Below are 115,343 nucleotides of genomic sequence, written 5' to 3'. Positions count from 1 at the left end.
TTCAAGACTGCCTTGTCAGCGTTGCGAGAAGGGAACATACGAAACTCGTATTTCCCGGGCTGCTTGGGTGCCACGACATACCAGGCCCCGGTCTTCTTCTGCTGGAGATTGAGATAGGCGACGTCCACCTTGTCCGCTTCTCCACCATTGGCATCAGGCGCATCGGCCGGCACCAAAGCGATCCACGCCTTGGGGTGCCAGTCCGGCATGGCGTTGAACACCAGCGAGAAGCCCTTCCCGGCTTCATAGGATTCCGAATCCAGCGCGATCTTGGGTTCACCGCTCCACTGAATATCCCTTACTTCAAAATCAACATGGGCCAGCTCCTGCCCCCGTCTGCTTCCTTCCGTGAAAACACGAAGAGAATACAATCCCTTTTCGCGGGGGGCAGCCATACTGATGACGCCGTCGCGCACATCACCAAGCCCCTTTGATCCCTTACGCTTGCTTGATGCCACGATATAATCTCCGTGCGGCACCTCAGCCGGAACCATCATAACGAAGGCTTTCGGCCATAAATCATTGGCAGGGGCTTCCACGGCAATCATCTCGCCGGGAGCAAAGACTGTTCTGGGAATGAATACGGCAGGAACAGGAGAGTCCTCATCCGGCACCACCTTGATAGTAGTGCGCGCCATGACCACCGCCTCCTTGGACGTATCGTTGGTCATGATCAATTCATAGCAACCGGGTTTGGGCGGCACATTTACCGGCACCACGCCATACTTGGCACCACCCAGTCGGCGGCCATCTATCTCAGTGCCAAACTGGACACTTTGATCCTTTACCGCTTTGCCGGGGGCGAACAGTCCATACCATGCAGGGCTGCTTTCAGGACCGACGTATCCAACCAGCAGGGTCTCACCCACAAAATACTGTTCCTTCACATTGGTGAAACCGTATCCCTCGTCGCTGTGTTCATTGATGAATGCACACTCGATTTGCGGGATGGGGATACCGTCTGCAGGACTCGGCGACTTGATGGAATCCACACCGAACAGCGACGCCATGAGCTTGTCGTACCAACTCATGACCACCTGTTTTGCCGCCTGCACTTCATCCGAAGCCATGACCTCGGAAGTCGTTTCCTTGGTCGCATCCCAGGCTTCCCCGGCCTGTTCCTTGACAGCCTGCATCTCTTCAGACTGCATCACCTCGGAAGATTTCTCCTTGGTCTTGTCCCACAGCTCGCCAGCGCTCTGCTTGGCAGCCTGCATCTCTTCGGAAGCCATGACCTCTTCGGTCTTGGCCTTTGCCTCGCCCCACAGGCTGGAAGCAGACGACAGCAGGGAATCCGCAACGGACAGCCGCTCCCATGTTCCGGCACCGGAAAGACTGTCACCCGAGACCGTCATGGTCTGGGGCTTCCACTCCTGCTTGTCACTACCCTGCCAGCGCCATTTGATCTCGCCGGAAAAGACGTTGGGATCATCCGTGGGCTTGAGCCTGAACGTTGTCTCCCCTTCGGTGAAACCATAAGCGCCAACCGGCCCCAACTCGGTGATGACGCCCACGATCTGGTCGCCATCCTGAGAAAATTTCACAGCGTGGCCATCCGCCCGTTTCCATTCTCCGACAATGGATGATTCACCTGCCAAGGCGACGCTGCCCATAACGACAGTCGTCAGCGCAACCAGTAAGGTTACAGCACAAATTTTGACCCATACACGCATCTCTCTCTCCGTCATCTCTTCTCTATTTGGAACCTTTACGTTTTCTCTTCACGCCGTGTGACTTGAGTGCAGCTTCGATCTCATCAAACCGACTCAATCCGTTGGCCATGATCTTGAAAATCCTGCCGTCCGCAGCATGGACCCGAATGCCAACTTCGTTGTTGTGCTGCATGGCAATACCCAACCCCGCAGCATGCAACGAGCCGCCAAACAGGATGAGTATCCGCCCCAACCGGGACGAAGTTTTGGATTCATATGATTGGAAATATTCGATACCGTCCCACGCAACTACGGACTCCCGTCCGCCCTTGACAATGCGCAGACCGTCGTCACTCACGAAGTACGCCAGACGGCTATAATGCAGACCTACCAGCAACAGCGCCAAGCCACACAACGCCATCAGCCACATGGCAATGGTGAGCCAGCCCCATCCTCCGTCCATGGACAGAATGGAAGCACCGGGAACATTATCCCAGATGATCAGGCACGGCAGCAGGCCAAAGCCCGCTGCAAGCATGAGTCCCAACAGGTCGGCAGACACCACGGCGCTGCCGTTGGAGTGGCGAATGGCATCAGCCCCCCACTTCCTGCGTGGTAAAAAGGCGTACAAGCACAGGCCCAACACGACCAACGCTACGCCCTGCCACTTTAAGGGACGCCAATATGGATAAGGGAGGTCCTGAAATTCCTGTGGGTAATCGTAACGGAAGGATAGCCACTTTGTGCCGTCGATGAGCACATATCCCTGAGGCATTGTTTTCAGGGAATCAAAGGGGGCTTCATCGGCAAAAAAGGCGAACTCGTTTTTGAAGTAACCAAAGCGACGGGACATCATCTCCGTATCGCCTTCGGGTTGCCCCATCCGCGAGAACAAGGAAGTCCATGCGTCACCGCTCACCGCCTGACGACGGTCCTTGGTCGCATGGAATTTGTATTCTTCAAAAGGAAGAATCTCATGCTCTTCCTTCCATTGTTTATACTGAGTGTAGCCCCGCTCAAAATCAGCCAGCTTCACAACCATGACCTTGTCTCCGGGCCACAGAAACAAGGCCCCTCCGACAAGTATCAACGCCAACACGACAAATCGTCGAATAATCTCAATCATACCGCCTGCACATAACAACCGCCAAATCGTCATCTTCCCCCGAAGAACAAGCCGAAACCGAAGAGAATTCTTAGCCTGACATTTGTATCATAACCACTTGAAGCGTCAACAAATAACCCACCTTACGAGCGACAGAAAATTTATCTTCTTAATATTTATATAGTTACCAGAATATATACAATTTCGTTTATGCCCGTTTCGTAGTGTGGCCCATCTGACAGCCATCAGACAATTTGACGAACAATATTTGCCTCTTGCGTTGCATATGGAGGGTATAGTTTGCTATCAATCGAATTTATGGACACCATAGAGGCTATCACTACATTTCTAGAGACCCGCAAATGGGTGGTCTTGGACGACCCCGAGGAGCATATATCCTTCCTCGCTGCGGGCGAATACAATGAGAATTACCGCATCACGGTCAACGAGATATACGGCGACGCATCCCACGTCTTTCGCATCAATCACGACAGCCAACTGGGGCTTGAGGACCAGATCGAGTACGAGTTCGCGGTGCTCCGCGCGCTGGTGCGCTCCGGCGTGACGCCGCGGCCCTTCTACTGCGAGCCCGACCCCAAGCTGGACGGGCTCGGCAAGGGTGTGCTGCTCATGGAGTACCTGCCGGGTCGCCCGCTGCAATACGAAAACGACTGGCGCGAGGCCGCCCGCATCTTTGCCAAAGTGCATTCACAACCCGTGGACCACAGCCTCATCGTGCAGGCCAATCCCATTCTGGACATCGCCAGGGAGAGCGAAGGACTCATTCATCGCTATCCCGATCATCCGATGACCAAACAGAAGCAGCTTCTCCTCGACTACCACGCCGAGATCACCCGGCTGGCCGAAGAAGCAGCCGAGGACTTCCGCGGCGATCCGCTGGTCATCGCCAACACCGAGGTCAACTCGCACAACTTCATCATCGATGACGAGACCGGGCGCGGCTGGCTGGTTGACTGGGAAAAAGCAGTCGTCACCAGTCGTTTTCAGGACATCGGACATTTCCTCGTGCCCACCACGACGCTGTGGAAGACGGACTTCCGCTTCACCGATGAGGGCAAGAAAAATTTTGTGGCTGCCTACCTTGACGAGGCCGGGCTGGACATGGATTTGGACACGGCCCTGCGCCTGACCGATCTCATGGAGCGAACCATCCTGCTGCGCGCCATGTCATGGTGCTTCATGGCCTACTACGAATACACGCGCGACGACCGCGCCCTGAAGAATGCGGACACCTTTGCCCGCATCGAGCAATATCTGGGAGACATGGAATGTTTCTTCGCGCAGAAGGCATAGCCAAATCCTTTGATGGGCAGCCTGTTCTGCGTGACGTCACTTTTGCCGTGGACAAGGGTGACATCGCCTCGTTCATCGGCCCGTCCGGCGTGGGCAAGACCACCCTGCTCAAGATCATCGCCGGGCTGGAAGAAGCTGACAGCGGCAAGCTCATCTTCGGCACACCGCCTGACAAGGACAACCCAGTCATTCTGGTGTTTCAGGATTACCTGCTCTTCCCCAACCTGACGGTTTTCGACAACGTGGCCTTTGGCCTGAAGGCGCGCAAGATCGCCAAGGCCGAGACCGAACGCCGCGTCATGGAGCTGCTGGATTTCTTCAATCTGGCGGACAAGCGCAACGACTACCCTGTCACGCTATCCGCAGGACAGCGACAGCGCGTGGCCATTGCCCGCGCCATGGTAGTCAATCCGGCCATTCTGCTGCTGGACGAACCCTTTGCCAATCTGGACCGCAACCTCAAGACATCCACGGCCGAGTTCATCCGCGACACGCAAAAGGCGTTTGGCGTCACCACCATTGCCGTGACCCACGATCAGGAGGAGGCGTCCCTCATGTCCGATCACGTGGGCGTGATGCTGGATGGTCAACTGGCACAGTTCGCACCGGCTCGTGAAGTATACGAACAACCGGCCAGTCTGGAAGTGGCCCGTTTCCTAGGCCCGGTCAACGAACTCCCAGTCGCCCTGTCCAAACGTATCGGGCTGGACACGCATCTGGGATATGCCCGCCCGCAGGATTTGCACGTTACAGCCCGCCCGGACGGTATGGGTGTCCTCACGGATATCACCTTTGCCGGGCAATACACGAAGTACACCGTCGACATCGACGGCACCCATATCACCACCCATGCAGCCAACAACGGCCTTTCCGTCGGCGACAGGGTGGACATCTTAGCCAACACCACCGAGGAGGGAGAATAAATGCGATTTGTAATGAACATCACCGTAGCGGTCATGCTCATGGCGGCATTGCTTATGGCCGGTTGCGGAGAAGCACCGCACAAAGAGAACGCCGAACCCCACGTCAAACTGCTGGACACTTCATGGAACGATATTGAAAAGCAGGCCCACGGCACCGAGGTCCGGTTCTACATGTATGGCGGCTTTGCGCACGTGAACAACTGGATCGACAACTATGTGGCCAAGGAACTTAAGGACCGCTACGACATCAAGCTGGTGCGCGTCCCAATGGACGCCGGTGTTTTCGTGAACAAGCTGATCACGGAAAAGAGCGCAGGCAAGACCGTTGGCTCCATCGACCTCCTCTGGATCAACGGCGAGAACTTCAAGGCTACCAAGGAAGCTGGCACCCTGTTCGGTCCCTATGCGGACAAACTGCCCAACTTCAACAAGTATGTGGACAAGGGGCTGGCCGGGTTCGACTTCGGCTACCCTGTCGAGGGATATGAAACCCCGTATGGCCGCGCCATGTATGTCTTCGAGTTCGATTCAGCTCGTACGCTGGAGCACCCTGAGAGCTTCACGAATCTGCTCGAATGGGTCAAAGCCCACCCCGGCAAGTTCACCTATCCGCAGCCTCCGGATTTCACCGGCTCCGCCTTCATTCGTCAGGCATTCTATGCGGTTTCTGGCGGTCCCGATCAGTATATGCACGGCTGGAATGAAAACCTCTTCAATGAAAATGCCCCCAAGCTCTGGGCATACCTGAATGAGCTGAAGCCGTACCTGTGGCAGGAAGGCAAGTCCTACCCCAAGGGCTCTGCCGAACTGGACACCCTGTTCGCCCGCGGCGAGGTAGACATCAACATGTCCTACCACCCGCTGCACGCCCAATCCAAGATTCTGGACGGCACCTATCCCGACTCGGTTCGCACCTTCATCATGAATGAAGGCAGCCTGTTCAACCTCCACTTCACGGCCATCCCGGCGAACGCGCCCAACAAGGCTGGCGCCATGGTGGCGGCCAACTTCCTGATGTCTCCCGAAGCCCAGCTCTCCAAGCTTGATCCCTCCAACTGGGGAGACTTCCCGGCCATCGTGGTCAATATGCTCCCTGAAGAAGAGCGCAAGCAATTCGATGCCATGGACCTCGGCGCAGCCACGCTGACACCGGAAGAACTGTCCAAGCAGTCTCTGCCGGAGATCCCGGCGGAATACCTGGAAGCTCTGGAAAAGGGCTGGGAGGAGAATGTCCTCAGGTAGGACTGAAGCCACTGCGGGCAGGACACTGCTCAAACTGTCGCCACTCCTGATCCCGCTGGCCCTGCTCTTTCTGGGCGGGCTCGCCATGACCGTGGCCCAATCCCTCGGTTTCTGGCTGCCCGTCCCCCATGAAGGAGGCCTGTTCGCGGCCTATGGGGAACTGTTACGCCCGCACATTCTTGCATCGGCCGCCCACTCGTTGTGGGTGGCCGCTGTTGCCACCGCAATCTCAGTAGCTCTCGGCGCGGTGTTCGCCTATCTCATCTGGCGGCTCCCCGAACGGCTGGAACGGCTCTCGGTGGTTTACAAGGTGCCGCTCATCCTGCCGCACATCGCCGTGGCCTTCATCGTGCTGATATTCTGGAGCCAGTCCGGCATCATGGCCTCTATCGGCCACCATCTCGGACTGGTAAACACGGTGCAGGACTTCCCCTCGGTCATTCACGGGGGCAGCGGTGCAGGGATGATCCTCGCCTACGTGTACAAGGAAGTGCCGTTCGTCATCATCCTCGCCTTTGCCGTGCTCAAGCGGCTGGACCCGAGGCTGGTACAGACCGCAGCCATGCTCGGTGCTGGTCCGGCAACCATCTTCTTTCGGGTGGCCCTGCCGCACATGCGCCCGGCCCTGCACACCGCGTCCATCATCCTGTTTCTGTACGCCTTCGGGGCCTTTGATATCCCCTTCCTGCTCAGCGAGAGCTCGCCCGGCATGCTCAGCATGGAGGTCTACAATCTCTACTTCCGGCGCGACCTCATCAACCGTCCGGTGGCCATGGCCATTCTGGTCTGCATGGTGATCTTCTCCCTCGGCTTCATCGTGGCCTACACCCGCATCGCCGCCCGCTTGAGCGGCAAGGACAGGAAGCTGTGATGTCGCACCTCTACCGTACGCTCATCTTCTCGGTCATCGCAGCCGCCTCCCTGCTCCCCTTGTCGGTGCTGGCGCTCTATGCGGTGGCTCCGGGCTGGAAATTCCCTGACCTGATTCCGGCCAAATTCGATCTGCGCGCGGTGCACTTTCTCGCCTCACAGGCTGGCCCAGTGACGCAACACATGCTCTCGTCACTGGCCTACTCCCTGCTGGCGGTCCTGCTCTCCTTTGGCCTGTGCATCGCCCCGGCTCACCATTTCGCCCGTCGCCATTTCAAAGGGAAAGCACTGATGGAAGGACTCTTTCTGGCCCCGGCGCTGGTACCGTCCATGGCCTTTTCCATGGGCGTCCACTTCCTGTTCATCAAGGCAGGGCTGGCCGACACCTTCATCGGCATCGTGATGGTGCTGACCATATTCAGCTACCCGTACATGCTCCGCGCCCTGACCGCGGGGTATCAGGCATTCGGCGAAGAGTTCGAACTATGCGCAAAGAACTTGGGTGCCGGGCCAATCCAACGATTTCTGCAAGTCGACCTGCCTATGCTCATGCCTGCCGCCATCGCAGGCGGCTCCGTGGTCTTTCTGGTGGCCTTTTCCGAATACTTTCTCGTCTTCCTCATCGGCGGCGGTGCCGTTGACTCCTTCACCGGCTACCTGTTCCCCTACCTCAACTCTTCCGACCGCAGCCTCGGCTCGTTGCTGACGCTGGTCTTTCTGACGGTTCCGGTGGGGTTATTCGTGATTATCGAATTGGTTGTTTCGAGAATGTATCGGCGAAAAGGTATTTACTAATTTCTCCAAAAGAGAACGCAAAAAAAGGCCGTCCCCATGAGGACGGCCTTTTTTTTGGCAAATGAATTATCTGAGACGCTACTCTTTCGGCATCTTCGAAGAATTGAGAATGCTGAGAACATACTCACCCAGATGCTGGGAGGCGTTGATGAAGCCGAGCACCTGAAAGAGTCGCTGATACTGGAACCGCTCGGTCACGCCCTGGGGACGCAGTTCGAGGAAACGACGCTCGGTGGCATCACATGCGGCGGCAAGCCGATGCGGGTCATGGGGCGTTCCGGTACCGATGGCGCGCAAGGCATCACCAGTGGCGCGAGTGAGCTCCATGAGTTCGGGGGCCATGATGATGTCAAAGGCCTTGCCGTCCACCTCGTTGAGCAGCACCAGCATGGCCTGCACGCGCTCGATGGATGAATTGAGGGCGGACACCTGCATGGAGAGCAGTTGCACGTCGTCGCGGAAGAAGCGGCGCTCGTGGGCATAGACCTTGTGGAACATTTCGCGGTTGTTCTTGGTTTCCACGGCCAGATCAAAGAGGAGGTCAGGGTCGGTCTTCTTCTGCAGGGACAGGAAGTTGCCCATGATGAGAAGGTAGTGATCGGCCAGCTCGTCATACTGCTTTTCGATGCGCTCACGCAGAGCCAAACCTGTACGATTGGGCCAGATAAATACAGAAACAAGGAAGGCGGAGAGCACACCAACGCCAATCTCGCCCACCCGGTAAAGGGCGAAGAGGATACGCCCATCGTCCTGCATGGCGGTCAGGTAGACGATGGAGACGGTAATGGCGGCCATGCGAAAACGGACATGGTACCGCGTCAGATAGGCGCATAGCCCTGTTGTGATGAAGATACCGAGCAGCGTGTAGTAATGCGTGGCCGGAAAGATGACGATGGCAGCGATACCGATGACCGCGCCAATGGCCGTACCTGTGAAGCGGTACAGACACATGTGAATGGAATCCGACACCTGAATCTGCATGACGATGACCGTGGAAACCACGGCCCAGTATGCATAGGGCAGCCCGATGAGATCGGAAAACCAGTAGGCCAACACACTGGCAAGACCGACCTTGATACCGTGACGCGTATGCCCGGTGGTCATATATTTTTGTAGAAATGCCATGGTAATTGGTTCCTCGGCCGCTCATTCTCTGATGAAATATCGCGGCGCAGAACGGTCCCTTTTCATACATTGATTGATCAGTCAACCATTATCCTGCAACAAGTTCCCGGTTGGGGTGCCAGCAAACGAAAAAGCCCACCGCCGGGAGACGATGGGCTTTTCGGAAAGCGAAGTCGTTCGCTCTACTAGTCGTCCATGTGTCCTTTCAGCGCGTTACAGAGCTGGTCGGCACAGGAAGTGTCCTTCTTGCCGCAGGTAATGCCGCTAAGTTTGTCCACCACATCGTCAATGTCCATGCCTTCAAGCAGCTTGGAGATGGCGGTCAGGTTGCCTTCGCAGCCACCAGTGAAGTGGAGCTTGGTCAGTTTGTGATCCTCCACCTTGTAGTGGATCATCTTTGCGCAAACCAGTTCCGGCTTGTAGGCGTCAACGTCGCCGGCCTGACCTTCGGTGGGATTCAGCGGGGAAAGGGGAGCAAGATCAAGTTGAAGTGTTTCCATGGGGTTCCGTCCATTTGTCTAATAGAGTTTCCGAAAACGGCAGCCGCGAGGGGCTCCCTACAGGCGCAAGTTGTACGCCATGTCTGAATGGCTGTCCACATATGGGGACAACCCTGACAAATGAAACTAAGTCGGAAGGCGACGTAGTCAAGGTGCGACTAGTCGAGCAGAAAGAGCTCGACAACCTCGATGGCCGTCCATGCCTGATACAGTGCCATGAGATAGAGAGTGACATTGGTGATGCCGTGAAACAGAGCCAGTCCGGCACGCTTGCCCTTGGGCTTTTGTAGCATCAATCCGGTGCCGAGGCTGACCAGAATGAGCGGTCCCATGGCAACGCCTACGTAATAGTGGCCGCCTGTCAGGTTCACGCTGCCCCAATAGAAGTGAGCCATGGCTAAACCGAGGGCAAGACCAAGCAGCCAAAGACAGTGCACCATCTTGCCCAGCAGGACATGCCGCTTCCAGTTGAAAAACGCCTTCTGACCCAGATGCTGGAACTTGAAGCGCATGTAGCCCATGTACATGACGTAGGTGGCGAGGATCAGGCAAACGGCCTGTATGATCGGATGTATCCAAAGCATGTCCAACTCCGGGTCAAGGGGTGTTCATCAATAAAAAACATAGGGTCAGTGGCAGGGAACCGTACATGGAAGCCGAAGCAAACCGCATGCGGCCAGCCAATACGGACAGGACCGCCCCGCCACCTGCCAGCAACAACACGGGCGGTACCAGCCATCGCAGGGAGGCTGGCCCGGCCAGTCCGGCCAGACAGCCGAGCCCGACAAAATACGCGCCCACCCAGATCACCATCAGCCGGGAACGGATGTGCGACGACAGGGTCGCCTCCAGCATGGCAAAACCGGCGCGGCGGTAATCGTCACGATGCTTCTCAGCCAGCAGCCAGAAATGGGGCACCTGCCAGAGATAAAAGATTGCAGTCACGCCAAGAATACGAAAATCCAGAGCGTTCCCACCGGCGGCCAGCCATCCGGTCAACGGAGGCACGGCCCCGGCAAAGCCACCTGCCAGCAACGCCATGGGCGTTACCCGCTTCAGCGGTGTGTAGAGGCCATTGTAAACGGCAACGATGGCAGCGCCCAACAGCAGGAGCGGCCAGCCCCCCGCGATGAAGTACAGACCGCCACCAGAGAGCATCCACAGCAGGGCCATGCGTAACGCTGCATTGACCGATAAGGCACCGGTCGCCAACGGACGGTCAGCAGTGCGCTCCATGCGCCGGTCCTGCTCCCGCTCCTGAATCTGGTTCAGGGCCGAACAGCCAGCGCACAGCAGGAATGAACCGAGCGCGGCGGCCACAGCCAGCCATGACTCGGTCACACCGTGGTAGTACGCGCCGAACAGGCTGCCGCCCGCCACGGCAAGACTCACTCGCGGGCGCGCCAATCCAAGGACCGCATGCATCACTAGCCGTCCCCCTTACCAAGGGACTTGAGGTACTTGATCAGCCCTTCCAGTGTCTCTTCGTCAATATCATCGTACGGCGGCATGCCGTCATCATATCCTTCGGGAATCCATGCCGATGGATTCGTAATGGCCTCACGCAGGTACTTTTCGTCAATCTTGACGGTCTTGGACTCGCCCGCTTCGTTGGTGACGGTCCGGGTCTCGCCAAAGAGTCCCTTGAATGTGGGACCGACGTCGTCCTCGCCCGTGGTGGTATGACAGGCCAGGCATCCTTCCTCGTCCGCCAGCTTTTCACCGGGGTGTCCTTCTCCACCGGTCATCAGATACTGTGCGATAAAGTCCAGATCGTCCTTGGACATTTCTCCGGCAAAGGAAGGCATATCATCGTCCCAGTCCTTCACCAGCAATGCGCCGGGTTCCATGATGGACTGCTTGATATACGCCTCGTCAGCCGTGACCTTTGCCTCGGTGCCGTCAGGACGGATGACCAAAAGCTCCTTACCCGCCAGATTCATGAGTGTCGGCGCAACATCCTCGCTGCCGTCCATGGAATGGCAGTCAAAGCAGCCATACTCTTCCATGAGCTTGAGACCCTGCTGGCCCGACTTCTTGGTCTCGTTGATCCAGATATCGAATGTGCCCTGCTCCACCACGCGCAGCACGGCCAGCATGTCGGCGTGCTTGAGGCCGCAGTACTCGGCACAGAAAATATCGAACTCGCCGGTCTTGTCCGACTCGAACCAGACCTCGGTGTCCATGCCCGGGACCATATCCCATTTCACGCGCATGGCCGGGATGTAGAAACTGTGGATGACGTCGCGGGCCTTGAGGTTGAGCTTGATGGGCGTATTGACCGGCACCACCAGCTCCGGCGCGCTCTTGCCGTTTTCATAAGTGAAGAGCCACGACCACATGCGGCCTTCCACCTGCACTTCCATGGCTCCTTCAGGAATGGTGCGCATGGCCTGAAAGCTGGTCCAACCGGTCCAGAACAGGCCAAGCACGATGATGGTGGGCAATCCTGTCCAGACGATCTCCAGCCAGACGCTGCCCTTGATATCCGCTGCATTCGGGTGACGTTTATGATGATACCGCCACAGAAAGAAGAGCATTGTCGCGGTCACGGCCACCAAGATGAACACGGAGAAGCCGAGGATGATCAGGAACGCCTGGTCCACTTCCTTTGCTGCGCTGAATACCTGTGGATACATAGTCTACCTGTATGCCGTGTCGAAGAAGGTGAAGCCGATAAATATGGCCAGAATCACGAAAGCCACCAACACCATGAGCTTGAGCGTCGTGTTCTCGTACTTGAGGTGCATGAAGAACATGACCACCAGTAACGCCTTGGTGGTGGCCACGGACATGGCGACCAGCACATTGAGGAAGTCGAGGTCAATGCCCGACACCACCACCGTGATGCAGGTCAGCACCATGAGCGCGGCCCAGACGCCGATAAAAAGTCCGTAACCGGGACCGTGATGATTCGTATTCGTCTCGTTCATACGCGTCCCTTCCTAGGTGATGAGGTAATAGAGTGGGAAGAGGTAGATCCAAATGAGGTCCACCAAATGCCAGTACAACCCGGCGTTTTCCAGGGCCACAAAATGATCAGGGGTACACTTCTCCCGCCGGATGAGCCACCAGACCCAGCCGAGCACCGCCATACCGATGATCACGTGGATACCGTGCAGCCCGGTCATGGCATAGTACAGGGCGAAATAGGCCTGCTTGCCCGGTGCCCAGTCCGCTATCTCGGTAGATCCGGGATAGATGCCGTGATGGAACTTTGCCGACCACTCGAAATACTTGATGACCAAGAAGCAGCACGCCAGCAGGATGGTCAGGCCGATAAGCATCTCCGACCGTTTCCGCTCTCCCCGCTGCAGGGCCACGATGGACAGAGCCGCGCACAGGGATGAAGTGATCAGCACCACGGTGTTGGTGGTTCCCATGGTCACATCAAGCAGCTTGCTCGCCTCGTGAAACTCCGTGGGGTACCGCTGGAAGGTCACGGCAAAGAGCACGAAAAGACCGCCGAAGAGGAGGATTTCCGTGAACAGGAAAATCCACATCCCCATCTTTGCGCCCTGATAATCATGATGCTCAGTCATGGTCCCTCACTTCGTGGAAGTCATAGGGGCCGTGTGTGACCACGGGTTCCTCGTCGAAATTGTGCGAGGGCGGCGGTGAAGGCAGCGTCCACTCCAAGGTTGCCGCCTGCCACGGGTTGCGCCCGACCAACTCTCCCCGATAGCGGGAATGAATCAGGTTGTAGAACATCAGGATAAGACCAATTGCCGTAATCCACGAGCCGTAGGTGGACCACTGATGCAGCTCGGTATACTGCGGCAGATAGTCGTAGTAGCGGCGCGGCATCCCGGCCAATCCCAACAGGTACATGGGGAAATAGAGGCCGTTGAGGCCCACTACGAGAATCACGGCGCTGATGTTGGCCAGTTTCTTGTTATACATGCGCCCGTAGATTTTCGGGAACCAGTAGTGAATGGCCGCGAACATGCCGAAGCCGGTGCCGCCAAAAATGACATAGTGGAAGTGGCCCACCACGAAATAGGTGTCATGCACGTGCATGTCTGTACCAGCCGAGCCGAGCACCAGCCCGGTGATGCCACCCATGGCAAACAGGAAGATGAAACCGAGGGCAAAAATAAGGGGCGGTTCCGGTCGGATGGCCCCCTTGTACATGGTGGAGAGCCAGTTGAAGACCTTGACCGCCGAAGGCACGGCCACGACGAAGGTCAGCAGCGAGAAAACCATGACCGCGGTATCGGACATGCCGGACACGAACATGTGGTGCGCCCAGACCAGCGAACCGGCAAAGGCGATGGCGAGACTGGAGCCCACGATGGTCTTGTAGCCGAAGATGGACTTGCGGCAGAAGACCGGGATGATGTCCGAGATCACACCCATGGCGGGCAGAATCATGATGTAGACCGCCGGGTGGGAGTAGATCCAGAACAGATGCTGGTACAGGATGGGATCGCCGCCCCGGGCCGGATCAAAGATGCCCATGCCGAGCAGTCGCTCGATGGCGATGAGCACCACGGTGATGGACAGGATGGGCGTAGCCAGCACCTGAATCCATGCCGTGGCATAGAGCGCCCAGGCAAACAGGGTGAGGCGCGTCCACTTGAGCCCCGGCGCACGCAGTCGGTGTATGGTGACGATAAAATTAAGCCCCGTCAGGATGGACGAAAAGCCGAGGATGAACACACCTGCCACGGCCACCGAGACGTTGGTGGACGTGACAGCCGAGAACGGCACGTAAAAGGTCCAGCCCGTATCCGGCGCGCCACCGCCCGTGAAGAGAGAGACAAGGGCGATGGCGCCGCCGATGATGTAGAGCCACCACGAGAACATGTTTAATCGCGGAAAGGCCACGTCCTCCGCCCCCAGTTGCAGGGGCAGGAATATGTTGCCAAAGGCGGCCGGGATGGACGGGATGACCACGATGAAGATCATGATCACACCGTGCAGGGTGAAGATGGCGTTATACGCCTGCGGACCGATGATGTCCTTGCCCGGCCCGAAGAGTTCCAGCCGGATGATCAGCCCCAGCAGCACACCCACCACGAAGAATAGGGCAATGCACCAGAGGTAGAGCATGCCGATACGTTTGTGGTCGATGGTGAAAAGCCATTCCAGTATCCAGTGTCGCCCCTTGGGGGCCATGAATCCCTGCGCGGTATCCGCCATGGTCTATCGCCTTTTTTTCTTGCCGCCGAGGATGAGCCACGCCAGGAAGATACCCACGAAGCCGAGAATGGAGAACCCGGAAACCCGCAGGATATCAAAGACGTAACGTCGTCCGTCAGGATCGTAGTTATAGCAGTAGGAGAGCAGTCGCTTGATGGAGAGCCCGGTCTTGCCTTGTGCGGCCTCGGTCCCTGCCATGGTGATGTCGAACGGCAGGAACGTGGTGCCGTACAGATAGCGCACAACCTTGCCGCCCGGCGCAATGGCAATGGCTGCCACGGGGTGTGCCCACAGCTTGCCCTGCTTTTGCACGGTGTAGCCGATGGCATCCAGCGTCTGGTCAATGGACTGCTGGTCGCCAGTGAGAAAAGTCCAGTATTCGGGCGGGAACTTGCCGTCGAGAATGGCGGTGTAGTTGCGCTTGGCCCGGGCAGCGTCCTTGGTCTGCTCCTCGGGCGCAAAGCTCAGGGAGACGACCTTGATCTCCTCGCCCGGTTTCAGCGCGACCTTGGGCAGGATGGAGGCAAAACCGCCCTGCAGCAGGTTGCAGACGTCGGGACAGCGGTAATAGATGGGAAGAAGCATGACCGGCGTGTCTTTGACCAGTTCCAACAGGCGCACCTTGTTGCCTTCGGAATCGGTGAATTCCACGTCCGGCAGCACATTGCCCAGCTTTTCCTCGATACCCACCGGGATGTCTGCTTCCTTGACCTCTTCCATCATCTTTTCATGATCGTGGGCCTCGGCATCCATCCCCTCCATGTCATGATCTGTCATGGACTGATCCTGATGGGCCTCGTGACCTTCCATGGATTCATTGGCCATGTCGCCATGATCCATGTGGCCCTCTTCCGTTAGGTCCAGCTTGGAGTGGTCCTTGCCATCATGCGGCATGGCCTCCTGGGCCATGGAAGAATGGTCATCACCATGCTGCATGGAACCGTGCTCAGTGGCCGCCCACGAGGGGGCGGCCATGAGCACGATAAGTATTGCAATCGCGATGAGCCGTTGCATGGCGCACCGTTACATGGAGCCGATGTGGTCGGCCATGGCCTTGATCTCCTCGGGGGAGAACTTGCCCAGCACGCGAGCCATGGTCTTCTTTTTCGCTCCGCCATAAGAGCCGTCCAGATAGCCTTCCAACTTCTTGTGGATCATCTCGGCGCCCTGTCCCTTCAGGACCACGCCACCACCAGCCTTGGAAGAATGGGTGCCGTCATTGTGACACTTGGCGCATTTCTTTTCGTACAAAGCACCACCGTCAACAGCCAGGGCGGCGGTCACGGACAAACACAGAATGGCAGAGAGCAGAAACAGAACTTTTTTCATTTGTAAAACCTCATTGGTATGTAAGTAATAAAGAAACCTATTTAGCAAAATAGGCTAAATTACCATTCATTGCAATGGACTGTTGCTTTTTTTACTACCACCACCAGTTTTCCAAAAAAAGAGGCCCCGCTGCAATATGCAGCGGGGCCTCATCGTTTGTGGGCTTATGCCGTTTTAGTAGTGCCGCCAGGATCCCGGAGCCTCGCGGTAATACTCATCCATGTATTCGCTGATACCGATGCGAACTTCATCATTCACCTCGGCGCGGGTCACATTCAATTCGGGATCAAGCCCCACATCAAGGGCAATTTCACGCAGGTGGTGTTGCACCTGATCGGCACGAATACGAAGGTTCTCGTCCTTTTCCAGACGTTCCTTGGAGAAACGGGCAGCAGTAATGAAGGTCATGGCAACCTCCTTGGCGTCTATTTCTTAATGAGAATGAACTTTCTTTACTCTGTATAAAATAAGTCGCCGACACCGTTGAGGCAAGCCTGATACTACTTCTTGAACATCTTGAAATCGGCTAGGAACTTCTCCCGCTTCTCCTTCACCTGCGTGGCGTTGGTCATGATCATGTCCAACTGCCGGGTGTGGGTGACGAGGTAGCCTATGATCTTGAGCCGGTAATCCATTTCTTCGCGATCAAGCCCTTCTACACGGGCGAACATGTTGTCCTGACGAATACGCACACGGAAGTCGAAATCCTCCAGCAGATCACCGATGAATTTGGCGCGCAGAACACGACGGTCCACGTTGGCCGCCCCGCCCTTGAACTGGAAGCTGGCGTAATTCTCGGAGATCCGGTCACTGACCAGCGACTCCACGCCACAGAAATGGAACCCGAAGCGAGACTGGAGGCAGCAATAGTTCTTGGAGATCATGAAATAGTTCTTCTGGGTGTAATGCGAACGTCCGGCCGGGACCAGATTGGGATTGGCCGTGGCCTCGAACATGACGGACATGAGCCCGCCCGCATGCATGGGCGGCGGGCCTTCCCATGGCACAGCCTGCATACCCTCCCACAAGGCACGCATGGGAAAGGAATCCACATGCTCCAGCAACACGCAACGGTCTTCGCGGTCTTCGCCCTCCGGCGAGATGCCGTCATCCAGATTTAGCACCCAGAACTGCTTGGGCACGCCGCAGATGAGCTGGCGCGACGCCGCCTGAATGAAGTCCTCATGGGTACTCATCTCGAACATTTCCCGCACAGCCATTTCATGGGCAAAGCGCATGATGTCGTGCAGGGTCTTGCAGCCGGAAGGCCGGAACTCCGGCGCCTCGGGATTGGTCAGATTGAGGCGGACAATATGCCGCGCCGCCCTGCGCAAGGTGGCCTGCACCGGACTGCCGCGCATGACGCGCTGCCTCGGTTTCTCCACCAGCAGGGCCTCGACCGCGCCGTCGTAGACGCCGTGCCCGTCCGCATCCACAGTGACAATCTGGCCGTTTTCCAGACTGTCCATGGCACCCTTCACCCGAAAGATGGCCGGGACACCGAACTCGCGGGCAACGTTGGCGAGGTGCCCGGCAATACCGCCCTGCTCCGTAATCACCGCGCTACATCGATCCAGCAACGCCGCCCTGCTGGGTAAGGCCTGCCGTAACACCATGACACCGCCGTCAGGAAACGTCAGGGCATCCGCATCTTTACGAATCACATGAACCGGCCCGACACCAACACCTGGACTGGCTGTGCGGCCACCATGCAGAAGGGGGGACGGCAAATCGCCCACGGCTTCATGAGGTCCCTCATCTTCATCCATCAACATCAATGGACGACACTGCAACAGGTGGAACACACCGTCGTCGGTGACGGCCCACTCCACGTCCTGCGGCAATCCGAAATATTCTTCCAGCTTCACGGCCTCGGCTGCCACGCGAACAGCTTCCTCATCACTGAGGGAGGGAACGTTCTGGTTCTGATCCAGCACCTCCAGTCGGCAGATGCCCTCGGCATCGTGACATCCGTACTGTTCCACCTTTTCGGCGACCAGTCGCTCCACCACTTCTGCGGGCTCACGGCCGACCTGAAATTCATCTGTGGCAATGGAGCCGTCCACAACCGCCTTGGGCAATCCCCAGACCGAATGGACCGACACCCGCTCATCGCGGATATTCACCGGGCTACGGGAATAGGCCACACCACCGGAACGAGCATCCACCATAACCATACAGCCCACGGACATGGCGACATCCTCGTCTCTGATCCCCTGCGCCAACCGATATGCCATGGCCTGCAACGAATACTTGGACGCCACGACCTCCTTGTAGGCATTCAGCAGGGAACTCCGGTCCACGTTGAGGATGGATCGATACTGCCCGGCAAACGAGGCGCCTTCGATGTCCTCGCCCAACGCCGAAGAACGGACAGCCAGCTTGACCTCTTGCCCTGTTGCGGCACGCAGGTCATCGTAGGCGGCCAGAATCTTTTCTGCCAACTCATTGGGCAAACGGGCATCGATGACCATCTGCATGATACGGGATGAGAGCCTGAACATGGCTTCCCGGTCATCGGGATCAACCATCTGGATGAGACGATCGATCTCCTTTTCTCTGCCACCAGCCCGCATATAAGCGCGAAAGGCATCGGTGGTTACAACGAATCCCTCGGGGATATTCATGTTCAGAGCACGCCCTGCCTCCCCAAGCATAGCCATCTTTGGGCCGGTCAGATCGGCGTGATCACGGCCGACATCAGCCAGATTCAGTACCAGCACCCGGGGCGGCTTGTAATCCTCCCCCGCTTCCAGATGCGGCATGATGTTGGCCTGTATGGATTGGTAGGCAGGCATGAGACCTGCGTAAGCCTTGGGGTTGAGTTCCGTCAGGTGACGAACCATCTGAAAGATGGACGTTGAGATACGCGTACACAAGGTGCGCACGTAGTGCATCCCGTAAGGAGTGAAGCCACGCAAGGCCTCCTCCAACTCTCCCATCAGTTCATGGGCGTTATTATTTGCCTGAAGCAGCAGACGGAAGTGATCGTACCGCTCCGACAGGGTCCGGCGCATCTCGGCGATTTCTTCCGGTGATTTTTCCGGTTTGCCGAAGAAAGGAAACCAATCAAAAAAGCCCATACAACTCCGGGGTCAGGTTATTCCTGTTTGCAACCAAGCCGATCCACGGCCCAATTGTGCATGATCTCCAGCATGGGAAAGACGGAATGGCCGAGTTCAGTCAGCTCATACTCCACCCGAGGCGGTACCTCGGGAAACACAGTGCGCACCAGCAGACCATCGTCTTCCATCTCTTTGAGCTGTTGAGTCAGCATCTTCTGGCTCACGCCGGGTACGATGCGCTCCAGCTCCTTGTACCGCATGGGCTGCTCATGCAAGTGCCACAGAATCAGGCTCTTCCACTTGCCGCTGATCATGTCCATCGTCACCTCGACCGGACAGCGGTACTCTTTTCCCTTGTACGTAAGCATATCGCCTCAAAAAAAGTTTCCGCCCCAGGGGCGTGGTATTGTTCAATTCCTACCAAAAGGTTCGCCACGAATAAAATAGTGCCTTCTTGTGCAATGAAATTATTAGGTTACATTGTTTTCAACGAAATCAAACCGCAAGGAGAATATCAATGTCTTATCCCAGAAACTTTTCCCATATCGGCATCACCGTCACCGACCTGGACGAAGCTGTCCGCTTCTACACCGAGGTCATGGGCTGGTACGTCATCATGCAGCCCACCACCATCACCCAGGACGACTCCGCCATCGGCGTCATGTGCAATGACGTGTTCGGCGAGGGTTGGGGCAGTTTCCGCATCGCCCACCTGTCCACCGGCGACAAGATCGGCGTAGAGCTGTTCGAATTCCCCAACTCTGAACGCCGCGAAAACAACTTCGAATTCTGGAAGACCGGCGTATTCCACTACTCTGTTCAGGACCCCGACGTTGAAGGACTGGCCAAGAAGATCGTGGAGAACGGCGGCAAGCAGCGCATGCCTGTTCGCGAATACTTCCCCGGCGAAAAGCCCTACCGCATGGTCTACTGTGAAGACCCGTTTGGAAACATCGTCGAAATCTATAGCCACAGTTACGAACTGACCTACTCTGCCGGCGCCTATCAGGACTAACCAGGCAGAACGTATGGCCCGGTCCCCTGAACGGGGATCGGGCTAGCCGGTCCGGCTGATCTTCCGTTCCTTGAGCCGCTTCTGCTTGGCGGCGTCCTCAACCTTGTAAATCAGGTCCTGAAACTCCATGGGCTTCATGAGATAATCGAACGCGCCCAGCTCCATGCCGCGAATGGCGACCTCCACACTGGCGTGCCCAGTGAGCATGACCACCTCCATGAGCGGCCACTGGGTCTTGATCTGATTGAGAACGGCAATGCCGTCCATGCCGGGCATCTTCACGTCCAGCACCACCACATCAGCGTCGAAATCATGCAACTTTTCAAGAGCTTCTTCTCCCGAAGAAGTGGCACAGACCTCGAAACCTCTCTTGCCCAGTCGCTTCTCCAGCGTCTCCACGAAATGGACCTCATCGTCCACAAGCATCACTTTGATGTTGTCCACGTTGAGCTACTCCCTGTTTTGATCCACGGCCTCTTGGATCTTTGCAATGAGCTCATCCAGGTCGCAGGGTTTGAGAAGATAGTCGAAGGCGCCCTGAGCCAACCCTTCGCTGGCCGCCTGCTCCGAGCCATGGCCCGTGAGCATGATCACCGGCATCTCCGGGACCATCTTCTTGAATATCGTCAGGACTTCAATACCGTCCATGTCCTCCAGCTTGAGGTCGAGAACGGCAACGTCGAAGTCCGCCTTGCGCAACACCTGAATGCCGTCGGTGCCGCTGGGGGCGGCGGTCATGTCGAACCCCCGCCTGCCCATGCGCTTGGTCAGGACTTCCAGAAAGCCCACTTCATCGTCCACCAACAGGACGCGTATCGGTTCGTCGGTCATTTCCGTCTATACTCCTCGCCGCAGCGCAATGTGCCGGGCGCGTGCTTCCAGTATGCGGTCTTCATGGGCCACCTTCTTGTCATAGGCTTCGTCCACCTTGGCAAGCAGCCCGTCCATGTCGCACGGCTTCATCATGTAATCAAACGCACCGCGCTTCATGCCCTCGATGGCGTTCTCGACCGTGGCGTGACCGGTAAGCATGATCACCTCCACCAGCGGATGTTCCGCCTTGATCCGGGCCAGAGCTTCGATGCCGTCCATACCGGGCATCTTCACATCCAGCACCACCACGTCAATGGTCACCTTGCTGAGGGTGTCCAGTCCCTCCTGCGCGTTGAACGCAGTGGACACCGGATAGTTACGCATTTCAAGACGTTTTGCCATGGTTTCCACAAAACCCTGTTCGTCATCGATGAGTAAGATTCGTGCTGGCATTCAGACCTCCGTTTGGTTCCGCAATCCCATTGCGATGTTTTTTCTAACCTTCCCCTTGTTCCACATTGTCCGGATTACCCTCTGCCATGGGTAGCCGGATGGTGAATGTGGTTCCCTGATCCACTATGGACTTGACCGAGATTTCACCGTCCATCTTGTTGATGATGCCATAGATGATGGACAACCCCAGCCCAGTCCCCTTGCCCACCGGCTTGGTGGTAAAGAAGGGATCAAAAATTCGCGATAAATTTGCCTGTGGGATACCCACACCCGTGTCTGAAATGGAGACCACCACATTCTGATCTTCCACACGGGTCATGATATCCAGATTGCCTCCTCCCGGATCCATGGCGTCGATGGCGTTATTGATGAGATTGAGCAACACCTGCTGCAATTCGGATGCGCTGCCTTCCACGGCAGGTATGGAGTCGGCCAGGCTTGTCTCGATGAGTACATTGGCATAGCGGGCGCGCTGTTCGCAAAACTCGGCCATCTCCTGCACCATGTCGTTGAGGGAAATTTCTTCGACAGTGGGATCGATCTTGCGCGCAAAGCTCAGGAGCTTGTGGGTAATCTCACGGCAGCGCACTCCCTGATTGCGAATCTGGTTCAGTGCACGCTGGACCTCTCGCTCATTGTCGTCCTTGTTCAGCCCCTCATCCAGCAAATCCTGAATCCACCCGGCTTCTTCCACCATGATGGCCACCGGATTGTTGATCTCATGGGCAATACCCGCGGCAAGTTCACCCACACTGGCGAGCTTGCCCGCTTCGATGACCTGCTCGTTCATCATTTCCTTTTCCATGTCGGAGAGCTCGACCTTTCGAGCCATGCGTCGACTCATGAGGTAGGCCATGGCGCCAATGGAGATACCGCCGAGCAGAACCATCACGATCAAGAGATTCCGGGTACGATTGAGTGCGGAGAAGACATCCGAGGCTTCCTGCTGGAAGACCATAAGCCACTCGCCGGACTTCAACGGGCTGGTCACGAAGATGATATTCTCGCCTGTGACAGGATCGGCCTCGATGGTCATGGCGGCGCGACCGCGGCCCAGCTTTGAGGAGTTATCAACCTGCTTCACCAACTGGCGCAGCAAAGGCATCTCGCCGGTCATATCACGGCGGGGCGTGGTCTGAAATTCAGCATCCTTGTTGATGATGTAGGCCAGACCGGTCTCGCCTATGCGGATGTCTTCCACCAGCTTGTTGAAGGCGATGAAGTCGAGGGCGGTTCGCAGCACCCACTGCCGTCCCTCGCTCTCCATCTGGAGGGCGATGATGAAATGGGGAACGCCACGCAAGCCAAGGGAAACATCGCTGACATACACCTTGCGCTTTTGTACGTCCTTGAACCACTCGGCCTCGGCATAGTCGGCGCCCTCGAGCTTGTATGGACCTGCGTAGACCTCCTGAATGCCCTTGTCATTGACAAGACCGAGGTCCACGAAGTCGGTGCCATGCATACGCACCAGCACATCGTGGAGTTTCTTGAGACCGTCCTCATCCTGCAAACGGTTCACGCCGACCACTTCGGCCAGCACCTGTATTTCCGCAATCTTTTCTTCCAGAAAGACATCCACGGACTGGTCATGCTTGAGCACCAGTTCACGCAGATGGGCCTCCACCTTTTCTTCGTAGGCTACGCTGTATTGATATCCGGCAATAAGGGCGATGATGAAAAGCGGCGCAATGGAAACCAACACAATGGTCGCCATCATGGACTTGGCCAAACCGTGATAATACTGATGATCCGACATACCGCTTCCTCATGAGAACATTCACGATAGCATCAACCGCAACGCTACAGGCAGAGTAGAGCTTACACCTATCAGAAGAGTATCAAACGCATAGGAATAACACAACAACGAGGAAGCTTATCTTCTTCAACAACGTGAGATAGATAGGCGGCATTACCGCAAACCCACGGCCTACGGGGGCTGAGCCGGACAGAGAAGCCTGAATCAAGGCCACGAAAAAGGGGAAAAGAGAGATAAACCTTTGATAAGTTTTTCCCTCTTTCCCCCGTTGGTTCGGATGGAAAGTGAAATTATCCGCGCTGACGAATGCGCTCGGCGTTCAGCCTGCCGTCAATGTACTGGGCAATGGCTGCCACAGCCTGATCAGACGTGCGGAAAGTACAGAGTCCCGCTTCCTTGAGCTTGTCCACAAGGGGGTCGTACAGACGTCCGCCATCGATGACACCGATGACCGGGGTATCAAGGGTGGGCAGCAGATCCTCGATGAGGGCGGCAATGGAACGGTCATCCTCGAAATTGTAGTCCGCATGTTCCGGGTCCGCCAATGTGCGCATGACCGGAGACATGGGATCAAGCCCGGCCACCACGGCGTCCACGTACGGGTCCTTGGCGAGGATGCGGATGACATCGGCATGTACCTGGTCGTCGGAACCGGGAGTGATATCGAGGGGATTGGTGACGGTGACAAGGGAATCGAGACGTTTCTCGACAAACAACTCGGTCAGCTTGCCGCGCGTTTCTTCGCTCAGGGGGGCCAACTCCATGTGGTAATCGTCCGAATGGATGGAGTCGGCCATACCAACGGCCTCGAACCCGGCACCGGACATGGCGGCAAGGCGGTTGCCGTGAATGACCTTGTGATGCAGTCGCTCTGCCAGCATGAAGAGATGCTCGAACTGGGTGAAGGACTGGGCCACGATGGCACCGGCCTGACGTACGCAGGATTCGCAAACCACATAATCGCCTGCCACGGACGCGGTATGACCGCTGGTGGCGGACTGCCCTTCGGGTGTACGACCCGCCTTGTAGAAGACCACTTCCTTGCCCGCTAGCACGGCACGACGGATGGCCCGGCAGAACTCGAGGCCGTCCATGTCGTTGAACCCTTCGGCGTAGACGGCGATGACGTCCACGTCGTCGGAGTCGGCAAAGTAGGTAACGAGATCACCAAGGGTCAGGTCGGTCTGGTTGCCCACGGAAATCATGTAGGCGGGATCCAGAATGGGACACTGGGAAAGTCGGGTGAGCATGAACGCGCCGGACTGGGAGATAAGCGCCGCGCGATGATGGTTGCCGGAAGAGAGTTTGGGCAGCTTTTCCTCGGGGATGAACCACGTATCGTAGGAGCCGGGACGCGAAACCACGCCCATGCAGTTGCCGCCGAGAAAAACCGGTCCGCCACCTTGCTCGTGGGCTTCGTTGATGCGTGCGATAACCTCGCGGGCACGCTCCTCGCTCTCGGCAGTCTCGCCCAATCCTCCGGGGATGAGCATGACTGACTCGGCACAGTCCAGCCTGACGACTTCATCCACCAGCCCGGGCACCTGCGGCGCCCCAACAGCCACCACGAAAAGATCGAGTCTGGTATCCAGATCGGCCAGCGAATCCACACAGCGAACGCCGTCGATCTCGCCCCCGCCGGGACGGATAATAACCATGCCTTCCTTGTCGAACCCCGCGTCGATGACATTGTTCAGGATGATGCGACCAAAATTCATGCGCGTGGAAGAAACGCCGATAATGCCGATGGTCGCCGGATGCAGCAGCTTGCCGATCTTCTCCACCGGGCGGGAGGCCGGCAGGGAATCGGGCCGGGAGAAGCGGCACATGCCGTCCAGCGGCACCATGAGATAATCCGCGTAGGCAAAGGGATTGATCTCCAACTCCTCAATGACGAACGGCGCGTCCGGATTCTCCGGGGAATAATGGTTGGCCATGTCGATGAAGGAGGAGAAGCATTCGATAAGTTGCTCGTCCGTGACGATACGCCGCTGGCCACGAGTGAGTCCGGCCAGCTTCTTGTAGGAGAGCGTCTTTCGGAAGAGCTCGAAAAAGGTCTCGCCATCAGTCAAAGCCGTGGAGGCAGCCACCACGGCCTGCCCCTTGCGAAACCGCTCGGCATACAGCTCGGTATCGGTACCGCCCAGCCCTGCACCGAGGACCATGCCGAACTCTCGGGTACGGCGGATACCTACGATCAATTCATTACCGAAGGCCTGAGAATCGGGCTTCATAAACTCCACCAGCAATACGCCGCGGACATCGCGGGCGATGGCGGAGACCAGTGCTTCGCCGGACAACCCGGCATAGGCCTCGGGCGCGCCCTTGGGGTTGGCCTCCAGCATGGCGGCGTAGTTCTCCGGCACTTCGTACAGCATGCGTCGCCACGCCGAACGAATGCGGTCCGGCGTATTCTCCACCACGCGCACGCCACCGACTTCGGTTTTGTGCATGATGGTGGACGACACGATCTTGAGCACGGCCTTGTCACCGGGCAGAGAAGACAGGGTCTCGTCCGTGGGACGGGAGCCACGCGTCAACAAGATGCACTTGGGCGGTGTTTCGGCCCCGGAGTCGCGCAAGAGGTTGTACACCTCGTATTCAAAAAGGGTGTCGCGCCCCTCGCTGTGGGCCTGCTCGAAAATTCCGGTGATCGCACCGAAATCGATGCACACCTCCACGCCGCCGAAGGCATGATTACCGTTGTCCATATCGCCTCTCCCCCATGGTGAAAATGAAATGCGGACAGGCTACGGCAAGGGGGCCATTGGGTCAATGGGGTATGACGAAAAGTGACTGCTGGTCATTGTTCTTTCTTCATCACGAATTCGTTCGGCGATAATTCTGCATGACTTGAAAAAATTATTGGATACGGCTAGTCCTGATGCATGAAACTCTTTTTCTCCGCAGCGTTGCTCTGTCTGACGATTATTCTGATTCCGACCCTCTCCCCGGCCCAGGATGTCGCTGTGGGCCTCGACCACTTCCCGCCATGGAAAGTAGTGGAGAACGGATCGTTCAATGGAATAGATGTCGAGATGACCAAGGCCCTGCTGGCGGAAGTAGGCATGACGCCGACATTCATTGAGTGCCCATGGGCGCGCTGTTTGAACCTGATGCAAGTCGGCAAGCTCCAATTTCTGAGCGGTGTCCTCAAACGTCCTGAACGCGAAAAGTACCTGCTGTTCATTGAGCCTCCGTACAAGACGAAATCTGCCAAGGTATTCTACCGCCTTAAAACCTCACAGGACATCAAGTCCATCGACGACTTGCACGGAAAGATCATTGGCGTTCAGAGGAATGCAAAGTATTTCAATGAATTCGACAATAGAGAGAATCTCATGAAGGAAGAAGTGAACGACGACAAGTTCAACTTCCTGAAGCTGGCGAACGGCCGGGTGGATACGGTGCTCTCCACCGAGAGCCAGGGAGACTATCTGGTGAGCACCCTCGGATTGGGACACCTGATGACCAAGGCCACTTACCGCCACGACGAGACGGTGCCGGTCTATTTCGCGGTCTCAAAGCGCTCGGCTCTCGCCGGGAAAATTGACGAACTCAACGCAGCCGCCAAACGGCTCAAGGACAACGGCACCTTTGACGCCATCATCCGAAATTATTTTGATTTGCTGAAAAGCAGCCAGTGATCAGGACAGTCTCTTGGACTGAAGGTATTCGCCAAGAGCCATGTCATCCTTCATGGTGTGGTTGTAAAACCAGTCGCGCAGAAACTGAAATACCTTATATGGATCAGCGCCGTTCTTGCCTCGGGCCAATGCCTCGCTGACCCTTCGCCGAAAAAGATCGTGTTCCTTCAGGTGCAGATCCATGGTCGGATAGTTATACTCACGCATCAACGTATCCTCGGTGGCGAAATGCATCTCGGCGTAGTCGTTCATATCCCTGAGCAAACTGAAGGTGGCCTCGGTTGCATCCATGAGTTCCGACGAGTCAAACGCCTTATTAATCAGTCCAACCAGGACCTTATGTTCATCATCTATCCGCTTCACGCCGACAGAGAACTTGTTCTTCCACTCAATACAAGACGACATTTTACAACCTGTTATCCAATCATTGAACACAACCAGGAGAGCGAAACGCTCTGCCCCGGCGTCATAAACAATTCGAACCAGACACCCTTTCAGGTGGCTGCCATGAACGCGGCTCCCAGCACCCCGAGCAGGAGCAAGAGAATAATGAAACCGCCCGAAACAAGCAGCCCGACCCAGGGTACCCAACCGTTCACGCCGCCGGCATCGCGCAGGTACATGCGATAGCCGTCGCCATGGAACGCCTTGACCTCGGCGATCTTGGTATTGGCGTGTTTGTAGTAAAGATTGTTGGCGGCAACACCCCAGCCGATGACGATGAGCAGGTTGAGATAGGGAAGCCACAGGGTGATGAAGCAGATCACGGCCCACATGTACATCTTCCGGTAGAGAAACCACCAGAAGGTGAAGAAGAACGCAGCCCAGTTCCATCCGGGATGGAATCCGGTGGGATTGACGGAGTACCCCTTAAACTTCGGGATGAATTTATGGAGATTCCGGTCCACAAAAGTGGCGTAATCTTCATCGGAATGAGGCAGCGTAACGAGACTCATGACGTCCTCCGGGGAGATCGGCTGAAAAACAGCGGCCAATTCCGCTGCAACGAGAACAAGTTACAGCATCGCCTATCACATGGCAACACGCAGTAAACCAATAAAAAAAGCCGGGGCGTGATTTATCACGCCCCGGCTCATCATTCATGTGGTGTTCTAAAATCGTTCCAGACCAGCGTCTCCACCGGGCGGCAGTGCGGCAGGCGCCTTGCGCGTCATGCCGGCGGACTGCTGTCCGGTATTGAAGAAGTCCATCATGCGTTGAAGCCCTTCGGCCTGGCTGGACAGTTCTTCTGCGGTGGACGCCATTTCCTCGGAGGCAGAGGCTGTAGCCTGCGTCACCTGCTCCACGCCATCGAGGGCCGTGGATATCTGCTTGATGGCCGAATCCTGTTCTTCGCAGGCCGCGCTGATCTCGCTGACCAACTCTGCGGTCTTCTCGATATCCGGGACCAGCTCGTGCAGCATGTTCACGGCCTTGTCAGCCACGGAAACCGTATTGGAGGACAGCTCACTGATTTCGCCAGCGGCCTGACCGCTTCGCTCTGCCAGCTTGCGCACCTCGGCGGCAACCACTGCGAACCCCTTGCCGTGCTCACCGGCACGAGCGGCTTCGATGGCGGCGTTGAGGGCCAGCAGGTTGGTCTGACGGGCAATCTCTTCGATGATGCTGATCTTGTCGGCGATCTCCTTCATGGCCGTAACCGCATGGGTGACGGCTTCACCACTCTCCACAGCCTTGCCGGACGCCGTATTGGCGATATTGGAGGTTTCCCGTGAATTGCTGGCTGTCTGGGCAATGGAGGAAGTAACCTCTTCCACCGAGCCACTCAGCTCTTCAATGCTGGCAGCCTGCTCGGTGCTATTCTGGGAAAGGGTTTGCGCCGTGGAAGCGAGCTCTTCGCCTGCAGCGGCCACCTGCTCTACGGAATCGTTCACACCGAACACCACGTCACGCAGCTTGTGGAGCATCGCTCCCATGGAGCTGAGCATCCGTCCGGTTTCGTCCTTGCTGTCGGACTCGACATTACGAGAGAGGTCACCCTCGGCCATGACATTGGAGGTATCCAATGCCACCTGCAAGGGACGAGTAATTTTGCGCGAGAGGAACAGCCCAAGACCAAGCGCAAGCAGCATGGACACGCCGACGCCAGACAGGAGCGCCATATTGGAATCCACGACTCTTCCGTCCATGTTTTTCTTGGCGTAAGCCTCAACGGTTTCTATCATTTCAAATAAGGATTCGCCCGCCTCGTCAGCAGCGGCATCTTCCTTAGCGAGGGCAACGTTGATATCCGCATACTTGCGGTGCATCTCCATCACTCTTGCAGCAGCGGGCTGAAACACCTTGTCGTGTACTTCATCCAGCTTATTGGCAAGTGGCACCAAAGCGGGATCGTCCACGGCCACGACAATATCCCCGAATGCGCTTCCACCCTTGATCAGGGCCGATGCGAACACGTCAAATGCTGCAACATCTTCCTTGTATTCCTTTTCCAGTGCATTCAGTTCATCAGGGTCTTCACCCTGAACGAATTCTTCAATTGTAATTCGGGTCACTGCCAGATTGGCCTTGATCTCCATGACGATATCCACCCAGGACAACTCCTTGGAGAGGACTTCAAAGGCGTCCGCACCTGCATTGAGGCGCTCGTCCACGCTGTTGGATGCCGTCTCTTCAAACTGCTCACTCACCGTGACGACCTCGTCAAAAGCCAGCTCCATCTGCACCATGGCCTTATCCAGATCCCTCAAGGCCTGAAGAGAATCTTTCTTCAGGGAGTAAATCTTGGCGATGCGAGGCTCAAATTCCGATGCATGGAGACTCCGCGCCTTTTCAACCGTATCCTGCACCCGGGCGTCTCCAGACAACTTCAGGATATCATCCGAAAGGAGTTCATACTCTTTGGAAAACTGCTCATGCTCTGCACGGGTGCTGTCCAAGCCCTTATCGTCGTTACCCGCGAGAATTTCCATGATCATCTGCATGTCGGAACGGACTGCGATCTTCATGCCCAGCGACGTCTCCATCACTTTGGCCGAGTTCACGGTCGCATTCTGGAAGACCTTGACGAGAATCCCGGTCGCCAGAAAAAGCAGAACAATGAAAAGAAAGCTCCCGATTATTTTCACGCTGATGGAAACATCCGAAAAACGCATACACCCTCTCCTATGGCAATCGACCACCGAATCCGATGGCGTTATCAAATCAATACAACAGGTGCAGACCATAACACGGCCACAACTCGTGAACCATTATTAATCTGAAAGGTAGGAAAATATAATGAGATGATGCGAGAGGATACGACTAAATATCGGTTTTTACGTAGCGTTCCATGATGCGATCATAGAGACCGTTTTTCTTGATCGTCGCCAAGCCGTTGTTGAATTCGCTGCACAGTCTTTTGCTGCCAAAATGCACACGGCGAGGAGAGGGAGGGAAAATGGCGTGGAACTTCAACGGGACAAGCATATCCACGTCATCAGCAAGGTTGGAATTCAATATCTGTTGTCGCCACCACAGGAATATCCGTTTGTCCGCAACCACTACCTGGGTGCGCCCTGAATAGAGCATACGGACCTGAAGGGACTGGTCGGCCAACTCGGAGTAATGAGGATTGGCCCCGGCAATGGCGGCGAAGGTGGGACTGAGATACTTAACAGCGTTATTGAATGCCAACACCTGCTTGTCGCCCAAGTCCTGCAATGAATTGATAACCAGCCCGTTTCGCGACAAGGTTATGGCATAGTTCTGGAGCGAAAGAGTTTCATCCGATCGGCTCACGGGACGGCCGGAATCATTGGCCAGATCATAGGACGCATTGGCAGCGACACAGTCCACATTGTTCTGTGCGAATTCCACGGGCAAACGAAGATTGGGAAGATAGATAAATTGGACGGCATGACCGGCAGCGGCCAAAGAAGAGCGGATGATCTCCACTTCCAGACCGGAATTATTGTTCTTTATCACGTAAGGGGGAATGGAAAATCCAATGCCAACTTTGACTTCTTCGGCAATGGCTGCACCGCCCATCATCAAGACAAGCAGCACAAGACTAAGAAAACGCGTTATATATTCCCCTAACATACGGTTTATATGCACGAAAAAATGGAACGCGTCCAGAAGCTGGACATTTTTTTCAGCGTCGCACCACTGCGTTGACCGCTCACCCGATTTGCCGTATTTCCATACCCCGGCGGCGATAATCATTTCGCACTCCGCCCATTTTCCGATATATACCCCGGCAGGGATACCAATACACAGCAAGGAACTATTGATGAGCAACACTCCTGACGCACCTGAAAAGGGCAAAGATTTCATCCGGAACATCATCGACAAGGATAACGAGAACGGCAAATATGAAGGCCGTGTGCACACTCGTTTCCCCCCGGAACCCAATGGATACCTGCACATTGGACACGCCAAGTCCATCTGCCTGAATTTCGGTCTGGCCCGCGACTATCAGGGCAAATGCAACCTCCGCTTCGACGACACCAACCCGGTGAAGGAAGACGTGGAGTACGTTGACTCCATCCGCGAGGACGTGTCCTGGCTCGGCTTCGAGTGGGACAACAACCCGTTCGCTTCCGACTACTTCGAGAAGCTGTATTACATCGCCGAGCTCTTCATTAAAATGGGTAAGGCTTACGTAGATCATCAGAGTGCTGACGAGATTCGCGAAAATCGCGGCACCCTCAAGGAGCCCGGTGTCGAGTCCCCCTACCGCAACCGCACTGTGGAGGAGAACCTCGAGCTCTTCCGCAAAATGCGCTCCGGCGAGTTGAAGGACGGCGAATGCATCCTGCGCGGCAAGATCGACATGGCCGCACCCAATGTCATGCTGCGTGATCCGGCCCTGTACCGCATCAAGCACGCCGACCACCACCGCACCGGTGACGCATGGTGCATCTACCCCATGTACGACTTCACCCACGGCCTGTCTGACGCCATCGAGGGCATCACTCACTCCATCTGCACGCTGGAGTTCGAAAACAACCGCCCACTCTACGACTGGTGCGTTGATACCCTCATGGAAGGCCTCAAGCAGCCCGAGCTCTTCGGCGAGAACGAAGCCATATATAATGAATTGGCTGCGCTGCCCGGTTTCAACAACCGCCCCTACCAGTACGAGTTCGCTCGCCTGAACATTTCCGGCACTGTCCTGTCCAAGCGCAAGCTCATCCAGCTCGTGCAGGAAGGCCACGTTTCCGGCTGGGACGATCCGCGCATGCCGACCATCTCCGGTTTCCGCCGCCGCGGCTTCACCCCGGAATCCATCCGCGACTTCTGCGAACGCATCGGCGTGGCCAAGGCTGATTCCATGGTGGATTACGCCCTGCTCGAAGCCTGCGTCCGCGAAGATCTGAACAAACGCGCAGCGCGCTACATGGGCGTCATGAATCCGGTCAAGCTGGTCATCGAGAACTACCCCGAAGATCAGGTGGACGAGTTTGAAATCGGCCTCAACCCCGAGGACGAGTCCTATGGCACCCGCACCGTGCCCTTCACCCGTGAAGTATGGATTGAGCGCGACGACTTCATGATCGACCCGCCCAAGAAATTCTTCCGCATGGGCCCGGACCGCGAGGTCCGTCTGCGCGGCGCCTACTACGTAAAGTGCACCGGCTTCGAGACCGACGCTGACGGCAACGTTACCGAGATCCGCGCCACCTATGACCCCGAGTCCAAGGGCGGCTGGATTGAAGGCGGCCGCAAGGTCAAGGGCACCATGCACTGGGTCTCCGCTGCCAAGGGCCTCAAGGCCGAGGTTCGCAACTACTCCAACCTCTTCACCTGCGAGAATCCTAACGCACCAGAAGAAGGCAAGACCTTCGTAGACTACGTTGATCCCCATTCCCTGGAAGTGCTCTCCGAGTGCTACGTCGAGCCTGCCATGGCCGACATGGCTCCCGGCACCAACTTCCAGTTTGAACGCACCGGTTACTTCTGCGCTGACAGCAAGGATCACGTAGCCGGAGAGAAGTGGGTATTCAACCGTACCACCACGCTCCGCGACACCTGGGCCAAGGTGAAGAAAAAGATGGGCTAACTGCCCTACACAATTGTAGCCGACAAGGGCGGGAAGCTAGATGCTTCCCGCCCTTTTTTTATGCATTCAGGCGATGCACGCAGAATTAATCAATGTTCCATCAAATTCGTTTACAAACTAGGCAGTTATCTATTTTCTGCATTCAAACACGCACTTGAATTTCTCACACGGCCACCTCGCGATTCCCTACATTTACCGCTGCCGAGACACCAACACTCCCAATGCGTTCTACAATAATGTTATGGACAGTTAGACCATATACAGTTAACTAAACCCCCGAACGCGATAAAACTCAAATTTATTAGTTTAATGATTTAAACATATTATGCGTTAAAATCGGAAATTATAACGCGTTCTTTCCGAAATCGCTTGACTTTGATTGCACGATCAATCTATACCTGAATCAACGGATTGATTGCACGATCAATCTAACCCTGAACGCAGGGAAAAAAGGAAGTACTATGACAAAAAAGGAAGCAATACTCACAGCTGCTCAGGAAGCTTTTGGGGAGCTGGGTTTCACCGGAGCAACGGTCAAAGACGTTGCAAGCCGCGCCGATGTCTCCTTTGGTCTGGTCTCCCACTACTTCGGCAGTAAGCAGGAGTTGTTTCTCGCATCAGGGTTTGACATGGCGGATCGTATCATCGCCAGGCTCCAGGCCTCTCTTAACGATGAACTGACCGGTCTTGATAACATCAAGAGCTACATGACCGCCTACTTTGACTTCACCGAGGAGTACCGAACCAGGTTTCCCATCCTGCTCCGCTGCTCCCCGTTCAGCCACATGGAACCCGGCGTTGACGCCGCCAAGGTGGCTGTGAAGTTCCGCACCTTCATTGAGTTGCTGGAACAATGCGTATCCAAGGGTATCGCCGACGGGACGATCCGCGAACTGCCGATCAAGCAGACCGCACTGATCATCTACGGTAACATCGTCGGTAGTGTCCGTACCTCGCTGTTGACCCCCTACCAATCGGAGGGGCTTCACGAGGAGACCATCTGCCACGTGGAACGCAGCCTGACAAACAGCCAAAGCTAGGACGGCTGTTGATAAAACGCCTAGCAAACGTAGGGACTGATTTTATTTAATCAACCTAAACCAAAAGAGAAAAAGGAGAACCAATATGTTTTCCAATATCAATATCACCAAGATCATGGACATCATAATTGGCCGCCAGTGTTGGCACCAATACCTCGAGTCCTGGAAGTCCTGGTCTCAGGACTGGACAGGTAACTCGAACTCCTAAGGCCGAACCGAACACCTCCAACGGCAAAAAAGGATTGGACCGCAACCCACCTAAACAGCCTTGCCTCTAGGTTCGGATCCCGGTTTCGCCGGGCCCTTGAAAGGGAGTCGCTCACGCGGCTCCCTTTTTCAGTGGTTAATTTTCTTAATTTTCCCCTTCGCCCTTTCTCCTCTTCTCGCTGTCGCACCACAATACATACTGTCGCAAAAATGACTCAATGCGTCGCATTATGTCGCAAACATGTCGCATGCAACGTGTCGCGCGACACATCTAATATGCAGATGCAATCACCCTAATAAAATTTAGACTTTTTATAACCATTAGTCTTTTCAGAATATAATCAAAATAACACCACACTGGCACGCCCGTTGCTATATAGAGCGAAACAGCAGGGGAGCCTGCATGAGACTGTGAAACCAACCCATGTGGAGGGCGATATGTTTGAGAAGAACGTGACCAAGGTGGTTCAGGACTGCATCCTCGATAGCGGCATTCAGGCCAAGATCGTAGCTGAGAAGATCAACAAGCCATACTCTACCCTGATGCGCGAAATCAATCCCTTCGACGCCAGCGCCAAGCTGGGTGCCGAAACCCTGCTGGAAATCATGAAGGTAACTTCTGACGTCCGCCCCCTCCAATTTATGGCCACTGAAATGGGTTACTCCCTGGACAGAGGCCACGCCTAAACAAAAAAACCTTACCCTTATACACCTCCTCCCAAAAAAGGTCGGATTTGTTCCGACCTTTTTTGTTGTCTGCCGATGGGCATAAGAGGAATTGAAACACCCACCAGACACTCTTTCGTTCGTTTTTGACCTGCAAGCCCGAAACATCAGCAGGATTTTTTGCCCCTGAGCTTGCACAATATCAACGAAACCAATATGAAATAGGTGATTCGTTTCTCTTTCAAACCACGGCAGTAGACAATGAACAAGGATCAGAAGCCCAGACGAAGAGCCTCAGACGTTCTGGGCAGGAAAGCAGCACTCGTACAGACGGCCACAACCACCGTCGTCGTACTCCTGTTTTCCGCCGCCATTATCATATTCAATGCCTACCGCCTCAACAGGCAGGTAGAGCATCGTCTCGACGGCATCGCCCTGCTGGGCGAGACCAGCCTGGCCTCGGCAGTATGGCAGGTGGACCACGCCTCGGCTCGCGACTTCATTGATGCCGTACTTCGAGACGAATCCGTGGTCTTCGCACAGGTTGTCACCGGCCGGGAAACCATGGCCTCCAAGGCCAAACCCCGGTTCGCAGGCCGCTCGTTCCAGTCCTTTGAAAAAGACAGCGACTTCCGCACCCGCACAGTGGAGATCCGCAAGTACGGCGAATGGATCGGCACCTTCAATATTGCGTCCAATACCGCCACTTACCGACACGACCTGCTGGTCAACGCCTTGGGCACTCTCGCTCTCGGAATGGCGTTGATCCTTGCCATTTCGCAGACCACCCTGTTCTTTTCCCGCAAGCGCATCTTCGGACCACTCAAGCAGTTGGAAGAATCAGCCATCTCCATTGCCGACGGAGAACTTGAAGCTCCCATCAACACCAATCTCCCCGGTGAGCTGGGGACCCTTGCCCGCGCCATCGACGACATGCGCGAATCCGTTCGCCATCTCATTCAGGACCTGCGCGAGGCCAACACCCGGCTGGCGGATCACAAGAACGCGCTGGAAAACACGGTCAAGACACGCACTGACGAGCTCAAGCAAAAAAACATTTCCCTGAACCAAGCCTTGGAAGAGGTTCGCACGGCGCAAAAGTCCGCCGAAGTCGCCAACCTTGCCAAGAGCCGTTTTCTGGCCAGCATGAGTCACGAAATCCGTACGCCAATGAACGCCATCCTCGGCATGGCCGACATCCTGTGGGAGACAGAACTGACCAAGGACCAGGCCAAGTATGTTCAGGTCTTCCGCACCGCTGGCGAGAGTCTGCTGGAGATTCTGGACGACATCCTCGACCTGTCCAAGATCGAAGCAGGCCACCTGACTTTGGAGAGCACTAGCTTCAGCCTGTCCGAGACCGTGGATAAGGCATGCAACGTGGTGGAACCCAAGGCCCAGCAGAAGGGACTGGAATTCTCCTGCTTCATCACCCCGGATGTGCCGGACCGACTTGAAGGCGATCCCACCCGATTGCGCCAGATTCTGCTCAACCTGCTCGGCAACGCCCTGAAGTTTACTGACAGCGGCACCATTCACTTGTTGGTGGAGAAGACTCCCAACACCACCGGTCGCGACGTGCTGATCCAGTTCTCTGTCATGGACACAGGCCCGGGCATCCCTCCGGACAAGCTCTCTTCCATCTTTGAGTCATTCACCCAGGCAGACAGCTCCACCACCCGCAAGTTTGGCGGCACGGGCCTCGGCCTGGCCATCAGCAAACAGTTGGTGCAAATGATGGGTGGCCGCATATGGGCCGAAAGCTCCGTGGGCAATGGGAGCACCTTCCTGTTCACGGCCTGTTTCACTCCCCTCTCCATAAGTGCTCCCTCTGTGAGTAAAACCGTCGCCGTCACCAGGGCCCCCGAACTGCCGACGCTGAACATCCTCATGATGGAGGATTCCAAGTACAACGCCTTTGTCATCCAGACCTACCTGCAGAATTCACCCTGCACCCTGACGGTGGCAGAAAACGGTGAAGCGGGTTTGGAGCTGTTCCACGAGAACCAGTACGACGTTGTGCTCATGGACATTCAAATGCCGGAAATGGACGGCTATCAGGCCACCCGCGCCATCCGTAAGTGGGAGGCGGCCCAGAACTTGCCCCCGACGCCCATCATCGCCATGACCGCATTCGCCCACCCCGAAGACACGGAAAAGTGCCTTGCGGCAGGAGCTAACGACCACGTAGCCAAGCCTGTGAAGAAGAGCACCCTCTTCGACCGCCTTCGTGCCATTACGCAGCCTGACAACACCTCCGAACAAACGGCAGACCCTGTTCAGGGCTCAACACCAGAACAGGAGGCTCCCACAGCATCCTTGGCCCCCGAGGATTTGCGGCAAACGATATTGGCGGCATTTGCAGCCGTTGATCAAAAGGACATCCCTACCCTGCTGGAAAAGGCAAACACCTTGAGCCAACAGGGGGAGATGTTAAATCTCGAGACTGTCTCCGGCTACGGAGACGCGCTCAAGAATGCGGTGGACAACGGCAATGACCCGGAACATGTCCAGCAAATATTGAAGGTTCTTTCCGAATACATTGAACGATTAGACTCTGTGTAATACGATCCCATCAAACACCCACAAACCGGAGCATGAGTATGACCCAAGCGACCCTGATCTGGTGCCACGGATCCCTCAGCCAGCCCTGGGGAGACAAGAGCAAGGCACTTTCCGAAATAGCTGCCAACGCTGGCCTCACCCTCGACGCCCCTGATTTCCAGTCCATGGAAAACCCGGATGACCGTGTGGAATTCCTCGTTGAATCACTGCAAGACGCTCCCGGGCCGGTCATTCTCACTGGCTCCAGCATGGGCGGTTACGTTGCCGCCGCTGCCGCCAAACAGCTTGATGTCGCAGGCCTGTTCCTGCTGGCGCCGGCCTTTTATTTGCCCGGCTACGCCATCCATGTCTTCTCCAACCTGCCTGAGACCATTTCCGTGGTTCACGGCTGGCAGGACGACGTGGTTGATGTGGACGGCTCCATCCGTTTTTCCAAGCAGCACCGTGCCGACCTGCACATCCTGCCTGATGGACACCGGTTGTCGGAGAGCATCCCAACCATCGGCACGCTGTTCAGTCACTTCCTCGAAAAATTCACAGGACAGGAATAGCCATGGTTCACGTCCGCAGCATGTTGTGTATAGCCCTTGCGGCTATACTGATGGCTCTTCCGGCAATGGCAAGCGAAGGGGACTCCTACCCCTTGCGCGCCTTTTACCCGGAGGTACCGTACATCACCACGGAGCAACTGCTGGACGACTACTTCTCCACTCGCGTGGTGGATATCCGGTCCCGGTTTGAGTACGACGTGGCCCGTATCAACAGGGCCTTCCTGCTCCCGCTCAATGATCCGGCCTTTCCAGAGAAACTGGAGCGCCTCCGTCCCAAGGACGACCCCACCCCGCTCATTTTCTACTGCAATGGGCACACCTGCGCCAAAAGCTATCAGGCAGCACAGCTCGCCATCTCTCTGGGCTTCACCGATGTTTATGTATACGACGGCGGCATCTTCGACTGGATTCTCGCCGCTCCCGACAAAGCGACGCTCATGGGCGAGACTCCGGCCCGGCCCAACCGAATCATTTCGGACCGCCAGTTCAACGAGCGGCTCCATGATTACACGACCTTTGCCAAAGAAGCAGAAGCAGGGAATTCCATAGTCATAGATATCCGCGACCCGTTCCAGCGCGAGGATGTTCCGAAGCTCCCGCATATCCGAAACATACCCTTGGATTCCCTGATGGAGCTGGTCGTTTCCCGCATCTGGACCGAAAAGAAGCTGCTGTTCTTTGACGCTGTGGGCAAGCAGGTTCGCTGGCTCCAATATTTCCTCGAGAGCTACGGCTACTTTGACTACGCGTTTCTGGATGGAGGCATCCTGTCCATCGCCGATCAGGAAGACAAGCTCAAACCCACCATAGAGACCAACCGTTCCATCTCCAGCAATCAGGGAATGCTGCTGACCATCACCAATGACGAGCGACTGAACAACAGCGATCGAAAGGCTCTCAGTTTCCTGCTGGCCAACGTCAAGTTCAACAACTACATCGTGGTGAGCCTCAAGAAAATCGATGCGGCAGGCATCAGCAAGCCGCTGATTCTCGGCTCCATCCGCAAGCTCTCCAAACTGGGCTACGCAATGCATCAGGTCATACAGGATACGCTGATAGTTCAGATGGACCCCCGACTGGCATGGAAAGGGACAACGAACACCAAGGCATGGAAAGATACCGTGAAAGAATTCAGCGAAGCGGTCGGGAAATAGAGGGCATCATGCAACACAGCAAACGAATCATCCCTCTCCTTATACTGGTCATTCTGCTGGTCGCCGCCAATGTCCGCGCCCAGGAACAGACTTCCATTGTCCTGCAGTGGTTGCCACAGGCGCAATTCGCCGGATTCTACATGGCCGAGGACAAGGGGCTCTACAAGGAAGCAGGGCTGGAAGTAGAAATCTACCATGGCGGTCCCGACATCCTTGCCAGCGAATATCTGGAAAGCGGCAAGGCGGATTTCGCCACCATGTTCCTCTCCACGGGCCTCATGAAACGTGCCTCCCTGCCCATCGTCAACGTCGGTCAGTTCGTTCAGCACTCGGCCCTCATGCTCGTCACGCTCAAAAGCTCCAATATCAACTCTCTCGACGATCTCGGCGGCAAAAAGATAGGCCTCTGGGCCAATGAATTTCAGGTGCAGGGACGTGCTCTGTTCAAAAGAAAGGGCATCAACGTCAATATCATCCCACAGTCCGACTCGCTGGACCTTTTCATGCGTGGTGGCGTTCAGGCAGCATCCGCCATGTGGTACAATGAATACCACACCCTCCTGAACTACGGTTTGGAAGAGGATGAACTGCGCCCATTCTTTTACCGGGACTTTGATCTCGATTTCCCTGAAGACGGTATCTACTGCCTGGAATCGACAGCCGACAGCAAGCCCGAAGTGGTCAAGGCTCTGGTCGAAGCCACAGCCCGCGGCTGGATGTACGCGTTCAATCATCCGGATGAAGCCATCGAAAGCGTAATGCGCCGCATGACAGAGGCGCGGGTCCCGGCCAACAGGGCCCACCAGCGTTGGATGCTGGCCCGCATGGAAAACATCATCTACGGCGACGACACCAAGTCCATGGGAATCCTGAAGCAGGCTGAATACGAACGGGTTAAGGACACGCTTATCGAGATGGACTTCATAGATAAGGCCCCACTATTTCCCGAATTCTACAGGGGGCCGGTCCGATGAAACGCCACGGTCTCGCAGTTAAACTTATCCTCGCAATCCTCGGTTGCGCCCTCGTCATTCTGTGCGCCATCCTGGCATACAACTACTGGTACTCTCGCGGCATCATCCTGCGACAGGCTCAGGCACACTCACAAAGCGTCGCCCACGAGACCACCAGCCAGATCGACGCAGTTCTTTCCGGTGTACAAAAGATCGCCAAGAACATCGCCTTCTCGCTTGAGGACGCAACCCTCACCCAAGAAGAGATCCTCGACCTCAACCGTCGAGTGCTGGCCAACAACCCGGAAATCTACGCCATGGCCATCGCCTTTGAGCCGTATTTCCTCGATAAGACCAAGCTCTATTTCGCCCCGTATCACTATCGCTCCGGCGGCCGCATTGGTTTCAACATGTTGGGCAGCCCCCAGTATCGCTATTTCTACATGGACTGGTATCAACTGCCCAAGGAGCTGGAGCGGGCCATCTGGACAGAGCCCTACAACGACGAAGGTGGCGGCAACGTGCTCATGGCCACCTATTCCGTGCCCTTCTACCGCACCATAAACGGCGAGAAAGTCTTCGCAGGTGTTGTCACCGCTGACATCTCCCTTGAATGGCTCCAGAAGAAAATCGCGTCCATCAAGCTGTTCGACACCGGATACGCATTTCTCCTTTCCCGGTACGGGACCATCGTCACGCACCCAGAGTCCGACCTGATCATGAACCAGACGATCTTCTCTCTTGCCGAGGAGGCAGGAAGCAGCCAGCTCAGGAAGATCGGTCGCGACATGGTGGAGGGCAAACAGGACTTCGTGCTTCTGGACACCTCCTACAATCAACAGGAACGATATCTTTACTACACAGGCCTGGAAAACGGCGGCTGGTCACTGGGACTCGTCTTCCCCAAAAGCGAAATGCTGGCGGACGTCCACAACCTGTCCAAAACCATGGCACTTATCGGATTTGTAGGATTTGCCGCCCTTGCTTTCATCGTCATCATCATTGCCCGGCGCGTAACCCAGCCCATCACCGAATTATCCGCTTCTGCGCTGGAAATCGCTTCCGGCAATCTGGATCTCAAGCTCCCGGATATCGCCACCAAGGATGAAGTGGGCGATCTGGCCGATTCCTTCCGCACCATGAAGACCTCGCTCAAGGAGTACATCTCCAACCTGACCACCACCACGGCGGCCAAGGAGCGTATTGAGTCGGAGCTTCGCATTGCCCGTGAGATCCAGATGGGCATCCTGCCCAAGCTCTTCCCGGCCTTCCCGGAACGCGAGGAGTTCGAGGTGTACGCCTCCATCGAGCCGGCCAAGGAAGTGGGCGGCGATCTCTACGACTTCTTCTTTGTGGACGACAAGCACTTCTGCTTCCTCGTGGGTGACGTATCCGGCAAGGGCGTACCTGCGGCCTTCTTCATGGCCGTGACCAAAACCTTGCTCAAGGTCGTGTCCGAGCGCGGCCTTGATCCCGGCGAGGTGCTGACCAAGGTCAACGCGGACCTGGCAGAGGAAAACGAATCATGCATGTTCGTGACCCTTTTCCTGGCCATCACCAACATCGAGTCAGGCGAGACCCGCTACGCCAACGCAGGTCACAACCCGCCCGTATACATTCCCAGCGGCGGCAGCCCAGAGTGGATTCCGCCCCTTGGCGAGCCCGTGGCTGGCATCATGGATACCATGGAGTACTCCACCGCTACCATGACCATGAATCCCGGCGACATCATCTTCATCTATACGGATGGCGTCACCGAGGCCATGGACCCGGACCAAAACCTCTTCTCAGAAGACCGCCTCATGTCACTGCTGAACAATCAGGAGAATCATCAGGCGCCCGCCCTTATCAAGACCATTGACGAATCCATCAAGGTCTTTGCCCAAGGCGCGGAACAATCAGACGACATAACCATGCTGGCCATGCAGTTCATGGGCGAAGCAGACAAGTAAGGAGACCAAATGAATATCACGCAATCGGAACAGGGCGGCAAGATCGTCGCCAATGTCACAGGCCGCCTCGATGCCGTCACCTCGAGCGACTTCGAAAAACAAAGTGACGAGTGGGCTTCCACCGAAGGCGGCGACGTGGTCCTCGACTTTGAGGGCCTTGAGTATATCAGCTCCGCAGGACTCCGCTCCATTTTGACCCTTGCCAAGAAGCTCAAGGGCAATCAGCGAAATATCGCCCTTTGCAGACTCAACGGCATTGTCGAAGAAGTCTTTGTCATGTCCGGATTCACCGCCATGTTTCCCGTCTTCAAGACCGTCGACGAAGCCGTGGCAGGCTAACGCATGCCGGTCTATACCACCACGGCAGACCTGGCCATGCTGCCAGGAATTCGAGACTACGTTCTCGCCCACGCTCGCGAGGCCGGACTGACGACGCCCATGGAGCCTCGCCTCGACCTCGTGCTGGAGGAGATCCTCGTCAACGTTGCCAAGTACGCCTACAATGGCGACTCCGGGAACGTGGACGTGGACTGTGCCGTCACGGACAACACATTTTGCGTCACTGTTCGTGATCGCGGCGTACCATTCAACCCGCTCGAAGGAGACACGCCTGAGTTCTCCACCGATGTGGACGAACGCCGCATCGGCGGCGTAGGCATCCTGCTTGTCACCCACATGGCCGACAGATGCTCCTACGAACGCGTCGACGACACCAACGAGCTGACCTTCTGCTTCGCACTGTAGCATCCTCCCCCGAAAAACTTTTGTCTTTTTATCGTAACGGCGGCACCACAATGGGCCGCCGTTATTATATTTTTTCAGGTGTCATCTGAAACAAGATTGAAAACAAACGCTCGTTTATTCATTTTTCGTTGACGCAAAAGAAAAAAATAAGCTAACTTCTCATATAAGGCAGAAATTCCAACATGTGGGGGGTAAAGCATGTTTGAAAAGGATCTGACCAAAAAGATGCAGGACATCGTTTTGGAAGGCAGAGTGCCGGCAAAAGACGTTTGCCGTGTTATCAAGAAGCCGTATTCCACACTGCTTCGTGAACTCAACCCGTTCGACAACCACGCCAAGCTTGGTGCGGAGACCATGTTCGACATCGTGAAGGCGACGCACAACGTCTCCATTCTCGAATTCATGGCCCGCGAACTCGGCTATACGCTGATGCCGCTGGATGGAGTGGAGTCCTCCAGCAAGCCGAAGCGTGCGTCCGGCACTTCCGAACGCGTGCGCCGCCAAGCTGCGACCATGTAGTCGAACACATCCCATCCTAACTCCTCTCGGGACTCGGGCACGGCAGACTCATTATGAGTCAGCCGTGCCCGTGGCTCTCGGAGAGTGCGTTATAATCTCGCAAAACCCCTCGTTCCATTTTGACTTTTCAGTACAATTGGTTTTAATTAGTGATTCGACACCATCGCACATCAATTTCCGTTAAGGAGGAAGGGCTATGTCCCAAGATACATTTCGTAAAGCACTTGCTGTCGGCCGCCCGCCGAACGTTGTCCAGAACTTCCCCGGCTCCCAGGCGCTGATCGTCAGCGGTAAGGTCATCGACCGTGCCATGATCGAAAAAGGCCAGGCAATGACCATTGCAGCCAACGGCCGTAACCTTTTCATCATCGAGGGCGCTCTCAAGGCTGCCCAGCGCGCCAATGCCGCCATCATCATTGAAATCGCACGCAGCGAGGCAACTTACTGCCCCACAACCCTGTGGAACATCGCCCGCCGCGTGGATTACATCTGCAACAAGCACAACATCACCATTCCGGTTGCCGTGCATGCAGACCATTACTTCATGAAGAAGTGGGAAGACGTTCCCGAGGCCAAGGCCGAAATCCCGTCCCTTTTCGACACCGGCATCACTTCCATTGCCATTGATGCCTCCCACATGACCGACGACCTGAACATGCTCGCCAACATCGAAGTCGCTTCCGTGATCCCCACCTGGGCCGGTTACGAGACTGAGATCGGTGAGATCAAGGGTGAGTTCGGCCTGTCCACCCCGGTGGAAGCCAAATTCCTCTGCCAAGGTCTGAACGCCCACGGCATCTGCCCTGACTGGATCGCCCTGAACAACGGCACCACTCACGGCATCGAGGCTTCCGGTGAAGGCATCCAGGTTGACCTGACCGCTGACATCCACGCCGCTCTGGCTCCTTACGGAACCTCCGGCGCTCAGCACGGCACCTCCGGTAACGACTCCGAACGCCTGCGTCAGATCGCTGCCAAGACCAGCACTACCAAGGCCAACGTTGCCACTGCTTTGCAGATGATCGCTTGGGGCGTACGCGTCAACGACTTCGGCAACGCCATCATGACCGAAGACGGTCGCTTCGATAAGGTTGCCGGCGAAGGTCTGTCCGACGCTCTCTGGAACGAGATGGTCGAGTACGCCGACGCCAACGGCATCACCGGTGGCAACTACAAGAAGCTCAACCTGCCCTTCGAGCGCCGCTGGCAGGGTCAGGACGCCGCCACCCGCGAACGCATGTCCGCTGCGGTTGAAGATTTCGTTCACCACCTGCTGGTTGACGTCTTCAATGCGGATGGCACTGCTGACATCGCCATGGACCTCATCCTCAAGGCCAACTCCTATGACCTCGGCCCCAAGGTTGAGAAGTTTGAAGACGCCGCTGAGTGGACCGAGGAAAAGATCAAGGCCAAGGCTGCCGCCATTGACACCGATAAGGGCCCTGAGGGTGACTTTGACGACTAGCGGCTTGTGATAGCGGCGCATCCGCGTCGTTGCCGAGCACAATTGAATGCTCACCGTAGCGTTGCTACGCCTCCGCTTCAATTGCACTCGTCGCCTAGCGGCTACACCACTCTCACAAGCCTTACGGCTCTATGAGAAATCAAGCTGCCTGCTTCTGTTGAAGCAGGCAGCTTTCTTTTTTACACAAACTGTTCTCGCGCCGATAGGCGCACAATGGGATTCCAAAGGGTATAGCCCTTTGGCCGCCGGAGGCGAAATCACCCGACAATTGCCGCGCAGCGGCATCCTATATTTCTTTCTAAATCTTCTGCTCCACCTTATCGAAACACGGGATGCAGCAGGTCTTGCCCGCATAGCGCCTGGTCCGGGACTCCATGGTTGTCTCGCCGCAATGATCACAGACAAGACTTTCGAGAATCTGGGCGGGACGGGGCGGTGGGCAATCCAACCATGAGATGCTGAACAACTCGTCGAGATCAGCCGTCATGAAATATTCGAGCATGGCGGCGCGCTTGTCCTGATCCGGGACAGGCTTGGCGTTATCCGTAAGCACGGCACGGAACCCTTTTCCGGCTTTGCGATCAAAGAAGGAGAAGGCCTTCTTGCCATAATCGCGATGGATGAAGTTGCCTTTGCCGTAGGTACAACCTGTCAGAAATTGAATGGCGTCCACACCACACATGTCAGTCTCGGAGACTGCCACGAACTCGCCATCGGCAGGGTCGCCAAGCAGGTGATATGCAAGCTCGGCGGCACGGATACCGATGGCAAGTCCGGGACAGGAGTGACCGTGAAAGGCAATTGTCTGATCGATGCGTTCCGGGGAAATATTACACTTCATTGTTATCTCCTGATTAGGCCGCCGGGACCACCATGGGGTGCCCCTGAACGGTATGGATATGGACGGGCAAACCGTAGACCTCTTCGACCACCGCAGATGTCACGGCACAGGTCGGCCCAGTGGAATGGATACGTCCGTTCTTGAGAAATAGCACCTTGTCGGCATATCGCAACGCCGTATTCAGGTCATGCATGGTCATTACCGCGCCGATGCGATGCTCATCCACGACCCTGCGCAACATGGTCAGGATATCCACCTGACTCTTGAGATCAAGAGAACTGGTGGGTTCGTCCAGCAACATCAGCCGCGGCTCCTGCACCAAGGCACGGGCAATGGCTACTTTCTGCAACTCCCCGCCACTCAGTTCGTCGATATAACGAAGCGACAAGTGGTTGAGATGCAAGCGGCGCAACGCCGACTCCACCATGCGCAAATCCTTTTCACTCACCCGCCAGACAATGTGGGGTTTTCGCCCCATGAGTACGGCGTCGAACACGGAAAGCCGTGAGCCCTCACTCTGCTGGGCCACATAACCAATGCCAAGGGCGATCTCGTCCGGCGTCATGGAAAGTACGTCACGATCCTCCACCATCACCTTGCCGGAGCACGGCGAGTGAATGGCGTTGATACACTTGAGTAGCGTGGTCTTGCCCACGCCATTGGGACCGAGAATCGCAAGCAGTTCACCACCATCTACGCCGAACTCCACATCCTTGAGCACGGTTCGACCGCTGTATTCAAAATCGAGATCGGAAACGGAAAGAATCATCGCCGCTGCCCCCTGATAATGAGGTAGATAAATACTGGTGCGCCCATAAACGCCGTCAGGACCGAAACCGGAAGGACGTGCGGCGCCAGAATGAGTCGGGCCGCCGTATCTGACAACAACAGAAGAAGCCCGCCGCACAGGAAGGACGCAGGCAACAGAAAGCGGTGATCCGAACCAATGACGCGGCGTACCATATGCGGCACCACCAGTCCGACAAACCCAATGATACCGAGAAAGGCGATGAGCACGGCCGTCAACAGCGACGCTACCAACATGCCGATCATGCGCACGCGGTCCACACGCACGCCCAGTCCCTTGGCGGTCTCGTCACCTGCGTCGATGGCGTTGTAGTTCCAGCCATTGGCGATGAAGTAGATGGACGCGCCCACGGTGATGACCGTCATGACACCCAGCTCTGTCCACGTGGCGCGGGCCGTATCACCAAAGGTCCAGAAGACCATGGCAGCCAACTGCACGTCATCGGCAAAGAACTGGAGGAACATGGTGCCTGCGGTAAAAAGCGCGCCCAAGGCAACGCCTGTCAGGACCATGATCTCGGGCGTACTGCCGCGCAAACGGGACACGCCCACAATGACGGTTGCAGCCACAAGACTGAAGAGGAACGCGATGCCCGTAGTGACGTAAGGGCTGGTCACGTTCACGGCATCGGCCTTAGAGGAGGACATGATGCCGCCGTCCAGTACCATGACGGAAAAGGCCGCCCCGAATGCCGCCGCATGGGAGATACCCAATGTGAACGGCGAACCGAGCGGGTTGCGCAGAATTGATTGCATGGTGGTTCCGGCCACGGCTAGCCCGGCTCCGGCCACAATGGCGGTCAGCGCCTGGGGCAATCGGATATTCCAGATGATGACGTCATACCGCCGCTCCACCACCCAACCCATCAGGCTACGGGCAACGTCCGAAAGGGGGATATTCGACGCGCCCATGGAAACGGCAAACATGAGCGCCAACACCAACCCGACCGCCGCCAGACTGACCAGCATGGTCTTGAGGCCGATGTACCGCCGATATTCCAGCGGTACCTGTCCATCGGAGAAATGCATCAGTTCACCTGAACCGGCTGGAAAGCGTGTCCGAGAAACATCTTTTGCATATCGCTGAAGACAGGCTTGCCCACGAGAAAAGTGTAGATCTCATCCGCCTTGGCCGCGGGGTCCACATCATTGAACCGCTCGGGGTACAGCACCTTGCCCACGAAATAGGCGTTGGCGAGGATGGAGCCGTAGTTCTTGGTGTACCAGTTGTACGGCAGCAGACCGTAGACGCGGCCTTCTGTGACGGCGGTCAACGTACGATAGGCAGGATCATTGCGCAGCTCATAGAGGCCGCCAGCCTTGTCTCCCATCTGCAAGGTCGACAAATCGAGGAACAGGTAATCGGGATCCCACTCCATGATCTTTTCCTTGGAAACATCCGAATGGCGCAGTTCCTTGCCCGAAAGGCCGGTGTCGTAGGCCGGATTCTCGACATTCACGAAGGAGAAAGGAGGATAGGCAGGCTCGGTGGACTGATAGCCGTGCGGTCCCTTGAACGCTACGCCGCCCACAAAGGCGGAACGGCGATCCTTTTCAGGAATGTCAGCCGTGCGCTGACGCAGGTCGTTGATCTGCGCTTCCATGAAGGCGATCACCTCTTCGGCACGAGTCTGTTTGCCCAGCAATTCACCCATGGTGCGCAACGTCTGATACAGTGCCGGACGTAGTTTGCCAAAATCTCCGTAGTTGCACACCACCACGGGGATACCGGTCTTCTGCTGCAACTCCACTGGATCATATCCCATGCTGGAGGCATAGGTTTTGACGATGACCTGCGGCTGCGGCTCCAGCGTCATGATCAGCTCAGGGTTATCATGCCCACGAAACTGACCGAAGATGGGACGCTCGGCATACTCGGGATTGGCAATGGCATAGGGGCGCGCATCAAATTTGCGTCTGCGGGACTCGATGTCATCCACGGCCACCACATTCTCTTGCGCCTGCAGATAGGTCAGCAACCTCAGGCACCCGGACCCAGAACAAATGACCCGCTCAACGCTATCAGGGATATCAACATCCCGGCCCTGTGCGTCTGATATTGTTCGAGCAGCCGCCGGCACCGCTAAAAGACATGCCAAAACCAATACACCAAGCCTTGCACCCAAACCCATTTCAACTCCCGCGTCTAAATACGACTTCAAACTTCGTCACTATATTTTGTTACGAATCACAATTGAGTAACACCTTGGACGACTAAACCAAAGAAATAGTCGCGTCAATAGACACTCTAATTTCAGACTAATGCTATCGGATTTCCAACGAAACATGAGAACTATGGACAATCAGCGGGTTTAGGGACAAACTGCCGGATATTTTTCTAGAGAGAGAGTTGTTACATGCATGAGAGATTTGTCCTGATCAATGCCAACGGCATGACAATGGACGCAAACGATACACGGTTTGAGGCTCTGGCCGTAGAAAACGGCCGCATCACCACGGTGGGAACATACGACGACGTGGCCCCACTCATTGAAGACGGCTGGAATGTCCACGATATGGTTGGCAAGACCGTGCTGCCCGGGTTCATCGACACCCATCAGCACCTCGGGCTGACCGGGCAGGTTCTGAACGGGCTGGACCTCCGCAATACGACTTCGATTCAAGACATCCTCACCATGGTCAAGCGAGCCGCCCCCACCACTCCCGAAGGCGCGTGGGTACTCGGCTACTCCATGAATGAACTGCACCTCGCCGAAGGACGGTTGCCGCTGAAAACGGATTTGGATGAAGTGTGTCCCGACCACCCGGCCATGCTGGTACACGCGTCATGGCATCTCTGTGCGCTGAACTCCCGCGCACTGGAATTGATGAACTTGCCCAGCGATCTGCCGGGAATGGATATTGAGAATGGTGAACCCACGGGAGTCGTCCGTGATCCCGGCGCACTTTCCCATGTCTTTCCTGCGGTCAGCGCGCTGACCCCGGTGGACGTAAAAATCGCCAGCTTCAAAGCGGCCTGCGAAGCGGCGCTCCGCCAAGGGATCACCAGCCTGCACTGCCTCGAAGGCGGCGAGTTCGGTCCCGGCGACACCCGCATTGCCGTGGAGCATCAGCACGAGTTGCCCATCCATACCTTGATCTGGAATCAGGTGATGGACATCAATGAGACCATCAGCCTCGGCCTGCCGCGCATCGGTGGCTGTATCTGCGCGGACGGCGCCATGAGTGCTCACACCGCGGCTCTTCTGGAGCCATACACAGACCAGCCCGACAATTGCGGCACCTTGAATTTCTCCCAGCAGACCATGGACGATTTCATCATGGAGTCCCACAAGTCAGGCCTTCAGGTCGCCATCCATTGCGAGACCGACGGCGCCATCGAGCAGGTGCTCTCCGCCATGGAGAAGGCCATCGCCGCCCACCCGCGTGACGACCATCGCCACCGCATCGAGCACTGCGAAATGCCCAATCAGGATCAAGTCAAACGCATGGGAAGCGCCGGTATCATTGCCTCCATGCAGCCGGCATTTTTCCCGCACCTCATGAACTGGGATGACTATGAATCATGGTTTGGCAAGGAGCGCATGAGCATGCTCCATCCCTACCGGACCATGCTCAACTGCGGCGTTAAGATGTGTGGTGGTTCTGACGGTCCCATCACCCCCTACTCCCCGCTTGTGGGCATTCAGTCCGCCGTACTCCATCCCAACGCGAAGCAACGACTGAGCGTTACTGAGGCAATCCGTCTGTTCACCATTGATGCGGCTTACAGCGGCTTCGAGGAAGATATGCGCGGCTCCATTGAACCCGGCAAAGTGGCCGATATGGTAGTCCTGCCCAAGAATCCCACCGAAATTGCGCCGAACGAGATCGCGGATCTCACCATTGAGGCCGTGTACGTCGAAGGCGAAGCACGTATTCTGTAAGAATCGATTCTTCCAAAAGAGAAAAGGCGCACCGAGTAATCTCGGTGCGCCTTTTCTCGTATATATATCGAGTCCAACTAGACGTTGAACAAAAAGTGCGTCACGTCGCCATCTTTCATGACATAGTCCTTGCCTTCCACGCGCAGAACGCCTTCGGAGCGGCACTTGGATTCGGAGCCAAACTTGACGTAGTCGTCGTAGGACACAATCTCGGCGCGAATGAAGCCACGCTCGAAATCGGTGTGAATGACACCGGCAGCCTGGGGGGCCTTGTCGCCGTCATGGATGGTCCATGCGCGGACTTCCTTCACACCAGCGGTGAAGTAGCTGATGAGGCCGAGGGACTTGAAGCCGGTACGAATGATCTGATGCAGACCGGACTCTTCGATGCCGTAGGAATCGAGGAATTCCTGCTGCTCTTCCGGTTCCAGCCCGATGAGCTCTTCTTCCATCTGAGCAGAAATTTTGACGAACTCAGCGCCGCGTGCTTCTGCCAGTGCGCGGACAGACTTGACGTAGTCGTTGTCCTCGGCCACGCCCTCTTCATCGACGTTGGCGCAGTAGATGACGTTCTTGGCAGTGATGAGGCGAAGTTCGTTCAGCACTTCATTGAGGCCCTTGAGCTCTTCGGTGAAGGAGGAAGCGGGCTGCCCTTCGTTCATGTGGTTCAGGAGCTTCTCAGTAGCGTCGATCTTGGGAGCCAGGGTCTTGTCGCCCTTGAGCATCTTTTTCATACGCTCAAGACGATTCTCCAGCACCTGTACGTCGGCCAGAATCAGCTCGGTTTCGATGACATCGATGTCGCGCATGGGGTCAACGGAGTTGGCCACGTGAATGACATCGTCGTTATCAAAGCAGCGGACAACGTGCAGGATGGCCTGGGTCTCGCGGATGTTGGCGAGGAACTTGTTGCCAAGACCTTCACCTTTGCTGGCACCAGCTACGAGGCCGGCAATATCAACGAAATCCACGGTGGACTGCTGAACGCGCTGCGGCTTGACCAGATCGGCCAGGACGTCGATACGCGGGTCGGGCACGGGCACCACGGCCTTGTTGGGTTCGATGGTGCAGAAGGCGTAGTTGGCCGACTCTGCATTCTGGGCCTTGGTCAGGGCGTTGAACAGTGTAGACTTGCCGACGTTAGGCAAGCCGACGATGCCGATGGACAGTGACATGCTATTTTCTCCTGAAAATGAAATACGCGCGCAGACGCGCACGCGCGGTCACTCACTACCCGGCTTGTCAAGGACTGGCAAGGGAAAAATGGCGACAGCGCTATAACTACCTATTGAGAACCGTTCTGAACATAATCGAGCGGATTCTCCATATCGCATGCGCCGTACTTGCTCAGCAGGGCGTCATATTCCGGACTGCGAAAGAACTTCTGCAACTCTTCCGAGAAGCGTCGAGTCAAATCCTTGTTCCCGGCCCGGTGCGTAAAGGCCACGTAATATGTCAAATTCTCCAACATGGGCTTGGACGGCTTGATCTTATGCAGAAAGCCAAGACGGATAGCCTGCTCACGGGTGGGAGCCAGGTGCGCGCCAAAGGCGTCGATACGCCCTGCTTCGAGATTTCGAAACGCAGCGTCGTAGCTATGGAATCGAACCACATCAGGCTTGCCGTGATGAGCAAAGCGGTCCGACCAGTCTGCTCCCGCCATCAAACCGAGACGGAGGCTCTTATCGAGCTTGCCCGAGAAGGAGAACTGACTGTCACGGCGCACCCAGAACACGGTGGACTCGAGAGATATGGGCGTATCTGGATAATAGAGGTACGCTTTGCGCCGTTCTGTTGGAGCCAGGTCAAACACCGCATCAACCAGCCGCCGCTCGGCCATCTCAAGCACCCGCTTCCACGGATACGGTTCGAAAACGACGCGCACCCCAAGATTCTTGGCTACAGCCCGCATGATGTCAGCGTCGAGACCTTTCAGTTCACGGTCCTGCCACTGATAGTGCCCCGCCCAATCCTTGTCTTCCACACCAATGGTCAAAACCTCATCGGCATGGGCAATGATTGGTCCGCCCGGGTAACACACGGCAATGGCCAGCAAGAGAATATGAAATAACTTACGAATACTCATGAAACACTCCCCCAGTGCATACACTGTAAGAAGCACTGGCGCGCTCGTCTACCCGCTTAGATCAAAAAAAAGAGGAGCACTTGCGTGCTCCTCTCAGAATGGTTGTGTTTCTAGCGATCTACATGAATCGTCTTGCCTGGCTGCAGCTCGTACACCTTGTCGAAGATGCGCACCGGAACTGACCGGTCGCCCTTGTGATAGGCGGTCATCTTCACAAAGTCGTGATCGAGATGCAGATCGAACCAGATCTTCTGCCACGTAAAGCTGAACTTCATCTCGCCCCAGTGGAGAGGCAGATCCGGAGCCACGCTCATGGGCGTTGAGGACAGGTTCAACCCTGCGAAGTCCTGCTTGACCACTTCAAGGGTACCGGCCATGACACCTGTATGGATACCCTCGATAGTCGTGCCGCCCTGCGTGTCATAGATGTCTGAACGCATGGCCTCAAGGAACCAGTCCCATGAGACTTCACTGGAATAGATGTACTTGGAGATGACCGCGTGAACGACCTTTGAAAGAGTCGAACCATGGCTGGTACGCTGCTCATAGAAGTCATAATTATCCTTGAGCAACTTCATGGGATCATCCACCGAGTATCCGAGCTGATTCAGTATGCGAGCCACTTCTTCGGGCTCAAGTACATACCATGTCATGAGCGTATCCGCCTGCTTGGCGACCTTGTAGTGATCCGGGGAATCGCCTTCGGCCTTGAGGATACGGTCCATGCGATGGATGGAGTAGAACCGCTTGCGGTAGCCTTCCCAGTCCAGTTCATCCAATCCCATATATCCATCAAACTGACTGATGATGCCTTCTTCAGTGAAAACGACGTTCATCTTGGTGGTCATGTCCTGCCACTTTTCCACTTCTGCATCAGTCAGGCCGATCTTTTCGACCACGGCCGCGCGAGCAGCCTCTGGCAGTTCATTGAGCACTTCAAGGGCGCGCTCGAGGAGCCAGACCACCATGATGTTGGTGTAGGCATTGTCGCGGACACCGTGTTCGTCGCTATCGGGCAGGGCTTCGTGGAATTCATCCGGCCCCATGACCCCGGCGATGTGATACTTGCCAGTGCCTTCATCAAGGTTGGCAATGCCACCCCAGAAGCGGGCCACATCGAGCATCATCTCGGCGCCGTAGTCGTTGAGGAAGGTCTTGTCACCTGTCCATGAGACGTAGCGCCATGTATTGACGAAGACTGCGATGGACACGTGGCGCTGGTTGCGCGACAGGTCCGGGTCCCACTTCTTGGATTCCGGGTTGTAGTGGACTTCCTGGGTCTCTTCTGTGCCATCGTCCGCCGTCTGCCACGGATACATGGCACCGATGTAGCCATTCTGCTTGGCGTATTCACGCGCCGCATCCAGACGGTTGTAGCGATACATGAGCAACGCCTTGGAAGTCTCAGGAAATGCGGCGTCAAAGAACGGCAGGATGTAGAGCTCATCCCAGAAGATATGACCACGATACGCCTCGCCGCTCAGGCCGCGGGCAGGCATGCCTGCGTCACGGTTGACGTTGTGCTGACTGGCCGTGACCAGCAGGTGGTAGATGTGCAGGCGAAGCACGCGCTGGACGAAACGGTCGCCCGTGACGCGGATGTCCGCCTTCTGCCACATGGCCTTCCAGCTCTTGGCGCTGGGACCGTGCACGCCCTGGAAAGTGCGAACCTTCTCCAGACTGTCCAGACACATCTCCTTGAGATCGCCCGGAGTGCTGTCCAGAGAGGTGCGGATATACACGAACTTCTCAAGGGAGTAGTGGTTGTTTTCCTGTGCCGAGATTTGCAATTCCTCAGCCACGCACGCCTTGTCCTGATACACCTCGCGTACCGGAGTCAGCTGCTTCCCGTCCTCAAGGACCACGTTCTTGGCAGCCATGACAATCTGGTAGCGAGAGTGGGTGGTCTCAGTGTGGAGGTAGATGCCACCATTGGCCTTGCCGCCGGAGACGCGACACAGGTGATGCGTATTCAGGGCGGAATAACGGGCAACGCCGCCATTCTCCACATTACCGTCCAGCGAAGAGCGGAACGTAATCTTGGCCGAGTAGTTGAGCGGCGTCAGATCAAACTTGATGGCGCACAGATGCGGATCGGCCATGGAAGCGATACGACGGGATGAGATGCGGGAGATGCGTCCCACCTGATCCTTGACCACCATGTCACGTTCCATGACGCCTTCGCGCATGTTCAGGCGGTGGCTATAGCTGAGGAGTTCCATGGCAAACGGGCTGACATAGTCGCCGTTACCGATCTTGAACTCAATGGGCAGCCAGTTGGGGCAGTTGACGAAATCGTTGTTCCAGATGTCCTGCCCATGCACCTTGCTCGGCGTCTTGTTGAAGATACCTGAGATGTAGGTACCGGGGTAGAAATTGAATCCGGCGCGTTCGCATTCGGAGGCGCCACGAGTACCGAGATAACCGTTACCCACGGTGGTCAGGGTTTCACGCAGCTTCTCATCACCAGGATCGAAGCCGGAGTAGGTCAGGTACCACTCGTCGGTGGCCATACCCAGATCGAACCAGTCCAGAAGGTCCTCTACGGTCAATTCTCCCAGATCGGACACGACCATGTCCGCGCCAAAGCGCAGCAACATCTCACCTTGAACATTGCGGGCAATGCCGAGTGTCATTCCGAAGTTTCCTGCATGACCGGCCTGCACTCCTGAGATGGCGTCCTCAACCACAATGCACTCACCGGGATTGAGGCCGAGGTTCTTCGCTGCGGTGACGAAGATATCCGGCTCTGGCTTGCCTTTCAAATCATGTTCAGCAGAGTAGACACCGTCCACCTGCGTCTCAAAGACGTTCTCCAGACCGGCCAGTTGCAAAACGAGCTGACAGTTTCGGCTGGATGTGGCCACGCCAACGCGGAAGCCCTGTCGCTTGAGCTCTTCGATGAGCTTTACGGAAGTCTTGAAGACCTCCGGCCCTTCGGTGCGCAGGATATCCTGATAGAGCTCATTCTTGCGGTTACCAATACCGCAGACAGAATCCAGACTCGGCGGATCGTCCGGCGTTCCAGGAGGAAGACGGACATTACGTGATTTCAAAAAGCTGAGCACACCTTCGAAGCGAGGCTTGCCGTCCACGTAATTGTGGTAGTCGTTGGTTCTGTCAAAAGGCTCGAAGGGGACGTTCTTCTCCTCGGCGCGAAGCTTGAGGAATTCATTGAACGCAGTTTCCCACGCCTGTGCGTGCACACTGGCGGTACGGGTGATGACACCGTCTAGATCGAAAATGACGCCTTTGAGGGTAATTGCAGGCACGATCGCTCCTTGACGTTGAAATTGACGTATCGAATCAGGGTTACAGCGTACCCATGATGGTCACCAGCATGTCCGGTTCCGGCACGATGAGGGCATTGGGCGTCAGTCCCATGACCCGTTTGGCCAGATCCTCGTTTTCAGTCACGTATATTGCCCGCGTTTCGGGCATGATTTCCAATGCGGCTTCAAGCATGGGCACGTCGCTTCCCGTGTCACCGCAAATGAGATGCGGTCCATGGAACATGTCGAGTCCCAATTCACTGTTTAGGTATTTGACACCATCCCCCTTGTCGAAATCCTTGAGCCCGTCGCCCGAGGTTTCGATGGTCAGGATGATCTCCACGTCCAACCCGGTGTCTTCGATGCGGAAATTCTGTTCATCCGGATCAAGCTCAGTCACAAGGCTGCTCAGGGTTTCGAGGAACGCTTTGGATTCATCCTCGGCAATGGATTTGCCGATATCCTGACGAGCTACCGTAGACTGGCCGAACTTGAACTGGAGGCCGGAGCCGATGAGAGAAAACTTCTCATACTCGGGCGAGGCCAGCATTTCGGACAGCCGGGCGTTGAGGGTGTCGATGGCGACCTGTTTCTCCGGAGAGATAGGCAACCTTCGTGTACGCCCTTCCAGATCGAGACATTCACGTCCCTTGGACGCGGCGTAGTAGATCTCCCCCTCTGGATTGACAGATATTTCGATAAGCCCACCGAGGGGTGCAGACGTCAGGATGACAGGTTTCTGTACTTTCTCCATCGCGAACCGGGAAAGGAAAACCGAATTGTAAATGGACTGGATGGAAGTAAGGTACCGGGCACAATAATTGTTGATGGTGCCGTCACGGTCAGTGATCATGCAGTTGAGGTCCAGGCCGTTCAAAAGCTCGCGGCCGGCAGCAACATGATCATCAAAGCCGGGATGCAGGTCGTCGAGGAAATCAAGGAAGGTTTCCTCGCCTTCTTCCAGATAGAAGATATCCTTGCGAGCCTCGTTGATCTCGTAATCCATATCCAGATCGATGGTGCGATCGCCATCCAGCGACAGCACACGTTTTCCGGCCACTTCCGGGATATTCTCAAGAGCGGACAGCGCGTTGGCCAATGACTCTATGGTTCCCGCTGGAACCGTCTCGCCCGCAAGCAGCGAGCCTACAGCCTGGTAACGAACCTGGCGGGTGGCGGCCATGAGGGCATAGAAATCCTTCAACGTCTTGAGTTCGGTGTGCTTGATCGCTGGCATGGTTCCTTTCCTAACGGGTAACTTGAATGGTGTAGTTCACTACCGTGGGGCTGCCATCCTTGGACGGCGGTACGGTCAGGGTGAATTCCAGCCCGCCCGCATCGGTGCGAACGTACTTTGCGTCGGCCTTCACCACTTTCCACTGGCCGGAGTATCTTTCTTTGAGCTTGAGAATTTGCGGCTTATCCTTGCCGTTTTTCACTTCAATACGCCACGAGGCTTCATAGGAGGTCTTGCCCAGCTTGGCATACGCGGTCTGGGTGCGCTCCACGGTCACGTCAAAAGAATTACCCAGCGGCAGTCGGGCTTCACCGCCCTCACCCACGTGACCGATACGGGACTCGCCTGCCAGAAGGAGGCTGTTATCCGAAGTAGGCATGAAGACGCGAACCAGCCCGCCGGGAAGCGGACGGCCAAGACCGTTCTTCTTGGTGTTGTTCAGCTTGAGGGACAGGGCCACATCCTGAGCCATCTTTCCGCTGTGCTGACCGCCGTATCCCTGAAATGTGCTGACGAGTTCCTGCTCCAGCATCACTTTGGATGAGGAGAACAGGCTGACCTGCCTGGTGCCAGAAGCTGGCAGGCTCACGCTTCGCGGAACAGAGTAGACATGGAACTGAGCAAACTCCTCTTCCTGCGGAGGAGCGGCGTCCATCATGGGGGCAGCTGCCGCTTCCATGACCATGGCGTTGGCCTTGTACATCCGGCGCCCGCCCATCTCCTGTTTCACATCGCCCGCCACCAGCTTCACACTGCTGCCGGAGAAAGCACGACCTGAGGAGTTGTTGATAGTTGCCCACACATCCATGGCGCCCGTCTCACCTGTTTTATCGAGAGAGAGGGTGTAATCAGCGCGCCACTGCAATCCGCTCATGAGGTATCGCAATTCAACATTGCGTTTTCCGGCATGAGCGTTGTCGGTGGTCAGGGTCAGCGTTGGTTCAGTCTGAAGATCTCCCGGCATTTCGGGCAGGAGTAAAGCGTCGTAGTTACCGACATAGACCTCGTTACCCACAGTGAAGATCGGCCTTCCTTCGTTGGAGACAAGGATCGCCTTTTTGAGAATGCGGCCCTCGGTATTGGAAGGATCAGGCAGGATAACGGTCAGCTCCTTGCCGATATATCGATCGAGAAGATTTTTGATGGTGATGGGGCTGTAACTGTATTGCAAGCCCAGCACCTTCATATCCTTGGCAGAGGCATGGACAGAGGTTGGGTCCATACTCTGTGGAACGTCTTTGAATATCACGCTGGCCATACCTTGCGGCAGCGTCACGGACCGCGATTCTTTTACGAGAGCACGGCCGGAATTATAGACAGTTACCGAAGCTCCTTTAACCGTAGCGGCGTGGGAGTATGGGACGCACAGCAGCAGAGTGAGGGCGAGCAGAGAGATAACAATATGAGATTGCAGGCGATTCATCGAGCCTCCGAGAGACAGATTAAGGTTCAGGTTGTAACAATAGCAAAATAACTACCCGTAACGTTACAATGCCCTGCCTGTTTTTGCAAAAGATTAACAAAATTTATCACTCCCTCAGTGACAAATATTCAGTTCTCTTTTTCAACAACTCCAGTCGCTTGCCCTAGCAGCTTGTCGATTAGGCAACAAAATGCACACTCGCATGCCTCATTTCTACTCTCGTCAAGAGTCTAGATTTTTGTTAGAAACATTCAAATTATGAAGATTCTCATAGTGGACGATTGTCTGACGACATCGAAGCATATTGCCGGATTGCTTGCGCAAATTGGCTATACGGCACTAGTGATCGCGCACAGTTTTGAAGAAGCTGTGGTGGAACTGGAGTCATCTGCTGCGTCCGGCTTTCCCATTGATCTGATCCTCATGGATGTGGGTATGCCCGGTACGGACGGCATCGCAGCCACCCTGACCATCAAGTCCCGCTATGAATTTGAAGACATCCCCGTCATCATGATCACCGCGCACAACGAGGAAGCCACATTGGATCGTTCCTTTGCTGCCGGGGCCTCGGACTTCATCGTCAAACCCGTGGGCAAAATCGAACTGCGCGCCCGAATCCGCTCGGCACTGCAACTGCGCAAAGAAATGGTCAAACGCCAGAAGCGTGAACGGCAGTTGGAAAAGCTGGCCCGCAAACTGGAGCGCATGTCGAACATGGACGGTCTCACCGGCCTCGCCAACCGACGCTGTTTTGACGACACGCTGGTCAAGGAATGGGTCCGCAACGGCCGAAACGACCACCCCCTCGGCCTGATCATGATCGATATCGACCACTTCAAATCGTACAACGATTCCCTCGGTCACGTTGACGGCGACGTCTGCCTCTGCTCAGTCGCCGACGCCATCAGCGCCTCGGTCCACCGCCCCGGTGATATGGTGGCCCGATACGGCGGCGAGGAATTTGCGGTAATACTCCCCAACACTGACTACGAGGGTGCCCAGTCCGTGGCCGCCACCATTCACGATAACCTAGCTAAAATCTGCATCTCCCACCCCAACTCTTCGGTCCACTGCCATGTCACTGTCTCCATCGGCGTCGCCTCCGGAATCCCCACATGCGGCACCACCCCGGAACACCTGCTCCACGCCGCCGACAGAGCCCTCTACAGCGCCAAACAAGCCGGACGAAACCGCACCGAATCCGTCAACCTCCCCGGCCCCGACGAGATCAGACACTAATCACAATTTTCCCTCCATTGAAAAAGGGCGTTTCCATAAGGGAACGCCCTTTTTCTGTTTTTCTCGCCTGAGAGCGCCAGCTGCAAGGCGCAAAGGCGAAGCTGTGGCCCGCCCACAGCGATGCCAGCAGCAACGCAGCAGATGGTGCTCTCAGGCGAGAAAAACAAATGAGTCAGGCTGTTGGGGGACAGCCTGACTCATTCAACAGGGATGGGTTGGACGGGAATAGAGGTTCCGGTGGGGGCCGGACTCCCCGTCCAGGAAATTTGAGACTGCGGCTAGCGCAGGAAATGGATGCTCAAGTAAGTACCGCAACAGGGGCAGACCTTGACCGGGGAGGCAATGCCGTCTTCTTGCATGATGACTGCTTCCCAGGGAATGAAACCGTCGAGAGTGTACTGAACCTTCAGCCTGTGACCGCACTTGCAAAAACGTTCCTGCATAACTCGTCTCCTTGTTCATCGCGCTTTCGGCGCGTTTTCATTTCATTGCACCCAACGTGAGTCTTTAATAAACAACCTTGTTTAATTTTGTCAACCATAAATTTACAAAAAGTATCACTTTAGCACACAAGATGTGTTCAACATCACAAAACACCCACCTACAAGACGAACCAAATAAAAAAAGCGCCGCAATCCCAGAGGATTACGGCGCACGAAAAGCGTTTAAGTCTGATTTAACGATATTCTCGGGAAGCCCAGAGCACCTTGCCGATGACACGAACATTGTTGAGTTCGTCGCCAGAAAGATGGATGGGCGAATAGTCCACGTTATCACTGCGCAGCACCAATGTACCTGGCAGCCGTTCCACCCGCTTGACCATGACCGTGTCTTCAACACCCACGGCATAGATACCGCCGGACAGGACATCGGTACGGGACTCGTCAATGAGGACCATGTCCCCTTCCTTGATCTCCGGCTCCATGGAGTTACCGATAACTTCCATCAGCACCATGTTCACCGGGTTGCCACGCATCTGCAGCCAGTCGGAACGGAAGGAATAGTAGCCTTCCACCTGCCCTTCTGTCTCAAAGGAGCCACCACCCGCACAGAGTCGGGCGCGCACCTTGGGCACTTCCATATAATCATCTTCATCACCGGCAGTGGCCACAGCCTCGGGGCGCGGGAGCCCCTTGCCTTTTTCAAGCCACAGCGGATTCAGCCCATATTGTGCGGACAGATCGAGTATCCACCGGGCCGGGACCGAGTCCTTGCGTTTTGCCAGCGACACGGCAGCCCGTCCCAAATCCAGAATGCGGGCGAGTTGCGATTGGTTCTTTATTTCCGTTTCCGAACAAAGCCTCTTGAAGAATGCTTCAAATCCGTTGCTCATTGTTGCGCCTTAGTTAATGAATTGTTGCTTTATGAAGATAGTGTTTACTATTGATATACTCATTCGTCAATTGATAATCCCCTTTTTTAGGGAAGAGGCAGAGATGTCGGCCTGCGGCCTCCGACTGTCAGGAGATTTCGCCGCAGGCGGCTTTCCAATCTGATTTCACTTATTGCACACTGTTGACGTTCGTCCTTCAATAAGCGAAACACGGACTTAGAAAAGAAAAATCTCATACTCAGGAGTATTTATGCTGTCTGTACTCGGCAATATAATCTGGTTCCTCTTCGGAGGCGTATTCATGGCCCTCGGCTGGTTCCTGGCTGGCTGCCTCATGGCAATCTCCATCATCGGCCTGCCGTGGGCGCGATCTGCCTTTGTCATTGCCAAATTCACCTTCCTGCCCTTCGGCAACACGCTGATCAGGCGCGACGTGCTCACGGGCCAAAAGGACATTGGCACCTCGGGCTTTGGATTCTTAGGTAATGTAATATGGTTCGTATTCGCCGGATTCTGGCTGGCCATCGGTCATATCGTTTCGGCCTTTGCCTGCATGGTGACCATCATCGGTATTCCCTGGGGCTGGCAGCATCTGAAGATCGCAGCAATTACGCTTGCCCCCATCGGAATGGCAGTTGTGCCCATCGAACAGGCTGAAAAATTGACCAATCGCGGGTAGTTTCACCCCGTTTTTGCACTTTTGCTTGTGCAAATTCCGGTTTCTCTTGCCACATACCAAAAAGCTGCTTAACTAATTGAACGACGGGCTTTTACGCCCATTTGCAAGTAAACAACCCCTTTTGGAGGATAAAGGAAATGAATCAATACCCCACCATGCAGCGTACGGCCAAAGCGGAACTGGTCAACGCGTTCATGCGCGGCGTGTACGGCTGGATGAGCGCAGGCCTTGCCCTGACCGCTGTTCTGGCCTACCTGACCCTCACCACGCCTGCTCTTCAGCAGCTGGTGTTTGCCATTGATCCGGCTACTAACATGATTGCTGGTATTTCCAGTGTCGTCTGGATTCTGATGTTCGCTGAAATCGGCATCGTATTCTACCTCGGCGCACGCATCAGCACCATGAACGCCAGCACGGCAACCGGACTGTTCATGCTCTACAGCGCCATGAACGGCCTGACACTGGCCCCGATCCTTGCCTTCTACACCGCGGAATCCATCGCTTCCACGTTTGTGATCACCGCAGGCATGTTCGGCGCCATGTCCATCTACGGCATGGTGACCAAAAAGGATCTCACCAGCTGGGGCAGCCTGCTCTTCATGGGCCTCATCGGGCTGGTCCTCGCTTCCGTGGTGAACATCTTCATGGCCAGCTCTGCCATGTCCTTCGCCATCTCCGTCATCGGCGTCATCATCTTCCTGGGCCTGACTGCTTACGACACCCAGAAGCTGAAGACCATGGGCGAGATGGTTCCCGAAGGCGACGCAGCAGCGATTCGACGCGGCACCATCATGGGCGCGCTGACGCTGTACCTCGACTTCATCAACCTGTTCATCATGCTGCTCAGGCTTATGGGCAGCCGCGACTAACTCAAAACACACGGGGAGGCCGCAAGGCCTCCCTTTTTACCCTCTATGGCAGACGTTACCGCCCTACAAAAAGTTCTCGCCCCCATTCTCAAACCCGCTTCATGGGTCTATGCCGGCGCCATGCGCGTTCGCGAACAATTCTACAAGCGCGGCTTCCTTCCCTCCTGGGAACCGGAAGCGGTGACTGTTTCCGTGGGCAATATAGGCTGGGGCGGTTCCGGCAAAACCCCTATAGCAGGCTGGCTGCTGGACTGGGCCGCCAACCGCAACATGGAAGCCATGCTTCTGACACGCGGCTACAAGGCCAAGCCCGTCTCCTACCCCTACTATGTGCAGCCCGGGGCGCTTGCTGAAGAAGCGGGCGACGAGCCCCTGATGCTGGCCACCCAGCACCCCAAGGCGCATGTCATCGTAGACCCGGTCCGCACACGCGGCGGTCGCATGGGCATGAAGCAGTTCAACCCCGAGCTGGTGGTGCTGGACGACGGCTTCCAACACATGGCCGTGAAGCGGCACCTCAACCTGGTACTGCTCAGGCCCGAAGATCTTTCCTCTCAGTGGAAGAACGTGATTCCCGCCGGCTCATGGCGCGAACCCGTTTCCGCCTTGAAACGAGCCGATGCCTTCATGATGAAGGTCGGCCCCAAAAATTTCCAACGCGTACTGCCGTTCTATCGTGAACTGCTCGGCCACCTGCACAAGCCGCTATTCAGCTTCCAGGTGCTGCCCACAGGCGTACGCAATGTCCTCTCCGGCGAACCGGCAGTGGACTTTGATCAGGAGCGATACCTTCTGGTCACCGGCGTTGGCGACCCCAAACTCGTGGAGCGCACCGCCACCCATTTTATCGGCTACAAGCCGCAACACCACATGATTTTCCGCGACCACCACGCCTATTCCAAGAACGACGTCATGGATATGCACGCCACGGCTGCAAAGCTCGGCTGCAAAGCGATCCTGTGCACACCCAAGGATGCCGTTAAGCTCGGCCCCATGTGCACCGACCAGTTCTGGGAATTCGACCTGCGCGTGGAATTCGGGCCGTCATCAATCGGCCGGAATTCCCGATTCAATACGTGGTGGACCAGACAATTCGACATTATAGACAAACATGTGCCGGGCTATGATCCACATTACGCCCTGGCCGAGGATACCGATGGTAAAGAAGACACGTAAACAACCGCGTCCGTCCACTCCCCCCCTGTCCACATCAGGCCTGCTCAAACTCTTCAAGCAGGTCAAGCGCCCACTCTCCCGGGCCGAAGTCATCCGACAGCTCAAGCTCAAGAAGAAGGACAAGCGTATGGTCAAGGACCTGCTCGCCGACTTGGTTGAGCAGGGTAAGCTTATTCGCATTCGCCGCGGCTACGGGCTAGCCGACGCCATGCACTGCGTCACCGGCCGTCTGGAAATCCAGCGCGGCGGCTTTGGCTTCGTGATCCCCGAGGACAGCCGACGCAAAGACATTTTCATCAACCAGCGAGATATCGGTGAAGCGTGGCATGGCGACAAGGTCATAGCCGCGGTCATCAGCGAGAACAAAGGCCAGCGCAACAACGAAGGCCGAATCGTCCGCATCCTTGAACGAGGCCGCAAGACGCTGCCCGTCAAGGTCTACAAGCAGATGCGCGGCGGCGACTGGCTCTGCCGTCCCACTGACCCGCGCCTCGCCTTTGGCATCATCTGCGAACTGAAAGATGAGTCAATTGAGCTCAAGCGTGGTGACATTGCCCTGTGCGTCCCCGGCGACAAGATCGATCCCACCATGTGGGAAGGCGAGATCACGGCCTACCTCGGGCCCGAAGCCGATATTTCCGTGCAGGAAGCACTGGTCAAATCCAACCACAACATCCGCCTCCGCTTCCCGTCCGGCTCCATGAATCAGGCAGAAGCCCTGCCCACCGAGCCTGCGGCCAAGGATCTCAAGAACCGCAAGGACCTGACCAAGATGCCCTTCGTCACCATCGACGGGGCTACGGCCAAGGACTTTGATGACGCCATCCTCGTGGAGCGCATGCCCAAGGGGTACCGCCTCTGGGTGGCCATTGCCGACGTTTCCCACTACGTACCTGAGGGGTCCCCCCTCGATCGCGAAGCCTTGGAGCGCGGCAACTCCTACTACTTCCCACAGTCTGTCGAGCCCATGTTCCCGGAGCGGTTGTCCAACGGCCTTTGCTCCCTGAACCCGCATGTAAAGCGCCTCGTCATGGTGGCCCGCATGGACATGGACAACCAGGGCATCACCCGAGCTGCCAAGATGTTCCCAGCCGTCATCGAGAGCCACGCCCGTCTGACATACGGACAGGTAAAGAAGGCGGTCCTCGACAAGGACGAGGAGGCTCGCGCCAAGATTTCCCACGTTCTGCCCATGCTGGAACTCTCTGAAGAACTGGCCCGCAAGATCAACAAGCTGCGTAAGGAACGCGGCTCGCTCGACTTTGATCTGCCGGAACCCGAAATCCTCTTCGATGTTCAGGGTGAGACCACGGACATCCGGCCCAAGGAGCGCCATTTCGGGCATCAGCTCATCGAGGAATTCATGATCGCGGCCAACGAGGCCGTGGCGCACTTCCTCATCGAGAAGGACCTGCCCTGCATGTTCCGCATCCACCCCCCGGCAGACGAGGAAAAACTCAAGAGTCTGTTCCGGCTCCTTGCCCAGACCGACAAGGACATCCTCATGCCCAAGGAGATGACGCCCCTCGCAATCCAGCGGCTCATCGCCTCGCAAAAGGGTACGGACAAGGAATACATCGTCAACCGGATGCTGCTCCGCTCCATGAAGCAGGCCAAATACTCACCGGAAAACGAGGGCCACTTCGGCCTCGCATCCATTGAGTATTGTCACTTCACCTCGCCCATCCGTCGCTACGCCGACCTCGTGGTGCACCGCCTCGTCAAGACGGCCCTCGCCATGGAGGACAAGGACGGCCCGGTCCCGCACATTCCCGGCATGAAGAAGCTGAACAACATCGCAGGTCAGCTTTGCAGCCGCGAACGCGCAGCCATGGATGCCGAGCGCGAGATATTCAAGCGCGTCATGGCCATGTTCATGAAGGATAAGGTGGGCGGCACCTTCGGCGGTGTCATTTCGCACATCACGGACTACGGTTTCTACGTGGAACTTCGCGAGCTCATGGCCGAAGGCATGGTGCGGCTCTCCACCCTCGACGACGATTACTACACCTACTGGAAGCACCGAGAGATGCTCGTGGGCGAGCGCACCGGCAAGTCCTTCATGCTCGGTCAGGCCGTGGAAGTCGTTCTGGACGAGGTGAATCTGGACCGACTGGAGCTGAACTTCTCGCTCAAGTCCGTCACCACCGCAGCAATGGATTACAAAGACTTGATTTAAGATGCCTCCGACGGGCCCTCGCCGGGCGTGCGTCTCCGACGGGTCAGGAACCCTTTGCAAAGGGTTCCCGACACCCTCCCAAACTCTTTGTCGCTCGCTGACGCTCGATGGTGTACGACAGCCTCAGGCTATATGGGCTTCATATTATTCCAACAAACGAAGACCTTCACCAGCCCTTGAGCCTAAGCCTTAGAAGCTGACCAAATCGAATGCCGCCGAATACAACAGCCTTTCCACAGCGAACTAGTTCGCTAAGCGCTCATCAAGGCATTCTATTTGGATCAGATTCTTAGCGACAGCTCACGAGGCGGCCAAGCTAGAAAAGGAGCTTTTTGGTTCCTTTTTGGGGCCTAGCCAAAAACGAACCGCCGTCCGCGAAGGACGCCACCCGGCAGCAATGCTCCAAGAAATCGGAGCCGAAGGCGACCACCTTAAACTTCTTCAAAAAAAGGGCCGTTCCCTCAGGAACGGCCCTTTTAATATTCATTACATCATCTCGTTCTAGGCGGAGAAATCTCGAACCCATCGAATAAGGTTGATGCCAACGAGCAACGCGCCTTCCCAACGGGAAACACGCCAGCCCGTACGCAACAAAATCAACACCAACCCGACCATGCCGACAAGCACGTAGAGACCAGAGGAGGCCTCGTCGGAAACCGGCAACGGCTTGAGCAAACAAGTCAGCCCCAGCACCCCGGCAAAGTTGAAGAAGTCGGACCCGATCAGGTTACCAAGCAGCATCTCGTTTTTGCCTTTGATTGACGCGGCCAGACAAGTGACGAGCTCGGGCAGGCTGGTACCCGCGGCAACAATGGTCACACCGATGACCCACGAAGACACGCCGAGAGCGGTTGCGATAGACGTCGCAGCGGAAACCATCAGATGCCCACCAGCGGAGATGGCGGCAAAGCCCGCCACCAAAACAAATCCATGCTTCCAGTTGGCCTCCTGACCTTCCAACTCTTCCAGCTCTTCATCGCCCACGTTCTCGCGCTTCATGCCGAGATAGACGAGATAGGAAATGAGCATCAGCATGAGCACGCCACCGAAGACGTGACCCAACTCGCCGGTCATGGACACCAGCAGGATACCTGCGGTGGTCAGGAACAGCAGCAGACCGTCGCGGTACACGATGGTCTTATTGGAAACCAGCGGCTTGATCATGGCCATGAGCCCAAGGATAAAGCCAAGATTGAAGATATTGGAACCGACCACATTGGACAAAGAGATGTCGTTGTGGCCGCGCATGGCTGCATTGATGGTGACGAGGAATTCAGGTGCAGATGTCCCCAAAGCCACGATAGTCAAGCCGATGACAAGTTCGGAAACATTGAACTTGCGGGCGATGAGCGCAGCAGAGGCGACAATCCAATTGGCGCCGAACCAAAGGAGCAGCGCAGCAGCGAGAAAAGTGATGATATCAACGGTCATGTAAAACCTTGTATGTCAGGAACATTGTCCCGGCAATGATTACTGGTTGTCGAGACGGTCTTTTTTCCACGCCTTGACAATGTCCGGCTTGGGCTCGGCCCAAGGCAGTTTGTTGTCACGGGTGGGGATCACCTCGATCTCCTCGGTGGTTTTGCCGCGCTGCACGCGAATCTTGACCGGTTCGCCGGTCTCCTCGGAATGCTTGCGAGCCTTGGTGGAATAGGAAGCCACCAGCGCAGCGGCATCGGCAACGGCTTCGGAATCCCAATCTCCGTCCACCGGGCGGCAAACGCCGAGCGGTCCGGGAAAGCCCTGCGTCTTGAGCACGTAATCGGTCGGCTCTATGCAGGCTGCGATGCGTTCGTTGTCGTCTGCCTTGCGACCAAAAGTCAGCCAGTGGGTTCCGGCCCAGTACTGGCGACCGAAACGGGCAAGGGTGAAATCGCTGACGGACGGACGCTCGATATGATTGAGCATCTTGACGAAACGGGCAGCACCGTTGGCCTCGGTCAGACAGCAACCGCCTGCCGGGGTGGGAATCTCGGTGAAGCCATACTCCTTGGCCTTCTTCATCTGCTCTTTGCGGCCTCGACCGTACCAATCATGAAGCTGTTCGCGGTCCACCAGTCCGGACTCTTCCATAGGGGTGATGGGCTGCTTCTTGGCACACAGGGGGCGCAGCAACACCTTGCGAACATCAGCCCGCTTGGTGATGAGATTCAGTGCGTCTTCACGCTGGCTCATGGGGCGCTGGCCCACCACTTCACCAGAGATGAGGAACTTGGCGCCGTATTCGGGCAGCATATCCACAGCGTGGCTAAGCATGGTGATTTTACAGTCGATACAAGGGTTAAGCCACTTGCCGTAACCCTGAGAAGGGCCGTCGAGCATCATGTCGATGTACTTCTGGCGAATATCCACCTCGATCACATCGATGCCGTAGTGCTTTTTCCAGAAAGGAATCTTTTCCGGGTTGCCGAAAAAAGGTGTGACAAAGTGCAGGCCGAGAACCTTCAGCCCCTGATCCATTATGGTCCGCATGGCGAGGATGGAATCCAGGCCGCCGGACAAAAGCGCGAGTGCGTCGTATTGATTATTAGCCGTGTTGGTCATGAGGCGTCCCTTATTGGAGTTTGGCGTGAAGGGCAAGTAATACCGGATTCCAGCACAAATGGCTTTGACATTCGTCAAGTCGATCCTGCTTGAACCGTACGAGTTATATATGCTACTTTTCCAGTAATAGGAGGAGCCATGCCCAAGATTCAGTGGAACAAAGAACTCAGTGTCGGCGTCAACGAAATTGACGATCAGCACAAGGAACTCATCAAAATAGCCAACCTTCTACTTGAGACCGTAGAAGGCCCGCCTGACAGAAATATGGTGGATAGCGCTATCAAGCAACTCAGAGAGTATACGGTTTTCCACTTCAATTCAGAAGAAGCTCTGATGACTGAGGTCCGCTATCCCGAACGAGGAGAGCATCATGCGCAGCATCGCAAGCTCAAGAACGACGTCAAGCAGTTCCAACGGGACATGTATGAACAGCAAATTCCAGAGCCTGCAGTCGTCCTCGCTTTCCTCCGTTCATGGCTTCTTAATCATATCCTCACCTTTGATCGCAAGTTAGCTCAATTCATCAATGACCAAAAGGCCCTTGAGATGCCTGAAACGACTGTATCCATTGGTAAACCAGCCGACTAGCACTCCCTCGTTTTAGCCCATTCCACCCGCTTAGATGCCTGTTGCCCGCCGTGCCTCTATCTGTTAGATAGACGTGTTGCTTTAATTGTTGCGTCTGTAATCCTGTAAGGAGAATCCCATGGCACGAAAGGCCGTCGACCCCGAAGTTCTGCGTAAGGAAGCTCTCGGAACCGCTCTGACCACTATCGAACGCAAGTTCGGTAAAGGGTCCATCATGCGTCTCGACGACGAAGCGTCCCATTCCATCCCGTTCATCCCCACTGGTTCCATCGGCCTTGATATGGCTCTTGGCATCGGCGGTGTGCCGCGTGGACGTGTCATAGAAATTTACGGCCCGGAATCCTCGGGTAAAACCACTCTGGCCCTGCACATCGTGGCAGAGGCGCAGAAAGCTGGCGGCAACGCGGCCTTCGTGGATGCCGAGCACGCCCTTGATCCCGGCTACGCCAAACGTCTTGGCGTCAAAACCGACGAACTGCTCATCTCCCAGCCCGACTACGGCGAGCAGGCACTGGAAATCGCCGACCTGCTGGTCCGCTCCGGTGCCATGGACGTTGTGGTCATCGACTCCGTTGCCGCGCTCATCCCGCAGGCCGAGCTCGAAGGCCAGATGGGTGAGACCCAGGTGGGTGGACAGGCGCGCCTCATGTCGCACGCCCTGCGCAAGCTGACTGGTACCATCCACAAGTCCAACTGTGTTGTTATCTTCATCAACCAGATCCGCATGAAGATCGGCATGACCGGCTACGGCAACCCCGAGACCACTTCCGGTGGTAACGCGCTCAAGTTCTACGCCTCCTGCCGACTGGACATCCGCCGCATCCAGACCCTCAAGGACAAGGATGAATCCTTCGGTATCCGCGCCCGCGTCAAGATCGTCAAGAACAAGGTCGCTCCGCCTTTCCGCGAGGCCATTGTCGACGTTCTCTACGGACAGGGCATATCCCGCATGGGCGAGCTCATCGACATGGGCGTTGAGCACGGCATCATCGACAAGTCCGGCTCCTGGTTCTCCTTTGGCTCCGAGAAGCTCGGCCAGGGTAAGGAGAACGTCCGCGCCCTGCTGCAGGAAAACCCGGACATCGCCAACGCCGTCGAAGAAAAACTAATGATGCACCTGGGCTTCCGCGAAGACCCGGATGCTGAAGCCGGTGACGCTGGCGAATAGATATTGTTTACAGCCCGGATATAGCGCCTCGGGTCCTGTCCCGAGGCGCTTTTGTCTGGAGATTTTTTTATTTGGAGAGATTTAAACCATGAATGCTGCTGAAATCCGTGAAAGGTTCCTTAAGTACTTTGAACGCAACGGTCACTACATCGAGGAGTCCGCTCCGCTGATTCCCAAGGATGACCCGACCCTGATGTTCACCAACGCCGGTATGGTTCAGTTCAAGAAGCTGTTCCTCGGCCAGGAAAAGCGCGACTACAACCGCGCCACCACTTCCCAGAAGTGCCTCCGCGTTGGCGGCAAGCACAACGATCTGGAGAACGTGGGCCGCACCGCGCGTCACCACACCTTTTTCGAGATGCTCGGCAACTTCTCCTTTGGTGACTACTTCAAGGAAGACGCCATCAAGTTCTGCTGGGAGTTCCTGACCGAAGAGCTGAAGCTCGACAAGGAGCGTCTCTACATTACTATTTATAAAGATGACGATGAAGCTGGCGAACTCTGGAAGAAGCTCTGCAACATTCCTGAGGACCGCATCTACAAGCTGGGCGAGAAGGACAACTTCTGGTCCATGGGTGACACCGGCCCCTGCGGCCCCTGCTCCGAAGTCCACTTCGACCAGGGCGAGCACGTTGGCTGCGGCCCGGATTGCGGCATCGGCAAGTGCGACTGTGACCGTTACCTGGAAATCTGGAACCTCGTGTTCATGCAGTACGACCAGGCCGAGGACGGCACCCGCACAGATCTGCCCCGCCCCTCCATCGATACCGGCATGGGCCTCGAGCGCATCGCCGCCGTCTGTCAGGGCGTGGCCTCCAACTACGAGACCGACCTGTTCCAGTCCATCATCCAGTACACCGCAGACATGGCTGGCGTGAAATACCGCGAGAACGAAGAGATCGACACTGCGCTGCAGGTCATCGCTGACCATTCCCGCGCCATCGCCTTCCTGATCCCAGATCAGGTCCTGCCTTCCAATGAAGGTCGCGGCTACATCCTGCGCCGCCTGATCCGTCGCGCCTACCGCTTCGGCAAGCTCATGGGTCTCGAAGGCTCCTTCCTCTGGAAGACCGCTTCCAAGGTTGTCGAAGACATGGGCGATCACTACACCGAACTGAAAGAGACCAAGGACTTCATGGTCGAGGTTGTTCGCGGCGAGGAAGAAGGCTTTGCCAAGACTCTCGACAAGGGTCTTGAGATGCTTGAGGCCGAACTGGCCGAACTCAAGAAGCAGGGTGCCAAGGTCGTACCGGGCGAAACCACTTTCCGTCTCTACGACACTTACGGTTTCCCCATCGACATCGTCCGCGACATCGCAGAAAAGGACGGCATCGACGTTGATGAGCCCGCCTTCGAAGCGCTGATGCAGGAGCAGAAAGACCGCTCCAAGGCAGCCTGGAAAGGCTCCGGCGAAAAAGACGTTGCTTCCACCTTCCAGACTCTGCTGGAAGACGGCGTCACCTCCACTTTTACCGGTTACGACAACATGATCGAGCAGGCCCCTATCACCCACCTCATGGATATCGACGGCAACGTCGTGCCCACCCTTGAGGAAGGCGTGACTGGCTGGCTCGTGTCCGAAGTGACTCCGTTCTACGGCGAGTCCGGCGGTCAGATGGGTGACACCGGCGAGATCGCTGCTTCCGGCGGCCGCGCCACTGTCATCGACACGGTCAAGCCCTCCAAGGAGCTGACCGCCCACAAGATCACTGTGGCAGAAGGCACCATGAAGACCGGCGAACCCGCATTCCTGAATGTGGATCGCGGCCAGCGCCTCGCCACCATGCGTAACCACACCGTGACCCACCTGCTGCACGCCGCCCTCCAGAAGGTACTCGGCGACCACGCAAAGCAGGCCGGCTCCCTCGTTGGCCCGGATCGTCTCCGTTTTGACTTTACCCACATCAAGGGTCTCTCCCCCGAGGAGCTTGCTGAAGTCGAGGCCATCGTAAACCAGAATATTCTCGACGCTCTCCCGGTAGAGCGCGAAGTCATGACCATCGAGGCCGCCCAGGCCAAGGGTGCAACCGCCCTCTTCGGCGAAAAGTACGGCGACACTGTCTCCGTCATCGAAGTGCCCGGCGTGTCCATGGAATTCTGTGGCGGCACCCACCTCGATAACACCGGTGTTGCCGGTTCCTTCATCATCACCAGTGAAGCTGGTGTTGCCGCAGGTATCCGCCGCATCGAAGCCGCCACCGGTGGCAACGCCATCGCTTACTACAACGAGCGCCGCGAAGCCGTTGCCGAGGCCGGAGCCATGCTCAAGGCCCGTCCCGAAGAGCTTTCCAAGAAGGTCAAGGACCTCCAGCAGCAGGTCAAGGACATGGCCAAGCAGATGCAGGGTCTTCAGGAGAAGCTCGCCTCCGGCGCAGGTCGCGACATGATGTCCGAGATGGAAGAGATCAACGGCGTGAAAGTCCTCGCCGCCGAGCTCGAAGCCCCCAACATGGGTGTGATGCTCAAGCAGATGGACGCCCTCCGCTCCAAGGTTGATTCCGGCATCATCTGCCTCGTGGCCGGTCACGACGACGGCAAGGTTTCCGTTGCCCTCGCCGTCACCAAAGATCTGCACGACCGTTTCAAGGCCGGCGATCTCATCAAGCCCGTAGCCGGTGAAGTAGGCGGCGGAGGCGGCGGTCGTCCCGACCTCGCCCGCGCAGGCGGTTCCGATGCCTCCGGCATCCCCAACGCCATCGCCAAAATCAAGGAACTGGTCGCTGGCTAAGGGAAGAGAAAGACAGATCGAACCGCCTTCGGCGGGATTAAGATTAAACAAGCAGGGCTGCCTGCCCTGCACCCGACCAAAGGCCGAGGGCCTTTGGAATCCCATATGCGCCTTACGGCGCGGTTTAGTAGAATGAAGCCGCCCCATGCTTTGAGCATGGGGCGGCTTTAATAATCAATTTGAGATCTGCAAACATGTTACTGCCAGATCAGTTTGCTTTGATTTATTAAAGGGCTTATATCTGAAGAATGAAACTTTCAAAGTTGTCTTTCACCGGGTGTAAATTTACCTGTTCAGCGATGTTGTGTTGGTTTGCATTTCAACACATAAATATTCTTACACAGGAGGCTTTGACCATTGCTCTTGGGGTCTTCTTGTTCGCAATATATGATAACATGGTCGATTACATCCTCCCCCCATCATATAAAAGACTCGTCTTTGCAGTTCTTTTAACAACAGTTGTTTTGTTCCTGTTTCACCTTTCTGGCGGAACTCTTTATCAATTCAACATAAGCCTGTTTGTCGGGATGGGACTCAACGCTATCAAGTATGGATTCGAGTACTTCAAAATGGTTGCTCCATTATTTAAAAAGAGAAACTAATCGCCTAATTTTGAAATTCATGATGGTGGCTAGTCCCCGATAAATAAGTCCAGTAGGGTGGAGTCCTCCACGATGTTCCTTTTAACGGCACAAGCCAAAGGAGTTGCTATCGTGGATAATTTTATTTCGGCCATCCTGGATTTCATCAAAGACATCGAACCCGACACTTGGGTGCTTCTGGCTCTCCATCTGGAGAGCAAAATTGAGTATTGGTTCCGGCACAAATGACATGGTCAACTGCCTATCAAAACTCTGCGCCTCACTCTTCCCGAACAAAGCCTACTCCAGCCCTTGAGCCTAAGCCCTAGAAGCTGACCAAATCGAATGCCGCCCATAACGCACGGCATTCGGCAGCGACGAACGTCGCGCCCCACAATTCAAGGCATTCTATTTGGATCAGATTCTTCGCGAGGGATCACGAGGCGGCCAAGCTAGAAAAGCCGCGTTTCTTTGGTTCTTTCTTGGGGCGGCTCAGCCAAGAAAGAACCGCCGTCCGCGCAGGACGCCCCCGGCAGGGATCATTTCAATAAATAGGAGCCGAAGGCGACCTCCTTTCCTCTTATTGCCTTTCAATCGCCAAAGGCGATTCCCCCAAATAATCGCGGCTGATAAGCCGCAACATTTCCTGCTTCTTCTTCCCCCAAAATAGAATCCCCTCCCCGCAAACCCACCCCAGCCGCCAAAAATCACAAAAAAAAGCTTGTACACCCACCCCATATTATGTAAGTAACCACTCCCAGTCGTGACCACCGGCGTATCGCGGGCTTACCCCGTTACATTATAGCTCGTGAGCGTTTGTTGATGGAATTCGGCAGGTTAGAGATTATTGTACAAGAGGCTGGCATGTGAGCGAAAGCCACACATTGCCACAGATTATTTTTGCTTTTTTAAGGAGCACTCTTATGAATACATATAGCCCGAAGCCGGAAGACGCGAACCACGAGTGGTTCATCGTCGACGCAACGGACAAGATTCTGGGCCGTCTCGCCACCGAGATCACCAATCGCCTGCGTGGCAAGCACAAGCCTGAATTCGCCCCCCACATGGACATGGGCGACTTCATCGTGGTCATCAATGCTGACAAGATCAAGGTCACCGGCCAGAAGCTTGACAAAAAGATGTACTACAAACACTCCAACCATCCCGGTGGTCTGAAAGAAAAGACCCTCCGCGAGATGCTGGACAAGAAGCCTGAGAACGTCATCAAGGCCGCTGTCAAAGGTATGCTGCCCAAGAACAAGCTCGCAGCCGTTCAGCTCAAGAAGCTGAAGGTCTACGCTGGTTCCGAACACCCGCACGCAGCCCAGGCTCCCAAAACTCTGGAATTTTAATCGGGGATTATCATGAGCGATTTCACTTACGCCACTGGCAAACGTAAAAATGCGATCTCCCGTACCCGCCTCTACGCCGGTACCGGCCAGATCACCGTTAATGGTCGTCCTTTCGAGGATTACTTCCCCCGCAAGACTCTGCAGATGATCGTCCAGCAGCCCCTGAAGCTGGTCAAGATGCTCGACAAGTACGACATCAAGGCCAACTGCTCCGGCGGCGGCGTGTCCGGCCAGGCAGAAGCTCTGCGCCACGGCATCTCCCGCGCACTGTGCGAGATCGATCCCGAACTCCGCTCCGTTCTGAAGCCCGCAGGTCTCCTGACCCGCGATGCTCGTAAGAAAGAGCGTAAGAAGTACGGTCTCCGCGGCGCCCGCGCCTCCTTCCAGTTCTCCAAGCGTTAAGCCGAGAATCGGAACAAGAGACATTCAAAGGTCGGTACCATCTGGTACCGACCTTTTCGTTTCCCCCTGTCTCGCACACTTCTACTAAAGCAACCTGTTTTGGTCCTTTCAGACAGGAAACGTTCCCACGTAAAGCCAAAATCAGGCACTTTTGGTTATAATGAGGAATCAATTCTTGCTCAATTGATGCATTTTCCCTTATATCCTCGCTATGCCGTCCAAGAAGAAGCCCCAGCCGCGTATGTTGTTCGCCACCCCTGATGGCGAGATTTTTGATCATCCCGACCTCCTGCTCATGTGCCGTCGTGGCGATGAATTCGGTCTGCCACGACCGGATGAGATCACGCCGCTACCGCCGGACTCTGAATTTTTCATGCTGCCCGGGCGTCACGCCATGGGCTACAATGCTGAAACGGGACAGGCTGAGGTCATGGAAGAACTGGCCGTGGCAGCATTCGCCAGCCCGGGACACACCCTCACGGGTATCTCTGCCTATGAGTCGGACGACAACGCTCCGATCCTGCCCCTGCTCTCGTACGGAGCCATCGGCTACGCCAACGGGAAGTTCTGGGTCTGCGCCAAGAAGGTCGACGAGGACAAACGTCAGGTCTTCACCAAGATTCCGCCGGATCGCATTGAAGCAGGTGCACACCAGTTGATAAAGGAGATGTCCGACAACAGACTGGTGAACCATCTGGCCGGATGTGCCCTGACACATGGCTGCCCTGCTGCCAAGAATCTTTCCCTCGGGCGCTTTGAGTGCCCACTACCCACGGCGCGCACCTGCAACGCTCGCTGCGTGGGTTGCATCTCCGAGCAGCCTGACGACTCCGGGTTCCCCTCGCCGCAGTGCCGCATTTCCTTCACACCTACCGTGGAAGAGATCGTACAGATCATGCGCCGCCATGAATCTCGTGAACGCCGTCCCATCTTCTCCTTTGGTCAGGGCTGCGAAGGCGAGCCGCTGACAGAAGCTGAGCTGATCTGCGACGCCGTAAAGGAATATCGCGCAGATGGCGGCACCGGCACGGTGAATGTGAACACCAATGGGTCCCTGCCCTTGACCATGCCTGCCCTCAAGGTCGCGGGGGTCAACTCCATCCGTGTCAGCCTGAACTCGGCACGCAAGGGCCCCTACGAAGCATACTACCGCCCCAAGGGATATTCTTTTGAAGACGTGTACGAGGCCATCGGCAAGGCGCACGAGGTAGGCCTCTTCATCTCGCTGAACCTGCTCTACTTCCCGGGCATCACCGACACCGAGGAGGAGCTTGAAGCACTGATCAAGATGGGCGAGGAATGCAAGTTCGACTTCATCCAGCTGCGCAACCTCAACCTTGACCCCGAGCTTTACATGAAGCTCATGAAACCCTTCGGTCATCAGCCGTGTATGGGCTTCATGAACTTCAAGAAACGGCTCAAAAAAGCGCTGCCCTGGATTGATTACGGGTACTTCAACCCGTTCATCGGGTAAAATCACTGTCGAAGCGGTTTTTATAAGGCTTTTTGGTCCTAAAACACCGCTCCGACAGTTGACACAACCTCCTCCATCATCCAAATATATCTTTTTAACGGGAACCACGCCTTGTGCGTGGCCCGCCATTTTTTTTGCGGCCTAGAAAAGGGCTCGTAAGAATACAACCACCGGACGACAATTTGTGCTGTATTACTGTCCGGCACCACTACGGAGGAGAGGATGTTGAAATTTCGTATGCTGATCGCTTCGGCGATCATGGCTCTGCTGCTGATCCCCGGCCTTGCCATGGCCAAAGACCTCACCATCGGTCTGATTCTGGTCGGCCCCTACAATGACAAGGGTTACTCCCAGGCTCAGTACGAAGGCGGCAAGTACGTCGAGAAGATGATGCCCGGCGCAAAGATGATCTACCTCGACAAGGTCAATCCCGCCGACCGTCCCGGCCTGACCATTCCGCAGGTTGTTGACGATCTGGTGGAAAAAGGTGCTGACATGATCATTGCTGGTTCCGACGACATGAAGGACGGCATCCTCGAAGCTGCCATGATGCATCCCGACACCACCTTCATCCATATTTCCGGCGATGCAGCCTGGTCCGGCAAGGCTCCCGAGAACCTCGGTAACACCTTCAGCCGTATGGAATACTCCAAGATGATGGCCGGTTTCACCGCTGCCATGACCTCCCAGACCGGCAAGATCGGTGTGGTTGGCCCCCTCATCAACGAAGAGACCCGCCGCCTGATGGCTTCCGCATACCTCGGCGCCAAGTACGCTTGGACCCAGGTTCGCGGCAAGGACGCCAAGGACCTCTCCTTCAACGTGAAGTGGATCGGTTTCTGGTTCAACATCCCCGGTGTTACCGCTGATCCGACTCAGGTTGCCGGCTCCCTCTACGATTCCGGTTACGACGTTCTGATCTCCGGCATCGACACCCCTGAGGTTGTCACCGTTGCCAAGCAGCGCAAAGAAGCTGGCAAGAACGTCTGGGCACTCCCCTACGACTACGAAAAGGGCTGCGAAGGCCAGGGCAACATCTGCCTCGGCGTCCCCTACTTTAACTGGGGTCCGACCATGCTGGATCTGGCCAAGGAAGTTCAGGCTGGCACCTACAAGTCCCGCTTTGACTGGAAGGCTCCCTACTGGGCCGACATCAACAACCACGACAAGTCCCCCGTCGGCTTCATGCCGGGCGAAGGCATGACCCCCGAGGTCAAGGCCGAGCTCGACAAGTTCGTCGCCAAGATCGGTTCCGGCGAGCTGGAACTCTTCACCGGCCCCCTGAACTACCAGGACGGCACCGTCTTCCTGAAAGCTGGCGAAAAGGCTACCGACAAGCAGATCTGGTACATGCACCAGCTGCTGGAAGGCATGGAAGGACTCTCCAGCCCCCAATAAGCAATGATCGTCTTAAAAGACATACATAAACATTACGGCCGGGTTCGGGCCAACGACGGCATCAGCCTGACCCTCGAACCCGGCCGCATCTATGCCCTCGTCGGTGAAAACGGCGCGGGCAAGAGCACGCTCATGCGCATCCTGGCCGGACACACCCGTCCGACCTCCGGAACGCTCGACATGAGCGGCCAGACCATTTCATACCTCACGCCCACCCTTGCTCGCGAGTATGGGGTGGGCATGTTGTACCAGGACCCCCTGGATTTTCCGGCCATGCCCGTGTGGGAAAACTTCCAGCTCGGCGCGCCCAAGCGTACCAAGCAGGAGGTCATCGACGTCATCGGCGAGCTTTCCTACCGCCTCGACGCCTGTTTCCTGCCGGATGAGCCCGTGTCCTCCCTGACCGTTGGCGAACGCCAGCTTCTCGAGCTGCTGCGCCTGCTGGACCTGGGGGCCACCACCCTGATCCTCGACGAGCCCACCACCGGTATCACGCCGGAGCAGAAGCAGGACCTCTTTGACCTGCTCATGAAGCTCGCCCGCGAGGATAACCACACCATCATTCTGGTCACGCACAAGCTGTCCGAGGCATTTGAGATGGCAGACTCCATCTTCATCATGCGTCAGGGCAAGCTCGTGTCCACGCTGGAGCCGCCGTACAACGAGAAGGAGCTGGTCTCCCTGATGTTCGGCGAAGCGGCGGAAGGTGTGGAGGATGACCTGCCGGAAATCAAGGCGCAGGTTGCTCCCCGCCTGACCATGAATGATATCCAGTTCGCTGGTCCCAAGTACTCCATGGGGCCCATGAATTTCACGGCACAGCCCGGTGAGTGCATCGGTCTGGCCGGTCTTGACGGATCGGGACAGGAGCTGTTCCTGCGTGGTCTGTGCGGTCTTGACCGCATGCCCGGCGGCGCAATCAGCCTCGATGGAACCGAGTACCGCAACAACGACTTCGACACCCTGCGCAAGGCGGGCGTTCAGTTCGTGCCTGCGGACCGTCTGGAGATGGCGCTCTTTCCGGAACTCAACCTGATGGAACACATCACGCTGGCCTTTCCGGAACGCAAGCACGACCGACTGGAATTTTACGAATCCCAGTGTGTGGACTGCTTCAACCTGCGCGCCCATCCCGACACCAACGCTCGGGAACTGTCCGGCGGCAACCAGCAGCGCCTGCTGCTCTCCCTGATCCCGGACGACGCCAAGCTGCTCCTCATGGAGCACCCCACGCGCGGTCTGGATGCAGGTTCTGCCCGCCAGGTATGGAACCATCTCAAGGGACGTTGCGCCAACGATGCATCCCTGATCTTCTTTTCCCCGGACCTGGACGAGGTGCTGGAGCACTCCCACCGCGTCATCGTCTTCTACGACCGGGCCATCGCCGGTATCGTGGACCGCGAGCATGCCACCATGGAAGTGGTGGGCGCGCTCATGGCGGGCAAGCCCTACGATGAAGTCATGGAAAAATTCAACAAGGAAGGCGCATAATGAAGCGCGATTCCTTTCTAGAACAACTCATGTGGCTCGGCGCGGCAATCCTGCTCGCGCTGCTGCTGACGGTCATCGTCACCCTGCCCACGGGTGCGTCTCCCTTTGAGACCATCTTCGTGCTGTTCAAGGGCGGTCTTGGCTCCGTGTCCAAGATCGGCCGCGTACTGGCCGGCTGGGTGCCCCTGACCCTGTGCGCTGTTGGCCTGCTCATTCCCTTCACCGCCCGTCTGTGGAATATCGGTGTCGAGGGACAGGTCATCATGGGTGCCATCTTTGCCACCGCAGCTCTGCGTCCATTTGGTGATGGCGGCGGTGCATTCGAGATCGCCCTCGCTTTGGGAGCCGCCATGGTTGGCGGTGCACTCTGGGCGCTGCTGGCAGGTATGCTGCGAGTCTTTGGTCGCGTTCATGAAATCTTCTCCGGTCTCGGCCTGAACTTCGTCGCCCTCGGCGTGACCCTCTGGCTCATCTTCGGGCCATGGAAACGTCCCGGTGTGGCTTCCATGTCCGGCACCGAACCCATCGACATTTCCCTGTGGCTGCCTCGTCTCGGCAAGATGTCCGTCAGTTGGGTGTCGCTTGCCCTGACCGTTGTCGCCCTGCTGGTCATCTACATCCTGATGTACCGCACGGAATGGGGTCTCAAACTCCGCGCTGTCGGCGAGAATTCCAAGGCTGCAACACTGTTCTCCCTCGGCCCCCGCCGCCGTCTGCTGCAGGCATTCATGATCTGCGGCGCGCTGGCCGGTCTGGCTGGTGCCATTCAGGTGCTGGGCGTCTATCATCGCCTGCTCCCGGCCATTTCATCCAACTACGGTTACACCGCCCTGCTCGTGGGCATGATGGCGTCCTTCCGGCTTCCGCTAGTACCGTTCATCTGCCTCTTCTTCGCCATTCTCAATGTCGGCTCCATCCAGCTGCCCCTGCAGCTCGGTCTGGACTCGTCGCTGTCCGGCGTCATTCAGGGCGTGATGGTACTTTCCGTCTTCATCGTCTCAGGCCTGCGCCTGTGGCTCAAGCAGCGGAAGGAGGCAGACTAATGGAAACCTTTGGTCTCACCATAGCCGCCATCCTGTTGGCCGGTGCTCCGCTTGTTCTCGCCACCCTTGGCGAGACCCTCACCGAGAAAGCGGGCATTATCAACCTGTCTCTGGACGGCTCCATCCTGCTGTCTGCCATGGCAGCCTTTGCCGTGTCCGTCATGTTCGACAATCCGTGGATTGGCGTCATGGCCGGTATGGCCGTGGGCGCATCCATTGCAGGTGTCCTCGGTCTCATCGGAATTTATCTCGGCCAGTCGCAGCTCGCCATCGGCTTCATCCTGACGCTGCTGTCCCGCGATCTCGCATACTTCCTAGGCCACTCTTACTCCCGCCAGCCCGGCCCGGACCTCGGTCTGTGGAAGATCCCCGGCATCGGCGAAGTACCGCTCGTCGGCCCGATCTTCGCTTCCCAATCCCCTGTGGTCTACATGGGCATTGCCGCCATCTTCGGCTGCTGGTGGTGGATGTATCGCACCGAAGGCGGCATGCGCCTCCGTGCTGTGGGTGAATCTCCGCGCGCCGCATTCGGACGTGGCATCCGCGTGCGTCTCGTGCGCCTCTACTACTGCCTCGCAGGCGGCGCGCTCGTCGGTCTTGCCGGTGCAGCTTACTCCCTCGCAGTAAAGCCCGGCTGGGGCCGCCCGCAGGGTTGTGAAGGCGCAGGCTGGATCGCACTGGCCATCGTCATCTTTGGCGGCTGGCACCCGGTTCGCACCGCGCTGGGCGCGTTCTTCTTTGCCGCCCTTCAGGTATCCGGCATTCATCTGCAGGAGGTATTCCCCTCCATTCCCGCGCCTGTCTTCCAGGTAGCCCCCTTCCCCATGATGATCCTCACGCTGCTTGCCGTGAACATGGGCCGCGTGGGCTGGGTGCAGGACATGGTCCGCCGCAACCCCATCCTCAAGAAGCTGTCCGGCACATGGAGCATCGAAGCTCCCGCCGCCCTTGGACAGGACTTCGATCCCAAGAAGGGACTGTAAACAACGCCAAAAGGAAAGCCCCCGCACCATGTGGTGCGGGGGCTTTTTTATTGCCTTTGGAACTCGTCTACTTGTCGAGATGACAGCAGGCGAATCGGCCGGGTGCTATCTCACGGCGTTCCGGTGCTTCCTTCTTACAGATATCCATGGCGTGTGGACAACGCGGATGGAAATGACAGCCGGAAGGCGGATCAAGGGGAGACGGGATTTCACCCTTCAATGCATTGAAAGACACATCCCGCTTGTCGAGCCTCGGCACCTCGTTGAGCAGCGCCTGAGTGTAAGGATGGAACGGCGCGTCGAACAATTCGTCGACAGGCGCGGATTCCACGATACGCCCCAGATACATGACAGCGATGCGGTCGGAGATATGCTCCACCACGCCGAGGTCATGGGAGATGAAGAGACAGGTCAGATTGTGCTTCTCACGCAGTTCCATGAACAGGTTCAGAATCTGAGCCTGAATGGATACGTCGAGGGCAGCGACAGACTCGTCACAGACCAGACATTCCGGCTTCACAGCCATGGCGCGGGCAATGCCGATGCGCTGGCGCTGACCACCGGAAAATTGGTGAGGGTAACGGTTCTTGTAGGTCACATCCAGACCACACATCTCCATGACTTCATCGAGGTAGGAGTCAAACTCCGCCTTCGTGGTCAGGCCATGGTAGAGCGGCGCTTCGCCAATGATCTGCTTCACGCGCTTACGCGGATTCAGCGAGGCAAAGGGGTCCTGGAAGATCATCTGAACGTTGATGGCGTAATCGAGCTTCTCGGCGTCGGTCATGGTAGCCACGTCCTTGCCCTTGTAGAAGACCTTGCCTTCTGACTGGGGCAGGATGCCGCAAATCATGCGGCCAAGGGTGGACTTGCCACAACCGGACTCGCCGACCAGACCGACAACTTCGCCGGGCATGACGTGCAGGTTGACGTCGTCAACGGCCTGAACGCGCTCTTCGGAGATTTTGGCACCGAGGGCGCGGGCAGCCTTGGACGCGAAGTCCAGCTTCTTTTCAAATATCCGGCTGATGTTTTCGCAGCGGATGAACGGTGTTTTGTTATCACTCATATTTATATCCGTCCGTTAGCTGGTTTTGCCGGGGTGGAAACAACGGTACTGACGACCGTCATCACTCACGGACACGGGCGGTTCCTGCAGACACTGGTCCGAAGAACGGGGGCAGCGCATGCGGAAGGGACAGCCCTCGGGCAGGTTGATCAGGGACGGTGTGGTTCCGGGGATCTGATACAGCGGTTCGCCCCGCTTATTGCGGCTGGGCACGGAACCGATCAGGCCTTCGGTGTACGGATGCAGCGGGCGGTCGAGCACTTGCTGAACCGGGCCTTCCTCGATGATGGTACCGGCGTACATGACGGCCACACGCTGGGCCAGCCCAGCGATGACGGTCAGGTCGTGGGTGATCCACATCATGGCCATGTCCGTCTTCTTGGAGAGCTTCTGCATCTCGGACAGGATCTGAGCCTGAATGGTCACGTCGAGCGCCGTGGTGGGCTCGTCCGCAATGATCAGGTCCGGGTTGTTCAGCAAGCCAGTGGCGATGGCCACGCGCTGACGCATACCGCCCGAGAACTGATGCGGGTAGGCCTTGATGCGCTCTTCCGGGGACGGGATACCGACCATGGCCAGCGCGTCGATGGAGCGCTGCAACGCTTCGGCCTTGGAGACCTTTTCATGGGCGCGGATAGCTTCCATCATCTGGGTATCGATGCGCAGGACCGGGTTGAGGGTCATCATGGGGTCCTGAAAGATCATGGCGACTTCATTGCCACGGAAGGCGCGCCACTCTTTCTCGGACTGGCCGACCAGTTCGCGGCCCTTGAACTTGATGGAGCCGCCTGCGATCTTGCCGGGGTGGTCCACCAGCCCCATGATGGAGAAGCCGGTCACGGATTTACCGGAGCCGGATTCACCGACAACGCCGATGACCTCACCCTTGTTGATGGTGAGGGATATGCCGTTGACCGCCTTGACCACACCCGCGCGGGTGTAAAAGTTGGTCTGGAGGTCTTTGATTTCAAGAAGGGGTGTACTCATCGCTTCAACCTCGGATTCAGTACGTCGCGCAACCTGTCACCGACGAGGTTGATGCAGACGATCAGGATTAACAGGGCCACACCGGGGTACACGCTGATCCAGTAGTAACCGGACTGCAGGTACTTGAAGCCGTTGGCGATGAGCAGGCCGAGGGATGGCTTGGTAATGGGCATACCGAGGCCGAGGAAGGACAGGGTCGCTTCCAGAGCGATGGCGCCGGCCACTTTCACCGTGGAGATAACGATGAGTTCCGGCGTACAGTTGGGCAGAACATGGCCGAACATGACGCGCCGCTGGGGCAGCGCCAGACATTTGGCCGCTTCCACATATTCTTTTTTTCGTTCCACCAGCACATTGCCGCGAATGGCGCGGGCGTAATAGGCCCACTGGACAATGACCAGCGCGAGGATGATCTTGTCGATACCCTTGCCGAGGATCGCCAGCAGGATGAGCGCCACCAGAATGGCCGGAAAGCTCAGCTGCAGGTCGACCGTTCGCATGATAAAGGCGTCTGTCTTGCCGCCCTTATACGCTGCCCACAGGCCGATGACGGCACCGATAACCAGTGCGATGAGGGTGGAGACAACACCAACGCCAAGGGAAATGCGCAGACCATACAGGATGGAGCTGAGCATGTCGCGGCCCTGACTGTCGGTACCGAGGTAATAGGTAATGGATTCATCAAAGGACTTGGCGCCGGGGTCCAGCTTGCCGTCCATGATGTCGATACTCATCAGGTCATAGGGATTCTGCGGCGCGATGACCGGTGCCAACAGGGCGACACCGACGATGAGGGCCAGCGAGATAAGACCGATGGTCGCAACCTTGGATTCGAAGTATTCCTTGAGCGCCTGCACGAGCAGGGATTCGTTTTGAACTGCCATAATCCCTCCTAGCGTTCGTCGCCCAGGCGAACCCGGGGATCGAGGACCGAGTACATGAGGTCCACGAGCAAGTTGATGAAGATGAACATGGTCACGGTGATCAGCAGGTAGGCCACGATGATGGGACGGTCGAGGACGCCGATGGAGTCGATGACCAGCTTGCCCATGCCGGGCCATGCAAAGATGGTTTCCGTGACAACCGCAAACGCGATCAGGTTACCGAGTTCCATACCAAGCACGGTGATGACCGGGATCATGATATTTTTCATGACATGCAGGCCGATGATGCGGGTGTTGGACAACCCTTTGGCGCGGGCAAACTTCACGTAGTCCATCTGGAGGTTTTCCTGCACGCCCGCACGGCTGAGGCGAATGGCCAGCGAGGTCTTGAAGAGCGCGAGGTTGGTGGCAGGCAGAATCAGGTAGGATATGCCCTCCCATGAGAGGAAGCTGACCTGCATGCCGAGAAACTCCGTGGTCGGTCCGCGCCCGCCCGATGGCAACCAGTCGAGATAGACCGAGAAAATGATGATCAGCATGAGTCCCACCCAGAAGGTCGGCAGCGAGAAGCCGAGGATGGAGAAGCGCATGATGTTGCGACCGATCAGGTTGTCATGCTGGATACCGGCGACCATGCCCAGCGGAATGCCGAGGAACACGGCCATGAACATGGCGGTAAAGGCGAGCTCAAGGGTGGCGGGGAGGCGGTCGAGAATGATTTTGAGAGCGGGCTCGTTGTAGACGAAGGAATTGCCGAAGTTGCCCTGTAGGGCGCCCTTGAGAAAAATGAAATATTGTTCCCACAGAGGCTTGTCCAGACCGAGCCTTTTGATGGCGGCGAGGTATTCCGCCTCGCTGGCATCCGGCGCGATGAGGATGTCGATGGGGTTGCCGATGTAGAACACACCGACGAACACCAGTACCGACATAACCAGCAGCACGACTGCGCTCTGTGATACTCTGCGGATGAGAAATGCGAGCATTTGTATCCCTGTTTTAAAGTGGAAATGAGGGGACGCGCAGTGCGCGGCCCCTCATTGTTACATGTACTGAAACGACCCTACTTGGACTTGATTTCGTGAGGCAGGGTGTAACCGTCGGTGCGGCCGTTGTAGGTCAGGCCCTTCTTGGTACCCCAAACGGAGACCTGGAAGTGGATGGGGATGATACCCAGATCGTTCATGCCGATTTCAACGGACTCAACCAGCAGCTCATTGTGCTTGGCAGGATCAACGGTGACCAGAGCTTCTTCAAGCAGGCTGTCGACCTTGGGGTTGGAGTAACGACCACGGTTGGACTTACCAAAGCCGCCTTCCTTATCGAAGGTGTGCAGCAGGGAACCAACGCAGTTGGAGTGCTCACCGGTGTCAGTGGCCCAGCCAACGAGCATCAGGGAGAATTCCAGAGCGGAAGCCTTACCGAAGTAGACTGCCTTGGGCATGGTGTTGACTTCGGTCTTGATGCCGACCTTGGTCAGCATCTGAGCGATGGCCTGAGCGATGTCAGCATCGTTGACGTAACGGTCGTTGGGACCGTGGATGGTGATCTTGAAACCATCGGGGTAGCCGGCTTCCTTGAGGAGAGCCTTGGCGCCCTTGGGATCGTATGCTTCGGGCTTCAGGTTCTTGGAGGTACCTTCGTAACCGTCGGGTAGCATCTGGGATGCGGGGATGGCCAGGCCTTCCATGATACGGGCAGCGATGGCGGGACGGTTGATGGCCTTGGAGATGGCCTTACGGACGCGCAGATCGAGGTAAGGGTTCTTGATCTGTTCGCCGTTGTTGCCGGTGACCATGGGAGTGAACTCACGGTCGGTATCGATGTGCAGGTAGATCAGGCGGGTGGAGGAAGACTTGTGAAGAGCGAGCTTCTTGTCTTCACCCATGTGCTTGACGTCTGCCGGGGGAACAAAGTTGATCAGGTCAACGTCGCCGGACTTGAGGGCGGCAACGCGGGTACCGTCGTTGGAGATGGGACGGACAACGATCCTGGTCCACTCGGGCTTTTCACCCCAGTAGTCTTCGTTGCGCTCGTAGACGATCTTATCGCCACGGGCCCATTCAACCAGCTTGTAGGGACCGGTACCAATGGCAGCAACACCGGAGTTGAAGTCTTCGGTGGCCTTGCCTTCGGCAGCCTTCTTGGAGACGATGACGAAAGAAGCGAAGTTGCGCGGGGTCAGCGGAGCAGGCTTCTCGGTGTGGATGCGAATGGTGTAGTCATCAACGATCTCAACTTCCTTGACTGCGCCGACAGCACCAGCCATGGAGGAGGGAGAGTTCGGTACGTTGGGGATGCGTTCAATGGTGAACTTCACATCTTCAGCGGTGAAATCGGAACCATCGTGGAACTTGACGCCCTTGCGGAGTTTGAATTCCCAGGTGGTGTCGTTGATGGGTTTCCAGGATTCGGCCAGGCCGGGGTACATCTTCTGCTTGCTATCCTGCAGGATGAGCTTATCAAAGATGTAGAGGGCCATCTGGTTGTTCTGTGTGACGTTGTGGAAATGCGGGTCCAGAGAGGTGGGCTCGCCCTTCAGGCCGATGGTCAAATCCTTGGCGTTCGCAAAGGAAGCGCCGAGCACCAGACTCGCCAGAATGACGAAGCTGAGCAGCAGTTTCTTTCTCATCAAATAACTCCTTGTTGTTTTCCCAAAAAAAGCGCACAAAAATGTCACAAAATCGTCGTAAAGGCAATCTTTACGTATTTTTCAAGCTTGGTTTTCTTATTTTCTGAAGAAAATTATGCCAAAACGCAATTTTTTGACCAACAAACGCCCAAACCGCCCAGTGGAGGGATGGAAATGATCAATACCATAAAAGACTATTTAGTTGAACATGAAAACGAGATGTTCGACCTGCTTGAGCGCCTGGTCAACATCAATAGCTATTCCGCGAATGTGGACGGCGTGAACCGCGTCGTGGACGTGCTTCAGGAAGTCGTCGAAGAGATGGGCTTCACCACCCGCCGCCTGTCCAATGACGTCACCGGCGACAATCTGGTGGCTGAAAACGCAGCCCGAGCAGCCAACGGCGGCGGCCCCCTGCTGGTGGGCCACATGGATACCGTATTCCCACCCGAGATGGGCTTCGACACCTTCCGCCGCGAAGGAGACATGACCTACGGCCCGGGTGTGACCGACATGAAGGGCGGCATTGTCATCGGCATCTTCGTCGCCAAGGCTTTGCAGGCAGCCGGACTGGGCGACCTGCCCTTCGGCTTCTTCTTCAATGCCGACGAGGAGATCGGCTCACCTCACTCCCGCAACCTGATCGTGGACGAGGCCAAGAAGAGCGACTTCTGTTTCGTCATGGAAGGTTCCGGCATGGGTGGTGAAGTGGTCACCGGCCGCAAGGGACGCATCGTCTTTGATCTGGAAGTACAGGGCGAGCCCTACCACGCCGGCCACTGCCAGTTCCCCAAACCGAGCGCCATCGTGGAGATCGCCCACAAGATCGTTGCGCTGGAAGCTCTCAACGATCCCGAGGTGCAGACCTCGTTCAACGCCGGACTCATCGAGGGCGGCGTGGGACCGAACACTGTCGCAGCCAAGGCATCTGCACGTTGCGAGACCCGTTTCGTGAATCAGGAGATCGGCGACAAGGTGTGGGCGGCCATCGAAAAGATCGCCACCGAATGCACATTGGAAGGCACTTCCGGTTCGGTTTCCATCCGTACCCATCGCCCGCCCATGGTGACAAATGACACTATTATGGAACTGTACGGCGTGGTCGAAGAGGCAGCCAAAGAGATCGGCATGGATGTTCAGTCCGTGTTCCGCGGTGGCGGCTCTGATGCCAACACCGTCTCTCAAGCTGGCGTTCCGGTGCTCGACGGCATGGGGCCTTCCGGCAAGCTCTTCCACACTCCAGACGAATACATGCTGTCCGAATGCATGGTGAAGCAGGGGCTGCTGACCGCCATCAGCGTCATCAAGGGCTGCGACAGGTACCAAAAATAACTTTTTTTGAAACGAAAAAATCCAAAAACGGGCTCCATCTGGAGCCCGTTTTTTTGTTTTTCGCAACTGATTAATCGCAACCTGTAACCAATTTACACCGAAATTCATTCGGTAAACCCCGAATTTTCATTCTGTTTACTCGCTGCATAGCACAAATAACCGGACATTAACTTGCCATTCTTTGACAATTATGACATAAGCATTCGGTTATTTCGACACGTGGTCTCCACGAATATTCGCACATTATCGACCGTGCCTCGTCGCGGACGATTCACCTAACCAGGAGGATATTATGAAACGCATCATGACTCTCTGTATCGCTCTGGCGATCGCTCTTTCCATGGTCGGCACCGCCTTCGCAGGCAAGCTCACCGTTGCCACCGACACCAACTTCCCCCCGTTCGAATTTAAAGATCCCAAGACCGGCGAACACACTGGCTTCGACGTGGAACTCTGGGATGCCATCGCCAAGCAAATCGGCGTGGAATACGACCTCCAGCCCATGGCTTTCAAAGGTATCGTCCCCGGCCTGCAGTCTGGTCAGCTGGATGCCGGTATCGCCGGTATGTCCATCACCGAGAAGCGTCGTGAAGTTATCGATTTCGCCGACGGTTACTACGATTCCGGCCTGCTCCTCCTCGTCCGCGCTGATGAGAACGACATCAAGGACGTAAAGACCCTCGACGGCAAGATCATCGCCACCAAGCAGGGCACCACCTCCGTTGAATTTCTCAAGAAGAACGCTACTCCCGCCGAGACCAAGCTCTTCCCCAATGACAACGCCATGTTCATGGAACTGCTGACCGGTGGTGTTGATGCAGTCATGTTCGACAAGCCTGTTGTCGAGTCCTTCGTATCCAAGCGCGGCAAGGGCAAGGTCAAGGTTGTTGGTCCCCTGTACGCAGGTCAGCCTTACGGCATCGGTTTCCCCAAGGGTTCCGCACTGGTCGCCAAGGTCAACGCTGCGCTGAAGACCCTCAAGGAAAACGGCACCTACGCTGAGCTCTACAAGAAGTGGTTCGGCGTCGAGCCCCGTTAATTCCGACAGTTAGAAACGTATTCCCGAGGGGCGGCTTTTGCCGCCCCTTCGGCGTTTGTTTAGGGACATACATCCCCGTAATCCGAGTGTAAAAAGGGGACGCAAAAGACTCTTCTCTTGCCCGCTGACAGCAAAATCGACTAACATCCGCGCCCAAGGCGGCGTCTACATTTGGGCGCAGGTCGTCAGTCGGCAGGGAATCCCCTCTATTCTATATATTTAGGAAGTGCATATGGCTTTTGAATTTGAACCTTCCGTGATGATCGAATCGCTCCCCCTGCTCATGGGTGGCGCCAAAATGACGATCATCCTGACCGTGGGCGGCCTCTTTTTCGGTTTCATCCTCGGTGCCGTTGCAGGCATGATGAAACTCTCCCGCAATATTTTCGTGCGCAAAATCGCCGGAATCTACGTTGAATCCATCCGCGGCACCCCCATGCTTGTTCAGGCGATGTTCCTCTATTTCGGTCTGCCCATGGCCATGGGTATACGCATCCCCGCCATGGTCGCAGGTATTATCATCATCGCGGTCAACTCCGGCGCATACATCGCCGAGATCGTGCGCGGCGCGGTCCAGTCCATCAACGTCGGTCAGGGCGAAGCAGGCCGCTCCATCGGTCTCACCCGCTTCCAGACCATGCGCTACGTCGTCTGGCCTCAGGCTTTCCGCCGCATGATTCCGCCCCTTGGCAACCAGTTCATTATCAGTCTCAAGGACACCTCCCTGCTCATGATCATCGGTGTGGGCGAGCTGCTCCGTACCGGTGACGAGATCGTTGCCGTCAACTTCCGCTCCTTCGAGGTCTACCTGACCTGCGGCCTGGTCTACCTCGCCATGACCATGACCATCGCCAAGGCTCTTCGGACGCTGGAAAAACGCATGCACATCCAGGGCAAGTAAGGAGGCCGCATGATTCAAATCAAAAATCTTCACAAAAGTTTCGGCGACCTCAAGGTCATCAAGGGCGTGGATCTGGACGTCAAACAGGGTCAGGTGGTCGTCATCATCGGCCCCTCAGGCTCCGGTAAATCCACTGTGCTGCGCTGTATCAACCGTCTTGAGACTCCCACCTCCGGCACCATCATCGTGGACGGCTACGACATCATGAACCCGGAAACGGACATCAACATGGTCCGCACCGAGGCCACCATGGTCTTCCAGCAGTTCAACCTGTTCCCGCACATGTCGGTCCTCGACAACGTCACGCTCGGCCCCATCAAGGTCCGCGGCATGGCACGCTCCGAGGCCAATGCGCTGGGCATGGACCTACTCAAGAAGGTGGGACTGAAAGACAAGGCCGGCAACTTCCCGGAGCAGCTCTCCGGCGGCCAGAAGCAGCGTGTGGCCATTGCCCGCTCTTTGGCGCTCAAGCCCAAGGCGATCCTCTTCGACGAACCCACCTCGGCCCTCGACCCAGAGCTGGTCGGCGAGGTGCTGGAAGTCATGAAGCAACTGGCCAAGGAAGGTATGACCATGATCGTGGTCACTCACGAAATGGGCTTTGCCAAGGAAGTGGCCGACCGTGTCATCTTCATCGACGAAGGCAAAGTTCAGGTGGACGCTGACCCGGAAACCTTCTTCTCCAATCCGGAGAATCCTCGTCTTAAAGACTTCCTCGGGAAGGTTGTCTCGCATATTTAAGGACGAAAAACTCCAAAAAATGAAAAGGCCCGGAACACATTCCGGGCCTTTTTTGTTTCTTTTTTTGTAAAACAAACCATCTATTCCGCATCCTTTTCACATTCATAAAGAGGCAGGCTCACCCGGAATCGAGTCCATTCTCCTGGCTCTGAAAACACTTCCATGGAGCCGTCATGCAAATCGGCTACAATGAAATACGACACGGAAAGCCCCAGTCCAGTACCGCTGCCAACGGGTTTGGTCGTGAAGAATGGTTCCAGAATACGGCGACGGACAGACTCATCCATGCCGGGACCGTTGTCTTCCACCTCAACCGCGACATTGTCACCGGACTTGTATGCACGAAGGATGATACGAGGAGATTCATCCTCATATTTTTTTTCGGCCATGGCTTCGGAACCATTTTTGAGCAAATTGAGGAACACCTGCTGTATTTCATTACCGTCACAACGCACCCCAGGCAGGTTGTCCTCGTATTCACGTACAATCTCAATGCGATTGAAATCATACTGCTTCTTCATGTCATAAACATTGGCGGCAAGCTCAACAGCCTTGTCCAAAATCTCAGTGAGATTACATCCTCCGGTATCCAACTCGCTCTTACGGCTGAAGTTGAGCATATTGCTGACAATCTTTGCAGCCCGCGCACCGGAATCGTCAATGCCATCCAACATGGATATCACTTCACGGCGAGTAAGGTATTCACGAACTCTTTCGAGGGGAACGTCGCACTCCTCGGCCACACGGAAGTTCTTTTTGAGATCACCGAACACCCGCTTACGGATGTTATGCGCGTAACCGATAACAGCCGCCAACGGATTATTGATTTCATGCGCCATACCTGCTGCCAGGCCGCCCAGCGACATCATCTTCTCGGACTGAATCATCATCCGCTCAAGATTGATGCGATCGGTCACGTCATCCAACCGAACAACCGCTCCCTCCGACGCACCTGTCACAAGCGGATAGACGGTGACGTCTTCATAGTGCATTCCTGTTTGCCCTTGATGAGATAGCTTTTGAATGTGCTTGAACTTGCGAAGGCGAATACTTTCTTCCACTTCATTCATAACGGATTTCATGCGCGGCAGCACTTCGGTCAAAGTTCGGCCGTCAGCTTCGCTCACCGGAATCCCCGTGGTTTCCTCGGCGGTTCTATTCCAGAGCGTGACCCGACATTCCTTGTCGATGCCCACCAGAATGGAAGGCATGGAATCGATGATGTTGAATAGATAGTTGCGCAACTTGGCGAGTTCATCCGCCACACGCTTTCGCTCGGTAATATTGACCAGCGAGCCTTCAAGGATAGGCTCTCCGTCAGGAGTTTCCGTTATCCTTATATTCAGATTAATCAGAAGCTTGCTGCCATCTTTTCGTTTCATCCACAGTTCAAGGCCTGAGATCTTGCCCTTTTCGCGAACCGCTTTGAGGACCTTGTCCCGATCTTCTGAATTAACATACAGATTCTCCCGGACATCGTTAACCTTATCAATCATCTCCTCAGGTGAGTCATATCCGAATATAGCCGCGTGTGCCTGGTTGGCAGAGAGCGTCCGACCATCAAACGATGTCTGGAAGACGCCTTCATGCGCATTGTTAAAGATGGAGCGGAATTTTCGCTCCGAATAACTGAGTTCCTTACGAACGACACGGAGAGCTGCGATATTTCGAGAGAGAAAAACGACGAGTGCCACCATAGTGGCAAACACTGCGACAGTTGCCCAAACCAGATGATAGTATTCATCATAAAAGGAAAACGGCTCATTGAGCACCACGCTTTCCTTGGGGAGCATTTCAACGGTAATCCCGTGTTTTGCCATACCCTGCCAATCGAATATGAATGCATTGGCTCCAATCTGAACAACCGGGATATCATCTGCCTTTTCGCCCATCAGCACGCGACGGGCCACTTCGCTCATCATGGCACCCTGGTGATAGCCGCTGATAACCTTACCACCAATCACGCCGTCACGAAGATTGAATCGCAACAGACAATACACTGGAACCGGACTGTCCACTGTCAGCATTGTTCCGAGCTTTTCATAGGTCAGGTAGCGGCCATTCCGATCAGAATAGTACACCCCGAGCAACACCACGGTGCCGGGCTTCATGGATTGGATTTTCTCGCGCAGTTCGGCGATGGAAAGATTCTCGTTGTATTCGATGCGAACCTTGTCTTCGAAGGCCTTGAGATTTCGCGCAATGGTTGCCTGCCACGCCCGACCGGTTTTGAGGTAGTCATTGATGACGTAGATTTCTTTGGTATCTGGCAACTGATGCAGAATGGCCTCAACTGTATCCCGCGACGACATGATCTCGGCCACACCCGTGAAATTGGATAATCCGTCCAGCCACTCATCTGTAAAATTGTTTACGCCGCAAAAGATGACCGGAGCATCATGGAAAATCTCATCTCGATATTTACGGAGAAAATCAAAGGCGTTGTTGTCTGAAGAAAGGACAGCGGCAAAGTGCAACTCTCCATACTTTTCCTTAAATATTTTTCGCAATTTCTCATAATACGCATCACTATGATACCGCTTGGTGTCCATGTATTCGTAATGCAGAATGAGATCATCAAGCGGAGGAACGAGCAATGTCTCACGAACAGCATTCTCGATGTTGTTCACCCATGACATGCCGGAGTGATAGGAGTGCAGGACAAGGACATGCCGGGTCTCGACGGCACTGGCATGGGACGCAAGCATCACACACAGCAACAGGGCCGACAACACGATATGTTGCACCCAACGCACTACACGCGATTTCCCGTGGTTACGCTGCCAACGGTGACCATTCACTTCCCTCTTCTTTTTCATTGCCCACTTCTTGAATTAAACATTTTGCCGTCACAATATCATACCCCAGATAACTGACAAGCAGGTTATAATTCTGGCGCACCAACTTACGGTGCCTCAAGGGAACAGCAAAGAAGTCGTGGCGAAGATCGACCGACCCTGATAGGAGATTGCCCAACACGCAAATATCACGCCCAAGGAGCCTACTCATATGAAAGCTGATTTCACCGAAGAACTGGTGTCTTTTATCGAAAACTGGACCGAAGATTCCAATCAGACCAAATCCTGCTTCCTCGCTCTCAAGGAGCACCTCGAAAACCTCGATGGCGTCAAACTGGACTTCGTAGCGCGTCCCGGCATCACTTACTCCCTGCGCGCCGCCCACGAGAACCAGACCAAGCGCAGCCTGTTCGCCATGGTCGATGTCATTGACGACGATCCCGCCGATCGCTGGCTGTCCGTCTGTTTCTACAAAGAATTGGTGGATGACCCGGATGAGTTGGCCGACGAGGTTCCCGGCGGTCTGCTTGGCGAAGACGCCCGCTGCTTCGATGTCGACGAAGCCGACGACACCGTCGTTGAGTACGTCAAGGCACGCCTGAGTGCAGCCTGCACCTCGGCTTCCAACGAATAGTAGAGAAAATCAGATGAGGAGGTCGACCTTCGGCCTCCTTTTATCGGGTGATTTCGCCTCTGACAGCCAAAGGGCTATACCCTTTGGAATCCCTCTCTGCGCCTGAGGGCGCAAGGGTACTCTTGTGCCATAAACCGACTCATCCGAGCTCATTCGACCTCGAGCGAAGCGAGCTATAAAAGGTTTAGGAGATTCTCAAGAACCCTTTTCCCAAAGGGTTCTTGAGCCGTCGGAGACGCCGCCCCGGCGAGGGGCCGCCGGAGGCATTCTTAGCCCAAAGCCTCGGCCATACGCTCCATGCAGTCTTCCAGTATGGACCGCGGACAGGCCACGTTGATCCGCTCGAATCCGCAGCCTTCCTCGCCGAAAATATACCCCTCATCAAGGGCTACACGCGCACGATTGAGCATCAAATCCTCAAGCTGCTCCGAAGAATATCCGTATTCACGGAAATCAATCCAGGCGAAATAGGTTCCTTCGGGATACCAGTAACGCGCCTTGGGGAGCCGATCGGCCACAAACTCTCCGATGTAACGAAGGTTATCGGCAATGTACCGATTGACCTGTTCAAGCCACACTTCGCCATGGGTATAAGCGGCCTGCGTGGCAACAATGCCAAAGGCATTCCCACCGAAAAGACCGCAACGGCCAAGGGCCTCAGCTTCCCATAGCTTGCGCATTCCCTCGTCCGGGATGACTATGTTGGAAAGATGCAATCCTGCAAGGTTGAAGGTCTTGCTGGCAGAGGTACATGTGATGATCCGCTCGGAGGGATTCAGAGAAGAGACTGGGGTGTAAACGGCATCCTCACGGATGAGATCGCAATGGATGTCATCGGAAATAAGCAGAACATTATTTCGCAGACAAATGTCGGCCACCGTGGAAAGTTCTTCGGGCGTCCAGACGCGCCCCACGGGATTGTGCGGATTGCACAGCAGCATCATGGTAACTTTGGGATCACGCGCCTTTGCTTCGAGGTCCTCAAAATCCATGGTGTAGACACCCTCATTGTTGATCAACGGATTGTTGACCAACCGACGGCCGTTGTTGGCGATCATCTTGGAGAAGGGATAGTAGACCGGATTCTGAATGATGATGCCATCCCCTTCGCTGGTCAGAGCGCGAATGAGCACCCCGAGAGCCGGAACAATGCCGGGAGCGACAACAATGGACTCACGCTCAATATTCCAGTTGGCCCGGCGGCGAAACCAACCAGTGACCGCCTCCAGATATTCATCAGTGAAAGGCATGCTGTATCCGAAGATTCTGCGGTCAACTCGCGCTCGCATGGCATCGATAATGGGTTGGGCGCAAACAAAGTCCATGTCTGCAATCCAAAGCGGCAGCAAATCATCTTTATCTGCGGGGATGAAATCCCATTTGACGGAGTGAGTGTTCTCTCTGGAGACAAGGGTATCGAAATCGTATTGTTCAGCGTGGCTCATCATGAATATCCGAATGGTTGAATTATGCAGCTCGTGCCCTTGCGAATGAAGAAGACAAAAGCGCACCACGGATAGCACCTAGCGTGACAGACGACAACCTTACCTCCTCTCAAACCATCCTCACAGCCAGCTAGATATGATTATCACTTAAAGGAGATTATAATATTATAGCAAAGTCTTTACTTTCGACTTTATTGCAGTAGAGTGCGTATTGCTTGGAGAAAATAAGGTTTGGCCCCCTCCTCTTCTTTTCGCGCATCCCGCGAAAGCCATACTGTTGCGACCGAGCGCGGCCAAACATATGAACATATAGTCAATTTTCTAAGCGTCTTTATGGAAGGAGTAGCTTATGAAGTGGAAGAACATCAAACTGTCCGGGAAATTCTCTATTGGTTTTGGTGTGGTCATCACCCTGCTTGTGATGCTCGTCGCCTGGGCATTTCTCGGGATCGGATCCATTGTAGGTAACGCGGAAGAGGTTATCTCCGGCAACAAACTCAGAGGTGATTTCGTCCAGAAGATCGTCGACCACCTCAATTGGGCGGGCCAGGTGAACAAACTTCTGAACGACAAGAATGTTCACACGCTGGACGTTCAGACCGATCCGCACAAATGCGGCTTTGGCAAATGGTATTATGGTGAAGGCAGGGCCCGCGCCGAGCAGTTGGTCCCGGCTCTCAAACCCATCCTGGATAAGATCGAAAAACCGCACAGTCTCCTCCACAACTCCGCAATTTCCATTAGCAAGGCATACTCTGACGTTGACCCCGATATGGGCTCCTTCCTGAGAGAGAAAAAAGTCGACCACCTGAATTGGATGGTCGCACTGGTCGGGGACATCACCAACCCCATGATGGATGAAACGGTGGTGCAGGCAGATGCCCACAAATGCGGTTTCGGCAAGTGGCTCTACTCCAATGAAGTAGCCCAAATGGCCAAAGACAACCCAGAATTCGGCAATGTCTTGAAACCCATATTCGAACCCCACGAACAACTCCATTCATCGGTCGTCAAAATCAATGAACTTTTGCGCAACAATGATAGACAGGGAGCGCAAAGATACTTCAATGAAGTAGTCGAAGAGAACGCCAAGAAGACACTGAAGGCCATCGACGGCGTCATTGACTGGCACAACTCCAAACTGGCCAATCTTGATGAAGCAAAAGCCATCTACGCCACCCAGACCATGCCCGCTCTTGAGGCGGTACAGGGTGCGCTCAACGAGGCCAAGACCACTATTGCCCAGAATATCATGACGGACGAAGTCATGGTGCATGAAGCCAGAAGCACCCAGACAATGGTCACGCTCGTCGGATTCATCGCCGTAGTCTTGGGTATTCTTGCAGCCTGGATCATCGCCAAGGGCATCATCAATCCCATCCTGCAGGGTGTCGACTTTGCCCAGATCATCGGCAACGGCGACCTCACGGGGCAGTTGAACGTGGATCAGGAAGACGAAATCGGCATGCTGGCCAAGGCCCTCAAGAACATGCAGACGCAGTTGACCCAGATCGTCTCGGACGTACAATCCGCCACAGAAAACGTCGCAGCAGGCAGCGAAGAACTATCCGCCTCTTCCGAATCCCTGTCTCAGGGAGCCACACAGCAGGCCGCGTCCATTGAAGAGGTCTCTTCTTCCATGGAGCAGATGGCCTCCAACATCAGCCAGAATGCCGAAAACGCCAAGGAAACCGACCTGCTCGCCAACAAGGCGTCTGAAGATGCTCAGGAGAGTGGCAAGGCTGTCACCCAGACAGTGGACGCCATGAAGAGCATCGCGGAAAAGATCTCCATCATCGAAGAGATCGCCCGTCAGACCAACCTGCTAGCACTGAACGCAGCTATTGAGGCCGCCCGTGCAGGCGAACACGGCAAGGGCTTCGCAGTTGTGGCAGCAGAGGTCCGCAAGCTCGCCGAGCGCTCCGGCACCGCTGCAGCAGAGATCAGTGAACTCTCGTCCAGCAGTGTGGAAGTTGCGGAAAAGGCCGGCAGCATGCTGCAGGCGCTTGTACCTGACATCGAAAAGACCGCAGCCCTGATTCAGGAAATATCCTCTGCCAGCAACGAGCAGAATGCAGGGGCAACGCAGATCAATCAGGCCATCAGCCAGTTGGACTCCGTTATCCAACAAAACGCTTCCGCTTCCGAGGAAATGGCGTCCACCAGTCAGGAGCTCTCGGCCCAAGGCCAGCAACTCCAGATTTCCATGGAGTTCTTCAACATCAATGGAAACGGCAATGGTAAGGGACGCAAGCTCGCCTCAAGACAAATCAAGGCAATCTCCAAGCCAGCGTCAGCGCTTCCCAGCGGCCCGCCCCCAACCAAGCAGAATCCAGAAGCGCCGAGTAACGGCGGGGTCGACCTCATGATGGACGATAACATGGATGATTCCTTCGAGCGCTTCTAGTAAAACAACGAAGGATAAAGAGGCCGTTCCCTCTCTAAAAACAAGAAAAGGGCATCAACACCGTTGATGCCCTTTCCCATTTCTTTCTTAAGAACGCTATCAGCCAATCCGCCTTGAGAACGGGGACTCGATTATCCCGGCCCCCATGGAGACACCAACACCTGCTGCGATCATGGCAAAATAGGCACCAATGGTGATTGCATTAAATGGAGGACTGCCAAAAAAGTTAAGCCCGATATAAAGAATCAGGCAAGGCATCAGACCAACCATGACTCCCATCATTGCAGCACACAACACACTACCAACAAGAACGCCAGAAGGGGTGCCGTTACGACTCATGTTCACTCCTAAACTATCTGAGGTTTGGCAGTTGTGAAAAAACAAACGTTTTTCCCAACCAAACCATTATCAAGGACATCGGGACGACCGTGCCCAATTCAATCGGCCTACCCCGGCCATGAGTAAACATGGAGAAACAGAAGCAAAGGGAGGGAGTGCAACCCGGCTATCTCCATAAAGAGACCCGTGGCTTTCCGTCTCCGTCTCACGACGGGTTTGGCTTGACCAACAAATACCCTACCGGGGTACCCTATGTTAAATGAGTTTTCTTGCTAATAGCGGAACCGATGAGGCCATTGCGTAGACCTCAGGCGCAGCTGGGACGAACTTGACTTGTACCGCTGCTTACGTATTAATCGACAGCATGGAAACCCATACCACCACCCTTCTCCCACCACGTACAGTACTCCATGTCGGATGCGGGATAAAGAAAGACGACAAGCTGCCTCAGGCCTATATGGTTTCACCGTGGCAGGAAGTTCGCCTGGATATTGACCCGGAGGTGACCCCCGACATCGTCGGCGACATCCGCGACATGCACATGATCGAGGACTGCAGCTTTGACGCTGTCTTTTCATCCCACAATCTGGAGCACCTCTATTTCCATGAAGTAGAGACGGCCCTGCGGGAATTTCACCGCGTGCTCAAGATTGGTGGAGAAGTGCTGATCGCATGTCCCGACTTGCAGCAGGTGGCGAAGCTCATCCTTGAGGACAAGCTGATGAAGCCGGTTGCCACGCCAAGCTCCGGGCCGATTGCTCCCATCGATATGCTTTACGGCTATCGCTCCAGCCTCGCCAACGGAAATCATTTCATGGCCCACAAGACCGGATTTACCACGACATCACTCACGCAGATGCTCGCGGCAGCGGGATTTGAGGATGTCCGCTCCACAAATCAGCCCCCGCCCCTCATGGACATTCTGGCCCTTGCCTTCAAACGGGCATAGTATCCCGCCAGAAGAAAAAATAAAGCTCCAAGAAGAGAGCCCCTTACACTTTCCAGGGCAGTAGATCAGAAGTCGTACACCTGTAAGAGAAGATCGGTTTGCGTCACCACGCCAACCAGCTCGTTGTTGTCAACCACAGCGAGAACGCCCTCGCGTGCGTTGGCCATGAGCATGGTCGCTTCACGGCAACACGTGCTTGGGGCGGCGATAGGGATATTGCGTCTGGCGTATCCTTTGACCGGAACATCAGCCCGGCCGCTTTTGACCGCCTTTGTGCAATCCAATTCTGACAATCCGCCAAGCGGGGTTGCCTCATTGCAGATAATGAGCCCGGAGATATTATTGGCTGACATTTTTTGTGCAGCCTGGGCCATTGTCACGTCTGGCGCTACGATAAATCGGCCCGGGTCGGACATAACCGCCCCGACCTCGGTTTTGTTGTTGCAGCCACTGGCCGTGAGAGAACGGACCTGATCTGCTGCCTCTTCCAGACTTGTATTTTTGATAATAGCGGAGCCTGCTCCAGGGTGCCCGCCCCCTCCAAGTGCCCGCATCAATTGTCCGATGTCGATAAACTGGGGCTTGCCCCGTCCAATGACCATGCACTTCCGGGAGTCTGCCTGAAATATTCCAAACGCGGCATCCACTCCCCTGAACTCTCGAAACTTCTCCACAAGAGTGGACAAGGAGGTCAAGCCGCTGTTTATTTGCAGAGCACATATACCAACGTTGATGGAGCCGACATTGACGATCTCTGCCTCTTCAAGAATCTTCCCGAAAAGCTCGGTGTGGGCATCGTCCATGGAGTCATCGAGATATGCTGAAACAACATTCAAATCAGCACCGTTTTCGATGAGAAAACTCACCATGGCAGCATCCCTGCTCGTTACAGAAGGATATCGAAGACACCCTGTATCCGAATAGATACCGAGAAGAAACAGCGTTGCATGCATGGGGGAGAGCGGAGTGTCCCGCCTTTGCATCTCTTCCAGAAGCAGGGTCACGGCCGCGCCGACTTCTTCACGATGGGTTTCGCAACTGTCAATAGTCACGCCCTCCATATGATGATCCCAGCAGATCACTTCAAGCCCCTCTTTTTCTGCAAGGGAGTCCATCTTGTCCAGACGCTTCCAGTTGTTGGCATCAACCACGACGATGGAGGTCACGGCATCGATATCAAAATCCTTCCTGGGCGTAATTCGCAAGATGTTGGCATGTATTGCCAAAAACTGTTTCACCTCGGGATTGACCATGCCGGGGAGCACCCCAACAGACCCTGGATAAAGAAAAGTACCGGCAACAACAGATGCCAGGGCATCAAAATCAGTCCCGGTATGTGTAGTGATAATCTGCATGGTGTCTCATCTCCGAAAGTGTCTCATGCACGTTGTTTCGTTACGCAAACCACATGTAGCACGTTTGGGAGACTCTGCAATCCCGCTATTTGATGCCCTACCCAGATTGCCAATGAGCAAGCTTCTGAACCAACCCCACTCAACTGTCTTCATTTTCCAGACTTTTCAGAGAGGATTTCATAACTGATTGATATACTACAACTGGCATACATGCTGCTTTGCTCCCGCCAGGAGGATCCATCATGCATAAGCTACTAAAAACCATCACTCTCGTAGGCCTTCTCATTTTCACCGCTTCTACTGCTCGAGCAGAACTCATTACGATGCAGCAGTCCTACTATGACCGTTACTCGGCAGGCATCGGACCATCGTCCTATCTTTTCGACCTTTCCGAGTATGCTGGATACAATATCAGCAGCGGCAGTTTCACAGCCACTTTTGAGGATGACATGGAAGGTGATGAATTTACGTTCAACACTGGGACCCCTGCTTATAAAGGAAGTTCGACCCAATTGTATCACCAAACTGGAATCTATAATGATGCACCCTATACCACCATCAAATACGAAAGATTTCGGATGAATATGTATGAGCGTACAGATACAACGACATTTGCCGGGGAAACCGCTCAAGTCACCAGTCTTGCAGGCACAAAACAGGCAAGTTCAACCACGCAAACTTCGACTACCCCCCGTATTGAGAGATCTATGGGCTTGACCAGTCTCGACAAGACAGAAACCCCCTCCCCATTCACGACTGTCGAGTACTACACTCACGACACAACCTTTACGACGGTCTCCGAGGTAACAAACGACAATACCGGCGAATTCTCCGCAGTGTTTTCCCTCGATTCGTTCGCCCTTGCATTCATGGAAACGAACTCCATATTCTTCTTCTCTGTCATGGGACTGGAAGGCGATTTCCTCCTCTCCTCCGCGAAACTGGAGTTTGATGCATCCCTCCCATCAGCCACTCCCATACCGGGTGCAGTATGGCTCCTCGGTTCCGGTTTAATCGGACTCGTTGGCTTACGCAGAAAGTACAGCGACGCATAAGAGAGTCTTCTTACTCACGCAACAAAGCCCACCTAAATATTTAGGTGGGCTTTGTTATTATCTGCCATGACAACAAATCTGGACTTACTCGCTGACAACGCAATCAAAAGAAAAAGCCCTTACACAATTGTGTAAGGGCTTGATCTTTCTAGTGGCGGAGCCGACGAGACTCGAACTCGCGGCCTCCGGCGTGACAGGCCGGCGTTATAACCAGCTTAACTACGGCTCCGCACTATAATAATGGGGTGTTAAGCGATCCCCAATATTTCAAAGATGGTGGGCGCTACAGGGCTCGAACCTGTGACCCTCGGCTTGTAAGGCCGATGCTCTCCCAGCTGAGCTAAGCGCCCGTAGGAGGAGTCTGTTTAATAGGAGTCGAGCGGGTTGTCAATTCAATTTTCAAAAGAATCATACTTTTTTTCCAATTCAATGCTCATCAACAGTGACGAAACTCAATCGACGTTCTTTATGCTTTCATAATAAGCTAGCAATTCTGCGACTTCTTCTCGCGGAAAAACAACTCTATTCGCGAACACAAACTCATCGTTCATTTGAGGCTGTTGCTCTTCATAGGTTTGATCCCAAACTGAAGCCCAGATATCTATATGATGCAGAAGCTGCAAAGCATACTCTTGCTCCTTCATGGGCAACAAGTAAGCATCTTCAAGGAGCAATCTGCGAATATCCTCATTTCCTTCCCGCAGCACAGATGCATAGAGTAATGACTTTCCATTTTCCAGATACCCTTCATATGCCTTCTCAACTCGCAATAGCATAAAGTTAAGCGTACCCAAAAATCGGACAACTTGGCATTTATCTCCGGATCGCATCACTCCCCTCCGACTCGGCAACTCGACTAGCCTTTCTTCACAACAGAAGTCTTGAGCATCATCGAACCGAATCCGGGGATCTTGCAGGAGATGTCGTGGACACCGTCATCGGGCTCGACCAAACGGATATTCTTGACCTTGGTGCCCTTCTTGATGGGGCCGCCTCCGCCTTTGAACTTCAGATCCTGAATGACGACAACGGTATCGCCATCAACCAGCACATTGCCGTTCGCGTCCTTGTAGACCTTCTCGGCCACATCTTCGGCCTGAAATTCATGGCTGCACTCCGGACAGACGAACATGGTTCCGTCGTGATAGACGTATTCACAATTACATTTGGGGCAATTCGGTATATTATCCATATTTTCCAACCTTTTTTTTGTTGTTAGCCCGCTTCAATGGAAGCGGACAGGCCGCACCTTAACAGAATAGGTGAAAAGGGAAAGCCCCGGTATGCCTGCCCATCCCGGTCAAACTCTCCGGCTTCGACGCTGAAGTTATCAGCATACAGGGAAGCATAGTCCACATTTCGCACGGCAACAAAAAAGCCTTTGGACGATCATCCAAAGGCTTTTGCTACTATTATTCGACCAACTCTTTATTCTCCAGCGCAAAATGCCTTGAACGACTCTTCATCATTCGGAAAACCCTGCTCTTTGGCCAATTCCCAAGGGCGTTCACACTTATTGGTCTTCTGACACCAACTATACCCCGCTGAGGGGATGCAGCCATGCGCATCACGGTCAGCGCCTACCATTGCCTTGGCTGGAGCCTCTTCAGTCTGCGCCCCCGTCTGCTTATAGCAACCAGAGGCCAGAGGGACACATAAACATATGAGTAAGATCAAAATCCGCACCATCATCCTCCTTGTATCGGGAATCTATACAACCTGATATTTCGATAAAACAGACATGCCACATTGTTGGCTCGAAAACCATCCCCCGCTCAACATTTCCTGGCGCCCGAAAGAGAAGTCCTCGAGGTCTCAGCTTGGCAAAGAGATCATTTGGCGATAGCTTTTATCTGACGACAAAACCCCGAGCATATCCATGGAAGACGAGACCACACGCCAAATAATCGAGACGCTGCAAAAGGACGTCAATCTCAACAAGGCAGCCCCGGTCGCTTTGGAAGAGCTGGCGCAAAGCGTAACCCGCCGCAACTTCGACAAAGGGGAATACGTCTTTCGAACCGGCGACGATGCGGACCACTACTATCTGGTGGAAAGCGGACGCGTCTTCCTGTCCCGGGAATCCGCGACAGGCAAAGCCTTCACATTCCTCATCGCCGAGCGGGGGACTCCGCTCAATGCCGTGACTTGTTTCAAGAAGCGCACCCGGTTCTTCTCCGCCCGTGTTGCGGACTCGGCCACACTGCTTACGATTCCCTGTCTGACTTTCAGACAATGGGTACACAGCAATCCTGACGTGGCCATCGGCATCATCAATACCATGGGTGAGTTGCTGGACGGAGCCTACACCCGCATCCTCGACATGATCGACGGCAGCGCGGAAGAGCGGATTCTCAACGCACTGAGCATGCTCTCTTCCCGCATTGGCCCTGACCTGCCTTTGACCAATGCCGATGTCGCGGAACTCGTTGGCACATCTCGAGAAACCGCAGCGCGGGTTGTCTCCCGGTTGCAGGAGTACGGACTCATCACCAAGTCCCGCGGCGTAATACGGATCATCGACAAATCCCGAATCGATGATTCTTCCACAAGCCCCTTCTTCATTATCTGATCAGAATATCCCGCCTCAGTGACCCCGGTCATTGTTGCCTCGCTTCCTTCCCGCGTATCCAATGCCTTTGATTGACCGGATGTCTTCGGTTGATCGCCATGCGGCTTTGCAACCCGATGCACTCCATCGGGAACAGACAGGAAGCCGAATGATGCAACAACGACAAGAGGGAAATCGTGCAAGGATATTTCATCACACTATTCACCCAACAGAACCGGAAACACGAAGGCATTCCGTTAGCCAAATGGATAATTGAAGAAGCCAAGAAGCTGGGAATAGGGGGAGCTACACTCTTTTCCGGCAAGGAAGGGTTCGGCCATGACGGGCGCTTTCATTCAGATAACTACTTCGACCTCGAAGATCCGCCCCTGCAAGTGGCCATGGCCCTGACGCCGGAGGAATGCGACAAACTGATACATCGGATCGAGGAAAGTCAGGTCAGGATATTTTACACCAAGTCGCCAATCGAGTTCGGCTTTACCGCGAACAACTCATCCGCAAACTGATCAACACATCACACCGAATACTGCCGCAACAAGTGGCAGACTCTTGCTTACATCCCTAAACACACTGGGGGAGCGCTGTTGCTCACCTCACAGGAATAGACATGATAGGTCCTTTTGTTAATGGAACAGCACTGTTCGTCGGCAGTGTTGCCGGGGCGCTTATTGGCTCGAAACTCAATGCCAACATCCGATCGCAAATGCCCATGGTCTTCGGATGTGCCTCCATGGGCCTCGGCGTTGCCATGATCGTGAAGGTCAAATTTCTCGCACCAGTGGTCCTAGCCCTGGTGGTAGGCTCGCTCATTGGCGAAATCATCGGACTGGAAACTCTTATCCAGAAATTTGCCGGGAAAGCGCGAAGCCTGATCGCCAAAATCGCCCCGGCTAATGACGACCTCGATCAAGACGAATTCCTGGATAAATTTGTCGCTATTCTGGTGCTGTTCTGTTTGAGCGGCACGGGCGTATACGGGTCCATGACTGAAGGAATGACAGGCGACCCCACCCTGCTCATAGTCAAGTCGATCCTTGACCTGTTTACGGCTCCCATTTTCGCATCGACCATGGGGCTGTCCGTGGCAGTATTGGTCGTCCCTCAGTTCACTGTTCAATCCCTGCTCTACTTCGGTGCCTCGCTCATCCTGCCTCTGACAACCCCTGACATGCTGGCGGACTTTTCGGCATGCGGCGGCATCATCATGCTCGCTACCGGCTTCCGGATCTGCGGGATCAAACAATTCCCTGTCGCCAGCATGATTCCGGCCCTGATAGCCGTCATGCCGATGTCATGGGCATGGGCCACCTATCTGTAGACCGCCCTTTGAGTGTTTGAAATACAGGCCAAACCGGAGAAGGCGAACGAGCGAAGAGGCTGGGCTGGAGGCTAGACAACCCTGTAGGAAGAGTGCAGATTACCATAGACCCGAAATACAAACTGGGGGCAGACCACCCAATGCAGCCCCCGGATCGATTCTATCCAAGCCAAGGAGCCAGCCATGAAACAGCTTAGTTTTAAAGACCGCGCGGCAGGCGCATTGATGGGAGCGTGGATTGGCGACGCTCTGGGCGTAGGGCCTCACTGGTACTATGACCTCAACGAGATGCGCAAAGACTACGGAGATTGGATCGATGGGTACACCACTCCGAAGCAGGGCCGATATCACGATGGCCTGAAGGCTGGGGAGCTCTCTCAGGCCGGATTCATTCTGGAGATGACGGTCCGATCACTTGTGGAGAGCGGCGGATACGATCAGAACGATTTTTGTGACCGCATGGACAAGGACCTTTTCCCTTTGCTCAACGGCGAACCTGCGAACGGTCCTGGCGGCTACACCAGTCAATCCATCCGCGAGGCATGGCGCCGACGGGTCGAGCAGAAATTGCCGTGGACAGAAACGGGCGGCCATGCCGACACGACCGAGGCCATCGAACGCACACTGGCCATTGCCATCCGATACGCCCTCTCGCCGGGAGAATTGGCAAGCACGATCAGCCGCAACACGGTGCTGACCCAGGCGGACGATGTGGTCGTCTCAATGACCGTGGCATATGGCGCAGTGCTCGCAATGCTTGTGCAAGGGCATGCGCTCGACACAGACATTTCTTCGAAGCTCATGACGTTGGTCAAACGCGGGGAGTTGCCCTTCCACGCAGTGACCCGTGAGGGACTCAAGCCTCCTCGTCCCGGCGATCCCGATCCGCCAAGGGAAGGACGCTTCTCCTCGCCTGACGCGCTGCTCTCACCCGGATACATGGCCGCCGCCGCAAAGGATCAGGACATCCGTATCGAGCCGGCGTCCAAGGTTTCCATGGTGTATGGCATGCCCTGCGCCATATACCACATGCTTCCTGCCGCATATTATCTGGCGGCAAGATTCTCAGACGACTTTGAATCCGCTGTGCTCCACTCCCTCAACGGCGGCGGACAGAATCTGGCGCGCACCATGCTGACGGGTGCGCTGGCCGGTGCGCAGGTGGGACTATCGGGTATCCCCGAGCGTTTTATTGAGGGGCTGGACCGCAGCCAAGAGCTGCTGGATTTGGCAGGCAGCCTGGCTGGACAAGCTGCGAAAGAACGATAACCGCCCCGGATGCGGGCACGGAAAGAGAGACAATGAACGACAGCCACAGAATTCTGTATATATCCCATGGCGGCGGCCCCATGCCCATATTGGGCGACGAAGGGCACAAGGAGATGGTCGACAACCTGCGCCATCTGGCCGCAACCATGCCCAAGCCATCAGGCATACTCCTCGTCAGCGCCCACTGGGAGGAAGCACATCCCACGGTTACGGTCGGTCCGACGCCTCCACTGTACTTCGACTATTACGGGTTCCCGCAGGAATCCTATGAGCTGACCTACTCGGCACCGGGATTTGACGCGCTGTCCGAAAAAGTGCGCAGCACTCTGGGCCACGCTGGTATCGAATGCGGATTCGAGGCCGAACGGGGCTTTGATCACGCGCTCTTCATTCCGCTCATGCTCATGTATCCCGAGGCAGATATCCCCTGTGTTGAGATATCTCTCATGAAGGGCCTCGACCCCGCCGCTCATATAGCCTTCGGCGAAGCCTTGTCAGGGATACAACAGGAAAATCTGCTCATCATCGGTTCAGGATTTTCATTCCATAATATGAAGGCATTCTTCACGCCTGATACAGATGAAACCCGAGACTGGAACCGCGCCTTTGACGACTGGCTGGTCGAAACCTGCTCCGACCCGAATCTTTCGGAATCAGACCGTCGTCAACGTTTGATCGAATGGGAGAAAGCCCCTCAGGCGCGCTACTGTCACCCCAGAGAAGAGCACCTGCTCCCGCTACACGTCTGCTACGGCGCGGCAGGTCAGGCATGCTCCAAAGCCTTCAGGATGGAGATCATCAACAAGCATGCAAGTGCCTTCAGGTGGTAGCTGGTCGACAGCGAACGCTGGAGGGATTGAGAATGACTGCGACGCGCGAGCGCCGAGCGCCCAAAAGGTAAAACCACACGGTTTTCATCTCTCACGCACCATGTTAGCTCAATGATATGGATGACAACACAACCCAAATACCTACGCTGGCGGATACTGGAGATGTCGTTGAGGCATGGAATGACGCGATTTTTTACACCGATCAAAGCGGTGTTGTCGTTGAGTCCAACGACGTCCGACTCAACTATCTGCCTCGAACGTCACTAAAGAACGCTTTTTTCTGGAATGTGTTGGCATTGGAAACCAGATCTCTCAAAGAGACCCTCAAACGGTTTCCTCCATTCAATATCCATGAAATCAGTTGCTGCGACGGCCGAAGCTTTCTGATGCGGATCATCCCACTTCCAGAGACGGTTGCTCAGGAAGGAGGGTACGTTGTCATTGCCACCGACAACCAGCCCATGGAAGCGCTTTACGAAAGCTACGAAGAACGGCTGGAAGACAATATCACGGCCTGGTCCGACTCCATCACATTGTTCAACGCCTTTTTTGATATGGCGCTGGACGCGACCTTTCTTATCGACGATGCCGGCACCATCATCGCAGCCAATACCGCTGCTCAGAAGCAACACTCCAGGCCTGAGCAGGGGCTATCCGGAGAAGATTTCAGACGGTTACTGGGCAAACGCTTTCATGCCGCCATTCTCAACGCCATGCACACGATTCAAGCCGGAAAGATATGGACCGAAACGATTGTTGCCATAGACGGTGACGGAGAGGGATTCCCTGTCGAGGCAACCCTGCGCAAAATCAGCTTTACTGATTACTCGCTGTTCCAGCTCATACTTCATGACCTTTCCGAACACCTGGAACTCCAAGAGGACCTTCAGGATCAAAAGGCCGAGGTGAAGGAAAAAGAGATAGCACTACGGCAGGTCATCAAATCCGTGGAGGAGGAACGCAAGGAGATTCGGGAGCAACTGACCAGTCAGGTCAAGAAGCAGATGCTTCCGGCGCTTGAGCGTATTACGACTTCAGACACCCCGGCTGTCCGCGAAGGGTACAAGACCGTCATCGAAGACCAGCTCGTTGACCTTGCCAGCGAATCCTCTGGCGAATTCGATTCGGAACTACTGCGGCTTTCCCCCAGAGAGATGGAAGTATGCCAGCTCATCCAGTTGGGACGTAGCGGCAAAGAAATCGCTGAACTCCTCAACATGTCCTTTGAAACAGTTCAGACACATCGCAAGAACATCCGGAAAAAGCTGGGGCTGAGAGGCAGAAAGGCATCACTTTTCACCTATCTACGCCAGAAGCCCTCACTCGTCTAATCGGGTATACCCGAATACCCGAAAACTACCCACCACACCCCCTTGTCGGGGATACTCATCATTGCTTGAATACGTGCCAAGCCAATTCTAACCACGTGCTCAAGAAACGATGCGATTCAATATCAAGGGATTCACATTAGACACTTCCTGCGTCTTCTTTTCTGCAATTCCAATCGTTGTAGCACTGTTTTTCACGTTCCTTATCGTACTCAACTCGGATGCCAATCTGAAGAACGACCTTACAGAGAAGGGTCAGTTCATCATCATGCCGAGGAACTGCTATCTCAAAACGCCATAGGAGAAATCATGAAGATGATTCGTTTTTCACTGGCCACACTCGCGGTCACGTTATTTGTACTTATGCTCGCAGGCTGCTCGGAAGAGCAGAAGGACTCACTCGCAAGAGTCACCGAAGCTGGTGAAATCAGTTTCGCCATGAGCGGAGGCTATCCCCCATTCAACTTTTACAACGACAACAATGAGCTGGTCGGTTTCGACGTTGATGTGGCCAATGAAGTCGCCGCACGGATTGGCGTAAAGCTCAAGCCCGTCACCACTGAGTGGAGCGGGATCATCGAAGGGCTTCGTTCTGGAGCATATGACGGGATCCTCGGCAGCATGGCTGTGACAGAGCAGCGACTGCAGGTCGTCAACTTTTCCACCCCGTACTATTACTCGGGCGCACAGCTCCTCGTGAAGAAGGACGCCCCCTACTCGACCCCGACCCAATTGAAGGGGAAAACCATAGGCGTCGTAACCGGTACCACTTTTGCCCAAGACGCTGAAAAGCTCGGTGCAGGTGATGTGAAGCTCTACAAAGACGATACGCACACCCTGACCGAACTGAACAGCGGCGTGGTAGATGGCGTTATTACTGATCGTGTAGTGGGCGTGAATGCCATGAACAGCGGCAAGTTCGATATCACCCTGCTAGGCATGCCGCTTCGCGGCGAAGACATCGCCGTAGCCTTTCGCAAAGGCGATGATTCACTGCTCAAAAAGGTCAACGAAGTCCTGACCAGCATGCATCAGGACGGCACGCTTACCAAGCTGAGCCAGAAATGGCTCAACACCGACATTACCGTTCAGTAACAACGTCCTCCTCTCCTGCGCGGCGTTCAAGGGGAGCGCCGCGCATTTTATCTGACTCTTTCATAGGACTGAAAATGTACTTCGATTTTACAGTACTCACGAAATACCTTCCCTTCTTCCTGCCTGCAGCATGGATGACCATCAAGATAACCACGCTGGGAATCCTGCTTGGTCTGGGATTGGGCCTGGGTACAGCTTTCCTTCGCATATCGCAGAAGCGCCTGTTCTCCCTCCCGGCGCGTGCCTATATCTACATCATCCGTGGCACACCGCTGCTGCTCCAGCTGCTGTTCATCTATTTCGGTTTACGCAGCGTTGCGGGGTTCGACGCGCTGACCTCTGCAACCCTTGCACTGGGTATCCACAACGGCGCATACATCGCCGAGATTTTCCGAGGCGCCATCACCTCTATCTCCGACGGACAAATGGAAGCCGCACGCAGCCTTGGGATGCCATACAGCCGCGCCATGATTCGTATCATCCTGCCGCAGGCGTTCAAACGAGCGATTCCGTCTCTCGGTAACCAGTTCATCATCGCCCTGAAGGACTCTTCGCTGGCCAGTACCATCACCATCAACGAGTTGCTGCTCAAATCTCAACAGCTCGCTTCCTCAAACTTCATGATGATGGAGATGCTGTTCATCGCAGCGCTGTTCTACCTTCTTTACACGGCTATTTTCAGCAAAACCTTCCGCTTCATCGAAGCACGACTCGATGTGGGCGGGGCACAGGCATAACAATGGATCAACAACCGATTATTGAAATTTCCGGCCTGAACAAATGGTTCGGAGACAACCATGTCCTCAAGGGAATCGATATCAATATCCACCCTTCCGAAGTCCTCTGCGTCATTGGCGCCAGCGGCTCGGGCAAATCGACCTTGCTTCGCTGCGTAAATTATCTGGAAACGTTTGACCAAGGCCATGTTAAGATCAATGGCTGGGAAGTGACCGGTGACGAAAAGCGCATCAATTCACTGCGGGCCCGCGTCGGCATGGTTTTTCAGCACTTCAACCTGTTTCCCCACATGACCGTGCTCGGCAACGTCATCGAGGGGCCCACGCAGGTCAAAGGAATGAACAAGAAAGAGGCCAAGGAAATCGGCCGATACTTTCTGAACAAAGTCGGCCTGAGTGATAAGGAAAAGGCATACCCGAACACTCTTTCCGGCGGCCAAAAACAACGTGTCGCCATAGCTCGGGCACTGGCCATGGAGCCGGACGTCATGCTCTTCGACGAACCCACATCGGCACTGGACCCGGAGCTTGTGGGTGAAGTTCTCTCTGTCATGAAAGAGCTCGCCGAAGATGGAATGACGATGATGATTGTAACCCATGAAATGGGATTTGCCCGTGAAGTCGCCGACAGTGTGGCTTTCATGGATGAGGGCGTGATCCTGGAAAAGGATGCACCGACGGCCATGTTTGATGCCCCCGTCGAAGCCCGGACTCAGGAGTTCCTGAGTCAGATACTCTAACCAAGGAGACAATTTGCCAATATTCACAGAACACCAGCAAGAGGTCGCGGAGACGCTGCGGGATACTGCCTCCAAGTCGGACTGGACCGACTGGAAATGGCACATCCGCCACTCCATCAAAACCGTGGACGACTTTGAACGCGTTCTCGGCATCACCTTCCCGGAAAAGAAAAAACAGATCTTCGAGCGAACCGTCCGCAAGTTTCCGCTCTCCGTCACCCCATACTACCTTTCGCTCATTGATGTGGACGACTATGAAAATGACCCTGTGTTCCTGCAGTCCTTCCCGTCGCCTGAAGAGTTGAAGATCGGCCGATACGACATGGCCGACCCGCTGCACGAGGATGAAGACAGTCCTGCTCCCGGCATCACGCACCGATACCCGGACCGCGTCCTGTTCCACATAAGCAACACCTGCTCCATGTATTGCAGGCACTGCACCCGCAAACGCAAAGTCGGGGATGTCGACTCTACCCCGTCACGCATCGACCTTGAGCAAGGTCTCGAATACATCCGTAACAATCCTCAGGTACGGGACGTACTGCTTTCCGGCGGCGACCCGCTCATGCTTTCCGACGAAAAGCTTGATTGGATTCTGACCAAGGTCCGCGAAATCGAACACGTCGAGGTTGTCAGGATCGGTACCCGCATGCCTGTGGTATTGCCGTACCGCATCACCCACGATCTGGTTAATATGCTCAAGAAGCATCATCCTCTCTGGATCAACACGCATTTCAACCACCCCCGGGAACTGACGGCATCTTCCCGGCGAGCCCTGAAGCGACTGGCTGACGCAGGCATTCCGCTGGGTAACCAGAGTGTTCTTCTTTCCGGCGTCAACGATTGCCAGCGACTATTCAAGACGCTGAACCAGAAGCTCGTGAAAAATCGGGTACGCCCTTATTACATGTACCAATGCGACCTCTCCGAAGGCCTGACCCACTTCCGCACGCCCATCGGCAAGGGCATTGAAATCATTGAGAGCCTTCGAGGGCACACCAGCGGATTCTCTGTTCCCACGTATGTTGTCGATGCTCCCGGTGGCGGCGGAAAAATCCCGGTCATGCCGAACTACATCGTATCCTGGGGACCGAACAAGGTTGTCCTGAGAAACTACGAAGGCGTCATTACCACATACAACGAACCGTCCTCATACGAGCCCAACTACTGCGACCGGGAATGTTCAACCTGCAACCTCCAACTCAAGGAAAACGACGCCGAAGAAAAGGCTATCGGCATCGAGAAACTCCTGTCTGATTGGGATGACACAACGAGTCTTACTCCGGAAAACAATGAGCGCCTCGAAAGGAGAGAGGATGCAGCCTGATAGTATCATCCATGTAGGCAATTCAGTAGTGCAGCACGGTCCTTCCAATGACCGTGTCTATCTCATGAAGCTTGACCCTGATGACCTGCCTGAGATCGCCCACGAGATTTACGAACTGGGTAGGCAAAATGGCTACACCAAACTCTTTGCCAAGGTTCCAGCCTATGCAACGTCGCATTTCGCTTCGCTGGGATTTGTAGACGAAGCCCGGGTTCCACTCATGCACAAAGGAGAATGCGCCGGGTATTTCATGAGCAAGTACATGGATCAACGCAGGTCCATACCCGAGAACATGGAACGCATATCCAAGGTGCTGGAACAAGCGGAGCGCAAAGCCACAACCTCACAGAGGGCATCCGGCGAGAACGAAGTCGTCAGATTGCGTCTTGGCAATCTCGATGAATTGGCAGCACTGTATTCAACGGTTTTCAAGACCTATCCGTTCCCGGTTCACGATGTGGAATTCCTCAAGGAATCCATGCTGGCCGACACGGCCTTCTTCGGCGTGTTTTCGGACACCAAGCTTGTAGCCGCTGCGTCCATGGAAATGGACATGGAGTGGCAATGCGCAGAGATGACCGACTTCGCAACCCTCCCCGAATACCGAGGAAAGGGTGCTGCGGGGCAATTACTTACGAGCATGGAGAACGCGGCAGGCGATCTTGATATCAACACTGTCTACACCATTGCCCGGGCTGAGAGCTTCGGCATGAACATCGTCTTTTCCCGGGCGGGATACAGTTTTGGCGGAACCCTTCACAACAACACTCAGATAGCAGGCAAATTGGAGAGCATGAATGTCTGGTTCAAGCAGGTCGGAACTCGGTAAAGGGCCGCAATTCCGATTTGATGTTTCATATTCGGTCTGGTGGAATCTGTTTCTCATCACAACCGGCAGCCTGATTGTCACTATCGGCATCAAAAGCCTGGCTGTCCCCTATGAGTTCATCCCTGCCGGGGTATTCGGTCTGGCGACACTCGCCTATTACATGACCGACACGCTTACGCCCGGATGGCTCAACCTGATACTGAACATTCCACTGTTTCTGTTCGCATGGTTCAAGGTCAGCAGACGGTTCTTTTTATACAGTGCATACGCGACCATCGTCACTACCGTGTTCTATGACACTGTTACCGTTCATATGCCCGTACACAGTGAACTGTACGCGGCTATCGCCAGCGGCGTCATTACCGGTTTCGGCGCAGGCCTTGTGTTACGATCCCTTGGTTCGAATGGAGGATTGGATGTCATAGCAGTGTATCTTTACCAGCGGTTCAACCTTGGTATCGGACGCATTTATCTGCTCTTCAACACTCTTCTGTTCAGTTTCAGTTTGCTCAGACTCCCTCTGGACATCGTGATCGTTTCCTTGATCATGGTCTTCATTACTTCGGTTGTTGTCGAGCAGACGCTCTCACTATTCAGCCAACGAAAAGTGGTCTTCATCATCTCAAAAATGGCGGATTCCATCAGTGATGACATCCTCTACAAATTGAAACAGAGCGCCACTTTTCTTAAAGGATTCGGGGCGTTTTCCCGACAGGAAAAGAATGTGCTCATGACGGTTGTCAATAATGTACAGCTCAAGAAACTTGAAGAAATCACCTTCACTCACGACGAAAACGCGCTGTTCATCGTCGAGAACACCTTCTCTGTGATTGGTGCCAGTTTCTCGCGGAGGAAAATATACTAAGGGTCAATGGTGTTAATAGAGGCTTAGATACGGTACAATCGTGACAAATTCGAACCAAGGAGAACTCTATGAACATCGAAACGAAATGGCAGCAACTCATCGAAAATGAGAACGCCATACAACAAGTCATTTCAAGTTTTCCCGTGGATGATAGTGACGAAGACAACGCCATCCGCGTGACAATCATAGCTGCCGCTTTGAAGTGGGCTTTGCAGACCAGTTCCAAAGCCATCTCAACAGCCATGCTCCCGCTCCCGAGAAACACCAACTCAGAAGTCAGCATTAGCGAGTTGGAGAAAAGAGAGAATTTCCAGGCGTATCAAAAGTGGTGGTTTAAGACCCATCCAAACACTCCCCTCTCCATGAAACACTATATGGATTGGCTGGAAGCTCTCAAACTCCTGTGGGAGCAGCTTGAGGAATGACTGCAACACAACAAAGATGCCACATGATCAGCACGATTTTCAATTTGTTTCTATCTGTGTCGAGACCTACTCCAATGAAGAAACTGCAT

106 protein-coding genes, 2 tRNA genes and 1 riboswitch (1 of these 109 running past the window's edge) are annotated in these 115,343 nt (G+C 55.5%); of the genes, 57 read left to right on the top strand and 51 right to left on the bottom strand.

Annotation, left to right across the window (positions count from 1 at the left end; genetic code table 11):
* On the bottom strand, nucleotides 1–1,673 hold the 5' portion of the coding sequence (locus HFN16_RS10105) for a hypothetical protein (protein WP_168890634.1). 2,290 nt of this gene lie to the left of the window's left edge; only the first 1,673 of its 3,963 coding nucleotides appear in the window; it begins with the start codon at nucleotides 1,671–1,673; its stop codon lies beyond the left edge, outside the window.
* Between the two features lie 22 nt (nucleotides 1,674–1,695).
* A complete protein-coding gene (locus tag HFN16_RS10100; RefSeq protein ID WP_168890633.1) occupies nucleotides 1,696–2,778 on the bottom strand; it encodes a hypothetical protein in 1,083 nt (360 codons plus the stop codon).
* A gap of 279 nt (nucleotides 2,779–3,057) precedes the next feature.
* Between HFN16_RS10100 and HFN16_RS10095 the strand changes: the two genes are divergently transcribed.
* From HFN16_RS10095 to HFN16_RS10075, 5 genes are read left to right on the top strand one after another with little or no spacing between them, the layout of a single operon-like run.
* Complete coding sequence (locus HFN16_RS10095) at nucleotides 3,058–4,071, top strand: aminoglycoside phosphotransferase family protein (RefSeq protein ID WP_247648304.1); 1,014 nt, start codon at nucleotides 3,058–3,060, stop codon at nucleotides 4,069–4,071.
* On the top strand, nucleotides 4,047–4,994 hold the full coding sequence (locus HFN16_RS10090; protein WP_168890632.1) for an ABC transporter ATP-binding protein: 948 nt from the start codon (nucleotides 4,047–4,049) through the stop codon (nucleotides 4,992–4,994). The genes HFN16_RS10095 and HFN16_RS10090 overlap by 25 nt, the downstream gene beginning before the upstream one ends.
* A complete protein-coding gene (locus HFN16_RS10085; RefSeq protein ID WP_168890631.1) occupies nucleotides 4,995–6,236 on the top strand; it encodes an ABC transporter substrate-binding protein in 1,242 nt (413 codons plus the stop codon).
* Nucleotides 6,223–7,107 carry an ABC transporter permease subunit gene (locus tag HFN16_RS10080; RefSeq protein ID WP_168890630.1) on the top strand — a complete coding sequence of 295 codons (885 nt, stop codon included), beginning with the start codon at nucleotides 6,223–6,225 and terminating at the stop codon, nucleotides 7,105–7,107. Before HFN16_RS10085 ends, HFN16_RS10080 begins: the two co-directional genes overlap by 14 nt.
* On the top strand, nucleotides 7,107–7,901 hold the full coding sequence (locus HFN16_RS10075) for an ABC transporter permease subunit (RefSeq protein ID WP_168890629.1): 795 nt from the start codon (nucleotides 7,107–7,109) through the stop codon (nucleotides 7,899–7,901). The genes HFN16_RS10080 and HFN16_RS10075 overlap by 1 nt, the downstream gene beginning before the upstream one ends.
* Nucleotides 7,902–7,979: 78 nt before the next feature.
* Here the strand turns inward: HFN16_RS10075 and HFN16_RS10070 are convergent, their stop codons facing one another.
* The 13 genes from HFN16_RS10070 to HFN16_RS10010 all read right to left on the bottom strand — a co-directional run bounded on the left by HFN16_RS10070 (nucleotide 7,980) and on the right by HFN16_RS10010 (nucleotide 19,433).
* Entirely contained in the window at nucleotides 7,980–9,026 is a 1,047-nt protein-coding gene (locus tag HFN16_RS10070; RefSeq protein WP_168890628.1) for an FUSC family protein, read from the bottom strand.
* 185 nt (nucleotides 9,027–9,211) lie between these two features.
* A complete protein-coding gene (locus HFN16_RS10065; protein WP_168890627.1) occupies nucleotides 9,212–9,526 on the bottom strand; it encodes a TIGR03905 family TSCPD domain-containing protein in 315 nt (104 codons plus the stop codon).
* Nucleotides 9,527–9,684: 158 nt separating this feature from the next.
* Complete coding sequence (locus HFN16_RS10060) at nucleotides 9,685–10,110, bottom strand: hypothetical protein (RefSeq protein ID WP_168890626.1); 426 nt, start codon at nucleotides 10,108–10,110, stop codon at nucleotides 9,685–9,687.
* A 13-nt stretch (nucleotides 10,111–10,123) separates the two neighbouring features.
* A complete protein-coding gene (locus tag HFN16_RS10055) occupies nucleotides 10,124–10,951 on the bottom strand; it encodes a protoheme IX farnesyltransferase (protein ID WP_168892327.1) in 828 nt (275 codons plus the stop codon).
* Nucleotides 10,952–10,953: 2 nt separating this feature from the next.
* Nucleotides 10,954–12,165 carry a cytochrome c oxidase subunit II gene (gene coxB / locus HFN16_RS10050; RefSeq protein WP_168890625.1) on the bottom strand — a complete coding sequence of 404 codons (1,212 nt, stop codon included), beginning with the start codon at nucleotides 12,163–12,165 and terminating at the stop codon, nucleotides 10,954–10,956.
* Between the two features lie 3 nt (nucleotides 12,166–12,168).
* Nucleotides 12,169–12,459 (bottom strand): cytochrome C oxidase subunit IV family protein, encoded by a 291-nt coding sequence (locus HFN16_RS10045; protein WP_168890624.1) that lies wholly within the window; start codon nucleotides 12,457–12,459, stop codon nucleotides 12,169–12,171.
* A gap of 12 nt (nucleotides 12,460–12,471) precedes the next feature.
* Entirely contained in the window at nucleotides 12,472–13,068 is a 597-nt protein-coding gene (locus HFN16_RS10040; RefSeq protein ID WP_168890623.1) for a cytochrome c oxidase subunit 3 family protein, read from the bottom strand.
* On the bottom strand, nucleotides 13,061–14,671 hold the full coding sequence (ctaD, locus tag HFN16_RS10035) for a cytochrome c oxidase subunit I (protein ID WP_168890622.1): 1,611 nt from the start codon (nucleotides 14,669–14,671) through the stop codon (nucleotides 13,061–13,063). Before ctaD ends, HFN16_RS10040 begins: the two co-directional genes overlap by 8 nt.
* Nucleotides 14,672–14,674: 3 nt before the next feature.
* On the bottom strand, nucleotides 14,675–15,685 hold the full coding sequence (locus tag HFN16_RS10030) for an SCO family protein (RefSeq protein ID WP_168890621.1): 1,011 nt from the start codon (nucleotides 15,683–15,685) through the stop codon (nucleotides 14,675–14,677).
* A 9-nt stretch (nucleotides 15,686–15,694) separates the two neighbouring features.
* The gene (locus HFN16_RS10025) at nucleotides 15,695–16,000 is read right to left on the bottom strand and encodes a c-type cytochrome (RefSeq protein WP_168890620.1); all 306 of its coding nucleotides are present in this window, start codon (nucleotides 15,998–16,000) and stop codon (nucleotides 15,695–15,697) included.
* Nucleotides 16,001–16,174: 174 nt separating this feature from the next.
* Nucleotides 16,175–16,408 (bottom strand): hypothetical protein, encoded by a 234-nt coding sequence (locus HFN16_RS10020; RefSeq protein WP_247648303.1) that lies wholly within the window; start codon nucleotides 16,406–16,408, stop codon nucleotides 16,175–16,177.
* Nucleotides 16,409–16,500: 92 nt separating this feature from the next.
* Complete coding sequence (locus HFN16_RS10015) at nucleotides 16,501–19,083, bottom strand: PEP/pyruvate-binding domain-containing protein (RefSeq protein WP_168890619.1); 2,583 nt, start codon at nucleotides 19,081–19,083, stop codon at nucleotides 16,501–16,503.
* A 17-nt stretch (nucleotides 19,084–19,100) separates the two neighbouring features.
* Entirely contained in the window at nucleotides 19,101–19,433 is a 333-nt protein-coding gene (locus tag HFN16_RS10010; protein WP_168890618.1) for a helix-turn-helix domain-containing protein, read from the bottom strand.
* Between the two features lie 149 nt (nucleotides 19,434–19,582).
* On the opposite strand from HFN16_RS10010, the gene HFN16_RS10005 reads away from it, so the two are divergent.
* Nucleotides 19,583–20,080 carry a lactoylglutathione lyase family protein gene (locus HFN16_RS10005; protein ID WP_168890617.1) on the top strand — a complete coding sequence of 166 codons (498 nt, stop codon included), beginning with the start codon at nucleotides 19,583–19,585 and terminating at the stop codon, nucleotides 20,078–20,080.
* A 42-nt stretch (nucleotides 20,081–20,122) separates the two neighbouring features.
* Here the strand turns inward: HFN16_RS10005 and HFN16_RS10000 are convergent, their stop codons facing one another.
* The 5 genes from HFN16_RS10000 to HFN16_RS09980 all read right to left on the bottom strand — a co-directional run bounded on the left by HFN16_RS10000 (nucleotide 20,123) and on the right by HFN16_RS09980 (nucleotide 25,816).
* Complete coding sequence (locus HFN16_RS10000; protein ID WP_247648302.1) at nucleotides 20,123–20,524, bottom strand: response regulator; 402 nt, start codon at nucleotides 20,522–20,524, stop codon at nucleotides 20,123–20,125.
* Nucleotides 20,525–20,530: 6 nt separating this feature from the next.
* Nucleotides 20,531–20,911, bottom strand: a complete 381-nt coding sequence (locus tag HFN16_RS09995) for a response regulator (protein WP_168890616.1) — start codon at nucleotides 20,909–20,911, stop codon at nucleotides 20,531–20,533.
* A 6-nt stretch (nucleotides 20,912–20,917) separates the two neighbouring features.
* Entirely contained in the window at nucleotides 20,918–21,346 is a 429-nt protein-coding gene (locus tag HFN16_RS09990) for a response regulator (protein ID WP_168890615.1), read from the bottom strand.
* A gap of 43 nt (nucleotides 21,347–21,389) precedes the next feature.
* On the bottom strand, nucleotides 21,390–23,105 hold the full coding sequence (locus HFN16_RS09985) for a PAS domain-containing sensor histidine kinase (protein WP_168890614.1): 1,716 nt from the start codon (nucleotides 23,103–23,105) through the stop codon (nucleotides 21,390–21,392).
* Nucleotides 23,106–23,395: 290 nt separating this feature from the next.
* The gene (locus HFN16_RS09980) at nucleotides 23,396–25,816 is read right to left on the bottom strand and encodes an acetate--CoA ligase family protein (protein ID WP_168890613.1); all 2,421 of its coding nucleotides are present in this window, start codon (nucleotides 25,814–25,816) and stop codon (nucleotides 23,396–23,398) included.
* Nucleotides 25,817–25,993: 177 nt separating this feature from the next.
* Between HFN16_RS09980 and HFN16_RS09975 the strand changes: the two genes are divergently transcribed.
* Complete coding sequence (locus HFN16_RS09975) at nucleotides 25,994–26,752, top strand: transporter substrate-binding domain-containing protein (protein WP_168890612.1); 759 nt, start codon at nucleotides 25,994–25,996, stop codon at nucleotides 26,750–26,752.
* Here the strand turns inward: HFN16_RS09975 and HFN16_RS09970 are convergent, their stop codons facing one another.
* The 4 genes from HFN16_RS09970 to HFN16_RS09955 all read right to left on the bottom strand — a co-directional run bounded on the left by HFN16_RS09970 (nucleotide 26,753) and on the right by HFN16_RS09955 (nucleotide 30,919).
* Nucleotides 26,753–27,157 carry a bacteriohemerythrin gene (locus HFN16_RS09970; RefSeq protein ID WP_168890611.1) on the bottom strand — a complete coding sequence of 135 codons (405 nt, stop codon included), beginning with the start codon at nucleotides 27,155–27,157 and terminating at the stop codon, nucleotides 26,753–26,755. It abuts the gene before it with no gap.
* An 89-nt stretch (nucleotides 27,158–27,246) separates the two neighbouring features.
* Entirely contained in the window at nucleotides 27,247–27,708 is a 462-nt protein-coding gene (locus HFN16_RS09965) for a DUF2628 domain-containing protein (RefSeq protein ID WP_168890610.1), read from the bottom strand.
* A 156-nt stretch (nucleotides 27,709–27,864) separates the two neighbouring features.
* Nucleotides 27,865–29,868, bottom strand: coding sequence for a methyl-accepting chemotaxis protein (locus tag HFN16_RS09960; protein ID WP_168890609.1), 2,004 nt, complete (start codon nucleotides 29,866–29,868; stop codon nucleotides 27,865–27,867).
* A gap of 148 nt (nucleotides 29,869–30,016) precedes the next feature.
* A complete protein-coding gene (locus tag HFN16_RS09955; RefSeq protein ID WP_168890608.1) occupies nucleotides 30,017–30,919 on the bottom strand; it encodes a transporter substrate-binding domain-containing protein in 903 nt (300 codons plus the stop codon).
* Nucleotides 30,920–30,986: 67 nt separating this feature from the next.
* Between HFN16_RS09955 and HFN16_RS09950 the strand changes: the two genes are divergently transcribed.
* From HFN16_RS09950 to HFN16_RS09895, 13 genes are all read left to right on the top strand, one after another.
* A complete protein-coding gene (locus HFN16_RS09950) occupies nucleotides 30,987–32,759 on the top strand; it encodes a glutamine--tRNA ligase/YqeY domain fusion protein (RefSeq protein ID WP_168890607.1) in 1,773 nt (590 codons plus the stop codon).
* Nucleotides 32,760–33,220: 461 nt separating this feature from the next.
* Nucleotides 33,221–33,799, top strand: a complete 579-nt coding sequence (locus tag HFN16_RS09945; protein WP_168890606.1) for a TetR/AcrR family transcriptional regulator — start codon at nucleotides 33,221–33,223, stop codon at nucleotides 33,797–33,799.
* 85 nt (nucleotides 33,800–33,884) lie between these two features.
* Entirely contained in the window at nucleotides 33,885–34,007 is a 123-nt protein-coding gene (locus HFN16_RS18980; RefSeq protein WP_269459700.1) for a hypothetical protein, read from the top strand.
* Between the two features lie 437 nt (nucleotides 34,008–34,444).
* Nucleotides 34,445–34,693 (top strand): phage regulatory CII family protein, encoded by a 249-nt coding sequence (locus tag HFN16_RS09940; RefSeq protein WP_168890605.1) that lies wholly within the window; start codon nucleotides 34,445–34,447, stop codon nucleotides 34,691–34,693.
* Nucleotides 34,694–34,933: 240 nt separating this feature from the next.
* Entirely contained in the window at nucleotides 34,934–37,237 is a 2,304-nt protein-coding gene (locus HFN16_RS09935; RefSeq protein WP_168890604.1) for an ATP-binding protein, read from the top strand.
* Nucleotides 37,238–37,275: 38 nt separating this feature from the next.
* Complete coding sequence (locus HFN16_RS09930) at nucleotides 37,276–37,788, top strand: alpha/beta fold hydrolase (RefSeq protein ID WP_168890603.1); 513 nt, start codon at nucleotides 37,276–37,278, stop codon at nucleotides 37,786–37,788.
* A gap of 2 nt (nucleotides 37,789–37,790) precedes the next feature.
* On the top strand, nucleotides 37,791–38,942 hold the full coding sequence (locus tag HFN16_RS09925) for a rhodanese-like domain-containing protein (protein ID WP_168890602.1): 1,152 nt from the start codon (nucleotides 37,791–37,793) through the stop codon (nucleotides 38,940–38,942).
* 8 nt (nucleotides 38,943–38,950) lie between these two features.
* Complete coding sequence (locus HFN16_RS09920) at nucleotides 38,951–39,916, top strand: ABC transporter substrate-binding protein (RefSeq protein ID WP_247648301.1); 966 nt, start codon at nucleotides 38,951–38,953, stop codon at nucleotides 39,914–39,916.
* Nucleotides 39,913–41,847 (top strand): SpoIIE family protein phosphatase, encoded by a 1,935-nt coding sequence (locus tag HFN16_RS09915; protein ID WP_168890601.1) that lies wholly within the window; start codon nucleotides 39,913–39,915, stop codon nucleotides 41,845–41,847. Before HFN16_RS09920 ends, HFN16_RS09915 begins: the two co-directional genes overlap by 4 nt.
* Before the next feature lie 9 nt (nucleotides 41,848–41,856).
* Nucleotides 41,857–42,186 (top strand): STAS domain-containing protein, encoded by a 330-nt coding sequence (locus HFN16_RS09910; protein ID WP_168890600.1) that lies wholly within the window; start codon nucleotides 41,857–41,859, stop codon nucleotides 42,184–42,186.
* Nucleotides 42,187–42,189: 3 nt separating this feature from the next.
* The gene (locus HFN16_RS09905; protein ID WP_168890599.1) at nucleotides 42,190–42,591 is read left to right on the top strand and encodes an ATP-binding protein; all 402 of its coding nucleotides are present in this window, start codon (nucleotides 42,190–42,192) and stop codon (nucleotides 42,589–42,591) included.
* A gap of 198 nt (nucleotides 42,592–42,789) precedes the next feature.
* A complete protein-coding gene (locus HFN16_RS09900; RefSeq protein ID WP_168890598.1) occupies nucleotides 42,790–43,110 on the top strand; it encodes a phage regulatory CII family protein in 321 nt (106 codons plus the stop codon).
* Between the two features lie 196 nt (nucleotides 43,111–43,306).
* Nucleotides 43,307–44,575: a class II fructose-bisphosphate aldolase gene (locus HFN16_RS09895; protein WP_168890597.1), complete on the top strand. Its 1,269-nt coding sequence runs from the start codon at nucleotides 43,307–43,309 to the stop codon at nucleotides 44,573–44,575.
* Nucleotides 44,576–44,873: 298 nt separating this feature from the next.
* Here the strand turns inward: HFN16_RS09895 and HFN16_RS09890 are convergent, their stop codons facing one another.
* Genes HFN16_RS09890 through HFN16_RS09875 form a run of 4 tightly spaced genes read right to left on the bottom strand, consistent with a single transcriptional unit; the run spans nucleotide 44,874 to nucleotide 48,202 of the window.
* Complete coding sequence (locus HFN16_RS09890; RefSeq protein WP_168890596.1) at nucleotides 44,874–45,416, bottom strand: FmdE family protein; 543 nt, start codon at nucleotides 45,414–45,416, stop codon at nucleotides 44,874–44,876.
* Nucleotides 45,417–45,429: 13 nt separating this feature from the next.
* Nucleotides 45,430–46,185, bottom strand: coding sequence for an ABC transporter ATP-binding protein (locus tag HFN16_RS09885; protein ID WP_168890595.1), 756 nt, complete (start codon nucleotides 46,183–46,185; stop codon nucleotides 45,430–45,432).
* Complete coding sequence (locus HFN16_RS09880; protein WP_168890594.1) at nucleotides 46,182–47,252, bottom strand: iron ABC transporter permease; 1,071 nt, start codon at nucleotides 47,250–47,252, stop codon at nucleotides 46,182–46,184. The genes HFN16_RS09885 and HFN16_RS09880 overlap by 4 nt, the downstream gene beginning before the upstream one ends.
* Nucleotides 47,252–48,202, bottom strand: a complete 951-nt coding sequence (locus tag HFN16_RS09875; protein ID WP_348771045.1) for an iron ABC transporter substrate-binding protein — start codon at nucleotides 48,200–48,202, stop codon at nucleotides 47,252–47,254. The genes HFN16_RS09880 and HFN16_RS09875 overlap by 1 nt, the downstream gene beginning before the upstream one ends.
* A gap of 378 nt (nucleotides 48,203–48,580) precedes the next feature.
* On the opposite strand from HFN16_RS09875, the gene HFN16_RS09870 reads away from it, so the two are divergent.
* A complete protein-coding gene (locus tag HFN16_RS09870) occupies nucleotides 48,581–50,110 on the top strand; it encodes an amidohydrolase (RefSeq protein WP_168890592.1) in 1,530 nt (509 codons plus the stop codon).
* Nucleotides 50,111–50,187: 77 nt separating this feature from the next.
* Here the strand turns inward: HFN16_RS09870 and ychF are convergent, their stop codons facing one another.
* From ychF to HFN16_RS09845, 5 genes are all read right to left on the bottom strand, one after another.
* Nucleotides 50,188–51,285, bottom strand: coding sequence for a redox-regulated ATPase YchF (ychF, locus tag HFN16_RS09865; RefSeq protein WP_168890591.1), 1,098 nt, complete (start codon nucleotides 51,283–51,285; stop codon nucleotides 50,188–50,190).
* A 110-nt stretch (nucleotides 51,286–51,395) separates the two neighbouring features.
* On the bottom strand, nucleotides 51,396–52,196 hold the full coding sequence (locus HFN16_RS09860) for a transporter substrate-binding domain-containing protein (protein ID WP_168890590.1): 801 nt from the start codon (nucleotides 52,194–52,196) through the stop codon (nucleotides 51,396–51,398).
* A gap of 110 nt (nucleotides 52,197–52,306) precedes the next feature.
* Nucleotides 52,307–55,468 carry a beta-phosphoglucomutase family hydrolase gene (locus tag HFN16_RS09855; protein WP_168890589.1) on the bottom strand — a complete coding sequence of 1,054 codons (3,162 nt, stop codon included), beginning with the start codon at nucleotides 55,466–55,468 and terminating at the stop codon, nucleotides 52,307–52,309.
* Nucleotides 55,469–55,508: 40 nt separating this feature from the next.
* A complete protein-coding gene (locus tag HFN16_RS09850) occupies nucleotides 55,509–56,705 on the bottom strand; it encodes a trehalose 6-phosphate synthase (protein ID WP_168890588.1) in 1,197 nt (398 codons plus the stop codon).
* 10 nt (nucleotides 56,706–56,715) lie between these two features.
* Nucleotides 56,716–58,128: a DUF4139 domain-containing protein gene (locus tag HFN16_RS09845; protein ID WP_168890587.1), complete on the bottom strand. Its 1,413-nt coding sequence runs from the start codon at nucleotides 58,126–58,128 to the stop codon at nucleotides 56,716–56,718.
* 258 nt (nucleotides 58,129–58,386) lie between these two features.
* Between HFN16_RS09845 and HFN16_RS09840 the strand changes: the two genes are divergently transcribed.
* Nucleotides 58,387–59,367 (top strand): diguanylate cyclase, encoded by a 981-nt coding sequence (locus HFN16_RS09840; RefSeq protein WP_168890586.1) that lies wholly within the window; start codon nucleotides 58,387–58,389, stop codon nucleotides 59,365–59,367.
* Between the two features lie 278 nt (nucleotides 59,368–59,645).
* Here HFN16_RS09840 and HFN16_RS09835 read toward each other — a convergent pair whose 3' ends face one another.
* Complete coding sequence (locus tag HFN16_RS09835) at nucleotides 59,646–59,810, bottom strand: hypothetical protein (RefSeq protein ID WP_168890585.1); 165 nt, start codon at nucleotides 59,808–59,810, stop codon at nucleotides 59,646–59,648.
* Nucleotides 59,811–60,043: 233 nt separating this feature from the next.
* The gene (locus HFN16_RS09830; protein WP_168890584.1) at nucleotides 60,044–60,700 is read right to left on the bottom strand and encodes a helix-turn-helix transcriptional regulator; all 657 of its coding nucleotides are present in this window, start codon (nucleotides 60,698–60,700) and stop codon (nucleotides 60,044–60,046) included.
* A gap of 250 nt (nucleotides 60,701–60,950) precedes the next feature.
* On the opposite strand from HFN16_RS09830, the gene HFN16_RS09825 reads away from it, so the two are divergent.
* From HFN16_RS09825 to rnr, 4 genes are all read left to right on the top strand, one after another.
* Nucleotides 60,951–61,379, top strand: coding sequence for a YccF domain-containing protein (locus HFN16_RS09825; RefSeq protein ID WP_168890583.1), 429 nt, complete (start codon nucleotides 60,951–60,953; stop codon nucleotides 61,377–61,379).
* Between the two features lie 137 nt (nucleotides 61,380–61,516).
* Entirely contained in the window at nucleotides 61,517–62,248 is a 732-nt protein-coding gene (locus HFN16_RS09820) for a Bax inhibitor-1/YccA family protein (protein ID WP_168890582.1), read from the top strand.
* 45 nt (nucleotides 62,249–62,293) lie between these two features.
* On the top strand, nucleotides 62,294–63,424 hold the full coding sequence (gene lpxK, locus HFN16_RS09815; protein WP_168890581.1) for a tetraacyldisaccharide 4'-kinase: 1,131 nt from the start codon (nucleotides 62,294–62,296) through the stop codon (nucleotides 63,422–63,424).
* Nucleotides 63,405–65,603 (top strand): ribonuclease R, encoded by a 2,199-nt coding sequence (gene rnr / locus HFN16_RS09810; protein ID WP_168890580.1) that lies wholly within the window; start codon nucleotides 63,405–63,407, stop codon nucleotides 65,601–65,603. Before lpxK ends, rnr begins: the two co-directional genes overlap by 20 nt.
* 501 nt (nucleotides 65,604–66,104) lie before the next feature.
* Here the strand turns inward: rnr and HFN16_RS09805 are convergent.
* Both HFN16_RS09805 and HFN16_RS09800 read right to left on the bottom strand, forming a co-directional pair.
* Nucleotides 66,105–67,034 (bottom strand): calcium/sodium antiporter, encoded by a 930-nt coding sequence (locus HFN16_RS09805; protein ID WP_168890579.1) that lies wholly within the window; start codon nucleotides 67,032–67,034, stop codon nucleotides 66,105–66,107.
* A 39-nt stretch (nucleotides 67,035–67,073) separates the two neighbouring features.
* Nucleotides 67,074–68,225 (bottom strand): tRNA(5-methylaminomethyl-2-thiouridylate) methyltransferase, encoded by a 1,152-nt coding sequence (locus HFN16_RS09800; RefSeq protein WP_348771044.1) that lies wholly within the window; start codon nucleotides 68,223–68,225, stop codon nucleotides 67,074–67,076.
* Between the two features lie 60 nt (nucleotides 68,226–68,285).
* Between HFN16_RS09800 and HFN16_RS09795 the strand changes: the two genes are divergently transcribed.
* From HFN16_RS09795 to HFN16_RS09745, 10 genes are all read left to right on the top strand, one after another.
* Nucleotides 68,286–68,735, top strand: a complete 450-nt coding sequence (locus HFN16_RS09795) for a bacteriohemerythrin (RefSeq protein ID WP_168890578.1) — start codon at nucleotides 68,286–68,288, stop codon at nucleotides 68,733–68,735.
* Nucleotides 68,736–68,853: 118 nt separating this feature from the next.
* The gene (recA, locus tag HFN16_RS09790; protein ID WP_168890577.1) at nucleotides 68,854–69,903 is read left to right on the top strand and encodes a recombinase RecA; all 1,050 of its coding nucleotides are present in this window, start codon (nucleotides 68,854–68,856) and stop codon (nucleotides 69,901–69,903) included.
* A gap of 88 nt (nucleotides 69,904–69,991) precedes the next feature.
* Nucleotides 69,992–72,631, top strand: a complete 2,640-nt coding sequence (gene alaS / locus HFN16_RS09785) for an alanine--tRNA ligase (protein ID WP_168890576.1) — start codon at nucleotides 69,992–69,994, stop codon at nucleotides 72,629–72,631.
* Nucleotides 72,632–74,135: 1,504 nt separating this feature from the next.
* Nucleotides 74,136–74,564 carry a 50S ribosomal protein L13 gene (gene rplM / locus HFN16_RS09775; RefSeq protein ID WP_168890574.1) on the top strand — a complete coding sequence of 143 codons (429 nt, stop codon included), beginning with the start codon at nucleotides 74,136–74,138 and terminating at the stop codon, nucleotides 74,562–74,564.
* Between the two features lie 9 nt (nucleotides 74,565–74,573).
* Complete coding sequence (rpsI, locus tag HFN16_RS09770) at nucleotides 74,574–74,966, top strand: 30S ribosomal protein S9 (RefSeq protein ID WP_210772260.1); 393 nt, start codon at nucleotides 74,574–74,576, stop codon at nucleotides 74,964–74,966.
* Nucleotides 74,967–75,177: 211 nt separating this feature from the next.
* A complete protein-coding gene (locus tag HFN16_RS09765; RefSeq protein ID WP_168890572.1) occupies nucleotides 75,178–76,440 on the top strand; it encodes a radical SAM protein in 1,263 nt (420 codons plus the stop codon).
* 222 nt (nucleotides 76,441–76,662) lie between these two features.
* The gene (locus HFN16_RS09760) at nucleotides 76,663–77,838 is read left to right on the top strand and encodes a BMP family ABC transporter substrate-binding protein (protein ID WP_168890571.1); all 1,176 of its coding nucleotides are present in this window, start codon (nucleotides 76,663–76,665) and stop codon (nucleotides 77,836–77,838) included.
* A gap of 3 nt (nucleotides 77,839–77,841) precedes the next feature.
* Nucleotides 77,842–79,329: an ATP-binding cassette domain-containing protein gene (locus HFN16_RS09755; RefSeq protein ID WP_168890570.1), complete on the top strand. Its 1,488-nt coding sequence runs from the start codon at nucleotides 77,842–77,844 to the stop codon at nucleotides 79,327–79,329.
* On the top strand, nucleotides 79,329–80,372 hold the full coding sequence (locus HFN16_RS09750) for an ABC transporter permease (RefSeq protein WP_168890569.1): 1,044 nt from the start codon (nucleotides 79,329–79,331) through the stop codon (nucleotides 80,370–80,372). The genes HFN16_RS09755 and HFN16_RS09750 overlap by 1 nt, the downstream gene beginning before the upstream one ends.
* Nucleotides 80,372–81,355 carry an ABC transporter permease gene (locus tag HFN16_RS09745; protein WP_168890568.1) on the top strand — a complete coding sequence of 328 codons (984 nt, stop codon included), beginning with the start codon at nucleotides 80,372–80,374 and terminating at the stop codon, nucleotides 81,353–81,355. Before HFN16_RS09750 ends, HFN16_RS09745 begins: the two co-directional genes overlap by 1 nt.
* A gap of 67 nt (nucleotides 81,356–81,422) precedes the next feature.
* On the opposite strand, the gene HFN16_RS09740 is transcribed toward HFN16_RS09745, so the two are convergent.
* The 5 genes from HFN16_RS09740 to HFN16_RS09720 form a co-directional block, all read right to left on the bottom strand.
* Entirely contained in the window at nucleotides 81,423–82,424 is a 1,002-nt protein-coding gene (locus HFN16_RS09740; protein ID WP_168890567.1) for an ABC transporter ATP-binding protein, read from the bottom strand.
* Between the two features lie 15 nt (nucleotides 82,425–82,439).
* Nucleotides 82,440–83,411 carry an ABC transporter ATP-binding protein gene (locus HFN16_RS09735; protein WP_168890566.1) on the bottom strand — a complete coding sequence of 324 codons (972 nt, stop codon included), beginning with the start codon at nucleotides 83,409–83,411 and terminating at the stop codon, nucleotides 82,440–82,442.
* On the bottom strand, nucleotides 83,408–84,295 hold the full coding sequence (locus HFN16_RS09730; protein ID WP_168890565.1) for an ABC transporter permease: 888 nt from the start codon (nucleotides 84,293–84,295) through the stop codon (nucleotides 83,408–83,410). The genes HFN16_RS09735 and HFN16_RS09730 overlap by 4 nt, the downstream gene beginning before the upstream one ends.
* Nucleotides 84,296–84,303: 8 nt before the next feature.
* Nucleotides 84,304–85,278: an ABC transporter permease gene (locus tag HFN16_RS09725; RefSeq protein ID WP_168890564.1), complete on the bottom strand. Its 975-nt coding sequence runs from the start codon at nucleotides 85,276–85,278 to the stop codon at nucleotides 84,304–84,306.
* 77 nt (nucleotides 85,279–85,355) lie between these two features.
* Complete coding sequence (locus HFN16_RS09720) at nucleotides 85,356–86,924, bottom strand: ABC transporter substrate-binding protein (protein WP_168890563.1); 1,569 nt, start codon at nucleotides 86,922–86,924, stop codon at nucleotides 85,356–85,358.
* 174 nt (nucleotides 86,925–87,098) lie between these two features.
* Here HFN16_RS09720 and HFN16_RS09715 point away from each other — a divergent pair, with 174 nt between their 5' ends.
* From HFN16_RS09715 to HFN16_RS09700, 4 genes are all read left to right on the top strand, one after another.
* Nucleotides 87,099–88,256: a M20 family metallopeptidase gene (locus tag HFN16_RS09715; protein WP_168890562.1), complete on the top strand. Its 1,158-nt coding sequence runs from the start codon at nucleotides 87,099–87,101 to the stop codon at nucleotides 88,254–88,256.
* Between the two features lie 292 nt (nucleotides 88,257–88,548).
* On the top strand, nucleotides 88,549–89,295 hold the full coding sequence (glnH, locus tag HFN16_RS09710) for a glutamine ABC transporter substrate-binding protein GlnH (protein WP_168890561.1): 747 nt from the start codon (nucleotides 88,549–88,551) through the stop codon (nucleotides 89,293–89,295).
* 232 nt (nucleotides 89,296–89,527) lie between these two features.
* The gene (locus HFN16_RS09705; protein ID WP_168890560.1) at nucleotides 89,528–90,196 is read left to right on the top strand and encodes an amino acid ABC transporter permease; all 669 of its coding nucleotides are present in this window, start codon (nucleotides 89,528–89,530) and stop codon (nucleotides 90,194–90,196) included.
* A 9-nt stretch (nucleotides 90,197–90,205) separates the two neighbouring features.
* Complete coding sequence (locus HFN16_RS09700; protein WP_168890559.1) at nucleotides 90,206–90,937, top strand: amino acid ABC transporter ATP-binding protein; 732 nt, start codon at nucleotides 90,206–90,208, stop codon at nucleotides 90,935–90,937.
* A gap of 80 nt (nucleotides 90,938–91,017) precedes the next feature.
* Here HFN16_RS09700 and HFN16_RS09695 read toward each other — a convergent pair whose 3' ends face one another.
* On the bottom strand, nucleotides 91,018–93,756 hold the full coding sequence (locus HFN16_RS09695) for an ABC transporter substrate binding protein (RefSeq protein ID WP_168890558.1): 2,739 nt from the start codon (nucleotides 93,754–93,756) through the stop codon (nucleotides 91,018–91,020).
* A complete protein-coding gene (locus tag HFN16_RS09690) occupies nucleotides 93,713–93,946 on the bottom strand; it encodes a hypothetical protein (protein ID WP_168890557.1) in 234 nt (77 codons plus the stop codon). The genes HFN16_RS09695 and HFN16_RS09690 overlap by 44 nt, the downstream gene beginning before the upstream one ends.
* Between HFN16_RS09690 and HFN16_RS09685 the strand changes: the two genes are divergently transcribed.
* Nucleotides 93,947–94,369, top strand: coding sequence for a hypothetical protein (locus HFN16_RS09685; protein ID WP_168890556.1), 423 nt, complete (start codon nucleotides 93,947–93,949; stop codon nucleotides 94,367–94,369). It abuts the gene before it with no gap.
* Between the two features lie 269 nt (nucleotides 94,370–94,638).
* Here the strand turns inward: HFN16_RS09685 and HFN16_RS09680 are convergent, their stop codons facing one another.
* The gene (locus tag HFN16_RS09680) at nucleotides 94,639–95,817 is read right to left on the bottom strand and encodes a MalY/PatB family protein (protein ID WP_168890555.1); all 1,179 of its coding nucleotides are present in this window, start codon (nucleotides 95,815–95,817) and stop codon (nucleotides 94,639–94,641) included.
* Nucleotides 95,818–96,163: 346 nt separating this feature from the next.
* On the opposite strand from HFN16_RS09680, the gene HFN16_RS09675 reads away from it, so the two are divergent.
* A complete protein-coding gene (locus HFN16_RS09675; RefSeq protein WP_168890554.1) occupies nucleotides 96,164–98,221 on the top strand; it encodes a methyl-accepting chemotaxis protein in 2,058 nt (685 codons plus the stop codon).
* 99 nt (nucleotides 98,222–98,320) lie between these two features.
* On the opposite strand, the gene HFN16_RS09670 is transcribed toward HFN16_RS09675, so the two are convergent.
* Nucleotides 98,321–98,560: a hypothetical protein gene (locus HFN16_RS09670; RefSeq protein ID WP_168890553.1), complete on the bottom strand. Its 240-nt coding sequence runs from the start codon at nucleotides 98,558–98,560 to the stop codon at nucleotides 98,321–98,323.
* Nucleotides 98,561–98,713: 153 nt separating this feature from the next.
* A riboswitch (cyclic di-GMP riboswitch) is annotated at nucleotides 98,714–98,791 on the bottom strand.
* A 97-nt stretch (nucleotides 98,792–98,888) separates the two neighbouring features.
* On the opposite strand from HFN16_RS09670, the gene HFN16_RS09665 reads away from it, so the two are divergent.
* The gene (locus HFN16_RS09665) at nucleotides 98,889–99,509 is read left to right on the top strand and encodes a methyltransferase domain-containing protein (protein ID WP_210772185.1); all 621 of its coding nucleotides are present in this window, start codon (nucleotides 98,889–98,891) and stop codon (nucleotides 99,507–99,509) included.
* Nucleotides 99,510–99,574: 65 nt separating this feature from the next.
* Here the strand turns inward: HFN16_RS09665 and HFN16_RS09660 are convergent, their stop codons facing one another.
* Complete coding sequence (locus HFN16_RS09660; RefSeq protein WP_168890552.1) at nucleotides 99,575–100,864, bottom strand: CBS domain-containing protein; 1,290 nt, start codon at nucleotides 100,862–100,864, stop codon at nucleotides 99,575–99,577.
* 242 nt (nucleotides 100,865–101,106) lie between these two features.
* Between HFN16_RS09660 and HFN16_RS09655 the strand changes: the two genes are divergently transcribed.
* On the top strand, nucleotides 101,107–101,919 hold the full coding sequence (locus tag HFN16_RS09655; protein WP_168890551.1) for a VPLPA-CTERM sorting domain-containing protein: 813 nt from the start codon (nucleotides 101,107–101,109) through the stop codon (nucleotides 101,917–101,919).
* A gap of 152 nt (nucleotides 101,920–102,071) precedes the next feature.
* On the opposite strand, the gene HFN16_RS09650 is transcribed toward HFN16_RS09655, so the two are convergent.
* The 4 genes from HFN16_RS09650 to HFN16_RS09635 all read right to left on the bottom strand — a co-directional run bounded on the left by HFN16_RS09650 (nucleotide 102,072) and on the right by HFN16_RS09635 (nucleotide 103,111).
* Nucleotides 102,072–102,148 (bottom strand) — tRNA-Asp (locus HFN16_RS09650).
* A 45-nt stretch (nucleotides 102,149–102,193) separates the two neighbouring features.
* A tRNA-Val gene (locus tag HFN16_RS09645) sits at nucleotides 102,194–102,269 on the bottom strand.
* Nucleotides 102,270–102,371: 102 nt separating this feature from the next.
* On the bottom strand, nucleotides 102,372–102,749 hold the full coding sequence (locus tag HFN16_RS09640) for a hypothetical protein (RefSeq protein WP_168890550.1): 378 nt from the start codon (nucleotides 102,747–102,749) through the stop codon (nucleotides 102,372–102,374).
* 26 nt (nucleotides 102,750–102,775) lie between these two features.
* Nucleotides 102,776–103,111, bottom strand: coding sequence for a zinc ribbon domain-containing protein YjdM (locus HFN16_RS09635; protein ID WP_168890549.1), 336 nt, complete (start codon nucleotides 103,109–103,111; stop codon nucleotides 102,776–102,778).
* 687 nt (nucleotides 103,112–103,798) lie between these two features.
* Between HFN16_RS09635 and HFN16_RS09630 the strand changes: the two genes are divergently transcribed.
* The 13 genes from HFN16_RS09630 to HFN16_RS09570 all read left to right on the top strand — a co-directional run bounded on the left by HFN16_RS09630 (nucleotide 103,799) and on the right by HFN16_RS09570 (nucleotide 115,254).
* Nucleotides 103,799–104,491, top strand: coding sequence for a Crp/Fnr family transcriptional regulator (locus HFN16_RS09630; RefSeq protein ID WP_168890548.1), 693 nt, complete (start codon nucleotides 103,799–103,801; stop codon nucleotides 104,489–104,491).
* A gap of 176 nt (nucleotides 104,492–104,667) precedes the next feature.
* Nucleotides 104,668–104,997, top strand: coding sequence for a DUF190 domain-containing protein (locus tag HFN16_RS09625; protein ID WP_168890547.1), 330 nt, complete (start codon nucleotides 104,668–104,670; stop codon nucleotides 104,995–104,997).
* A 101-nt stretch (nucleotides 104,998–105,098) separates the two neighbouring features.
* Nucleotides 105,099–105,809 (top strand): DUF554 domain-containing protein, encoded by a 711-nt coding sequence (locus HFN16_RS09620; protein ID WP_168890546.1) that lies wholly within the window; start codon nucleotides 105,099–105,101, stop codon nucleotides 105,807–105,809.
* A gap of 183 nt (nucleotides 105,810–105,992) precedes the next feature.
* The gene (locus HFN16_RS09615; RefSeq protein ID WP_168890545.1) at nucleotides 105,993–107,078 is read left to right on the top strand and encodes an ADP-ribosylglycohydrolase family protein; all 1,086 of its coding nucleotides are present in this window, start codon (nucleotides 105,993–105,995) and stop codon (nucleotides 107,076–107,078) included.
* Nucleotides 107,079–107,110: 32 nt separating this feature from the next.
* Nucleotides 107,111–107,908, top strand: coding sequence for a class III extradiol ring-cleavage dioxygenase (locus HFN16_RS09610; RefSeq protein ID WP_168890544.1), 798 nt, complete (start codon nucleotides 107,111–107,113; stop codon nucleotides 107,906–107,908).
* 116 nt (nucleotides 107,909–108,024) lie between these two features.
* Complete coding sequence (locus tag HFN16_RS09605; protein ID WP_168890543.1) at nucleotides 108,025–109,239, top strand: PAS and helix-turn-helix domain-containing protein; 1,215 nt, start codon at nucleotides 108,025–108,027, stop codon at nucleotides 109,237–109,239.
* A gap of 306 nt (nucleotides 109,240–109,545) precedes the next feature.
* Nucleotides 109,546–110,331 carry an ABC transporter substrate-binding protein gene (locus HFN16_RS09600; protein WP_168890542.1) on the top strand — a complete coding sequence of 262 codons (786 nt, stop codon included), beginning with the start codon at nucleotides 109,546–109,548 and terminating at the stop codon, nucleotides 110,329–110,331.
* A 74-nt stretch (nucleotides 110,332–110,405) separates the two neighbouring features.
* Entirely contained in the window at nucleotides 110,406–111,068 is a 663-nt protein-coding gene (locus HFN16_RS09595; RefSeq protein ID WP_168890541.1) for an amino acid ABC transporter permease, read from the top strand.
* 2 nt (nucleotides 111,069–111,070) lie between these two features.
* Nucleotides 111,071–111,808: an amino acid ABC transporter ATP-binding protein gene (locus HFN16_RS09590; protein ID WP_168890540.1), complete on the top strand. Its 738-nt coding sequence runs from the start codon at nucleotides 111,071–111,073 to the stop codon at nucleotides 111,806–111,808.
* 13 nt (nucleotides 111,809–111,821) lie between these two features.
* A complete protein-coding gene (gene ablA, locus HFN16_RS09585; RefSeq protein WP_168890539.1) occupies nucleotides 111,822–113,135 on the top strand; it encodes a lysine 2,3-aminomutase in 1,314 nt (437 codons plus the stop codon).
* The gene (gene ablB, locus HFN16_RS09580) at nucleotides 113,125–113,964 is read left to right on the top strand and encodes a putative beta-lysine N-acetyltransferase (protein WP_247648300.1); all 840 of its coding nucleotides are present in this window, start codon (nucleotides 113,125–113,127) and stop codon (nucleotides 113,962–113,964) included. The genes ablA and ablB overlap by 11 nt, the downstream gene beginning before the upstream one ends.
* Entirely contained in the window at nucleotides 113,933–114,829 is an 897-nt protein-coding gene (locus HFN16_RS09575) for a YitT family protein (protein ID WP_168890537.1), read from the top strand. The genes ablB and HFN16_RS09575 overlap by 32 nt, the downstream gene beginning before the upstream one ends.
* 68 nt (nucleotides 114,830–114,897) lie before the next feature.
* The gene (locus tag HFN16_RS09570; RefSeq protein WP_168890536.1) at nucleotides 114,898–115,254 is read left to right on the top strand and encodes a hypothetical protein; all 357 of its coding nucleotides are present in this window, start codon (nucleotides 114,898–114,900) and stop codon (nucleotides 115,252–115,254) included.
* Nucleotides 115,255–115,343 lie beyond the last annotated feature (89 nt).

The organism is Pseudodesulfovibrio sp. zrk46, assembly GCF_012516435.1.
Classification (GTDB): Bacteria; Desulfobacterota; Desulfovibrionia; order Desulfovibrionales; family Desulfovibrionaceae; genus Pseudodesulfovibrio.
Note: the sequence above shows the minus strand (reverse complement) of the source record. Positions and strands in the feature narration are given on the sequence as shown.

Coding starts and splice junctions, on each gene's coding strand:
- alaS (WP_168890576.1), top strand. CDS start 69,992: ATGAATGCTGCTGAAATCCGTGAAAGGTTCCTTAAGTACTTTGAACGC.
- HFN16_RS09725 (WP_168890564.1), bottom strand. CDS start 85,278: ATGCTCGCATTTCTCATCCGCAGAGTATCACAGAGCGCAGTCGTGCTG.
- HFN16_RS09990 (WP_168890615.1), bottom strand. CDS start 21,346: ATGCCAGCACGAATCTTACTCATCGATGACGAACAGGGTTTTGTGGAA.
- HFN16_RS10070 (WP_168890628.1), bottom strand. CDS start 9,026: ATGGCATTTCTACAAAAATATATGACCACCGGGCATACGCGTCACGGT.
- HFN16_RS09720 (WP_168890563.1), bottom strand. CDS start 86,924: ATGAGAAAGAAACTGCTGCTCAGCTTCGTCATTCTGGCGAGTCTGGTG.
- coxB (WP_168890625.1), bottom strand. CDS start 12,165: ATGTATCCACAGGTATTCAGCGCAGCAAAGGAAGTGGACCAGGCGTTC.
- HFN16_RS09955 (WP_168890608.1), bottom strand. CDS start 30,919: ATGATTATCGCCGCCGGGGTATGGAAATACGGCAAATCGGGTGAGCGG.
- HFN16_RS09870 (WP_168890592.1), top strand. CDS start 48,581: ATGCATGAGAGATTTGTCCTGATCAATGCCAACGGCATGACAATGGAC.
- HFN16_RS09805 (WP_168890579.1), bottom strand. CDS start 67,034: ATGACCGTTGATATCATCACTTTTCTCGCTGCTGCGCTGCTCCTTTGG.
- HFN16_RS10085 (WP_168890631.1), top strand. CDS start 4,995: ATGCGATTTGTAATGAACATCACCGTAGCGGTCATGCTCATGGCGGCA.
- HFN16_RS09920 (WP_247648301.1), top strand. CDS start 38,951: ATGCAACACAGCAAACGAATCATCCCTCTCCTTATACTGGTCATTCTG.
- lpxK (WP_168890581.1), top strand. CDS start 62,294: ATGGCAGACGTTACCGCCCTACAAAAAGTTCTCGCCCCCATTCTCAAA.
- HFN16_RS09660 (WP_168890552.1), bottom strand. CDS start 100,864: ATGCAGATTATCACTACACATACCGGGACTGATTTTGATGCCCTGGCA.
- HFN16_RS09900 (WP_168890598.1), top strand. CDS start 42,790: ATGTTTGAAAAGGATCTGACCAAAAAGATGCAGGACATCGTTTTGGAA.
- HFN16_RS09845 (WP_168890587.1), bottom strand. CDS start 58,128: ATGAATCGCCTGCAATCTCATATTGTTATCTCTCTGCTCGCCCTCACT.
- HFN16_RS09630 (WP_168890548.1), top strand. CDS start 103,799: ATGGAAGACGAGACCACACGCCAAATAATCGAGACGCTGCAAAAGGAC.
- HFN16_RS09670 (WP_168890553.1), bottom strand. CDS start 98,560: ATGAGTCGTAACGGCACCCCTTCTGGCGTTCTTGTTGGTAGTGTGTTG.
- HFN16_RS10005 (WP_168890617.1), top strand. CDS start 19,583: ATGTCTTATCCCAGAAACTTTTCCCATATCGGCATCACCGTCACCGAC.
- HFN16_RS09740 (WP_168890567.1), bottom strand. CDS start 82,424: ATGAGTGATAACAAAACACCGTTCATCCGCTGCGAAAACATCAGCCGG.
- HFN16_RS09745 (WP_168890568.1), top strand. CDS start 80,372: ATGGAAACCTTTGGTCTCACCATAGCCGCCATCCTGTTGGCCGGTGCT.
- glnH (WP_168890561.1), top strand. CDS start 88,549: ATGAAACGCATCATGACTCTCTGTATCGCTCTGGCGATCGCTCTTTCC.
- HFN16_RS09885 (WP_168890595.1), bottom strand. CDS start 46,185: ATGATTCTTTCCGTTTCCGATCTCGATTTTGAATACAGCGGTCGAACC.
- HFN16_RS09980 (WP_168890613.1), bottom strand. CDS start 25,816: ATGGACAACGGTAATCATGCCTTCGGCGGCGTGGAGGTGTGCATCGAT.
- HFN16_RS09935 (WP_168890604.1), top strand. CDS start 34,934: ATGAACAAGGATCAGAAGCCCAGACGAAGAGCCTCAGACGTTCTGGGC.
- HFN16_RS10100 (WP_168890633.1), bottom strand. CDS start 2,778: ATGATTGAGATTATTCGACGATTTGTCGTGTTGGCGTTGATACTTGTC.
- ctaD (WP_168890622.1), bottom strand. CDS start 14,671: ATGGCGGATACCGCGCAGGGATTCATGGCCCCCAAGGGGCGACACTGG.
- HFN16_RS09655 (WP_168890551.1), top strand. CDS start 101,107: ATGCATAAGCTACTAAAAACCATCACTCTCGTAGGCCTTCTCATTTTC.
- HFN16_RS09760 (WP_168890571.1), top strand. CDS start 76,663: ATGTTGAAATTTCGTATGCTGATCGCTTCGGCGATCATGGCTCTGCTG.
- HFN16_RS09695 (WP_168890558.1), bottom strand. CDS start 93,756: ATGAAAAAGAAGAGGGAAGTGAATGGTCACCGTTGGCAGCGTAACCAC.
- ablB (WP_247648300.1), top strand. CDS start 113,125: ATGCAGCCTGATAGTATCATCCATGTAGGCAATTCAGTAGTGCAGCAC.
- HFN16_RS09620 (WP_168890546.1), top strand. CDS start 105,099: ATGATAGGTCCTTTTGTTAATGGAACAGCACTGTTCGTCGGCAGTGTT.
- HFN16_RS09615 (WP_168890545.1), top strand. CDS start 105,993: ATGAAACAGCTTAGTTTTAAAGACCGCGCGGCAGGCGCATTGATGGGA.
- HFN16_RS10090 (WP_168890632.1), top strand. CDS start 4,047: ATGTTTCTTCGCGCAGAAGGCATAGCCAAATCCTTTGATGGGCAGCCT.
- HFN16_RS09895 (WP_168890597.1), top strand. CDS start 43,307: ATGTCCCAAGATACATTTCGTAAAGCACTTGCTGTCGGCCGCCCGCCG.
- HFN16_RS09605 (WP_168890543.1), top strand. CDS start 108,025: ATGGATGACAACACAACCCAAATACCTACGCTGGCGGATACTGGAGAT.
- HFN16_RS09700 (WP_168890559.1), top strand. CDS start 90,206: ATGATTCAAATCAAAAATCTTCACAAAAGTTTCGGCGACCTCAAGGTC.
- HFN16_RS09635 (WP_168890549.1), bottom strand. CDS start 103,111: ATGGATAATATACCGAATTGCCCCAAATGTAATTGTGAATACGTCTAT.
- ychF (WP_168890591.1), bottom strand. CDS start 51,285: ATGTCACTGTCCATCGGCATCGTCGGCTTGCCTAACGTCGGCAAGTCT.
- recA (WP_168890577.1), top strand. CDS start 68,854: ATGGCACGAAAGGCCGTCGACCCCGAAGTTCTGCGTAAGGAAGCTCTC.
- HFN16_RS10055 (WP_168892327.1), bottom strand. CDS start 10,951: ATGCATGCGGTCCTTGGATTGGCGCGCCCGCGAGTGAGTCTTGCCGTG.
- HFN16_RS09830 (WP_168890584.1), bottom strand. CDS start 60,700: ATGAGCAACGGATTTGAAGCATTCTTCAAGAGGCTTTGTTCGGAAACG.
- HFN16_RS09600 (WP_168890542.1), top strand. CDS start 109,546: ATGAAGATGATTCGTTTTTCACTGGCCACACTCGCGGTCACGTTATTT.
- HFN16_RS09595 (WP_168890541.1), top strand. CDS start 110,406: ATGTACTTCGATTTTACAGTACTCACGAAATACCTTCCCTTCTTCCTG.
- HFN16_RS09750 (WP_168890569.1), top strand. CDS start 79,329: ATGAAGCGCGATTCCTTTCTAGAACAACTCATGTGGCTCGGCGCGGCA.
- HFN16_RS09680 (WP_168890555.1), bottom strand. CDS start 95,817: ATGATGAGCCACGCTGAACAATACGATTTCGATACCCTTGTCTCCAGA.
- HFN16_RS09570 (WP_168890536.1), top strand. CDS start 114,898: ATGAACATCGAAACGAAATGGCAGCAACTCATCGAAAATGAGAACGCC.
- HFN16_RS10065 (WP_168890627.1), bottom strand. CDS start 9,526: ATGGAAACACTTCAACTTGATCTTGCTCCCCTTTCCCCGCTGAATCCC.
- HFN16_RS09835 (WP_168890585.1), bottom strand. CDS start 59,810: ATGCAGGAACGTTTTTGCAAGTGCGGTCACAGGCTGAAGGTTCAGTAC.
- HFN16_RS10015 (WP_168890619.1), bottom strand. CDS start 19,083: ATGGGCTTTTTTGATTGGTTTCCTTTCTTCGGCAAACCGGAAAAATCA.
- HFN16_RS10060 (WP_168890626.1), bottom strand. CDS start 10,110: ATGCTTTGGATACATCCGATCATACAGGCCGTTTGCCTGATCCTCGCC.
- HFN16_RS10075 (WP_168890629.1), top strand. CDS start 7,107: ATGTCGCACCTCTACCGTACGCTCATCTTCTCGGTCATCGCAGCCGCC.
- HFN16_RS09970 (WP_168890611.1), bottom strand. CDS start 27,157: ATGTCGTCTTGTATTGAGTGGAAGAACAAGTTCTCTGTCGGCGTGAAG.
- HFN16_RS09690 (WP_168890557.1), bottom strand. CDS start 93,946: ATGAGTAGGCTCCTTGGGCGTGATATTTGCGTGTTGGGCAATCTCCTA.
- rnr (WP_168890580.1), top strand. CDS start 63,405: ATGGTAAAGAAGACACGTAAACAACCGCGTCCGTCCACTCCCCCCCTG.
- HFN16_RS09825 (WP_168890583.1), top strand. CDS start 60,951: ATGCTGTCTGTACTCGGCAATATAATCTGGTTCCTCTTCGGAGGCGTA.
- HFN16_RS09705 (WP_168890560.1), top strand. CDS start 89,528: ATGGCTTTTGAATTTGAACCTTCCGTGATGATCGAATCGCTCCCCCTG.
- HFN16_RS09850 (WP_168890588.1), bottom strand. CDS start 56,705: ATGCCAGCGATCAAGCACACCGAACTCAAGACGTTGAAGGATTTCTAT.
- HFN16_RS09735 (WP_168890566.1), bottom strand. CDS start 83,411: ATGAGTACACCCCTTCTTGAAATCAAAGACCTCCAGACCAACTTTTAC.
- HFN16_RS09890 (WP_168890596.1), bottom strand. CDS start 45,416: ATGAAGTGTAATATTTCCCCGGAACGCATCGATCAGACAATTGCCTTT.
- HFN16_RS10010 (WP_168890618.1), bottom strand. CDS start 19,433: ATGCTTACGTACAAGGGAAAAGAGTACCGCTGTCCGGTCGAGGTGACG.
- HFN16_RS09880 (WP_168890594.1), bottom strand. CDS start 47,252: ATGCATTTCTCCGATGGACAGGTACCGCTGGAATATCGGCGGTACATC.
- HFN16_RS09765 (WP_168890572.1), top strand. CDS start 75,178: ATGCCGTCCAAGAAGAAGCCCCAGCCGCGTATGTTGTTCGCCACCCCT.
- HFN16_RS09910 (WP_168890600.1), top strand. CDS start 41,857: ATGAATATCACGCAATCGGAACAGGGCGGCAAGATCGTCGCCAATGTC.
- HFN16_RS09730 (WP_168890565.1), bottom strand. CDS start 84,295: ATGGCAGTTCAAAACGAATCCCTGCTCGTGCAGGCGCTCAAGGAATAC.
- HFN16_RS09950 (WP_168890607.1), top strand. CDS start 30,987: ATGAGCAACACTCCTGACGCACCTGAAAAGGGCAAAGATTTCATCCGG.
- HFN16_RS09590 (WP_168890540.1), top strand. CDS start 111,071: ATGGATCAACAACCGATTATTGAAATTTCCGGCCTGAACAAATGGTTC.
- HFN16_RS09755 (WP_168890570.1), top strand. CDS start 77,842: ATGATCGTCTTAAAAGACATACATAAACATTACGGCCGGGTTCGGGCC.
- HFN16_RS09925 (WP_168890602.1), top strand. CDS start 37,791: ATGGTTCACGTCCGCAGCATGTTGTGTATAGCCCTTGCGGCTATACTG.
- HFN16_RS18980 (WP_269459700.1), top strand. CDS start 33,885: ATGTTTTCCAATATCAATATCACCAAGATCATGGACATCATAATTGGC.
- HFN16_RS09960 (WP_168890609.1), bottom strand. CDS start 29,868: ATGCGTTTTTCGGATGTTTCCATCAGCGTGAAAATAATCGGGAGCTTT.
- HFN16_RS09610 (WP_168890544.1), top strand. CDS start 107,111: ATGAACGACAGCCACAGAATTCTGTATATATCCCATGGCGGCGGCCCC.
- HFN16_RS09965 (WP_168890610.1), bottom strand. CDS start 27,708: ATGAGTCTCGTTACGCTGCCTCATTCCGATGAAGATTACGCCACTTTT.
- HFN16_RS09575 (WP_168890537.1), top strand. CDS start 113,933: ATGTCTGGTTCAAGCAGGTCGGAACTCGGTAAAGGGCCGCAATTCCGA.
- HFN16_RS09860 (WP_168890590.1), bottom strand. CDS start 52,196: ATGAGTATTCGTAAGTTATTTCATATTCTCTTGCTGGCCATTGCCGTG.
- HFN16_RS10025 (WP_168890620.1), bottom strand. CDS start 16,000: ATGAAAAAAGTTCTGTTTCTGCTCTCTGCCATTCTGTGTTTGTCCGTG.
- HFN16_RS09915 (WP_168890601.1), top strand. CDS start 39,913: ATGAAACGCCACGGTCTCGCAGTTAAACTTATCCTCGCAATCCTCGGT.
- HFN16_RS09715 (WP_168890562.1), top strand. CDS start 87,099: ATGATCAATACCATAAAAGACTATTTAGTTGAACATGAAAACGAGATG.
- HFN16_RS10040 (WP_168890623.1), bottom strand. CDS start 13,068: ATGACTGAGCATCATGATTATCAGGGCGCAAAGATGGGGATGTGGATT.
- HFN16_RS09905 (WP_168890599.1), top strand. CDS start 42,190: ATGCCGGTCTATACCACCACGGCAGACCTGGCCATGCTGCCAGGAATT.
- HFN16_RS09795 (WP_168890578.1), top strand. CDS start 68,286: ATGCCCAAGATTCAGTGGAACAAAGAACTCAGTGTCGGCGTCAACGAA.
- HFN16_RS09675 (WP_168890554.1), top strand. CDS start 96,164: ATGAAGTGGAAGAACATCAAACTGTCCGGGAAATTCTCTATTGGTTTT.
- HFN16_RS09985 (WP_168890614.1), bottom strand. CDS start 23,105: ATGTCGGATCATCAGTATTATCACGGTTTGGCCAAGTCCATGATGGCG.
- HFN16_RS09840 (WP_168890586.1), top strand. CDS start 58,387: ATGAAGATTCTCATAGTGGACGATTGTCTGACGACATCGAAGCATATT.
- HFN16_RS10080 (WP_168890630.1), top strand. CDS start 6,223: ATGTCCTCAGGTAGGACTGAAGCCACTGCGGGCAGGACACTGCTCAAA.
- HFN16_RS10020 (WP_247648303.1), bottom strand. CDS start 16,408: ATGACCTTCATTACTGCTGCCCGTTTCTCCAAGGAACGTCTGGAAAAG.
- HFN16_RS09940 (WP_168890605.1), top strand. CDS start 34,445: ATGTTTGAGAAGAACGTGACCAAGGTGGTTCAGGACTGCATCCTCGAT.
- HFN16_RS09945 (WP_168890606.1), top strand. CDS start 33,221: ATGACAAAAAAGGAAGCAATACTCACAGCTGCTCAGGAAGCTTTTGGG.
- HFN16_RS09640 (WP_168890550.1), bottom strand. CDS start 102,749: ATGCGATCCGGAGATAAATGCCAAGTTGTCCGATTTTTGGGTACGCTT.
- HFN16_RS09930 (WP_168890603.1), top strand. CDS start 37,276: ATGACCCAAGCGACCCTGATCTGGTGCCACGGATCCCTCAGCCAGCCC.
- rplM (WP_168890574.1), top strand. CDS start 74,136: ATGAATACATATAGCCCGAAGCCGGAAGACGCGAACCACGAGTGGTTC.
- HFN16_RS10045 (WP_168890624.1), bottom strand. CDS start 12,459: ATGAACGAGACGAATACGAATCATCACGGTCCCGGTTACGGACTTTTT.
- HFN16_RS09975 (WP_168890612.1), top strand. CDS start 25,994: ATGAAACTCTTTTTCTCCGCAGCGTTGCTCTGTCTGACGATTATTCTG.
- HFN16_RS10030 (WP_168890621.1), bottom strand. CDS start 15,685: ATGCAACGGCTCATCGCGATTGCAATACTTATCGTGCTCATGGCCGCC.
- HFN16_RS09820 (WP_168890582.1), top strand. CDS start 61,517: ATGAATCAATACCCCACCATGCAGCGTACGGCCAAAGCGGAACTGGTC.
- HFN16_RS09995 (WP_168890616.1), bottom strand. CDS start 20,911: ATGACCGACGAACCGATACGCGTCCTGTTGGTGGACGATGAAGTGGGC.
- HFN16_RS09685 (WP_168890556.1), top strand. CDS start 93,947: ATGAAAGCTGATTTCACCGAAGAACTGGTGTCTTTTATCGAAAACTGG.